The following is a 113,265-nucleotide window of genomic DNA, read 5'->3' on the forward strand; positions in this document are numbered from 1 at the left end:
AGTCCAAACCGCATGACGTCAATCGCCAAAGCCGTCCTCGCACTGGAGCGACAACGCTGAAGAAGCTCACTGAACGGGGGGTGCGCGGCGTGCTGTCGTGGCACAAACGTCGAATACGCCGCCAGGCCAGAGCCGGTGTCGTCGCCGGGCTCTTTCTCGCCCTGACCGTCACCCTGCTGCCCACCGCGGCGGCGGTCGGACCCGGTGATGCCCGGACCGCCGTCGAGCTCGCCGACCTCCAGAAGACGGCCCCCGTCGGCGTCGACGAGGAGGGCAGCGACGCCCTCTCCGAGCTGTCCGGGGAAGCCTCGACCGAGCCGAACGAGCCGTACAGCCCGGCGGCGGTGGCCCAGGTGCCGGCCGCGTCCGGCAGCAAGGCGCTGACCACCCTCACCGCGGGGACGACGACCGAGGTCGCGAAGTCCGCCGACGGCACGATGGCGATCGGCGTCGGCGCGCCGGAGGGCGCGACCGCCGAGCAGGCCCAGTCCCTCGCCGGGAACTGGAGCGTCGCGGCGGCCGCCGAGAACGACGTCCTGGCCGGCGGCGCGCAGGGCTTCATGCTCGCCGTCGACGCGCCCGACACCGCCACCGGCGACGCGGTCGTCTCCATCGACGCCACCAAACTCGCCAAGTCCTACAGCGCCCAGTGGCTCGACCGGCTCTCCTTCACGCTGATGCCGTCCTGCTACGCGAGCACCCCCGAGCTGGAGGAGTGCTCCACCGGCGTCCCCGTGACCACCGAGGTCGAGCGCACCGGCGCCACCGTCGAGGTCACCCCGGGCGCCGGCGACTCCTCGGGCTCGGAGCCCGACCCGGGCGAGGACAGCGCGGGCGACGAGGTCGTCGGCGACACGGACACGACCGTCGAGGTCCCCGAGACCCTGGTCAACATCACTGTCGACACAGCCCAGTTGAACGCCCTGACGGCATCCGGAACGGCCGCCACCACCAGCGCCGCCACGACGACCGGCGAGGTGAACGACGCGGTCTGGCGCACCGGCGACACCGCTGACGCCGTACGCCAGATCGCCGACTCCTCCGGCGGCGGGCTGTTCGTCGGGAGTTCCTACGGCGCGGGCGCGGGCGGTGACTTCTCGGCGAGCCCGATCGTGTCGGCGGGGTCCTGGACGGCCGGCGGTTCCTCCGGCGCGTTCAGCTACTCGTACACGATGGCCGCGCCGCAGATCCCGGCCGGGCCGACGCCGAACGTGACCCTGAGCTACAACTCGCAGTCCTCCGACGGGCGTACGTCGGCGACGAACAACCAGGTCTCCTGGGTCGGCGAGGGCTGGGACTACAACCCGGGCTCGATCACCCGGACGTTCGTGGGCTGTGCGGCCGACACCGCGAACGCCAACAACAAGGACCACTTCACCGGCGACCAGTGCTGGGGCACGGACAACGCGGTGCTGTCCCTCAACGGGACGACGACCGAGCTGGTCCGGGTCGGCGCCACCAAGGAGTGGAAGAGCGCGCGCGGTGACAACACCCGTGTGGAGCTGCTGACTTCGGCCGACTACAAGGCCGTCACCGGTGTCGACGCCTCCGGGAACGGCGACAACGACGGCGAGTTCTGGAAGGTCACCACCAGCGACGGCACCCAGTACTACTTCGGCCTGAACCGGCTGCCCGGCTGGAGCGAGGGCAAGGAGGAGACCAACTCCGTCCTGAGCGTGCCCGTCGCCGGCAACCACGACAGCGACCCCTGCCACGCGGCGAAGTTCGCGGACTCCTTCTGCGACCAGGGCTGGCGCTTCCAGCTCGACTACGTCGTCGACACCAGCGGCAACGCGATGACGCTGTGGTGGAAGAAGGAACGCGGCGCGTACGCGCGGAACATGAAGGAGGCCCGCGCGGTCGGCTACGACCGGGGCGGCTACCTCTCCCGCATCGACTACGGCCAGCGCGCCGGCGCCCTGTACACCGAAGAGCCGCTGGGCCGGATGCGGTTCAACGCGGCCGAGCGCTGCTTCTACGACAGCGCGCTCAAAGTCCCTTGCACGGACGCCAACTTCGACTCCAAGCAGTCCGACCGCACCCGCCCCTGGTTCGACACCCCGGCCGACCTCGCCTGTGTGAGCGGCGGCAAGTGCACGACGTACGCGCCGACTTTCTGGACCCGCAAGCGGCTGGCGTCGGTCGACGCGTGTGCGCAGCGGGAGCAGGGGGTGCGGCTGGTCGAGTACAAGGCGGACGCCGACGGCAACGAGACTGGGGTGCGCAACGCCTGTGGTACGGCGGCCGGTTCGTCGACGGCGCTGTCGAAGGTGGACTCCTGGAGCCTCGCCCAGTCCTTCCCCTGGGACCTGACGGGCGAGTACACGGCGCTGTGGCTGGAGTCGGTCACCCGTACCGGCTTCGCCGTGGACGGCGCGACCGACACCCTGAACCCGGTGTCGTTCGGCCACAACAAGCAGGCGCTGCCCAACCGGGTGAAGGCGGACAGCGCCGACACCGGCGAGGTCTTCGACCGGCTGCGCATCCAGGACGTCGTCTCCGAGTACGGCGGCCGGACCCACGTCGACTACAAGGCGCCCACCGGCAAGTGCCTGCCGGGCTCGGCGCGGCCGACGGCCGACCGGAACGACCAGCTGTGCTACCCGGTGTACTGGCACACCGACGGTGAACTGGCCGACAAGCGGATCTCCTGGTTCCACAAGTACGTCGTCGACAAGATCACCGAGTTCCCCCGGCTCGCGGACGCCAAGGAGACGGTGACGCAGTACGGCTACCTCACCGACGGCAACCCGCTGTGGGCGAAGGGCCAGGCGGAGTTCTCCCGCCCCAAGACCCGTACCTGGGACGACTGGCGGGGCTATCCGACCGTCGTCACCACCACCGGCGCCACCGACGCCGCCTCGGGCAGCGTCGCCGCCAAGTCGGTGACCCGCTACTTCCGGGGCATGTACGACGACGTCCTCGCCGACTCCACCCCGGAGAAGTCGTCCGACGACGTCAAGCGGGCCTCGGTGATGAAGGACATCGAGGGCAAGGCCCTCGCCAACGACCTCAAGGCGTACGCCGGCATGGTCGCGGAGTCCCTGACCTACCCGAGCGGGAGCTCGGACACCGACACCGGCTGGATCTCCCGCACGGTCAACGTCCCCGACCCCCCGGTCCGGCTCGCCACCCGCGCCCGCACCGACGGCCCCGACGTCACCGCCGAACGCGTCACCCTGGGCTCGACGACGACGTACACCAAAGCCTCCGGCAAGGGCGCCGACGGTTCGACGCTGCGCGCGGTCACCACCGAGACCGAGTACGACCCGACGTACGGACTCCCGGTCAAGGTACGGGAGTTCGGCGATGTGGCCGACTCCAAGGACGACTCGTGCACGATGACGTCCTATGTGCACAACACGGACGTCTACCTGATCGGCCTGGTCTCCCAGACCCTGACGACGACCGGCACCACCACCTGCGCGACCGCCCTGTCCAGCGCGACGGCCGACACCCTGGTCACCGGCTCCCGCGTCTACTACGACGACGGCGCCTCCTACACCAGCACCCCCACCAAGGGCCTCGTCACCAAGACCACCGCGCCCACCGGCGCGGGCACCGCCTGGCGGATCACCGCCCCCGAGTCGCAGACCGAGTACGACGGTTACGGCCGGATCGTGAAGGTCACCGACCCGACCGGCGTCTTCAACACCACCGCGTACACCCCGGCGACCGGCCAGGTCTACAAGATCACCACGGTCAGCGGTTCGACCTCGGACACGGCCGGATTCACCGACACCACCGTCCTGGAGCCGGGCCGGGGCACCACCACGACCGCGACGGACGCCAACGGCCGTACCACGTCCTACAGTTACGACCCCCTCGGCCGCGCGGTCGCCGCCTGGGACGCCACCCAGTCCGCGACGGACGACCCGACGACCCGCTACTCCTACCACACCGACCTGAAGAACCCGGTGTCGGTGGTGACGGAGTCCCTTGCGGACAACCCGAGTTCGGCGGCGGGCGACGGCACGTACAAGGCGTCGACCACGATCTACGACGGTCTCGGCCGTGAACGCCAGTCGCAGACACCGGCGGTGGGCGGCGGCCGGCTGGTCACCGACACCCTGCACAACGCCTCGGGCCAGGTCCGCTACACCCGTAACGCGTATTACATGGAGGGCGACCCGGACACCGAACTCGTGGTCCCCGCCTCGGAGTCGGCGATCCCGAACGCGACGTCGTACACCTACGACGGGCTCGGCCGGGTCCTGACGGTGACGCCGGTGCACCACTCCTACCCGCAGACCGGCGCGACGTTCACCAACAACGACAAGGCGGTCGCGACCACCGACCGGCGCACCCGCTACGAGTACGCCCTCGACTACACGGTCGTCCGCCAGCCCGAGGGCACCCCGGGGTCCCGGGTCTGGACGGACGCGCTGGGCCGGACGGTCCGTCAGGACACCTTCAGCGACACCCAGTTGACCGAGACGGGCGCGATCAGCACCCGGTACGCGTACGACCTGCGCGGCGACATGGTGACCAGCACCGACGCCGTCGGCCACACCCGCACCTGGACGTACGACGCCCTGGGCCGCGTCACCGGCACCACCGACCCGGACACGGGCGCGACGAAGACGGCGTACGACGCCTACGGGCGGGTCGAGTCGGCGGTGGACGCGCGCGGGCAGACGGTGTCGTACACCTACGAGCGCCTGAACCGCGTCTCGGAGGTGAAGGTCACTCCCAAGGGGGGATCGGCCTCAACTCTGGTCCAGAAGTATGCATATGACGGTGCGTCAGGCGGCAAGGGGCAGCTGTCCTCGGCGACCCGCTACGACGGCACCGACGCGTACACGACGACGATCGCCGGGTACACGGCCGACTACCAGCCGACCGCGATGACGACGGCCCTGCCGCCGGGCTCCACCCCGGGCCTGACCTCGGACGGCTTCGCCACCCAGTACACCTACACGTACGCCTACAACTCCGACGGCCAGCTGGAGAAGTACACCGCCCCGGCGGCCGGGAGCCTGAGCGCGGAGTCGGTGGTGACCCGCTACAACGAGGCGGGCCTGCCGGTCACGGTCTCCGGCCGCGACTGGTACACCGCCGAGACGTCCTACTCCCCCTACGGCCAGGTCCTGCGCTCGACCACGGGCGAGGCGGGCCACCGGCTGTGGCAGGAGAACACCTTCGACGAGTCGACGGGCGAGCTGACCACGGCCCGCCTGGTCCGGGAGAACTCCGGTGACACGTCGGTGGTCCCCGGCAGCGAGGTCGGCAGGCGGTCGTACGCGTACGACGCCTCCGGCAACGTCCTGTCCGCCGCCGACCGCGCGGGCACGACGACCGAGCGGCAGTGCTTCACGTACGACACCCTCGGCCAGCTGACCCAGGCGTGGACGACCCCGGGCGGCGGCGCCTGCGCGGCCTCCGGCAAGAGCGCGGCGGCCCCGACGTACAGCGACGGCACGGTCAACGTGTCGGCGGAGAACTCCGGTTACTGGCAGGCGTACGAGTACGACGTCCTCGGCAACCGCACGAAGAAGACGGCGTACAGCGCGAGTTTCACCTCCGGCGTGCGCGACACCAAGGGTGACGTCACCACCGAGTACACGTACGGCACTTCGGGGGCCGCCGGTTCGCTGCCGGCCCAGCCGCACACGCTGACGTCGTACGCGGAGAAGTCGACGACGGCGGCGGGCGCGCAGGTCACGTCCCGGTCGACGCAGTCGTACGACGCGGCGGGCGATCTGACCAGCCGGACCACCGCCGACGACACCGCGCAGAGTCTGGCGTGGACGTGGGACGGCAAGGTCGAGTCGGTGACCGGGTTCGGCGCGGACGGGTCGGGGCCGTGGGTCGGCACGGCGGGGCTGTGCATGGACCTCGCCGGCGGCCTCACGACGGCCGGCACCGCGATCCAGATCTTCGTCTGCAACGGCAGCAAGCCGCAGAACTTCCGTATCCAGGCGGCCGACGCGAACGGCGACGGCTCGGTGGAGGACGCGACGCTGGGCCAGCTGGTCGTGGGCGGCCAGTGCGCCCAGCCCTCGGGCACGGCGGCGGGTTCGGCGGTGGTCGTCCAGACATGCGTCTCCGCGACGGCGGCCCAGCGCTGGCAGACCCTGTCCACCGGCCAGCTGAAGCACGTCTCGACGGGCCTGTGCCTGTCGGCGCCGGCCTCGACGAGCGGCACCCGCCTGACCCTGGCGGCCTGCAACTCCACCTTGGCGACCCAGCTGTGGAAGCCGGCGTCCAAGACGGCGTACGTGTACGACGCGATGGGCAACCGGCTCCTTGAGCGCACCAGCGCGGGCGCCGTGCTGCACCTCCCCGACACGAAGCTGTCCCTCACGACCGCCGGCAAGGTCCGCTACGCGGAGCGCACGTACGCCGGCCCGGTGCCGGTGACGCGGTACCACGAGGGCGCGAACAACACCGCCGGGTACGTCGAGCACCAGTACGCCCAGTCGGCCGACCTCAACGGCACCCCGCTCGCCGAGGTCCGCCTCGACGGCGGGATGACGGTCAAGGTCACCAAGAAGGACCCGTGGGGCGAGGACCGCGCGGCGAACCTGCTGCCGCGTTCCCACACCGGGTTCCACACCGGGGACGACGATCCGGGTTCGGGCCTGGTCCATATGGGCGCGCGGGAGTACGACCCCTCGACGGGCCGTTTCCTCTCGGCGGACCCGGTCCTCGACCAGTCGGACCCGCTCCAGGCGAACGGGTACGCGTACGCGAACAACAATCCCGTGACGCACTCGGACCCGTCGGGCCTCACGTCGACGGCGTCGAGCTTCGACGCGTCGATCGCGGCGCTGGACGCGAAGATCGCGTCGTATCAGCGGACGCTGAACCGGTCGATCGGGGATGTGATCCTCAGTGTCGGCTGGTCCGTCTTCAAGGAGTTCGTCGGCTGGAACGACGTCGTCGGCTGCTTCTCGCAAGGTGACCTGTGGGCCTGCGGCAGCCTTCTGATGGACGCCATCCCTTGGACCAGCGTCTTCTCCAAGGGCAAGAAGATGTGGCGGGCCTTCGAGGCGACGCTGGGGGCGGTGAAGGCGTGGCGGGCGGCGAAGCGGGCGGCGGAGATCGGCATCAACGCGGCGAAAGCGGCGAAGGCTGCGCTGATCAAGGCGAAGAAGGCTGCGGAGGCGGCTGCGGCGGAGGCGAAGCGGAAGGCCCGGGAGGCGGCGAAGGCCGCGGCAGAGGCGGCTCGGAAGAAGTCCCATACGGGGTCCAAGGGGGCTCGGGGGAACTCTGTCCAGGTCCAGGCTCGGAAGTCTTCGCAGGCTAAGGGGTCTTCGGGCGGGGGGAAGGCGGAGAGTAAGTCTGGGGGGTCTCGGAGTAAGTCGGGGAGCGACAGCGAGGGGGGTTCGGGCGGCGGCTCGGGTGACTCCGGCGGCGGAGCGAGCTGTCCGATCAACAACAGCTTCACCCCGGGTACCCGTGTCCTGATGGCCGACGGCTCCACGAAGCCGATCGACCAAGTGAAGGCCGGCGACAGGGTCCTGGCGACCGATCCGGAGACCGGGGAGACCCGGGCGGAGACGGTGACTCGGGAGATCAAGGGCAAGGGGATCAAACACCTCGTCACGATCACCATCGACACCGACGGCGCCAAGGGCACCCGGACGGCGAAGGTCACGGCTACGGACGGACATCCGTTCTGGGTACCGGAGTTGGGGCAGTGGATCGACGCGACCGACCTCCGGGCGGGCGAATGGCTGCGGACCGGGTCGGGAACGCTGGTCCAGATCACGGCGGTCCAACGGTGGACGGCACTGGACGCCACCGTCCACAACCTCACCGTCAGCAGGCTGCATACGTACTATGTGCTGGCAGGTAACGCACCAGTTCTGGTCCACAACTGCGGAGAAATCGACTACGGAAGCATCGACGCAGAGGGTCGCCGGTCCGGAATCGTCGCAGAAGTCACCCCGAGCATGCTCGGTACCGGAGGGAAGGCGTCAAGAAGCGTGACTCCCCCTGGCTTCGTGAGCGGGGCCAATGGAGACGCACGTGGACATCTCCTCCCGAAGGCACTGGGCGGTTCCGGAAATACTCCGGAAAACTTCGTCAGAACGACAGCGGCCATCGACAACGGTCCCATGAATGAATTCGAGAAGGAAGTCGCCGACTACGTCTCGAAGGGCAACACCATCATGTATGCGGCGACGCCGCACTATCGCCCTGGCGGCAACGTCCCGTTTGCCGTATCGCTCGAAGCGTTCGATGACACTGGATGGTTCATGAGCAGGACTTTCGTGCAGTGACCCTGTCACCCGATCGGTAAATACCTTGCGGGCGGAGTTCCAAAAAATCCGCCCGCATTCTTTTCAGCCCGCAAGGCAGCCTTCAGCGACGCCATTCGTAAACGCCTGATGCTGTTTTCAGCACTTCACTCGGCCAATCCCGCGCCACCTCTCGGAGGTGTTCGCGCTGCTTCTCGACCCAGCCGGCACCCAGGGCGATCGGGATAGTTGCCGATGCTCCAGATCCGGACGCGTCCTCGATGTGGACCGTCGGGACGGAAGGGTCGGCCTCAGGGAATTCGATCCTAATCACCGGGCCATTTCCTTCGTCCAGCCATTCGGCACTCCCGCCGCCTTCAAGAGCGTCCAGTGCCGAGGACCACTGGTCCAGGTCCGAGAGATAGCAACAGACCCTGAGGCACCCGCTGATGAACCCGCTCTCCAGGATGATCTCTGCGTCGAGCAAGTCATGCAGCGGCAGCACCCCGGGCTCCCGCCGGCCCAGAACACGTACACGGACGCTGTTGTCGCCGTCCGAGAGGTTGATCAAATCCACGGTGCCGTTCCCGTCCATAGTGCTGGAGTGCTACGACCAAGAGGTGGGCTCGGTCGAAGTGATGAAAGCTTGCCAGACCTGTGGAGTGAAGGTCAGGGGTGGTCTGTCCGGGGTTTTGCTGTCTGCCCACCGGGCGTCGGAGGAGTGCTTCGTCGAGGATGAACCAGTGAGCGGGCGGGGGACCTTGGCGCAGCACGTTCTGGTGGCTCAGGCGCTTCGCGATCCAGTTGTCGAACTTCCGTTCCGGCATGCCGGGATTTCCTTCGCGGAACAGCGCCCCCACCCTCAGGCCGCCACCGCCTCCACCACCGACAACACCGTCGACGTAGGCAGCACCCGGTTCAGCCGAAGCCCCGCCCCCTCCAGCACCCCCCCGAAATCCCCCTCCGTCCGCTCCCGCCCCGTGAACGACGCCAGCATCATCAAGTCCAGTGCCTTGGACTGGTGATAGGCGTTCCCCGAAGGGACGACCGCGTCGAAGATCAGGACCCGGCCTCCGGGGCGTAGGGCGCGGCGGCAATGGGTCAGCAGCCTCGTGCAGCTCTCGTCGTCCCAGTCATGCGTGATCCTCTTCATCATCACCACGTCCCCTGACGGGACCGACTCGAAGAAGTCGCCTTCCTCCAGGGCCCAGCGGCCCTCGATCGCCGGTTCCGACCCCAGCTCATGGCCCGCCAGGACGTGCGCGCGGTCGTACAACACCCCCCTCAACTCACCGTTCCTCAAAAGGACTTCCCGCAGCAAGCCTCCGTGGCCGCCACCCACGTCCACCACCGTCCCGTCCGCCGGGAACTCGTACGCCGCCGCGATCAGCGCGTTCTCGGAGTCCGACATCGCCGCCATGCCGTCGTGGAACACCGCCGCCGTACGGGCGTCCTGCGCGAAGTAGTCGAAGAACGGCATGCCGAACATCGCGTCGAAGGAGGGGGTTCCCTTGGTGAGGCAGGTCGTCAGCTCGCCCGCCGGCTGCCACATGCTGCGGTCCGTGATCATCTGTACGGCCGTACGGGCCGAGTACGGGGCGTCGGAGCGCAGGGCCATCCCTGGGGGCGCCAGCGTGAAGCGGCCGTCCGGGGTCTCCTCGACCACTCCCCTCGTCGCCAGCAGCCGCAGCAGGCGGTAGAGGGTGCGCGGGTCGGTGGCGGTCGCCGACGCCAGTTCCTCCGGTGTGCGCGGGCCGTCGGTCATGTGGTCCGCCACGCCTACGTCCGCCGCCGCCTTCAGCGCCGCCGGGTAGAGGAAGCTCAGCGCCTCGTCGATAAGGAAAGCCGCCGAGCCGCGGTACTCCTCGTCCGTCCGGTCCTGTTCCATCGCCCTGCCGCCCTTCCGCACGCCTTCGCCTTCGCCTTCTGTCACTTATAGCGACCAAAGGGGGCAATGCGGCAAGAGGCGGACCGGACAAATGGCGGAAGCCGCTCCCGTACGGCGAAAAGGTGACCCCGCGCGGCGACTTCCCGGAACGGCGGAAGCCGGCCCCGCGCAGCGGCTTCCCGGAACGGCGAAACCCCGCCCCGCACACCGACTTCCGGAAACAGAAGAGGCCGACCCCCTACGAGGCCGGCCCCTCCTTCGACTACCCCGCTCAGTGATTGCGCGGGAACCCGAGGTCCACCCCGGACGGCCCCTCGGACGGGTCCGGCCACCGCGTGGTGATGACCTTGCCGCGCGTGTAGAAGTGGGTGCCGTCGTTGCCGTAGATGTGGTGGTCCCCGAACAGCGAGTCCTTCCAGCCGCCGAACGAGTGGTACCCCACCGGCACCGGGATCGGCACGTTGATGCCGACCATCCCCGCCTCGACCTCCAGCTGGAACCGCCGCGCCGCACCCCCGTCCCGCGTGAAGATCGCCGTGCCGTTGCCGAACGGCGACGCGTTGATCAGCGAGATGCCCTCGTCGTACGTCTCGACGCGCAGCACCAGCAGGACCGGGCCGAAGATCTCGTCCTGGTACGCCTTCGCGGACGTCGGGACCTTGTCGAGGAGGGAGATGCCGATCCAGTGGCCGTTCTCGTAACCCTCGACCGTGAAGCCGGTGCCGTCGAGGACGACCTCCGCGCCCTCGGCCTCGGCGCCGGTCACGTACGACGCGACCTTGTCGCGGTGCGCGGCGGTGATCAGCGGGCCCATCTCGGACGCCGGGTCGTTGCCGGGGCCGATCTTGATCTTCTCGGCGCGCTCGCGGATCTTCTCGACCAGCTCGTCGCCGATCGCGCCGACGGCCACGACCGTCGAGATCGCCATGCAGCGCTCGCCGGCGGAGCCGTACGCCGCCGACACGGCCGCGTCCGCCGCCGCGTCGAGGTCGGCGTCCGGGAGGACCAGCATGTGGTTCTTGGCGCCGCCAAGTGCCTGGACGCGCTTGCCATTTGCCGAGGCGGTGGTGTGGATGTAGCGCGCGATCGGGGTCGAGCCGACGAAGGACACGGCCTTCACGTCGGGGTGCTCGAGGAGGCGGTCGACCGCGACCTTGTCGCCGTGGACGACGTTGAAGACGCCGTCGGGCAGGCCCGCCTCGGCGAGCAGTTCGGCGATCTTCAGCGACGCCGACGGGTCCTTCTCGGACGGCTTCAGGACGAACGTGTTGCCGGTCGCGATGGCGATGGGGAACATCCACATCGGCACCATGGCCGGGAAGTTGAACGGCGTGATGCCGGCGACGACGCCCAGCGGCTGGCGGATCGAGGAGACGTCGACGCGGGTGGCGACCTGCGTGGACAGCTCGCCCTTCAGCTGGACGGTGATGCCGCAGGCGAGTTCGACGATCTCCAGGCCGCGGGCGACCTCGCCGAGCGCGTCGGAGTGGACCTTGCCGTGCTCGGCGGTGATCAGCTCGGCGATCGCGTCGCGGTTGGCGTCGAGCAGGGCGCGGAACTTGAAGAGGATCTCCGTGCGCTTGGCCAGCGAGGACTGGCCCCACGTCACGAAGGCGTCCTTCGCGGCGGCGACCGCGGCGTCGACCTCCTCGACGGTCGCGAACGCGACCTTGGTGGTGACCTCGCCGGTCGCCGGGTCCGTGACCGGACCGAACGTGCCCGACGCGCCTTCGACGGTCTTGCCGCCGATCCAGTGGTTGACGATCTTCGTCATGCCAGGTGCTCCTTCATCGAAATCGGCGGCTTCTAGAGATGGCGGCGGCGGGACGCGGCGTGCCGTTCGTACTGCTCACGGGCCTTGACCGCGGACGCGCGGGTCGCGGTGGCGGCCACGGGGACATCCCACCAGGCCTGGGCCGGGGGCGCGCCCGACACTGTGTCGGCCGTTTCGGTCTCGACGTAGACACAAGTGGGGGTGTCGGCGGCGCGCGCCTCGGTGAGGGCCGCGCGCAGGTCGGCGACGGTCTTCGCGCGCAGGACGCGCATGCCGAGGCTCTCGACGTTCGCCGCGAGGTCGACCGGCAGCGGCGCGCCCGAGAACGTGCCGTCCGCCGCCCGGTAGCGGTACGCCGTCCCGTAGCGCTCGGCGCCGGTCTCCTCCGACAGGCCGCCGATGGACGCGTATCCGTGGTTCTGGATGAGGAGGATCTTGATGGCGATCCCCTCCTGCACGGCCGTGACGATCTCCGTCGGCATCATCAGGTACGTGCCGTCGCCGACCAGCGCCCAGACGTCGCGCTCGGGCGCGGCCATCTTGACGCCGATCGCGGCCGGGATCTCGTACCCCATGCAGGAGTAGCCGTACTCCAGGTGGTAGCCGTCGCGCGACCGGGCCCGCCAGAGTTTGTGCAGGTCACCGGGGAGGGAACCGGCCGCGTTGATCACGATGTCGGACTCGTCGGCCAGCGAGTCGAGGACGCCCAGGACCTGGGTCTGGGTCGGGCGGACGTCCTCCTCCGGGGTCTCGTACGCCGCGTCGACGCGCTGCTCCCAGCGCTCCTTGTCCTGCGTGTACTCCTCGACGTACGGCTCCTCGACCTCGTGGCCGGCGAGGGCTTCCGTCAGCTGGGTCAGGGCGCTGCGGGCGTCCGCGACCAGGGGGAGGCCGGCCAGCTTGTGGCTGTCGTAGCCGGCGATGTTGAGGTTGAGGAACCGGCCGGCCGCGTTGAACAGGGTGTTCGAGGCGGTCGTGAAGTCGGTGTAGCGGGTGCCGACGCCGATGATCAGGTCGGCGGTGCGGGCGAGTTCGTTGGAGGTCGCGGTGCCGGTGTGGCCGACGCCGCCGACGTCCTGCGGGTGGTCGTAGGGCAGGGAGCCCTTGCCCGCCTGGGTCGACGCGACCGGGATGCCCGTCGCGCTCACGAAGGCTTGCAGGGCCTCCTCCGCGCGGCTGTGGTGGACGCCGCCGCCCGCCACGATCAGGGGGCGCCGGGCCGAGCGGATCGCCTCGATCGCCGCCGACAGTTCGACCGGGTCGGCGCCGGGGCGGCGGACGGTCCAGACGCGGTCGGCGAAGAACTCGTCCGGCCAGTCGTACGCCTCCGCCTGCACGTCCTGCGGGAGGGCGAGGGTGACCGCGCCGGTCTCGACCGGGTCCGTGAGGACGCGCATCGCCTGGAGGGCGGCCGGGATCAGGGCCTCGGGGCGCGTCACCCGGTCGAAGTACTTCGACACCGGGCGCAGCGCGTCGTTCACCGACACGTCGCCCGCGTACGGGACTTCGAGCTGCTGGAGCACCGGGTCGGCCACCCGGGTCGCGAAGATATCGCCCGGAAGGAGGAGGACCGGAAGGTGGTTGACGGTCGCCAGGGCCGCGCCCGTGACGAGGTTCGTCGCGCCGGGGCCGATCGACGTCGTCACCGCCTGCGCGGAGAGCCGGTTGGACTGGCGGGCGAAGCCGACGGCCGCGTGGACCATCGACTGCTCGTTGCGGCCCTGGAGGTAGGGCATCCGATCGCCGTACTCCAGCAGCGCCTGGCCGAGGCCCGCCACGTTGCCGTGGCCGAAGATGCCCCAGGTCGCGTCGATCAGCCGGCGGCGCTCGCCGTCGCGTTCGGTGTACTGGGCGGCGAGGAAGCGGACGAGGGCTTGCGCCACGGTCAGCCGGGTCGTCGTCATCGGTAACCCTCCGTGTGGTCCGGGTGGAAGCAGATCCGCCACTCACGCGTGGCACCCGGGCCTGCCATGACGTTCAGGTAGTACATGTCGTGGCCCGGCTGCGCGATCGACGGGCCGTGCCAGCCGTCGGGTACGAGGACGGCGTCACCCGAGCGGACCTCCGCGAGCACCTCCGCGCCGCCCTCGCGGGACGGGGACACGCGCTGGTAGCCGAAGCCGTGCGGCCCGTCGATCTCGAAGTAGTAGATCTCCTCCAGCTCGGATTCCTCGCCGGGCCGGGTCTCGTCGTGCTTGTGCGGCGGGTACGACGACCAGTTGCCGCCGGGGGTGATCACCTCGACGGCGATCAGCTTGGCGCAGTCGAAGGCGTCGGCGGAGGCGAAGTTGCGCACGTGCCGCAACTGCGTGCCGCTGCCGCGCTCTTCGACGGGGACCTCCGGTGCGGGGCCGTAGCGGGCGGGGAGTCGTCGCTCGCACTTCGCTCCTGCCAGGGCGAAGCGGCCTCCCGCACCGGAGGCGATCGATGCCCGGGCGTCTCTGGGAACGTACGCGAAGTCGGTTACGCCCGCGAAAACACTTTCCCTGCCCAGGAGTTGGAACTCTTTTCCTTCTGTTTGCACGGTACAGCCGCCTTCGAGGGGCAGCACGATCCACTCGCTGTCCCCGGCGTCGAAGGTGTGGCCGCCACCGGGCGTCAACTCGACGATCCGCAGGGCGCTGTAGCCCCAGCCGGCGCTCTCCGGGTCGATGTCGAGGGCGTAACCGCCGTGCGCGGCGGCCCCCTTGGGTACGTGGAGATCCTTGGTGCTCATGCGGCCCTCACAGCAGTCCTACGGCGGTGTCGACGGCGGCGGCGACGTCCCCGTCCGCCGGGTAGAGCAGCGAACGGCCGACCACCAGGCCCCGGACGGTGGGGAGTTGGAGGGCGCCGCGCCACTTCTCGTACGCGCCGTCCTGGTCCTCGCCGACCTCGCCGCCCAGCAGGACGGCCGGGAGCGTCGACGTCTCCATGACCTGCGCCATGTCGTCGGGGTTCTCGGTGACCGGGAGTTTCAGCCAGGTGTAGGCCGAAGTGCCGCCCAGGCCCGAGGCGATGGCGATGGAGCGGGTGACGGCCTCGGCGGAGAGGTCGTTCTTCACCTTGCCCTCGGGGGTCCGGCGGCTGATGAACGGCTCGACGAACAACGGGAGTTGACGGGCCGCCATGTCGTCGATGGCGCGGGCCGTGGACTCCAGGGTGGTCAGCGAGCCCGGGTCGTCGTAGTCGATGCGCAGCAGGAGCTTGCCGGCGTCGAAACCCAGGCGCTGGATGTCCTCGGCGCGGTGGCCGGTGAAGCGGTCGTCCAGCTCGAAGGACGCGCCCTGGAGGCCGCCGCGGTTCATCGAGCCCATGACGACCTTGCCGTCGAGGGCGCCGAGCAGGAGGAGGTCGTCGAGGATGTCGGCGGTCGCGAGGACGCCGTCCACGCCGGGGCGGCTGAGCGCCAGGCAGAGGCGTTCGAGCAGGTCGGCGCGGTTGGCCATGGCGAGCTTGGCACCGCCGACGCCGAGGGCGCCGCGCGCGGGGTGGTCGGCCGCGACGATCATCAGCCGGCCGCTGGGCCCGAGCAGCGGGCGGCGCTCGCGGCGGGCGGCGGCTTCGGCGACCGCTTCGGGGCGCTCGGTACGGAGGCGGACGATCTCGGAGACGTCCACGGCTACGGGGGTCATCGGGGGGCTCCGGGGGTCGCGGGCGCGGTTTGAGCTGCGGCGGCGGGCGCGGTTCGCACTGCGGCGGCGGCTTGGGCTGCGGCGGGCGCGGCTTGGGCTGCGGCGGCGGTCGGGTTCCCGGTCGTGCGGGGCGGGCTCGCGGGGCTCATCGGCCGGCTCCGGGGGTCTCGCCCGCGGTCTGCGCCACGGCGCCCGCCGCGCCGGAGATCTCCGCCGTCACCTCGCCCGCCGCCACCGCCGCCTCGATCTCGTCGGTCCTCGGCATGGCGGAGCCGCACTCCAGGCGGGAGGCGACGATCGCGCCGGCCGCGTTGGCGTGCCGCATGACCTTCTCCAGGTCCCAGCCCTCGAGGAGCCCGTGGCACAGCGAGCCGCCGAAGGCGTCGCCGGCGCCGAGGCCGTTGAGGACGGTCACGGGCAGCGGCGGCACCTCGGCCTCGTTGCCGTGCGCGTCGACCGCGAGCACACCCTTGGGGCCCTGCTTGACGACGGCCAGTTCGACGCCCGCGTCGAGCAACGCCCGTGCGGCGGCCCGGGGTTCGCGCACTCCGGTGGCGACCTCGACCTCGTCCAGGTTGCCGACGGCGACCGTGGTGTGCTTCAGCGCCTCGGCGTAGAAGGGGCGGGCCGCCTCGGGGTCGGACCAGAACATGGGGCGCCAGTCCAGGTCGAAGACGGTGTGGCCGGACTTCGCGCGGTGGGCGAGGGCGGCGAGGGTCGCCGTACGGCTGGGCTCCTCGCTCAGGCCCGTGCCGGTGACCCAGAAGATGCGGGCCCGCTGGAGCTCCGCCAGGTCCAGGTCGTCCTCGGTGAGTTCGAGGTCGGGGGCCTTGGGGCGGCGGTAGAAGTAGAGCGGGAAGTCGTCCGGCGGGAAGACCTCGCAGAAGGTGACCGGGGTGTTGAGGCCGGGGGTCGGGCGGACCCAGCGGTCGTCGACGCCGAAGCCCTGGAGCTCCTGGTGGAGGTAGGTGCCGAAGGGGTCGTCGCCGGTGCGGGTGATCACCGCCGTACGGCGGCCGAGGCGCGCCGCGGCGACCGCGACGTTCGTCGCCGAGCCGCCCAGGAACTTCCCGAACGAGGTGACCTGCGGGAGCGGGACGCCCGTCTGGAGCGGATAGAGGTCCACCCCGATCCGTCCCATGGTGATCAGGTCGTACGCCATCGAGTTCCCTTCGTGTCGGCTCGTCTCAGCTCACGTGCTCGCTGGGCGCAAGGTTCTTCGGTGCGGTCGTGCGGTCACCGCGTTTCTAGTCCCGTTCACCGAGCCCTGTCAATACTTTGTCCAGACATTCGGACCAGCCCTTGACACCCCAGCGGTCCCACCCGCACGCTGACGGCCATGACGTCGTTGTCCTCGCCCTCGCCGGCTCTTTCGCGTATCCGCATCGGCTCGGCCCCCGACAGCTGGGGTGTCTGGTTCCCGGACGACCCCGCGCAGGTCCCCTGGCAGCGCTTCCTCGACGAGGTCGCGCAGTCCGGCTACGAGTGGATCGAGCTGGGCCCCTACGGGTACCTCCCGACCGACCCCGAGATCCTGACCCGCGAGATCGCCGAGCGCGGTCTGAAGGTGTCGGCCGGAACGGTCTTCACCGGTCTGCATCACGGCGAGTCCGTGTGGGACAAGACCTGGGCGCACGTGGCCGACAACGCGGTCCTGGCCCAGGCCATGGGCGCCAAGCACCTCGTCGTCATCCCGTCCTTCTGGCGCGACGACAAGACCGGCGAGGTCCTGGAGCCGGACACCCTCACGCCGGAGCAGTGGCGCAATCTCACCTCGCTGACCGAGCGGCTCGGGGAGCGGGTGCGGGACGAGTACGGGCTCCAGATCGTCGTCCACCCGCACGCCGACACCCACATCGACAGCGAGGACAACGTCGCCCGCTTCCTGGACGGCACCGACTCCGGCCTGGTCTCTTTGTGCCTCGACACCGGGCACTACGCGTACTGCGGCGGCGACAGCGTCAAGCTGATCGAGACCTACGGGGAGCGGATCGGGTATCTGCACCTCAAGCAGGTGGACCCGGAGATCCTGGCCGACGTCCGCGCGAAGGGCACGCCGTTCGGGCCCGCCGTCGCTCAGGGTGTCATGTGCGAGCCCCCTAAGGGTGTCCCTGAGCTGGGGCCCGTGCTGGAGGCGGCCGGGAAGCTCGACGTCGATCTCTTCGCGATCGTCGAGCAGGACATGTACCCGTGCCCGCCGGACCAGCCGCTGCCGATCGCCCAGCGGACCCGGGCGTTCCTGCGGTCCTGCGGGGCCTGAGGGGGCGGTACGGCAGCGGAGGGTCCTGGGGGTGTGTCGGCCCCGGGGCCCTTCTTGTTGTGCGCGTTGCTGTGTGCGGCGGGGAGGCGTCGGTGGGGGGTGGGGGCGTCGGCGGGGGGCGTCACCTTCGTCGCCACGCGTCCCTCTGCTTCAGGTCTGTCACAAAAGCCACCTTTGTGTCACATGCGTCACATGTACGCGGCTTTACTGTCACCCCTCGTCAACAAGCACATGCGGAGCGTCACTCTGCGTCGTTCATCGGGCGCAGGGTGGTGATCGCGAGGTGGTCACCGCCGGTGATCCACAGCGTGGCTCCGGGCTCCCCCGGGCGGTCTCCCGGCCGCCGTCCGGGCCGCGCAGGGAGGTGCAGTCATGACCGACCGACAGCTCTGGTCCTACAAGGACATCGCCGCCCATATCCGGGTCCAGCCGGACACGGTCCGCTCCTACCGCAAGCACGGGCTGCTGCCGCCGCCGGACCATGTCGAGGGCGGCAAGCCGTACTGGTACGCCGACACCGTCCGCGCGTGGGTCGCGGCCCGACCGGGGAACCGGAGCCGGCGGGCCGACTGAGGGTCGGTGAGGAGACCGTGCCCCGCAGCTTTCTCGCGGGGCACGCCTTTGTGTGGGGGCCGGTCAACTGGGGTTTCGGCGGCCGGAGTTCGGGTCACCGGAGTTTCGGCCGCCAGGGTTTCGCTCACGCCCAGGGTTCGATCACCGTCACCCCCGCCCCCGGCGCGCTCCCCAGCTCCGGCAGTGCCTTCGGTACGGCGTCCAGCGTGATCGTCGATGTCACCAGGAGGTCGGGGCGCAGGGCGCCCGCGCGGACCGCCTCCAGCATCTCGGGGTAGGTGTGGGCGGCCATGCCGTGGCTGCCGAGGAGCTGGAGTTCCAGGGCGATGACGCGGGCCATGGGGACGGGGGTGGTGCCGTCGCCCGAGGGCAGCAGGCCTACCTGGAGGTGACGCCCTCTGCGGCGCAGGGAGTTGACGGAGGCCGCGCAGGTCACCGGGGAGCCGAGGGCGTCGAGGGAGAGATGGGCCCCGCCGCCGGTCAGCTCACGGACTCGGGCGGCTGTGTCTAGGGGGCTGGGGCTGGACTCGGGGTCGGGGGCGGTGGAGCCAGGGGCGGGAGTGCCGGACCCGGAGTCGGGGGCGGGGGACCCGGAGGCGGGAGCGGGGGCCCCGGAGTCGGAGGCGGGGGACCCGGAGTCGGAGTCGGAGGACCCGGAGTCGGAGGCGCCGGCCGCGTTCACGCACTCGCTCGCGCCGAACCGCCGCGCCAGCTCCAGCGCGCGCGGCGAGACGTCCACGGCGACGACCCTCGCTCCCGAGGCCGCCGCGATCATCACGGCCGACAGGCCGACCCCGCCGCAGCCGTGGACGGCGACCCACTCCCCCGGCGCGGCCCGGCCCTGCTGGACCACCGCGCGGAACGCGGTCGCGAACCGGCAGCCCAGGGAGGCCGCCGTGGCGTACGAGAGGTCGTCGGGGATCGCCACCAGGTTGACGTCGGCGTGGTCCAGGGCGACGTACTGGGCGAAGGAGCCCCAGTGGGTGAAGCCGGGCTGGGTCTGGCGCTCGCACACCTGGTGGTCGCCGGCCGCGCAGGCCGGGCAGCTGCCGCAGCCGGAGACGAAGGGGACGGTGACGCGGTCCCCGGGGCGCCAGTTGGTGACCGCCGCGCCGACCTCCTCGACGACGCCGGCGAGTTCGTGGCCGGGGACGTGCGGGAGGGTGATGTCCGGGTCGTGGCCGATCCAGCCGTGCCAGTCGCTGCGGCACAGGCCGGTCGCCTCGACCCGGACCAGCACGCCGTGGGGGGCCGGGCGCGGGGTGGGCACCTCGCGCACCTCCAGCTGACCGCCGTACTGCTCGAAGAGCACCGCCCGCATCCCGGACCTCCCCTTTAGTTGACCGCTTCGGCTAGCGGTTCGGTGTGCTCGGCCGGCCGGTCACCGCCATGGGCGGCGCCTTCCCCCTCGCTCACTCCGAACCGCTCATGGAACTTACGCAACGGACCCGGCGCCCACCATGTCGCCCTCCCGGTCAGTTTCATGATCGCGGGGACCAGGAGGCTGCGGACGACCATCGCGTCCATGAGGACCGCCAGGGCGAGGCCGAGTCCGAGCATCTTGATGTTGGTGACCCGGGAGGTGCCTATGGCGACCATCACGACCGCGAGGATGACCGCCGCCGCCGTGATGAGCCCGCCCGTGCGCCGCAGGCCGAGGCGGACCGCGCGGTCGTGGTCGCCGCTCTCGTCGTACTCCTCCTTGATGCGGGACAGGAGGAAGACGCCGTAGTCCATGGAGAGGCCGAAGGCGACGCAGAACATCAGGACGGGGAGGGTGGTCTCGATGGAGCCGGTGGCGGTGAAGCCGAGGAGACCGGCGAGGTGGCCGTCCTGGAAGACCCAGACGACCGCGCCGAACATGGCCGTCAGGCTGAGCGCGTTGAGCAGGACCGCCTGGAGGGGGACGAGGACGCTGCCGGTGAGGAGGAAGACCAGGAAGAGCGTGACGACGGCGATGAGGGCGAGCGCCCAGGGCAGCCGGTCGGCGATGGCGTGCTGGGAGTCGACCAGGATCGCCGCCGTGCCGGTCACCTTGGTGTCGAAGGGGGCGTCGGTGGCGCGCAGTTCGCCGACCAGACGCTGGGCCCGCCGGTCGGTGGACTCGCCCTTGGGCTGGACGGTGAAGTACGCCAGGTCGCCCTTGACGAGCGGGCCGTCCACGCGGGCGACCTCGGGGAGGGCGGCGACCTTCTCCTTGTAGGCGGTGTAGTCGGCGGCGCTCGCGCGGCCCTCGGCGAGGATCTCCAGGGAGCCGCCGGGGTTGCCGGGGAAACCGTCCCTGATGTGCTGCTGGACGGTGTGGGACTCGGCGGAGGCGGGCAGCTGGCGGTCGTCGGCGCTGCCGAACCTCACGCCCAGGAACGGGAGTCCGAGCAGGAGGAGGACGGCGGTCGTGCCGACGGCGAAGAAGGGGGCGCGGCGCATGACGAGCGACGCGGCACGGCCCCAGCCGGCGCCGGCTTCAACTCCAGCGGCACCCCGCTTCCTGCGGAACACCTTGCGCAGGTCGAGCGAGTTGACCCGGTCGCCCAGGAGCGTCAGGGCCGCCGGGAGGAGGATCAGCGCGGCGGCTGCGGCGAGGACGACGACGGCGATCCCGGCGTAGGCGAAGGAGCGCAGGAAGTACTGCGGGAAGATCAGCATCGCGGCGAGGGAGACGGCGACGGTCAGCGCGGAGAACAGCACCGTACGGCCCGCCGTGCGCAGCGTCGTGCCGATCGCGGTCGAGCGGTCGGCGCCGGCGGCGAGTTCTTCGCGGAAGCGGCGGACGATGAACAGCGCGTAGTCGATGGCCAGGCCGAGGCCCAGGGCGGTGGTGAGGTTCATCGCGAAGACGGAGACGTCGGTGAACCGGGTGAGGGCGTTGAGGACCGCGTTGGTGCCGAGGATGGCGACGATGCCGACGGCCAGCGGGAGGAGGGCGGCGACCGCGCTGCCGAAGACCATGATCAGCAGGAGCAGGGTGACGGGCAGGGCGATCAGCTCGGCGCGGGTGAGGTCTTCCTGGATGGTGCGCTGCATCTCGTGCTGCACGGCGGTCCGGCCGCCGAGGGTGACCTTCAACGGGCCGTGGGTACCGCGGTAGGCGGGGGCGATGCGGTCGAGGGTCTTGGCGCTCGCCTTCTCGTCGCCGGTGAGGCGGGCGGCGATCAGGGCCTCATGGCCGTCTTGCGCGCGCAGCGTCGGGGACTTGGCCTGCCAGTAGGAGCCGACGCCCGTGACGCCCTGTTCGGCGGCGAGGCGTTCGGTGAGGCGGGCGGCCTCGGCGGCGACCGCCGGGTCGTCGACGGAGGCGCCGCCCGCGTCGACCAGCAGGAGCAGGTTCGGCTGCGAGTCGGGGAAGGCGCGCTCCAGGGCGTCGGTCGCGTAGGTGGACTGCGCGGCCGGGTCCTGCCAGCCGCCGCTGCCGAGGCGGTCGGCGACGCCGCTGCCGGCGAGGACCGCGAGGGCGGTCAGGAGCAGGGCCGCGAGGAGCGTGAGCCTGGGCCGGGCGGTCACGAACCTGGTCCAGCCGCCGGGCGGCGGGCTGTCGGAGCCGGTCATCTACGGGTCCCCCACTTCACCGTGGAAAATTGCGCTGATGGTCATCGCCACGGCGCGCCACGCGCCGTAGACTCGGAAAACGCGAGACCCCGCTCGTGTTTTCCGATCCCAGAATGCGAGCGGCCGCTCGTGTTTGTCAACCGGGTCCGGAAGGCTGTGGATAACTCGTGTCCGAGGAGCAGACGAAAGAGCAGCCGGTCCGCCGCCAGGCGCGCGGCGAGCGGCGGATCGCCCAGTTGCTGGACGCCGCCGCGACCGTCTTCACCGCCAGCGGCTACACCGCCGCGAGCACCAACGCGATCGCCCGCGAGGCCGGCGTCTCCCCCGGCACGCTGTACCAGTTCTTCCCGAACAAGGAGGCCATCGCCATCGAGCTGGGCGAGCGCCTGACCCACCAGATGCGGGAGCTGTACGGCGAGGCGCTCGCGCCGGTCGCCCCGGCGACCCCGGTGGAGGAGGCCGTCGCCACCGCCGTCGACCGGTTCACCGCGTTCAACTGCGCCCACCCGGTCGCCTTCGCCCTGATGCACGGCCCCGACATCCCCGGCCGGGTGGCCGAGAGCCACGACGCGCTGCACGCGAGCCTGCTCACGCGCATCGAGGAGCTGCTGGTGAGCTTCGTGCCGGACGCGCCCCCGGAGCGGATCGCCCGGACCTCCCAGATGTGCCTGGGGATGTACAAGGCCGGCCTGGAGCTGATCCTGCGGCACGAGGGCGCCGAGCGGCAGGCGTACGTCGAGGAGCTGAAGAACGCGCTCGTGGCGTACCTGAGGCCGCTGACCGAGGCGCGCCCCTAACCCGACCGAGGGCCTCGGACTGCGGCACGGCACACACGCCCCTAAAGTGCGACCAAAGCCGTATACCGGCACCGTCCTCCCGGTCGTACGAGGGGCCCTCTTTCGTGACCCACTCCCCGCAGCCCGGCGCGCCCCGGGCCCGCATCCCCGGTCCGCAGCAGCCGCCGTCGAGCTACCCCCGTATCCGCGCGGGCCTGTGGAAGCACTGCCTGGGCGGCGGGCTCGCCCTGTGGGCGCTGACCGCGGCCGTCACCTACGCCACCCGCAACACGACCCTGCTGCCGACGCTGATCCTGCTCGGCAGCTTCCTGGTGCCGGTCACCTTCGTGCTGTGGGCGTACGAGCGGCACGGCCGCGATCTGGGCGTGAGCGCGATCCTGGGGTGCTTCCTGACCGGCGGCACCCTGGGCGTCCTGGGCGCCTCCCTGATGGAGACCTATCTGCTGCACCCCTCCCTGGGGATGTTCGTCGGCGTCGGGCTGATCGAGGAGGCCGCCAAGCTGGCCGCCCTGATGCTGGTGCTGCGCGGCCAGACGCGGCTGCGCGGGATGAGGGCGGGGCTCGTCCTGGGGGCGGCCGTCGGCTTCGGCTTCGCGGCCCTGGAGAGCGCCGGGTACGCCTTCAACGCGGCCGTCTCCACCGAGGGCATCGACCTGCGGGCGCTGCTGGAGACGGAGATCCTGCGCGGCGTCCTCGCCCCCTTCGGGCACGGCCTGTGGACGGCGATCGCGGGCGGCGTCCTGCTGGCGCACCGGCGCCCGGACGGCCGGTTCCGGCTCGGCGCGGCGGTCGTGTGGACGTATCTCGGGGTCTCCCTGCTGCACGCCCTGTGGGACTCCACGCACGGGATCGCGGTCTGGCTGGTGACCCGGCTGACCAGTACGACGTTGGACCGGGCGCTGTTCGAGCTGGGTTATCTCGCGCGGCCGACGGACCAGCAGCAGCACCTGTTCACGCTGTTCTCGGTCGGCGGGATGGTCTGCGTGGCGCTCTTCGGGCTGGTCTGGGTGCGCTCGCTGACCCGGCGGGACCCCTCTTGGAGGAATACCCCCTAGGGGTATACAGTGGGGAAGTGGAGGGCACCGTGGGCCCCGACCGGCCCGCGCCGCCCCGCGCACCGCACCCTTCCCACGAGGAGTAACCCCATGAGCGGCACCCAGGACACCGTCACCACCGTCTACAAGGTGAGCGGCATGAGCTGCGGCCACTGCGAGGGGGCGGTCTCCGGCGAGATCTCCCGGCTCGACGGCGTCAGCTCGGTCAAGGCCGTCGCCTCCAGCGGCGAGGTCACCGTCGTCTCCGCCGCCGCGCTCGACGAGGACGCCGTCCGCGCGGCCGTCGACGAGGCCGGTTTCGAACTGGCCGGCCAGGTCTGAGAGCCGCCGCCCGCCGTGCTTTCCCGTTCCTGGAGTAGGACATGTCCAGCACGCACACTCCGATAGCCCCCGGACTCCCGTCCGAAGTCGATCTGGTGATCGGCGGCATGACCTGTGCCTCCTGCGCCGCCCGGATCGAGAAGAAGCTCAACCGCATGGACGGCGTCACCGCCGCCGTCAACTACGCGACCGAGAAGGCCAAGGTCAGTTACCCCCCAGGGGTGACGGTCGCCGATCTGATCGAGACGGTCGTCAGGACCGGCTACACGGCCGAGGAACCCGCGCCCGAAGCACCCGCGCGCGTGGAGCGAGAAACGGTCGAAAGCGATCCCGAACTGACCGCGCTGCGTCACCGGCTGCTCGTGACGGCCGCCCTGGCGCTGCCGGTGATCCTCCTGTCGATGATCCCGGCGCTCCAGTTCGACAACTGGCAGTGGCTGTCGCTGACGCTGGCCGCGCCCGCCGTCGTCTGGGGCGGCTGGTCCTTCCACAAGGCCGCGTGGACGAACCTGCGGCACGGCGCCTCCACCATGGACACGCTGGTCTCCGTGGGCACGCTCGCCGCGTTCGGCTGGTCCCTGTGGGCGCTGTTCTTCGGGCACGCCGGGATGCCGGGGATGCGGCACGGCTTCGAGTTCACCGTCACCCGCGCGGACGCCTCCTCCTCGCTCTACCTGGAGGTCGCCGCCGGGGTCACCGCGTTCCTGCTCCTCGGGCGCTATCTGGAGGCCCGCGCGAAGCGGCGCTCCGGGGCCGCCCTGAGAGCGCTCATGGAACTCGGCGCCAAGGACGTCGCCGTCCTGCGCGCGGGGCGTGAAGTCCGCGTCCCCGTGGGCGAGTTGCCGGCCGGTGACCTGTTCGTCGTGCGGCCCGGCGAGAAGATCGCCACCGACGGTGTCGTCACCGAGGGCGTCTCGGCCGTCGACGCGTCCATGCTGACCGGCGAGTCGGTGCCGGTGGACGTGGGGCCCGGGGACGGCGTCACCGGGGCGACGGTGAACGCCGGCGGGCGGCTCGTCGTGCGCGCCACGCGCGTGGGCGGTGACACGCAGCTCGCGCGGATGGCGCGGCTCGTGGAGGCGGCGCAGAGCGGGAAGGCGGAGGTCCAGCGGCTGGCGGACCGGGTGTCGGCGGTGTTCGTGCCGGTCGTGCTGGTGATCGCCGCGGCGACCTTCGCCGGGTGGCTCGCGGCCACCGGGGACACCGTCGCCGCGTTCACGGCCGCCGTCGCGGTGCTGATCATCGCCTGCCCGTGCGCGCTGGGGCTCGCCACACCGACGGCCCTGATGGTCGGCACGGGGCGCGGCGCCCAGCTGGGCATCCTGATCAAGGGCCCTGAGGTCCTGGAGTCCACGCGCCGCGTCGACACCGTCGTCCTGGACAAGACCGGCACGGTGACGACCGGGCGGATGACCCTCCAGGACGTGTACGCCGCCGAAGGCACCGACGAGGGGCAGTTGCTGCGGCTCGCGGGGGCGCTGGAGCACGCCTCGGAGCATCCGGTCGCGCGCGCCGTGGCCGCAGGGGCGGCTGAGCGGGCCGGGGGGCTGCCGGAGGTGTCCGGGTTCGAGAACGTGCCCGGCAGGGGCGTACGCGGGCGGGTGGAGGGTTTCTCGGTGGCCGCGGGGCGGCTCTTCGAGGAGCTGCCCGAGGAGCTGGCGCGGGTGCGGGACGGGTTCGAGCGGGCCGGGCGCACCGCTGTCGTCGTCGGCTGGGACGGCGCCGCGCGCGGGGTGCTGGCCGTCGCGGACGCCGTGAAGGACACCAGCGCGCAGGCGGTGCGCGAGCTGCGCGCGCTGGGGCTCACGCCGGTGCTGCTGACCGGCGACAACCGGACCGTCGCCGAGGCGGTCGCGGCGCAGGTCGGCATCGACGAGGTGATCGCCGGGGTGCTGCCCGAGGACAAGGTGGCCGCCGTGCGGCGGTTGCAGGGCGAGGGCCGGGTCGTGGCGATGGTCGGGGACGGCGTCAACGACGCGGCGGCACTCGCGCGGGCCGATCTGGGGCTCGCGATGGGCACGGGCACGGACGCGGCGATCGAGGCGAGCGACCTGACGCTGGTGCGCGGGGATCTGCGTACGGCCGGTGACGCGATCCGGCTGGCGCGGCGGACGCTCGCGACCATCAAGGGGAACCTCGTGTGGGCGTTCGGCTACAACGTGGCCGCGCTGCCGCTGGCCGCCGCCGGGCTGCTCAACCCGATGATCGCGGGGGCGGCGATGGCGTTCTCGTCGGTGTTCGTGGTGACCAACAGCCTCCGGCTGCGTGCGTTCCGTTGATCTCGCACCCGGACCAGGCGTAGGTTACCCACGGTCACGCAAAAGTTGTTCAATTCGAGACGACCGAATATGACAATCCCCCTGGAGTCCGGCCGACGCCTCACATAAGCTCTTCACAAGGCTCGCGCATCTTCCTTACGCTTGGGCCCCGATCGCCGTACCTGGTCACTTGTGTATCTAACGGGACATATACAAGAGACACAGATCACAGTGATGTGAACGTAACCATCGAAGGGGTTCGAAGGTCTAAGTTGACGATGTCAGGAAGCGTCTTGGGGGGCGCCGACTGGCGTCTGGGGATGTCTTGGGGGACTTCTCCAGAGATGCGTTGCCGGGACACGTACAACGGGAAGCTTTGAGCGGCCCTCCCAGCGTGCGCGTCCCGGCAGATCGCAATAACCGCATAACTCGCAGCACATAGCTCGCAGCACAGCGATTCAGGCGCTGTCCTCCGAAACGCCCGGCCGGATCCCGTGGGGGGAATCCGCACCGGGACACGGGAAGGCGCCCTGTTCGTCGGCCCGTGGGGGGACCGGCGTCGGGGCGCCTTCTGCTGCGTTCTGATCCTTTTTGTCGTTTTCGTCGACCTGGTCAACTGTCCGAAACGGCAACCTAAAAGGGGCCGCCCTTACGGGCAGCCCCTGTCAGAGTCGAAACTCAGCGTGCGGAAACCGCTCAGCGCTCCTCGACGGGCACGAAGTCCCGCTCGACGACGCCCGTGTAGATCTGGCGCGGGCGGCCGATGCGCGAACCCGGCTCCTTGATCATCTCGTGCCACTGGGCGATCCAGCCCGGGAGCCGGCCGAGGGCGAACAGGACCGTGAACATCTCGGTCGGGAAGCCCATGGCCCGGTAGATCAGGCCGGTGTAGAAGTCGACGTTCGGGTAGAGGTTGCGCGAGACGAAGTACTCGTCGGAGAGCGCGTGCTCCTCCAGCTTCAGCGCGATGTCCAGCAGCTCGTCGGACTTGCCGAGGGCCGACAGGACGTCGTGCGCGGCGGCCTTGATGATCTTCGCGCGCGGGTCGAAGGACTTGTACACCCGGTGGCCGAAGCCCATCAGGCGGACGCCGTCCTCCTTGTTCTTCACCTTGCGGATGAAGGAGTCGACGTCGCCGCCGTTCGCCTGGATGCCCTCCAGCATCTCCAGCACCGACTGGTTGGCGCCGCCGTGCAGCGGGCCCCACAGGGCGTTGATGCCGGCGGAGATCGAGGCGAACATGTTCGCCTGCGAGGAGCCCACCAGGCGGACCGTGGAGGTCGAGCAGTTCTGCTCGTGGTCCGCGTGCAGGATGAGCAGCTTGTCGAGCGCGGCGACGACGACCGGGTCGAGGTCGTAGTCCTGCGCCGGCACGGAGAACGTCATGCGCAGGAAGTTCTCGACGTAGCCGAGGTCGTTGCGCGGGTAGACGAAGGGGTGGCCGACCGACTTCTTGTACGCGTAGGCCGCGATCGTCGGAAGCTTGGCGAGCAGCCGGATCGTCGAGAGGTTGCGCTGCTTCTCGTCGAACGGGTTGTGGCTGTCCTGGTAGAACGTCGACAGCGCGGAGACGACCGAGGACAGCATGGCCATCGGGTGGGCGTCGCGCGGGAACCCCTTGTAGAAGTTCTTGACGTCCTCGTGCAGCAGGGTGTGCTGCGTGATCTCGCTCTTGAAGGAGGAGAGTTCGTCGACGGTGGGCAGCTCACCGTTGATGAGCAGGTAGGCGACCTCCAGGAAGGTGGAGCGCTCGGCCAGCTGCTCGATCGGGTAGCCGCGGTAGCGGAGGATGCCCGCCTCGCCGTCGAGGTAGGTGATCGCGGATTTATAGGCGGCGGTGTTGCCGTAACCGCTGTCCAGCGTTACGAGACCGGTCTGGGCCCGGAGCTTCCCGATGTCGAAGCCCTTGTCGCCGACGGTGCTGTCGATCACCGGGTAGGTGTACTCGCCGTCGCCGTACCGCAGTACTACAGAGTTGTCGCTCACGTCTTCCCTCACCGACGTTGTGCCTCATCTTCGAGGTTGCCCTGACTGTCTCTACCATCCCCCATTTGGCGCAGGTGCGTGCACTCGGGGTCGACCATTGGGCTTATCGACGGCACTCAGTGCCGCCAACTTGCTCATCCTGCCGCCTTCGTCCCGCTTCCGGTAGTGCTCTGTGACCTTCGTGACTCATTTGATCGATCATTTTTTCTGATGCTTCACGAGGCGGGTACAGGCGCTGTGCGCGCGGGTGTTCGGGCGCGGCGGGAGGCGTCGTCCGCGCGGTGGGCCGCTTCAGCCGCGCGCGAGGCGGAAGGCGAGGGCGGTGCAGCGCCGGCCCCCGGAGACCGTCCGCACCGCCTGTCCTATCGCCTTGCGCGAGCCGACCAGCACGACCAGGCGTTTCGCGCGCGTGACGGCCGTATACAGCAGGTTGCGCTGGAGCATCATCCATGCGCCGGTGGTGACCGGGATCACGACGGCCGGGTATTCGCTGCCCTGGGAGCGGTGGATGGTGACGGCGTAGGCGTGCGCCAGTTCGTCCAGTTCGTCGAAGTCGTAGGGCACCTCCTCGTCCTCGTCCGTCAGCACGGTGAGGGTCTGTTCCACCGGGTCGAGTGAGGTGACGACGCCGACGGTGCCGTTGAAGACGCCGCTCGCGCCCTTGTCGTAGTTGTTGCGGATCTGGGTGACCTTGTCGCCGACGCGGAAGACCCGGCCGCCGAAGCGTTTCTCGGGGGTGTCGGGGCGGCCGGGGGTGACGGCCTGCTGGAGGAGGCCGTTGAGGGCGGCGGCGCCCGCGGGGCCGCGGTGCATGGGGGCGAGGACCTGGATGTCGCGGCGCGGGTCGAGGCCGAACTTCGCGGGGATGCGCCGCGCGGCGACGTCCACGGTGAGCCGGCCCGCCTCCTCCGTGTCGTCCTCGACGAACAGGAAGAAGTCCTTCATGCCGTCGGTCAGCGGATGCTGCCCGGAGTTGATGCGGTGCGCGTTGGTGACCACCCCGGACTGCTGGGCCTGGCGGAACACCCGGGTGAGGCGGACGGCGGGAACCGGGCCGCCGTCGGCCAGGAGGTCGCGCAGGACCTCGCCCGCGCCGACGCTGGGCAGCTGGTCGACGTCGCCGACGAACAGCAGATGCGCGCCCGGGGGGACGGCCTTGACGAGCTTGTTGGCGAGCAGCAGGTCCAGCATGGACGCCTCGTCGACGACGACCAGGTCGGCCTCCAGCGGGCGGTCGCGGTCGTACGCGGCGTCGCCGCCCGGCTTCAGCTCCAGCAGGCGGTGGACCGTGGACGCCTCGGCGCCGGTCAGCTCCGCCAGGCGTTTGGCGGCGCGGCCCGTGGGGGCGGCGAGCAGGACCTTGGCCTTGCGGGCGCGGGCCAGCTCGACGACCGACCGGACGGTGAACGACTTGCCGCAGCCGGGACCGCCGGTGAGGACGGCGACCCGCTGCGTCAGCGCCAGCTTGACGGCGGCCTCCTGCTCGGGCGCCAGCTCCACCCCCGTACGCCCCTTCAGCCACTCCAGGGCGCGCTCCCAGCGGACGTCCTGGAAGACCGGCATGCGGTCCTCCCGCGCGCGCAGGAGGCGCAGCAGCTGGGCGGAGAGGGAGAGTTCGGCGCGGTGGAAGGGGACCAGGTAGACGGCCGTGATCTCCTCGCCGTCGGGCCCGGGGACCTTCTCGCGGACGACGCCGGGCTCCTCGCCGTCCTCCCCGGGCCCGGCGAGTTCGGCCAGGCACTCGATGACCAGGCCGGTGTCGACCTGGAGGAGTTTGACGGCGTCGGCGATGAGGCGTTCCTCGGGGAGGAAGCAGTTGCCCTGGTCCGCCGACTGCGAGAGGGCGTACTGGAGGCCCGCCTTGACGCGCTGGGGGCTGTCGTGCGGGATGCCGACGGACTGGGCGATCTTGTCGGCGGTGAGGAAGCCGATGCCCCAGACGTCGGCGGCGAGGCGGTAGGGCTGCTCCTTGACGACCGCGATGGAGGCGTCGCCGTACTTCTTGTAGATGCGCACGGCGATGGAGGTGGAGACCTCGACGGTCTGGAGGAAGAGCATGACCTCCTTGATCGCCTTCTGCTCCTCCCAGGCCTCGGCGATCTTCTTGGTGCGCTTGGGGCCCAGGCCCGGGACCTCGATGAGCCGCTTGGGCTCCTCCTCGATGATCGTCAGGGTGTCGGCGCCGAAATGCCGCGTGATGCGGTCGGCGAAGACCGGGCCGATGCCTTTGACGAGGCCGGAGCCGAGGTAGCGGCGGATGCCCTGGACGGTGGCGGGCAGGACGGTCGTGTAGTTCTCGACGGTGAACTGCTTGCCGTACTGCGGGTGCGAGCCCCAGCGGCCCTCCATGCGCAGGGACTCGCCGGCCTGGGCGCCGAGCAGGGCGCCGACGACCGTGAGGAGGTCGTTCGCGCCGCGGCCGGTGTCCACGCGCGCGACGGTGTAGCCGTTGTCCTCATTGGCGTACGTGATCCGCTCCAGCACGCCCTCGACCACGGCGAGGCGCCGTTCGCCCGCCGGGCCCGTCTTCTGCTCCGCCGTCTGCTGCTCCGCCGTCTGCTGCGACATGGCACGACGGTACCGGCCGGCACTGACAGCGGGGTACGGAAACCGGCCCGTGAAGCTACCGCCGGGTATCCGGACAAGCGCTCACCATTTCACCGCCGGTCCACAAGCGTGATCGAAGCTTTACACTTCAAGCATCAGGCCGGTCTATTTTTGCGAACTTTTGCATGAGAGGATCAAAGAGCTGATCGCGGAGCACCTGAAATAAGCCTCGCGGTACAGCGAGATCCGGTCCCTGGGATTCCCCCACCCCGACCCGCCCGGAGCCAGCACCATGCCCTCTCCCCCGCCCCGATCCGTGCTGATCGGCTCGTTCGCCGTCGGCACGCTGCTGATCGCCATGGCGCCGCCGGTGTTATCAAGAGGCGTACCACCCCTTCACGCTCCGCATTCGGCACCCAATGCGAGACCGCCCGGACTTCCCCCCGCGCACCCCGCACCGCACTCCGATTCCCGGCCGTGGCCGAGCCCTGGACCGGGCTGATCCGGCTTTCCTGTCAATTCCCCGTGCCGGAATCCGCATTACCGAAGAAAGAAATACGAACCGCCCTATGCCGCCCACTCCGCTGCCGATGAAGCCGCTCCCGCCCGAGGCCCCGGCCACCGCCCCGGCGGCCCGCCGCGACCCCTGGGAGACCTCGCCCGCCGAGCGGCCCCGCTGGAGACGCGCCGTGCTCGCGGCCCGCGTCCCGTTCGCCGTGTACGCGTTCTCGCTGGTGCTGCACCTCGCGCTGCTGGCCGCGCTGAACCCGGCGGACGGCCCCGGTCTGCACGAGCGGCTGACGGCATGGGACGGGGAGTGGTTCCTGGACATAGCGCGCAACGGCTACCCCCAGGACTACGCGATCACCCAGGACGGCCTCCAGGGCGGCACCCTGGCCTTCTTCCCGGCCTACCCGCTGCTGATCCGCGCGGTGCACGCGGTGACCAGTCTCGGCTACGCCACGGCCGGCATCGTCGCCGCCCATCTCGCCCTGCTGGCCGCGCTGATCTGCCTGCACCGGCTGCTGCTGCGGCTGTACGACCGGCGCACCGCGCACATCGCCGTGTTCCTGGTCGCCTGCGCCCAGCCGATGGCCCTGGTCTTCCTGATGACCTACAGCGAGTCCCTGTTCCTCGCGCTGGCCGCCGGGACGCTGCTCGCGATCCACCGCAAGGCCTGGCTGACGGCCGGCTTCCTGGTGCTGTGCGCCGGGCTCACCCGGTCCGTCGCCGTCGCGCTGATCGCGGCCCTGGGGGTCGCCGTCGCGCTGCACCTGCGCAAGGAGCGGCGCGTGGAGTGGCGTCCCCTGGTCGCCATGGTGGTGTCCTACCTCGGGGTGCCCGGGTACGTCCTGTGGGTGGCCGCGCGCACCGGGAAGCTGGACGCCTGGTTCGAGATACAGCAGGCCGGCTGGGGGACCCGCTGGGACAACGGCGGCGCCTTCTTCGACTTCCTGAAGTACGCGTTCGTCCGCGCGGACGGCTGGGTCGCCGTCAGCACCGCCCTGCTGCTGATCACCCTGGTGCTCGCCACGGCCGCCGCCTGGCGCGAGCGGACCTGGCTGCCGCTGGCGGTCTACGGCACGGTCGTCCTGGTCATGACGCTGGGGCAGAGCAACTACTACCACTCCAAGCTGCGGCTGCTGATACCCGCGCTGATCTTCGTCATACCGGCGGCCCGCGCGCTCGCGCGCGTACGGACGTCCACCGCGATCGTCACCCTGGCCGTCGCCGCCCTCTTCGGGTCCTGGTACGGGGCGTACATGCTGGACGTGTGGCGGTACGCCATATAGCGAGCCCCCCTCCCCATAGAGACCCCCTTCCAGACGCCGCTCATCTGAGCGGCGTTTATCACGATCGGGTTTCAGCCACTGGCGGAACTCTTGCTCAACCCCCATGTAATCGATTCCAATCGACCGCACACGTCGATGTAATCGATTCCACGAGGAGGTGGAGCCGGCGATGGCGAGTATCAAGGACGTCGCTGCCGAGGCGGGAGTGTCTGTCGCCACGGTCTCGCGTGTCCTGAACGAGCACCCCTCGGTGAGCGAAGAGGCACGCGCGCGGGTGCTGGCCGCCGTCGAGGCGCTGGGCTACCGGCCCAACGCCGTCGCCCGGTCGCTGCGCACCGACCAGACGCACACCCTGGGCCTGGTCATCAGCGATGTGCTGAACCCGTACTTCACCGAACTGGCCCGCTCCGTCGAGGAGGAGGCCCGCGCGCTCGGGTACAGCGTGATCATCGGGAACGCCGACGAGCGGCCCGACCTCCAGGACCACCACGTCCGCACGCTGCTGGACCGGCGGATCGACGGGCTGCTGGTCTCCCCCACCGACGGCGGGTCCCCGCTGATGCTGGACGCCGTGCGGGCCGGGACGCCGATGGTCTTCGTCGACCGGTGGATCCCGGGCGTGGACGTGCCCGTGGTCCGCGCGGACGGCCGGGCGGCCGTACGGGACCTCGTGGCACATCTGCACCGGCTCGGGCACCGGCGGCTCGCGATCATCGCGGGTCCGGCGGCCACCACGACCGGCCAGGAACGCGTCGAGGCGTTCCGTGAGGCCCTCCAGGAGGTCGGTCTGGACCTTCCCGAGGAGTACATCGGGCAGGGCGACTTCCAGGCCGCCAGCGGGCGGCGGGTGACCGAGGGGTTCCTCGATCTCGCCGAGCCGCCGCAGGTCGTGTTCGCCGCCGACAACCTGATGGCCCTGGGCGCCCTGGACGCCGTACGCGCGCGCGGGCTGCGGGTGCCGGACGACATCGCGCTGGCGGCGTTCGACGACATCCCCTGGTTCGTGCACACGGACCCGCCCGTCACCGCGGTCGCCCAGCCCACGGGCGAGCTGGGGCGGGCCGCCGTGCGCGCGCTCGTGGACCGCATCGAGGGGCGTGCGCCGCGGTCGGTGACGCTCCCCGCCCGTCTCGTCGTTCGCCGCTCCTGCGGCGAGCCCCCCGCAACGAACAGGAGCCAGCCGTGAGCGACCCGGACGAGTTGCTGCGCATCGAAGGGCTGCGGAAGACCTTCCCCGGGGTGGTCGCGCTGGACCGCGTCGACTTCGACCTGCGCCGGGGCGAGGTGCACGTCCTGCTGGGCGAGAACGGCGCCGGAAAGAGCACGCTGATCAAGATGCTCTCCGGCGCCTACACCCCCGACGAGGGCCGCATCCTGGCCGGCGGCGAAGAAGTGCGCATCCATGGCGCACAGGACTCCGAGCGGCTGGGGATCGCCACGATCTACCAGGAGTTCAACCTGGTGCCCGACCTGACGGTCGCCGAGAACATCTTCCTGGGCCGTCAGCCGCGCCGCTACGGGATGATCGACCGGGGGACCATGGAGGCGGAGGCCGCCGTCCTCCTGGAGCGCGTCGGCGTGAACGTGTCGCCCCGCACGCGGGTGCGTGAACTGGGCATCGCGCGGCTCCAGATGGTCGAGATCGCCAAGGCGCTGAGCCTGAACGCGCGCGTGCTCATCATGGACGAGCCGACGGCCGTGCTGACCTCCGAGGAGGTCGAGAAGCTGTTCGTCATCGTGCGCAAGCTGCGCGAGGACGGCGTGGGGATCGTCTTCATCACGCACCACCTGGAGGAGATCGCCGCCCTGGGCGACCGTGTGACGGTCATCCGGGACGGCAAGTCCGTCGGCCAGGTGCCCGCCTCCACCCCGGAGGACGAACTCGTCCGCCTCATGGTGGGCCGCTCCATCGAGCAGCAGTACCCGCGCGCGCGGGACACCGACAAGGGCGCCGCCCTGCTGTCGGTCGAAGGGCTCACCCGGGACGGCGTCTTCCACGACGTCAGCTTCGAGGTGCGCGCCGGTGAGGTCGTCGGCATCGCCGGCCTGGTCGGCGCGGGCCGCACCGAGGTCGTACGGGCCGTCTTCGGGGCCGATCCGTACGACCGGGGGGCCGTGAAGGTCTCCGGGGCCGTGGTGCGCCGGCATGACGTGGGCGCGGCCATGGCGGCCGGGATCGGGCTGGTGCCGGAGGACCGCAAGGGGCAGGGGCTCGTCCTCGACCAGTCGGTCGAGGAGAACCTGGGCCTGGTCACCCTCAGGGCGGCCACCAAGGGCGGTGTCGTCGACCTCAAGGGGCAGCGTGAGGCCGCCGCGCGGATCGCCGGGCAGCTGGGCGTGCGGATGGCCGGGCTCGGCCAGCAGGTGCGCACGCTGTCCGGCGGCAACCAGCAGAAGGTCGTCATCGGCAAGTGGCTGCTCGCCGACACCAAGGTGCTGATCCTCGACGAGCCCACGCGCGGGATCGACGTCGGCGCCAAGGTCGAGATCTACCAGCTGATCAACGAACTGACGGCCGCCGGGGCCGCCGTACTGATGATCTCCAGCGATCTGCCCGAGGTGCTCGGCATGAGCGACCGGGTGCTGGTGATGGCCCAGGGCCGGATCGCGGGCGAGCTGTCCGCCGAAGCGGCCACGCAGGACGCGGTGATGTCCCTCGCCGTGAGTACTCCCACTACCGAACTGGAGGCCCCCCGTGGCCGCTGACACGCTCAAGGGCGGCACGGGCGCCGGTGGCGCCGCGGCGGTGCGCCGTCTGCTGCTCGACAACGGCGCGCTGACCGCGCTGATCGTCCTCGTCATCGCCATGTCGGCGCTGTCGGGCGACTTCCTGACGACCGACAACCTGCTGAACGTCGGCGTCCAGGCGGCCGTGACGGCCATCCTGGCGTTCGGCGTGACCTTCGTGATCGTCTCCGCCGGCATCGACCTCTCGGTCGGCTCGGTGGCCGCGCTGTCGGCGACCGTGCTGGCCTGGAGCGCGACCTCGCACGGCGTACCGGTGTTCCTCGCGGTGCTGCTGGCCCTGGCGACCGGCATCGCCGCCGGTCTGATCAACGGGTTCCTCATCTCGTACGGCAAGCTGCCGCCGTTCATCGCGACGCTCGCCATGCTGTCGGTGGCCCGCGGTCTGGCACTGGTGATCTCCGGCGGTTCGCCGATCGCCTTCCCGGACTCGGTCTCACATCTGGGCGACACACTCGGGGGCTGGCTGCCGGTGCCGGTGCTGGTCATGGTCGTCATGGGGCTGATCGCGGCGTTCGTGCTGGCGCGGACCTACATCGGGCGTTCCATGTACGCGATCGGCGGCAACGAGGAGGCCGCGCGGCTGTCCGGGCTGCGGGTGCCGAAGCAGAAGCTCGCGATCTACGCGCTGTCCGGTGTCTTCGCGGCCGTCGCGGGCGTCGTGCTCGCCTCCCGGCTGTCGTCCGCGCAGCCGCAGGCCGCCGACGGGTACGAGCTGGACGCGATCGCGGCCGTCGTCATCGGCGGCGCCTCCCTCGCGGGCGGCACCGGCAAGGCGTCGGGGACGCTGATCGGCGCGCTGATCCTCGCGGTGCTGCGCAACGGGCTCAACCTGCTGAACGTGTCCGCGTTCTGGCAGCAGGTCGTCATCGGTGTCGTCATCGCGCTGGCGGTGCTGCTGGACACGGTCCGGCGCAAGGCCGGGGCGGCGCCCACGGCGGTGGGGACCGGCGGTCGCGGCAGGCAGGCCGCCACGTACGGGCTCGCGGCCGTGGTGACGGTGGCGATCGTGGGGGCGACGTCGTTCCTGCACGACGGCGGGTCCGCGACGGACAGGCCGAAGGTCGGGCTCTCGCTCTCCACGCTCAACAACCCGTTCTTCGTGCAGATCCGCGCCGGCGCGCAGGCCGAGGCGAAGAAGCTCGGCGTCGACCTGACCGTCACCGACGCCCAGAACGACGCCTCGCAGCAGGCCAACCAGCTTCAGAACTTCACCAGTTCGAGCCTCAAGGCGATCATCGTCAACCCGGTGGACTCCGACGCGGCGAGCAACTCCGTGAAGGCCGCGGACAAGGCGAAGATCCCCGTCATCGCCGTCGACCGGGGCGTCAACAAGGCGGACGTCGACGCGCTCGTCGCCTCCGACAACGTCGCCGGCGGCGAGCAGGCCGCCAAGACGCTCGCCGAGAAGCTGGGCGGCACCGGGAAGATCGTCATCCTCCAGGGGCAGGCCGGTACGTCCGCCGCGCGCGAGCGGGCCGAGGGCTTCGCCAAGGGGCTGAAGGCGTACCCCGGCATCCAGGTCCTCGCCCAGCAGCCGGCCGACTTCGACCGCACCAAGGGCCTCGACGTCATGTCGAACCTCCTCCAGGCGCACCCCGACGTCCAGGGCGTCATCGCCGCCAACGACGAGATGGCGCTCGGCGCGGCGAAGGCGCTCGGCGCGAAGGCCGGCAAGTCGGTCCAGGTCGTCGGCTTCGACGGAACTCCCGACGGGCTCAAGGCCGTTGAGAACGGGACCCTGTACGCGTCGGTGGCCCAGCAGCCCTCGCAGCTCGGGCGGATCGCCGTCGACAACGCGCTGCGGGCGCTCCAGGGCAAGAAGGTCGAGGAGACCGTCAAGGTGCCGGTGAAGGTGGTCACCAAGGAGAACGTGGCCGGGTTCAGCGGCTGAGGTGAGCGGGCGGCCGGGGTGCTTCACAAGTACCCCGGCCGCATCGGTAGTTCGGCCCGGGGCCGTCCAAGTGGCCCGTCCTGATTGGGGAGTTACATGTACGACTACGACCTGCTGGTCGTCGGGTCGGCCAACGCCGATCTCGTGATCGGCGTCGAGCGCAGGCCCGGCGCCGGGGAGACCGTGCTCGGCTCAGACCTCGCCGTCCACCCGGGCGGCAAGGGCGCCAACCAGGCTGTCGCGGCGGCCAAGTTGGGCGCCCGTACGGCCCTGCTGGCGCGGGTCGGCGACGACGCCAACGGGCGGCTGCTGCTTCAGTCCCAGCGGGCGGCCGGGGTCGACACGGTGGGCGTGCTGGTGGGCGGGGCGCCGACCGGCGTCGCGCTGATCACCGTCGATCCGTCGGGCGACAACAGCATCGTCGTCTCCCCCGGCGCCAACGGCCGCCTCACCCCGGCGGACGTCCGCGCGGCGGGTTCCCTCCTCCACGCCTCGCGGGTGGTCTCGGCGCAGCTGGAGATCCCGATGGAGACGGTCGAGGAGGTCGTGCGGCAGCTGCCGGAGGGGACGCGGTTCGTGCTCAACCCCTCGCCGCCGCAAGGGCTTTCGGCGGAGGTGCTGCGCGCCTGTGATCCGCTGATCGTGAATGAGCACGAGGCCCGGGTGATTCTCGGGGGCGGGGCGCTCGGGGGCGATCCTGCCGAGTGGGTGCGGGAGTTGCTGGCGAGCGGGCCCAAGTCGGTTGTGGTGACGATGGGTTCGGAGGGGGCGTTGGTCGCCACTCGGGCTCCGGACGGGGCCGGGGGTGCCGATGACGTCGTCCGGGTGCCGTCCGTGAAGGTCGACGCCGTCGACACGACCGGGGCCGGGGACTCCTTCACGGCCGCGCTGGCCTGGAAGTTGGGGGCGGGGGCCACTCTGGCCGAGGCAGCCGTGTACGCGGCCCGGGTCGGGGCGGTCGCCGTGACCCGGCGGGGGGCGCAGGAGTCGTTCCCGACCGCTGAAGAGGTCGACGCCCTGGAGACGTTCCCTACGGCCACGGAGGTCGGGTCCCTGTGAAGAAGTCCGGAATCCTCAACCGCCATCTCGCCGGTGCCGTCGCCGAGTTGGGGCACGGGGACGGGGTGCTGATCTGTGACGCCGGGATGCCGATACCGGACGGGCCGCGCGTCGTCGACCTCGCGTTCCGGGCGGGGACGCCGTCGTTCGCTGAGGTGCTCGCGGGGCTGCTGGAGGAGCTGGTGATCGAGGGGGCGACGGCCGCGCAGGAGGTGCGGGCGGCGAACCCCGAGGCGACGGCGCTGCTCGACTCGGCTTTCCCCGGGCTGGAGTTGGTCTCCCACGAGCGGCTGAAGGAGCTGTCGGCGGGGGCGCGGCTGGTGGTGCGGACGGGGGAGGCGCGGCCTTACGCGAACGTGCTGCTGCGGTGCGGGGTGTTCTTCTAACGGGCGCTCGCGGAACCGGCGTTCGCACGGGCGGCGCTGAACCGGCGTTCGCGCGGGCGGCGCTGAACCGGCGTTCGCGCGGGCGGCGCTGAACCGGCGTTCGCACGGGCGGCGCTGAACCGGCGCCACCGGCACCGGCGTTCGAGCGGGCGCCCCCGCAACTGACGTACCCCTGGCGAAACTTCGAGGGGCCCGGTCCGTCGACTGGGCCCCTCGGTCTTCCCCCCTGCGTGCCGGAACCCCCTTGCGATCCCCCCAGATCCCCCTCCGGGGCCCGGCGACATGTATGACCGGCGGCCCCCCGTAAGGGTTGTACGGGATTCCAAGATTTTTTTCAGGTGGCGCGGGGCCGGTCCTGGCCCGGCGTGCAGGACAATCGACGGAGCTTGCCCCACCCCGGATCGGACGGGGTGGGGCAAGCGGTCTCACGGGGTGATCAGGCGACGCGGACCAGGACCTCGGCGGAGACGGTGCTGCCGTCGACGACCCGCAGGACCTGGGCGCCCTTCTTCGTGAACTTGTCGGTGACCTTGTAGGCGCTCTTCACGACCGGGGCGGCGTTAGGGAGGGTCAGCCACTTGTTGCCGGTCTTGACCTGGAGGGTGACCTTGGAGCCCTCCTTGAGGCCGGCGGTCTTGCCGGTGAAGGTGACGACGTCGCCGAGCTTGATGTCCGTCTTGCTGGCCTTGATGGTGATGGTCGCCTTGGGGGCGGGGACCGGGTTCGGGGCGGCGGACGCGGCGGCGGCGCCGGTCACGACGAGGGCGGCGGACAGCGCGGAAACGGCGGCGATACGCGTGTTCACAGTTATCTCCTGGTTTTCCATAGGGTTTATCGGCCGCAATTTGCAACGCCTTCGCATTGGATCGCGGCGCGCTGATCCTACAGACACGACCAGGTCGGTCACGGTTCCCGAGTTCTTGAAAAAGTGCAGATCAACAGCCCAGTCACAGTTAATTCGGCGCAACCGGACCGCTGATCTGCAATTCTTGGCGAGAGCTGTGTGAATAAGGCTTCACAAAGAGCCGACCGGCTATGGGATCAGCCCGCGTGCTCCACGAACCGCGCCGCCGTCTCCGCGAGCACCTCGCGGCCGTCGCGCGCCCACAGCCCGTCGTTGAACAGCTCGACCTCGATCGGCCCGGCGTACCCGGCCGCCTCGACGTACCCCTTCCACTCCCGCATGTCGATCGCGCCGTCCCCGATCTGCCCGCGCCCGTTGAGGACGCCTTCGGGCAACGGGGTGGTCCAGTCGGCGATTTGGAAGGTGTGGATACGGTTCCCGGCGCCCGCGCGGGCGATCTGCGCGGGCGCGTCGTCGTCCCACCAGATGTGGTACGTGTCGACCGTCACGCCGACCTGGTGCGCCGGGAAGCGCTCGGCGATGTCGAGGGCCTGGGCGAGGGTCGAGACGACACAGCGGTCGGCCGCGTACATCGGGTGCAGCGGCTCGATCGCGAGGCGTACGCCGTGCTGTTCGGCGTACGGGCCCAGTTCGGCGAGGGCGTCCGCGATGCGTTCGCGGGCGCCGTGCAGGTCCTTGGAGCCGGCCGGGAGGCCGCCGGAGACGAGGACGAGGGTGTCGGTGCCGAGGGCCGCCGCCTCCTCGATGGCGCGGCGGTTGTCGGCGAGGGCGGCCTGGCGCTCGGCCGGGTCGATCGCGGTGAAGAAGCCGCCCCGGCACAGCGTCGTGACCGCGAGGCCCGCCTCGCCGAGGAGTTTGGCGGTGGCCTCGAGTCCGTACGTCTGGACGGGCTCGCGCCATAGGCCGACTTTGGTGACGCCCAACTCGCCGCAGGCGGCGGCGAGTTCCGGGATCGACAGCTGCTTCACCGTCATCTGGTTGATGCTGAAGCGGCTCAGGGAGTCGGTCACTGATTCACCCCGTAGACAGAGAGCAGGTTCTTCATCCGCTCCTGCGCCAGCTTCGGGTCGGGGAACAGGCCCAGTCCGTCGGCGAGTTCGTAGGCGCGGGCGAGGTGCGGGAGGGAGCGGGCCGACTGGAGGCCGCCGACCATCGTGAAGTGGGACTGGTGGCCGGCGAGCCAGGCGAGGAAGACGACTCCCGTCTTGTAGAAGCGCGTCGGCGTCTGGAAGAGGTGGCGGGACAACTCCACCGTGGGGTCGAGGAGTTCACGGAAGCCCGCCGTGTTCCCGGTGTCCAGGACGCGCACCGCCTCGGCGGCCAGCGGGCCCAGCGGGTCGAAGATGCCCAGCAGGGCGTGGCTGAAGCCCTTCTCGTCGCCCGCGATCAGCTCGGGGTAGTTGAAGTCGTCGCCGGTGTAGCAGCGCACGCCCTGCGGGAGCCTGCGGCGCAGGTCGACCTCGCGCTGGGCGTCGAGCAGGGAGACCTTGATGCCGTCGACCTTGTCGGGGTGGGCGGCGATCACTTCGAGGAAGGTGTCGGTGGCCGCGTCCAGGTCGGACGAGCCCCAGTAGCCTTCCAGCGCCGGGTCGAACATCGGGCCCAGCCAGTGCAGCACGACCGGCTCGGCGGCCTGGCGCAGGAGGTGGCCGTACACCTCCAGGTAGTCCTCGGGGCCCGAGGCCGCCGCCGCGAGGGCGCGGGAGGCCATGAGGATGGCCTGGGCGCCGGACTCCTCGACGAGGGCCAGCTGCTCCTCGTAGGCCGCGCGGATCGCCGCGAGGGACCCGTCGGCCGCAGTGAGCTGGTCGGTGCCGACGCCGCACGCGATCCGGCCGCCAACTGCCTTTGCCTCGGCGGCACTTCGGCGGATCAGTTCCGCCGCGCCCGCCCAGTCCAGGCCCATGCCGCGCTGGGCGGTGTCCATCGCCTCGGCGACACCCAGGCCGTGCGCCCAGAGGTGGCGGCGGAAGGCGAGGGTGGCGTCCCAGTCGACGGCGGCCGGGGAGTCGGGCGAGACGTCGGCGAAGGGGTCGGCGACGACGTGGGCCGCCGAGAAGACCGTACGCGAGGTGAGCGGTACGCCCGGGGAGACGGCGAGGGGTTCGGTGCGCGGGTCGTAGGCGCGCAAACCGCCGTCCGCCGTGGGGAGTTGGATGGTCACAGGGAGATCTCCGGGACGTCGAGGCGGCGGCCCTCGGTGGAGGACTTCAGGCCCAGTTCGGCGAGTTGGACGCCTCGGGCGCCGGCGAGGAGGTCCCAGTGGTAGGGGGCGTCGGCGTAGACGTGCCTGAGGAACAGCTCCCACTGCGCCTTGAAGCCGTTGTCGAACTCCCCGTTGTCCGGGACCTCCTGCCACTGGTCGCGGAAGACCTCGGTGGCCGGGATGTCCGGGTTCCACACCGGCTTCGGGGTCGAACTGCGGTGCTGGGCACGGCAGTTGCGCAGGCCCGCGACGGCCGAGCCCTCGGTGCCGTCGACCTGGAACTCGACGAGCTCGTCGCGGTTGACGCGCACCGCCCAGGAGGAGTTGATCTGCGCGACCGCGCCGCCGTCCAGCTCGAAGACGCCGTACGCGGCGTCGTCGGCGGTCGCGGTGTAGGGCTTGCCCTGCTCGTCCCAGCGCTGCGGGATGTGGGTGGTGGCGAGCGCCTGGACGGACTTGACGCGGCCGAACAGCTCGTGCAGGACGTACTCCCAGTGCGGGAACATGTCGACGACGATGCCGCCGCCGTCCTCCGCGCGGTAGTTCCACGACGGGCGCTGGGCGTCCTGCCAGTCGCCCTCGAAGACCCAGTAGCCGAACTCGCCCCGGACGGACAGGATGCGGCCGAAGAAGCCGCCGTCGATGAGGCGCTTCAGCTTGAGCAGGCCCGGCAGGAAGATCTTGTCCTGGACGACGCCGTGCTTGATGCCCTTGGCCTCGGCGAGCCGGGCCAGTTCCAGGGCGCCGTCGAGGCCGGTCGCGGTCGGCTTCTCGGTGTAGATGTGCTTGCCTGCGGCGATCGCCTTCGTGATCGCCTCCTCGCGGGCGGAGGTGACCTGGGCGTCGAAGTAGATGTCGACGCTCGGGTCGGCCAGGACGGCGTCCACGTCGGTGGAAACGCTTTCCAGGCCGTGCCGCTCCGCCATCGCGCGCAGCACGTGCTCGCGGCGGCCGACCAGGATCGGCTCGGGCCACAGCACGGTGCCGTCGCCGAGGTCGAGGCCGCCCTGTTCGCGGATGGCCAGGATGGAGCGGACGAGGTGCTGGCGGTAGCCCATCCGTCCGGTGACGCCGTTCATGGCGATCCGCACCGTCTTGCGTGTCACGTCGGTCCCTTCGCAGAAGTCGTACGCGGTGAGTGTGCGCCGCACGTACGCCTCTCCCTGATCAGCGTCACAGCAAGCGCTTTCTATACAGAGGCAAGCTAGCCTCTGACCAGTGGTCCGGACAAGACCGTGTCCGGTTCGAGATGCCGGTGTCGTTCGAGCGGGCGAACGCGGCGGTGCTTCGGCCGTAGGGTCTCTCCGGTACGACGATGTACGACGAGACCTGCACGACCGGAGGACGACGAGATGACGGTGACCCTGGCGGACGTGGCGGCCCGCGCTCAGGTCTCCCCCGCGACGGTGTCGCGCGTGCTGAACGGGAACTATCCCGTGGCGGCCTCGACCCGGGAGCGGGTGCTGCGTGCCGTCGACGAGCTGGACTACGTCCTGAACGGTCCCGCGAGCGCGCTCGCCGCCGCGACCTCCGATCTCGTCGGCATCCTCGTCAACGACATCGCCGACCCCTTCTTCGGGATCATGGCCGGCGCGATCCAGTCCGAGATCGGCGGTTCCGCCGGGCGGGCGGGCGGGGAGCGGCTGGCGGTGGTCTGCAACACCGGGGGCGATCCGGAGCGCGAGCTGACCTATCTCACGCTGCTCCAGCGGCAGCGGGCGGCGGCCGTCGTCCTCACCGGCGGGGCGATGGAGAACGAGCCGCACGCGCTCGCCGTCGCGGCGAAGCTGCGCAGGCTGAGCGAGGCGGGGACGCGGCTGGTGCTGTGCGGCCGGCCGCCGGCCCCCGACACCGGGGCGATCGCGCTGACTTTCGACAACCGGGGCGGGGGGCGTGAACTGACCGAGCACCTCATCGGGCTCGGGCACCGGCGGCTCGGTTACATCGCGGGGCCGGAGGAGCGTACGACGACCCGGCACCGGCTCGAAGGGCATCGCGCGGCGCTGGCTGCTGCGGGGATCGAGGAGTTGCCGGGGTGGACCGTGCATGGTCCCTACGACCGCCGGGCCGGGTACGAGGCCACGCTCGAACTCCTGCGGCGGGACGGGCAGTTGACGGCCGTCGTCGCCGCCAACGACTCCGTCGCGCTCGGGGCGTGCGCGGCGCTGCGGGATTCGGGGCTGCGGATTCCGGAGGATGTCTCCGTCGCCGGGTTCGACGATCTGCCGTTCAGCATCGATGCGGTGCCTTCGCTGACGACGGTGCGGTTGCCGTTGGCGGAGGCGGGGGCTCGGGCGGGGCGGATCGCGATGGGGCGGGAGGAGGCGCCGCATGGGGGGATCGCTGTGATCCGGGGGGAGTTGATGGTGCGGGGGTCTTCTGGGGTGCCGCGCGCTGCCGCTGGGTGAGCGGGGGTGTGGGGGAGTTGGGGGCCGCTTGAAGCGGGGGGAGCTTCGGGGGTGTTGGGGGCGGCTTGCAGTGAGGGGGTTTCGGGAGCGTCGGGTGAGCATGTGCGCCCCTGCGGGGCGGGGGGAGGCCGGGGGTGGGGCTGTTGGGTGCCGGGTGCGGTCGGGCCCGCCGTGCGGTGCCGAGTATTTGCGGACCTGCGGGGGAGGCCGTGAGTGGGGCTGCTCGGTGCCGGGTGCGGCCTGCTCGTTGTGGGGCTTCGGGGCCGTCTCCTGTGCTCGCTGCGCTTCTCCAACTCTCCGGCCCGTCTTAGGTGTTGTCGGTCCGGTGGCTCCGGGTCCCCTCCCCCGGCCCCCAACTCCCCTACCTCGCCGACAGCTTCGCCTCGCCGTCCAGGCACCAGTCCAGGACCGACGGCCACTCCCCGTAGCCCTCGTCCAGGCTCAAGTGGCCCGCGCCCGGGAGGACTTCGGCCAGGACTCCCAAGGGGTCGCCGAAAGCTTGTTGGGCGCCCTCGGGGCAGTACGGGTCCGTGTCGCCCGCCACCAGGCGGATCGGGGCGGGCAGGGCCAGGCCGTCCAGGTGGGGCGGGGTGAACTCCGCCACCTCCGGGTGCGCGGCCAGGACCGACGCGGAGGGCGGGGCCACCAGCAGGACCCGTTCGACGCCGTCCAGGCCGGGCAGCCCCCGCGCCACCGCGTGCAGCCACAGCACGGCCGCCAGGCTGTGCGCGACGACCACCCGGCCGCCCCTGCCCAGCAGATGCCCCGCCAACTCGTCCAGCCACACGTCCAGTTCGGGTTCGTCCGGGTCGGGCAGCTGCGGATAGGCGACCTCATGGCCCAGCCCGGTCAGCCGGTCAGCCAGCCAGTGCTGCCAGTGGCCCTCGGGGCGGTGGTTCTGCCAGCCGTGCAGGATCAGGAAGGACGCGGTAGGGGTCATGGCCCGATCATTCCTCACCGCCCGGCGATCGGTCTCGGGACCGGGTTGTTCGGGTGTGGTCGGAGTAGGGGCGCAAAATGCTCGGGCGGGGTACCGGGAACGTTCGGGCGGGGTGCGGGAAACGCCGCCCCTCCCCATCGAGCGGGGTGCCAGAAACGCCGCCCCTCCCGAGCGGGCGGGGCTCTGAAAACGCCGTCCCTCCCGCTCGGGCAGGGCCCGAAAACTCCGTCCCTCAGCCCCCGATCTCCTCCCGCAGCCTCCCGAACACCTCATGGAACTCCGGGAACGTCTTGCGTACGCACCCCGGGTCGTCGAAGGAGATGCCCGGTGTGCGCAGGGACGTCACCGCGAAGGACATGACGATGCGGTGGTCGCCGTACGTCTTGATCTCGGCGGGGGCCGGTGTGCCCGGGGCGATCTCGATCCAGTCGGGGCCCGTCGTCACGGCCACGCCCAGGCGCCGCAGGTTCTCCGCGCACGCGTCCAGGCGGTCGCACTCCTTGACCCGCGTGTTGGCGACGTCCTCGATACGGACCGGGCCGTCGGCGAAGGGGGCGAGCGCGGCGAGGGTGGGCATCGTGTCGGAGATGTCCCGCATGTTGACGGTGACGCCGCGCAGGGTGCCGGTGCCTCGGACCGTCGTGCGGTCCACGGCGACGTCGACGTCCGCGCCCATCTCGCGCAGCACCTCCACGAACCCCAAGTCGCCCTGGAGCGCGCCCTTCCCGAGGCCCGGGACGGTGATCTCGGTACCGGTCAGCGCCGCCGCCGCGAAGAAGTAGCTCGCGGTGGAGGCGTCCGGTTCGATGGGGTAGGTGGCGGCACGGTAGCCGCCGGGCGGGACGACGTAGACGGTCTCACCGGGCCGGACTTCGCCGCCGGGGCCGACCGCACCTCCAGAACCAACCGCGCTTCCGGAACCGGCCGCTCCGGAACCAACCGCACCTCCAAGGCCAGCCGCTCCGGAACCGGCCGCACCTCCAGCACCAGCCGCTCCCGAGCCGGCTCCGCCGCCGGCGCCGGCCCCTCCTGATCCGGCCCCTCCTGATCCGGCGCCCCCGGAATCGCCCTCCACCTTCTCCACCCCCACCCCGAACGCCCGCATCATCGCGATCGTGATCTCGACGTACGGCACCGACACCAGATCCGTGACCCTGATCCGCAGCCCCTTGCGGGTCAGCGGGCCGAGGAGGAGCAGGGCCGTCAGGTACTGGGAGGACTGGCCGGCGTCCAGAGTCACCTCGCCGCCCTCCACCCCGGCCGCGTGCACGGTCAGCGGGTGGTGGCCCTCCTCCGCCCCGTGCCGCAGGTCGACGCCGAGGTCGCGCAGGGCCTGCGTGAGCGGGAGGAGCGGGCGGCGGCGCATCTGCGGGGACGCGTCGAAGCGGTACGTGCCGTGGCCCGCCGCCGCGAGGGTCGGCAGGAAGCGGGCGGTCGTCGCGCCGTCCCGGCAGTAGACGTCGGCCTCCGGGACCGCGGGACCCTGCGGGCGCCCGTCCACCTGCCAGCTGTCCGGCGTCCGCCCGACCCGGTACCCGAGGGCGGCCAGCCCCTCGGCGAACCCCTCCGTGTCGTCGGAGCGCAGCGGGCGGACCAGCGTCGTGACGCCGTCCGCAGCCGCCGCCAGGAAGAGGGCGCGCGCGGTGAGGGACTTGGACCCGGGGATGTCGACACGAGGCATGCCCGCCATGATCTCCCGGAGGAGGGGGCGGACGCGAGGGCGTCCAGGGGGTGGAACGGTGGGTTCCAGGTGAACGGCGGCGGACGGCTACGCGTACGAGGGTCCCGGCCGGGGTTTGTACGAGGGTCCCGGCCCGGACGTGTACGAGCGTCCCGGCCGGGATGTGTACGAGCGTCCCGGCCCGGACGTGTACGACCACTCCGGCGCCCACCGCACCGGACACCTACACCGCCCCGCCCACCCGCTCCCTCCGCTCAACCGCCCCCGCCCCCGCCCCCGCCCCCGCCCGAACAGCCCCCCTCTTCCCCGCCCCCAGCGAAGTCAGCGCCACCCCACCCACCAGCAACGCCCCCGCGCACCACCGCAGTCCGCTGATCCCCTCCCCCAGGAACACCGCCGCCGACGACATCCCGAACACCGGGACCAGGAGCGAGAACGGTGCGACCGTGGACGCCGGATGGCGGCGCAGCAGCCACCCCCACGCGCCGAAGCCGAAGACGGTCGCGCCCCAGGCCACGAACAGCACCGCCCCGACCCCCGCCCAGTCCAGTGACCGCAACGCCTCGATGTCCCGCCCCGCCCCTTCCGTCAGCAGCGAGAGCCCGAGCAGCGGCAGGACCGGGACCGTGCTGACCCAGACCATGAAGTTCAGGGCGTCGGGGGGCGCGGCCTTGCGGGTGAGGACGTTGGAGACGCCCCAGCAGGCGGCAGCGGCGATCACGAGGGCGAACGCGCCGAGCGGTCCTGAGGTGCCCTCGTCGACGGCGGCCACGCCGATGCCGGCGAGGGCGATGCCCATGCCCAACACCTTTGGCCAGGTGGGGCGTTCGCCCAGGACCGCGAAGGCGATGAGCGCGGTGAACACGGCCTGGATCTGGAGCACGAGCGAGGACAGCCCGGCGGGCATCCCGGCGGCCATCCCGACGAACACGAGCCCGAACTTGGCGACGCCCAGGGAGAGTCCGACGCCGAGGAGCCACTTCCAGGCGACCGTGGGCCGGCCCACGAAGAACACGGCGGGCAGCGCGGCCACCAGGAACCGCAGCGCGGAGAAGAGCAGCGGCGGGAAGTGGCCGAGGCCGATCTCGATGACCGTGAAGTTGACGCCCCACACGGCGGTGACGAGGACGGCGAGGAGGAGGTGAGCTGGTCGCATGCGTCGAGGATCACCTGGACCGAACGTGCAGTACCAGCGATGATTGCTGCACGGAAGGATGAAGCAACGCTAACCGATCAAGCCGAGACCGACAGTTCAGGGAGCCGTCCGCCCATGCTCGACCTCCAGCGCCTGCGCGCCCTGCACGCGGTCTCCGTCCACGGCACGGTCGGCGCCGCCGCTGCCGCCCTCGGTTACACCTCCTCCGCCGTCTCCCAGCAGATCGCCAAGCTGGAGCGGGAGACGCGGACCGTTCTCCTCGAACGCGAGGGCAGAGGTGTCCGGTTGACCGACGAGGCCCGGCAACTCGCCGTCACCGCACAGCAGTTGATGGCGATCGTCGAGCGGGCCGAGACCGATCTGGAGGAGCGCAGGGGGCTGCCCGCCGGGCGGCTGACCATCGCCGCGTTCCCCTCCGCCGCGCGCGGTCTGATGCCGGCGGTCCTCGCCGACCTGGCCCGCCGCCACCCCGCCCTCGACACCCGGCTCACCGAGGTCGACCCGCACCTCTCGGTGGACCTGGTGGCGAAGGGCGCCGTCGATCTGGTGATCGCCCATGACTGGGACATCGCCCCGCTGCCCGCCCCGGCCGGTGTCGAACAGGCGTATTTCGGCGACGACTTGTGCGACTTCCTGGTCCCCGAGGACCACCCCTTCGCCGGGCGCGCTTCGGTCCGGCACGAGGAGCTGGGCGGCGAGCGGTGGATCTGCCAGCCGCCGGGCCGGGTCTGCCACGAGTGGCTGCTGCGGACCCTGCGGACGGCGGGACATGAGCCGGAGGTGGTCCATCAGGCCGACGAGAACCCGACGTTGGTGGCCCTCGTCGCGGCGGGACTCGGGGTCGCGCTGATCCCCCGCCTCGGGCGCGGCCCGCTCCCGCCGGGCGTCGTCGAGGTCGCCCTGGAACCGGTCCCGGTCCGCCACCTCTACGCCCTCTGGCGCAAGGGCGCGGCCCGCCGCCCGGCGATCGCGGAGACGGTCCGCACGGTCAGGGACCACTGGCCGAGGGTGAGCGCACGGCCGCCGGCGTAGCGACTGTCCGGCGACCCTGGCGATTGCCCGGCGGCTACCCCGGAGCGGTCTGACCGCCAACTTGCCTCGCCCATAAGGGATTTACCCGGACCCGGCGGCTGCCCGGCCGGGCTCGGCGGCTGCCCGGCCGGGCCGGCCCGGAGCAGCCCTGGCCGCCGACTCGCCCTCCCTGTACGGGACTTCCTCCCCGCCTCCCCCGATCTGCCCGTGCCGGGAACCCGCTCGCCCCCGCCCGCGTCCAACCCCCGGCACTGCCGGAGAGCCTCCTCGGTGCGGTGCCGGTCTCGCTCTTGCCGCGAGCGTCGGCCCAACCCTCTCCGCCGCACCCCGGCCGGCAGCATGACCGTCATCGGCGCGCACCCCTCCAAAGCGCCGGTGACGGCCTCCAAGCCGCCCAAGCACCCCAAGCCGCCGAGCATCCCAAGTCGCCGAGTCTCCCAACGCCGACCCTTCAAGTCCCCGGCGTCACACCCCCGTTGCCCCCCATGAACACTCCATGTCAGCCCCGTTGCCCCCACCCCCCAACCCCCTCCCCCACCGTAAAGTGGCCCGATGCGTGCGGGGATCGGGCTCAGGGACGTGGCCGAGCGGGCCGGGGTGTCGATGCGGACCGTGTCCAACGTCGTGCGCGGCACCGGCCGTTTCTCCGAGGCGACCCGGGAGCGGGTGCTGAGGGCCGTCGAGGAGCTGGGGTACCGCCCGAACACGGCCGCGCGCGGGCTGCGTACGGGCCGCAGCGGGGTGCTGCTGCTCGCCGTGCCCGACCTGTCGATGCCGTACTTCGCCGAACTGGCCGGACATGTCCTGCGCCAAGCCGCCGACCACGGCTGCACGTTGCTCGTCGAGGCCACCGGCGGCGCCCCGCACGCCGAACTCGAACTCGCCCTCGGCCGCACCGACCCCTTGGTCGACGGAGTCATCCTCAGCCCGCTCGCCCTGGACGAGAAAGCGGCCTCGACCGCCCCTCCCAGCACCCCACTTGTGCTGCTCGGCGAACGCCTCCACGACCTCCCCCACCCGCACGTCACCATCGACAACACCGGCGCCGCCCGCGAGGCGACCGCCCACCTCATCGCCCGGGGCCGGCGCCGGATCGGCGTGATCGGCCGCCAGACGGTCCCGCACGCCGGCACCTCCGACACCCGCCTCGTCGGCCACCGCCAGGCACTTGAGGCCGCGGGGCTCGGCTACGACGAACAACTCGCCCCGCCCGTAAGGTCGTACGACCGCACCGCCGGAGCCGAGGCCATGCGCGCGCTGCTCGCGTTGGCCCAACCCCCGGACGCCGTCTGCTGTTTCGCCGACACCATGGCCGAGGGCGCCCTGTACGCGGCGCGGGAGCGGGGGCTGCGGGTGCCCGGCGACCTCGCGGTGACGGGGTTCGACGATATCGAGACCGCCCGGTATGTCTCCCCTCCGCTCACCACCGTCGCCCCGGACAAGTCCGAGCTGGCGCGGCTCGCGGTGACGGCCCTGCTGCGCCGGATCGAGGGCGGCGGCGACCAGCGGTCACCGCTCGTCGCCGGGCACCAGTTGGTCGTCCGCGAGAGTGCCTGAGAACACCAACTGGCCCTCGCCAGGCGCACGGTGAGCGATGCCCCCTGGTGTCACGCCCCGGCGCTGGGCTACGTTCCGGCGGACATTCCTCACACCCGCCGCACAGGCGGGGCATGGAAAGGAAGGGTGCACGCGCATGCGCAAGGCGCTCAGATGGCTGCTCACGCTCATCGTGCTCATAGGCACACTGGGCACGGCCACCACGACGGCCACCGCCGCCGAGGCCGACATCAAGGACCGGCTGCTGGCGATCCCGGGCATGAGCCTGGTGCAGGAGAAGCCGTACCCCGGCTACCGGTTCTTCGTGCTGGAGTACACGCAGCCCATCGACCACCGGCACCCGGGGGCCGGCACGTTCCAGCAGCGGATCACCGTGCTGCACAAGGACGTCAGCCGCCCGACCGTCTTCTACACCGGCGGCTACGGCGTCTCCACCAACCCCGGCCGCCGCGAGCCCACGCAGATCGTCGACGGCAACCAAGTCTCCATGGAGTACCGCTACTTCGCCCCGTCGCGCCCCCAAGAGCCCGCCGACTGGACCAAGTTGACGATCTGGCAGGCGGCGAGCGACCAACACCGCGTCTTCCAGGCCCTGAAGCCGGTCTACACGAAGAACTGGCTTGCCACCGGCGGCTCCAAGGGCGGCATGACGGCGACCTACTACGAGCGCTTCTACCCGCGTGACATGAACGGCGTCGTCGCCTACGTCGCCCCCAACGACGTGGTGAACGACGAGGATTCGGCGTACGACCGCTTCTTCGCGACCGTCGGCACCAAGGAGTGCCGCGACCGCCTGAACGCCGTGCAGCGCGAGGCGCTGGTGCGCCGGGCGCCGCTGGAGGAGCGGTACGCGAAGTACGCGGCGGAGAACGAGTACACGTTCACCACGATCGGCACCCTCGACAAGGCGTACGAGGCCGTCGTCCTCGACTACGTGTGGGGCTTCTGGCAGTACGCGAACCTCTCGGACTGCGAGTCGATCCCGGCCGACGCCCGCAGCGCCACCGACGAGGACATCTGGAACTCGGTCGACGCGATCTCCGGGTTCTCCGCCCCCGCCGACCAGAGCCTCGCCGCGTACGTCCCGTACTACTACCAGGCGGCCACCCAACTCGGCGCGCCCACCATCAAGTTCCCGCACATCGAGAAGAAGTACATCCGCTACGGCTACCAGCCGCCGTCGAACTACGTCCCGAAGAACATCCCGATCCCGCGCTTCCAGACCTACGCGATGGCCGACATCGACCACTGGATCCGCCACCACGCGCGCCGCACGCTCTACGTGTACGGGCAGAACGACCCGTGGGGCTCGGAGCGGTTCCGCGTCGACAAGGGCGCGAAGGACTCGTACGTGTTCACCGCGCCCGGCATGAACCACGGCGCGAACGTCGCCGGGCTCGCCGCCGGCCAGAAGGACTTCGCCACCGCCCGCGTGCTGGACTGGGCGGGCCTGTCCGACGCCGCCGTCACGGCCGCGAAGCCGCTCGCGCGCTACGACGCGAAGCTGGACGTCCACGACCTGGAGCGGGAGCCGGCGCTGCGCCCCTGAGCTGCTCTCCCGTCACTCTCCGACGGCCGGCCGGCCCACATTCCGGTCGGCCGTCGTGCCTTTCACCGGCGATGTGTATAGTCCCGGCCCATGGAATCCACCGGTGTCGAGCTTGTGAAGCGCGCCCACGTCGACCTGCTCCGGGTCGCCACCGCGCTGTGTAGCTGACCCCTGCTCGCGCCCTCCGCGTGACTCCGCGCGCCTGATTCCGGCGCCCTCTTCACGAATTCCCCCGATCCCGCCGTTTTCCGTGCCTTTCCGTACGGCTCGGCGGCGCCCCGCCTTTGGCGTGATTCAACGTTGCATCCACGCCGGAATCGCATATTGCCTGCGTATCCCCGCTCCATAGGCCGTTGGAGACCTCATGACCGTGCGCCTGCACTGGTTCCTGCCCACCACCGGTGACGACCGTGACGTCGTCGGTGTCACCGCCCGCGACTCGCTCCAGTCCCGTTCCACCGCGCGCCCGCCGACCCTGGACTACCTCGCCCAGGTCGCGCGCGCCGCCGAGTCGGCCGGTTTCGAGGCGGTGCTGACCCCGACGGGCAGCGACTGCGAGGACTCCTGGCTGACCACGGCCGCCCTCCTCCCGCAGACCAGCCGGCTGAAGTTCCTGGTCGCGTTCCGCCCCGGCGTGATCGCCCCGCCGCTGGCCGCGCAGATGACGGCGACCTACCAACGCCTCTCGGGCGGACGCCTGTTGCTGAACGTCGTCACCGGCTCCGACGCCGACGAACAGCGCGCCTACGGCGACTTCCTCTCCCACACCGAGCGCTACACCCGCACGGCGGAGTTCCTGGAGCTGCTGCGGACGGCGTGGACGGGCGAGCCGTACGACTACGAGGGCGCCCACTACCGGGTCGCGGGCGGACGGCTGCGCAAGCCGCCGGTCCCCCAGCCCCCGGTGTTCTTCGGGGGTTCGTCCGCCGCCGCTCTGCCTGTCGCCGCCAAGTACGCCGACACGTACCTCACGTGGGGTGAGCCGCCCGCCGCCGTGGCCCAGAAGATAGGCCGGGTACGGGAGTTGGCCGCCGCCGAGGGGCGGGAGCTGTCGTACGGGATCCGGCTGCACGTCATCAGCCGGGACACCGCCGCCGAGGCGTGGGCGGAGGCCGACCGCATCCTGGACAGCCTCGACCCGGCCGCGATCGCGGCGGCGCACGAGCGGTTCCGGAACTCGGAGTCGGCCGGGCAGCGGGCGATGGCCGCGCTCAGCGGCGGGCGCACCGACCGGCTTGAGATCCACCCCAACCTGTGGGCCGGGTTCGGGCTCGTGCGGCCCGGCGCCGGTACCGCCCTGGTCGGCAGCCATAGCCAAGTCGCCGAGCGGATCGAGGAGTTCGCCGCGCTCGGCATCGAGCACTTCATCCTCTCGGGCCAGCCGCACCTGGAGGAGGCGATCCGGTTCGGGGAGTGCGTACGGCCGCTGCTCGCCTCGCAACTCGCCGCCGTCTGACACCAGTTCACCAGAAAGAGACCTCACGCCATGTCCCGTGCGCTCGACAGACGATCCGCCCTCCGCCTCTTCGCCGCCTCCGGCCTCGGTCTGGGCCTGGCCGCCTGCGCCGGTCCCGGCGGCAGCGGCGGCGCCTCCTCCGGGGGCAGCAACTCCCCTTCCGCGCTCGCCACTTCGGGCGCCGTCAAGGGCACCGTGTCCTTCGCCCACTGGCGGGCCGAGGACAAGGCGGTCATCGCGCGGTTGGTGAAGGCGTTCACGGCGAAGCATCCGGACGCGGGCGTCGAGCAGGACATCTCACCCTCCGCCGACTACCAGTCGACGGCCCTGCGCCGCATCCAGGGCTCGAAGACCGGTGACCTGTTCACGGCGTTCCGGGGCGCGCAGTTCCAGCAGATCGTGAAGGCCGGCGTGTACGCGCCGCTGACCGGGACGGACGTGGTCGGCAAGTACCAGGCGAACCTGATCGCGCCGGGCGCGCTGAGCGGCCAACAGTACGGTCTGCCCTACCAGTTGGTGTTCAACATGCCGCTCGCCAACGCGGACGCCCTCGACAAGGCGGGGCACACCAGCGCGCCGAAGGACTGGAACGGCTTCCTCCAGCTGCTCGACGACCTCAAGTCCAAGGGCTACACGCCGCTCGCGTGGCCGGGCGGCGACACCGCGAACGCGGGGCAGCTGCTCAACACGATGGTCATGAACAACGCGCCCAGCGACGACATGTTCACGAAGGTCGAGTCGGGCGCGTACAAGGTGACCGACGACTGGTTCCTCAAGACCCTTGAGCAGTACGCCCAGTTGGCGCCCTACTTCCAGGCCCGCGCGACCGGCTCGACCACCGACGCGGTCGTCCAGCTCTTCGCCGAGGGCAAGGCCGGGCTGCTGGCGACGGGTTCCTTCCAGATGGCCGGGGTGCGGGCGCTGGGCGCGAAGTTCCCCTTCGACCTGGTCGCGCCGATCACTACCGACGCCGGGAAGGCGAAGTACGAGGGCGTCTTCAACACGACGTTCATCCTGGGCGTGAACAGCGCGTCCAAGGTGCAGCCCGCGGCGTACGCGTTCCTGGAGTTCCTCAGCGACCCGGTGAACGCGGCCACGTACGCCAACGGGACCGGGCAGCATGTGACCGTCTCCGGGGTCGAGTACACCAACACCGACCTGAAGGCCGTCGCGCCCTGGCTGACGCGCAAGACGCTGCTGGCGCCGCGCTTTCAGTTCCTGGACCTGGACATCCGGTCGGCCGTCGAGAACGCGGCCGTGGCCGTCGTCGGGGGGAAGAAGCCGGCGCAGGCGGCCGAGGAGGCCCAGCGTGTCATCGACCAGAAGCGCGCGTAGCCGCCGCCGTACGGCGCGGGCGCTGTGGCTGTTCCCGGTGCCCGCGCTGGGGCTGTACCTGTTCTTCTTCGCGTACCCGACCGTGCAGGCGGTGCAGTACGCGCTGACGGACTGGGACGGCTACAGCGCGGCGTACAAGAACGTCGGTCTGAAGAACTTCACTCAACTGACCACTTCTGACGACGTGTTCAGGAACGCGGCCGAGAACAACCTGAAGCTGATGGTCGTGGTGGTGCTCGCGCAGACCGCGCTGGCGCTGCTGCTCGCGCTGTATCTGGTGCGCACGACCCGGATGTCGACGTTCCTGCGGGCGCTGTTCTTCCTGCCGACGGTCCTGTCGTCGGTGTCGGTCGCGTTCGTGTGGCGGTTCGTGTACGACCCCGACGGCGGGCTGCTCAACTCGGGCCTGCGGACTGTGGGGTTGGGCGGCTTGCAGTCGGTGTACCTGGGGAACCCGGACACGGCCGTGTTCTGGCTGGCGCTGACGCAGGTGTGGTTCCACGCGGGCCAGATGATGGTCGTGTTCGTCGCCGGACTCCAGGCGATCCCACGGGAGTTGTACGAGGCGGCGGAGCTGGACGGGGCCGGGCGGTGGGCGCGGTTCCGGTACGTGACGTGGCCGCTGGTGGCGCCGGCGACCGGCATCGTCGTCGCGTACACAACGGTCCAGTCTTTCAAGGCATTTGACCTGGTCCTCGGGCTCGGCGGGAATCCGCCGGGTCCTGCGCTCGATCTGCTCTCGACGCGGGTCTACACGACCTTCTCCAACAACCAGTTCGGCTACGCGGCGGCGCAGTCGCTGCTGTTCATGGCGCTCATCGCGCTGCTGACGTGGGTGCAGCGGCGGGCGATCAGGAGGGCGACCCGATGACCAGGACCCTGCGACCGGTCGTACTGACGCTGGGCGTGCTGACGGTCGTGCTGCCGCTGCTGGTGGTCGTGTTCGGCACCTTCAAGACCCTTCCCCAGCTGTTCGGTTCACCGCTGGCGCCGCCGTCGTCGCCGACGCTCGACAACTACCGGCGGGCCGTGGACGAGGGCGGGCTGGGCTCGGCGTTCGTCAACAGCGCGCTCGTCACGGCGGGCGCGGTGACCCTCACGCTCGTCGTGGCGGCCCTGGCGGCGTTCTTCTGCGCCCGCGTGCCGGGCCGCGCGGGCTGGATCGTCTACGGCGTCCTCGTGGCCGGTCTCGCGGTGCCCGCGCAGGCGGCGATCGTCCCGCAGTACGTCCTGTTCGACCGGCTCGGCCTCACCGACAGCCTCCTCGGGCTGGTCCTGGTCGACACGACGATGACGCTGCCGACGGCCGTGTTCATCCTCGGCGGGTTCCTGCGGACGATCCCCGAGGAGCTGTACGAGGCGGCCGAGCTGGACGGCGCCGGGCCGCTGCGGGCGTTCCGCTCGATCGCGCTGCCGCTGACCCGGCCCGCGCTCGCGACGACGGCGATCTTCCTGTTCGTCATGGACTGGAACGACCTGCTCTACCCGCTGCTGTTCATCCGCTCCCACGAGCACCGCACGCTGCCGCTGGCGCTGCTGGACTTCCAGGGCGAGTTCCTGACCCAGTACCCCTTGCTGTTCGCGGGGGTCGTGATCGCGTCGGTGCCGGTGGTCGTCGTCTACGTGCTGCTGCAACGGCACTTCGTGTCGGGGCTGACGGCGGGGGCGGTGCGGGGGTGAGGGGCCGGGTTCATATGCGGTACGCCCCCGTACGCGGCACCCCGTGCACGCGCGCGTGGGGCGTCAGGGCGATCAGGCCCGTGCCGCGCACCCGCGTCATCGGGCCCAGCGTGTAGGGGCTGACGCTCAGTTCGGCGGCCAGTTCGGGGGCGAGGTGGCCCGCGCGGTCGGTCCAGTCGGCGTCGTCGGCCAGGAGCGCGCGGTGCGCCTCCTCGGCGGGCAGGGGCTCGCCCAGGGTGTAGACGTCGTCGTCGGCCGCCCAGGACGCCGCGAACCGCCGTACGGGCCTGCCCTCCTCGGCGATCAGCCAGCCGGAGCCGTCGCCCTGTTCGCCGAAGTAGTAGGCGTGGGCGCGGCCGTAGTGGGCGCTCAGTTCGGTGACCAGCTCCAGGACGTCGGCGGCGCGGCCGGGGTCGACGGGGTTGCACCAGGGGCCCAGGACGAGGGTCCAGCCGTCGAGCTGCGGGGTGACGTGGACGCGGCCGTACTCGGTGACGTCATGGCTGTCGTGCGCCCCGACGCTGCGGGCCAGCGCGAAGGTCGCCGGACGGGCGCCCCACAGGCCGAGGCGTTTGACGACGCCCTCCTGGTCGTCGCCGGGGACGGCGATCCAGGAGGTGAAGCAGACGTCCAGGGGCTGCGGCCGGTCCGCGCGGAGCTTGACGCGGACCAGGCGCTGTACGGCGGCCCGGTCGCGCGGGGAGAGGGCCTCCTCTCCGCCGACGCCGGCCAGCGCGGACAGCGCCCGCGCGCGCAGCCGCCCGGGGCCGTGTGCGCGCACCGCGCGGAGGGGTTCCAGGGCTTCGGGGCCGATCAGGGTGAGGACGCACTGCGCGCGCTCGGCGACCTCGGGGACGGGGTCGCCCAGGAGAGGGATCAGGGCGGCGACGACGGACGGGACGTCCAGGGCGGGGGCCGGGCGGCGGCCGTAGGCGAGCGAGCAGACGGTCTGCAAGCCCTGGGCCGCTGCGGAGCGGACCTGCGCGTGCGGGTGCGCGAGGGCCTCCATGTACCGCCCGACCGTGCCCAGCGCGGTGAACACGCGGCGGGCGCGGCCCCTGCGCTCCTCGTCGGGCGCGGTGATCAGGGCGGCCAGGACGTCGTCGTAGGCGGGGGCGCCGATCCGCTTGGTCAGGACGAACTCGATCTCCCAGGGCTTGACCGAGGAGGCGGGGTCCCACAGTTCGCGCAGGAGGGGGCGGACGGCCGCGCGTCCCATGGCGGCGAGTTCGTCGCGCGCGCTCGCCCGGCGCTCCAGGTGGGCGAGCTGCCTGATGACGTCCATACGCTGTTCCCCGTTCCCCCGGCGTTCGGTGCGTTTCCATGGTCGCAAACGTGTCTGAGAACGCGACAGGCTCCTTGAACAAGGTGTTTGCAATAACCAGTTGAGGTCTGCTCGTTTATTTCGCATGCTGGGGCACATGTCCATGATTCCTCCCGATCCCTTCACCCCTCCCGACCCCGACGAGGCCCGCGCGCGGCGTGCGCCCGCTGCGCTTTTCCGCATATCCGAGCGGTACGCCGCGAGCGAAGCGCGGCGCGCCCGGCAGACGAACCCGATGGTGCTCGCGCCGCACGAGGCGGTGCGGCTGGTGGCGTTCCTGCTCAGCGGGGCGGCGCTGCTCGCGGAGGACGAGCCGGAGCTGGACCTGTCCGACGTCACGGCCGCCCTCACCCTCGTCCCGCTGATGCGTGCCGAGACGGACGAGCTGGAGGCGGGGCTGCTGGAGATGGCGCGCGGGCGCGGGATGACGTGGCAGGAGATCGCGTTCGGGCTGGGGCTGGGGACACCGCAGGCGGCCCGGCAGCGGTACGAGCGGCTGGCCGGCCGGCGGGACGAGGGGGCGGCGCTGTAGGGGGCGGCGCCTGCGATCGGCCGTCTAGCGTGCCGTCAGCACAGGATCCAGCCCGAGCTGACCGACCCCGTCCCGGCGGTCCCCCGTACCCACACGCACCGCCGTCCCGCGTGGACCGTCACCGCCGGGGAGGTCCTGGGGTGCAGCCGGGTGCGGCGGACGGGGAGGTTGCCGCGCGCCTGCACGCTGACCGACAGCAGCTGCCGTCCGCCGGGCCGCTTGGCGTGGGTGACCGCGCAGACGTATCCGCCGGGCCGCTTGTAGATCAGGACCGAGCCGGTGGCGAAGGTGAGCGTGCGTACCTTGCGCCCGACGCAGACGGCTCCCTGCTCCCCCTGCGCCGCCCCGGCCACCCCGGGCGCCGCCACCGCGAACAGCCCGGCCGTCATCACCACGGCCGCCGCCCGCGCCAGCCGGCGCCGCGTTCCCCGCCCATCCATGACCCCACCCGTAGCTGTCGCCCGCCCCCGTACTGATGTACGGACGCAGGACGTATGTCGGACGGTTGCACGACCGTCACGGGGACGGGTGGCGCGGGGCGGGATCAGGCCGCACCGCGTTCCCGCGGGAAACGGCGGCAGGAGCCCGGACCGGGCCGCCTCAGACGCCGCCGGCCCCGCCCGCTCAGCCCCGCCCGCTCACCCCTCCACCCCCACCGCCTCCCCCACGAACGCCCGCCACAGCCGCGCGTACCGCCCCTCCAGCGCCAGCAGTTCCTCGTGCGTCCCGTCCTCCGCGACGCGTCCGTCGGACATGACGACCACCCGGTCCGCGCGGGCGGCGGTGGTCAGCCGGTGGGCGACGACCAGGGTCGTGCGGCGGCCCGACAGGCGTTCCGTCGCCTGGTTGACCTGTGCCTCCGTCGCCAGGTCCAGCGCCGCCGTCGCCTCGTCCAGCAGCAGGACGTCCGGGTCGACCAGTTCCGCGCGCGCCAGCGCTATCAGCTGCCGTTGCCCGGCGGACAGGTTGCGGCCCCGCTCGGCGACCTCGTGCAGATACCCGCTCTCCAGCTTCGCGATCATCTCGTGCGCCCCCACGGCCCGCGCCGCCGCCTCGACCTGGGCGTCGCTCGCGGCGGGGCGGCCGTAGGCGATGGCGTCGCGGATCGTGCCCTGGAAGAGGTACGCCTCCTGCGGGACCACGCCCAGGCGGTGGCGGTAGGACGTCAGGTCGAGGCTGCGCAGGTCGGTGCCGTCGGCCAGCACCCGCCCGGACGTGGGGTCGTAGAAGCGGGCCACCAGCTTCACCAGGGTCGACTTGCCCGCGCCGGTCTCGCCGACGAACGCGACGGTCTGGCCCGCCGGGATGGTCAACGAGACGCCGGTCAGGGCCTCTTCGTCGTCGGTGTAGGCGAAGTGGACGTCGTCGAAGGCGACTTCGCCGCGCAGCGAGAGCACTTCCAGGGGTTCGTCGGCGGACTTGGTGGACGTCGGTTCGCGCAGCAACTCCTGTATGCGGCCCAGCGACACGCTCGCCTGCTGGTAGCCGTCGAAGACCTGGGAGAGCTGCTGCACAGGGGCGAAGAACAGGTCGATGTAGAGGAGGTAGGCGACCAGCGCGCCCGTGGTGAGCGTCGCGTCCTGCACCCGCCCGGCGCCCGCGACCAGGACGGCGGCTGCGGCCACCGTCGACAGGAGCTGGACGAACGGGAAGTACACGGAGATCAGCCACTGCCCGCGCACCCGCGCGTCCCGGTAGGACCGACTGCCTTGCGCGAAGCGGGACTTGCCGTCGCTCTCGCGCCGGAACGCCTGCACGATCCGCAGCCCGGCGACGGCCTCCTGGAGGTCGGCGTTGACACCGGAGATCCGCTCACGGGCGAGCTCGTACGCCTTCACGCTGGCCCGGCGGAAGAAGTACGTGCCGACGACCAGCGGCGGCAGGGTCAGGAAGACCACCAGGGCCAGCTGGACGTCGATGACGACGAGGGCGGCCATGATGCCGAAGAAGGTGACGACGGAGACGAACGCGGTGACGAGCCCGGTCTGGAGGAACGTCGACAGCGCGTCGACGTCCGTCGTCATCCGGGTCATGATCCGGCCGGTCAGCTCCCGTTCGTAGTAGTCGAGTCCGAGCCGCTGGAGCTGGGCGAAGATCTTCAGGCGGAGCGAGTAGAGGACGCGTTCGCCGGTGCGGCCCGTCATGCGGGTCTCGCCGATCTGCGCGGCCCACTGGATGAGGACGGTGACCAGCGCGAGCAGCGAGGCGGCCCAGACCGCGCCGAGGGCGGCCTCGGTGACGCCGGAGTCGATGCCGTGCCGGATCAGCACGGGCAGCAGCAGGCTCATGCCGGCGTCGGTGGCGACGAGCGCGAGGCTGATCAGCAGCGGGGTACGGAACCCGCGCAGCAGCCGGCGCAGGCCGTAGGAGTCCTCGGGGGTGACCGCGCGTGCCTCGTCTATCCCCGGGGTGTCGGCCGCCGGGGGCAACGCCTCGACCTGGGCGAGGAGTTCGGGGGTCGCCGGGGTGCCGGAGAGGGCGGTGTCCCTGGGTATTCGCTCACCGGCCCACAGCCGGGGCGTGATCCCGCGCTCGGCGTCGAACTCGGCGTCCAGCTCGTCCCGTACGGTCGTGTCCTCGGCCTCCTCCGGTACCCGGCCCGCGAGTTGATGTCCGGAGCTGACCGCGCCGAGTCCGTCCGGGTCGGTCAACAGGCGCCGGTACAGAGGCGATCGGCGTTCCAGCTCCTCGTGGGTGCCGACGTCGGCGAGGCGGCCGGCGTCCAGGACGGCGATGCGGTCGGCGAGGTTGAGGGTGGAGCGGCGGTGGGCGATGAGGAGGGTGGTGCGGTCCCGCATGACGTGCGCGAGCGCCTCGTGGATCTCGTGCTCGACGCGGGCGTCGACGGCCGAGGTGGCGTCGTCGAGGACGAGGAGGCGGGGGTCGGTGAGGATGGCGCGGGCGAGGGCGACGCGCTGGCGCTGGCCGCCGGAGAGGGTGAGGCCGTGCTCGCCGACCTTCGTGCCGTAGCCGTGCGGCAGCTCGGCGATGAAACGGTCCGCCTGGGCGGCGCGGGCGGCGCTCTCGATCTCGGCGTCGGTGGCGCCGGGGCGGCCGTAGGCGATGTTCTCGCGGACGGTCGCGGAGAACAGGAACGAGTCCTCGGGGACCAGGCCGATCGCGGCGCGCAGGGAGTCGTGGGTCAGCTCGCGGACGTCGTGGCCGCCGACCAGGACGGCGCCGTGGGTGACGTCGTAGAAGCGCGGCAGGAGCAGGGAGAGCGTCGACTTGCCAGAACCCGAGGCGCCGACGACGGCCAGGGTCTCGCCGGGGCGGATCTCGAAGCTGAGGCCGTTCAGGACGGGGGTGTCGCCGTAGCCGAAGGACACGTCGTCGAACTCGACGGTCGCCGGGGCGTCGGCGGGCAGTTCCTTGGTGCCCTCGCGCAGCGTCGGTTCGGTGTCGATGAGTTCGAGGACGCGTTCGGTGCCGGCGCGGGCCTGCTGGCCGACGGTGAGGACCAGCGCGAGCATCTTCACCGGGCCCACGAGCTGGGCGAGGTAGGTGGAGAAGGCGACGAACGTGCCGAGCGTGATGTGCCCGCGCACCGCGAGCCAGCCGCCGAGCGCGAGCATCGCGACCTGCCCGAGCGCGGGGACGGCCTGGAGGGCGGGCGTGTACCTGGAGTTGAGCCGTATCGTCCGCAGCCGCCCGGCGAACAGCCGCCGCCCGACCTCGCGCAGTTTCCCGGTCTCCTGCTCCTCCTGCCCGAACCCCTTGACGACGCGGACGCCGCTGACGGCCCCGTCGACGACCCCGGCGACGGCGGCGGCCTGGGCCTGCGCGTACCAGGTCGCGGGGTGCAGCCGGGTCCTGCTGCGCCCGGCGATCCAGATCAGGGCGGGTCCGACGGCGAGCGCGACCAGGGTCAGCGGGATCGACAGCCACGCCATGACCACCAGCGACACCACGAACAGGGCGGCGTTGCCGATCGTCATCGGCAGCATGAACAGCAGGCTCTGGATCAGCTGGAGGTCGCTGGTGGCGCGGCCGACGACCTGCCCGGTCGACAGCTCGTCCTGGCGGCGGCCGTCGAGCCGGGTGATCGTGGCGTACATCTCGGTGCGCAGGTCGTGCTGCACGTCGAGGGCGAGCCGGCCGCCGTAGTAGCGGCGGACGTAGGTGAGCGCGTACACGACGACGGCGGCGCCGATCAGCGCTCCCGCCCAGGGGGCCATGGAACGCGTGCGGTCGCCGACGACGTCGTCGATGATGACCTTCGTGATCAGCGGCATCAGCGCTGTCACGGCCATGCCCAGGAGCGACGAGACGAGGGCCAGGACCACGTCCTTCGGATACCGCCAGGCGTATCCCGCCAGCCGTTTCGCCCACCCCGGTTGCGCTGTCACGCGGTGTCCTCCTTCAGACCTGAGCTGCCGGAAGGGGTCAACGCGGACAGAACCGGATTTCATCCCTCCGCAACAATCCCGGCGACGGCCTGCTCCTCCTCCGGCTCCTTGGCGGTCCGCCCGGACAGGCAGACGAGCCCGCAGCCGGCGGCGACGACGGCGGCGACGTACCAGTTCAGACCGGGTACGCCGAGCGACTGGGACAGGTCGAACAGGACGCCCGCGAGGAGCGAGCCGGCCATGTTCCCGGCGCTGCGGAAGAAGTGCATGGCGCCCATCGCCTTCGCCAGCCGCTCCTCGGGGACCTTGCGCGCGACCCACATGTCGAAGGACGGCACGAAGAGGATGTCGCCGAGGACGACGACGAGGCAGCCCGCGAACACCCAGCCCGCGCCGCGCCCGGCGCCGAACGCGAGGAACGCCAGCGTCATGCCGGCCAGCCCGATCGCCATGACCGTGCCGGGCTCCAGCCGCTTGATGAGCGCCTTGAACAGGGGGTACTGGAGCACCAGCACCACCAGGCCGGTGACCCAGAACGGGGAGGAGGGCGCCCAGCCGGGGACGTACTTCTCCATGTGCAGCGGGATGCCGACGATGAAGCCGATCGACAGGAACCAGAACACGGCCGAGAGCAGGAAGTAGCGGGTCGCGCCGCCCACCTCGATGCCCTTGAAGACGGCGGTGCTGAACAGCGGGGGCTTCGTCCCGTCGGCGGCGGGGGCGGAGGTCGCCGCGAACCCGTCGCGCGGGATGAACGCCGACGACGCCAGGCAGAAGCCGATGAAGATCGCGAAGACGACCGAGAAGAGGGTGCGCAGGTTCAGGCCGACGAAGAGGCCGCCGATCAGCGCGCCGCCGAGCAGGCCGACCTGCGCGGCCATCTGGAACGTGGAGAACGCCTTGGGCCGCTCGTCGTCCGGGTAGGACACGAGGATGTTCTTCAGGCCGGGGAAGGCGGTGCCCGAGCCGAAGCCGATGAACAGGGCGAGGGCGCTGTAGGCCGCGACGCCGCCGACGAAGCCCATCGCGCCGAGCGCGGTCGCCTCCAGCGCCGTACCGGCGAAGACGGCGCCCCGGATGCCGACGCGGGCCGCGAACCCCTCGTAGAAGAAGGTCGCGGCGAGCCGGCCCACGTACGTCATGCACATCACGACGCCGGCCCAGAACCCGCTGTCGGTGCCGCCGAGGGAGGCGACGAAGACGGGGAACCAGATGTAGTTGCCGATGTGGGCGAGGAAGATGCCGGCGTTGACGCCGACGAGCGCCCGCCTGCGTTCGGGGGTCACAGGGATGCCTTTCTGCGGAGTGCGGCGATCGCCCCGGCCACGGCCGGGCGGTCGACGGGGACGCCGTGCACGGCCGTGCGCAGCGGGAGCGCGGTCAGGGGCGCTCCGGGGTCGATGAGGTTGTAGGTGGCGGGCGCGCCGGGGCTGAGCGGGTGCGCGCCGGAGGGGGCGCCGCTCAGCTCGTCGAAGTAGCGCCGGCCGCCGACGGTGGCCTGGCGGCGCAGCGGCTCGTCCAGCGAGGCGTCAAAGCCGCGCAGCAGGCCCAGCTCGCCGAGCAGCGAATAGCCGTGGTAGGCGCCGGTGTTGCCGGAGTCGGTGCCGACGAGCAGGCTGCCGTCGGCGAGCGCGGCGAGCGCGTTGCGCCGCATGTCGCCGAGGGCGGCGGTACGGGTCTCCTGGACGCCGAACTTGACGCCGTAGGGCTGCTCGATGCCGCGTACGAGGTCCAGGTTGGCGGTGTCCTGGGTCTCGGCGAAGCCCTCGCGGGAGTACTCCGCGAGGAACTCGTCGCCGGTCATGACCATCGGGCGCAGTCCCGCGAGGGTCGAGATGAAGCGGGCGCCCTCGAACTCCTTCCAGTCGGCGGCGTCCAGGGTGCGGTCGCGGACGGTGTGGGCGAAGAGGCGGAAGCCGCACTCGTAGGCCCAGCGGGTCTCCTGGAGGGTGTTGCAGTCGATGACGGCGGTGACGCCGCGCTCGGCGGCCAGGCGGGCGGTGAAGCTGAGGACCTCCCGGGAGATCCGGGAGAACTTCACGGGGCTGCCTGGCTGTTCGGTGCCGTCGGTGAACATCACCTTCAGGAACGTGCCGCCGCGTGCCGCGTTGGCGGCCAGCGCGTGGTCGAGGTCGGCCTCGACGGACAGCATGTGCACGGGCGCCGGGAACTCGACGCCGTGCCCGGTGCGCCCGGCGGTGTCGGTCGTCGCGGTGACGGCGTACCCGCAGTGGACGAGTTCGGGGTAGGGCCAGGGCGAGGCGGTGGCGCCCTCGGCCCAGGCGTCGGCGACCAGGGGGAAGCCGAACATGTCCACGACGTGCGTGACCCCGTGGTAGAGGTACTGCAACGCCACGATCTCCGGGGCGTCGGCGGTGTCGTCCCAGTTGGCGGGCAGCGCGACGTGCGCGTGGGTCTCGGTGTAGCCGGGCCACAGCTCGTGCTCGCCGCCCGCGCGCGGGCCCGCCTCGCAAAAGGCGGTGAAGACGCCGTCCTCGGCGGTGACGTCGTAGACGCTCCCGGGGTCGAGGGCGGGGACGGCGACTCCTCGTACGGTGGCCTCGCTCACCGCGCGACCTCCACCTTGAGGCGCAGGCCGATGCGGTCCAGGCCGTCCTCGCAGCGCTTGTTGACCTCGTCGCGGCCGTCGCCGGTGAAGATGACGTGGCCGATCCAGTCGAAGTTGCTGCGCGAGAGGCGGGTGACGGCGACGCCGGGCTTCTTGTAGGCGAGGGCGCTGTGGAAGCCGGGCAGCTCGGCGAGCCCGGCGAAGCCGATCTCCTCGACCGTGCCGGCGACCGGCGAGCCGAACCAGTGCCCGCCCGCGGTGACCTCACCGGGGAACGCCAGCTCGGGCCGCTCGCCGAGGGCCAGCCGGATGACCTCCAGATAGGCGTCGACGCCGGAGCTGAGCTGCATCAGGCTGGGGACGATCCCGCCGACGAGCCGCCCGTTGACCTCGCACAGCACCGGCCCGTCGGGGCCCAGCAGGAACTCGGTGTGGATGAACCCGAAGTCGATGCCCAGCTCTTCGAGGACACGGGACGTCATCGCGAACAGCTCGTCCTGGAGCGGGTGCCCGGAGAAGTAGGTGGCGCCCATCTCGATGAAGTACGGGAAGCCGCTCAGCGGGCGGTCGGTGAGCCCGAGGTTGACGATCTCGCCGGCGCCGAGGACGCAGGACTCGACGGAGATCAGCTCGCCGGTGACGAACTCCTCGATCAGCACGTCCGGGACGCGTACGACGCCGCGCCCGTAGTCGGTGACGGCCGCCAGCTCCGTGAGGTACGCGGCCAGGTCGTCCTCGTCCTTGAGGTGCAGGACGTGCAGGCTCGCGGTGCCGTCGGAGGGCTTCACGACGCAGGGGAAGCCGATCGCGCGGACGGCGGCCTCGATCGCGGCCGGGTCGTCGGTGTCGGCGACGTGCGCGAACCGGGGCTGGCGGATACCGGCCTTGCCGTCCAGGGTGAGCCGGGTGCGGTGCTTGTGCCGGGCGTTGCGGGCGCCCTCGACGCTCATCCCGGGCAGCCCGAGCGCTTCGGCGACGGCGGCCGTGTGCACGGTGTGGTACTCGCTGTACGTCGTCACGCCGTGCACCGGGTTCGCGGCGTGCAGCTCGCGGGCGAGGGCGATCAACTCCTCGACGACGAAGGCGCGTTCACTCTTGACGACGGTGCAGCGCGGGTGCGCGTACGCGGCCTCGGTGAGCGGGGACGCCGCGAGGTAGAAGTCGGGGTCGGCGGAGATCAGGGTGACGTCGTGGCCCAGTTCCAGGGCGTTGGCGATACCGGCGACACCGTTGGGGTTGCATTCGATCATCAGGACGTGCATGACAGGCTCCTCGGCTGGGTGGGGGTGGACTGCGGCGCGGCGTTCTCCAACGCCTTGAGGACGGCGGGGAGTTCGAGGCCGAGCCCGGCCATGACCTCCGCGTGGTCGCCGCCGTACGACGGCCAGCTGCGGTCGGCGGCGACCGAGACGACCTCGCGGCGGGGCAGCAGGAGGGCCAGCGCCTCGGCCGTGCCGCCTTGCGTGCGGTGTTCCTCGACGACGACGAACGTGCGGTGCCGGCGCGCGAGTCGGGGCGCCGCCTCGGCCAGGTGCTCGTGGTCGGCGTACACCAGGTGGGCGTGGGCGGTGCCAGGACGCTGGGCGCGGGCCTCGGTGGCGAGGCGGGTGCCCTCCTCGCCGACCGAGACCAGGCAGACGTCGCCGTCCGCCGACTCCCAGTTGACGAGCGGGAGTTGGTCCGCGCCGGGGAGGGAGGCGTAGCGGGCGTTGCGGCCGGTGCGGATGTAGTGCGGGCGCCCGGAGCGGACCGCCTCGCGGATCACCGCGCGCATCTCCGCCTCGCCGTGCGGCGCGGCGATGACCACGCCGGGTACGGCCCGCAGGACCGCCAGGTCCTCCAGGCAGTGGTGGGTGGTGCCGAACCAGGCGCCGGAGACTCCGGCGTAGGGGGCGACGACCGTGACGCCGGCGCCCAGGTAGCCCAGGGTCAGCTTCAGGCTCTCCGCCGCGCGCAGGGCGGCGAAGGGGGCGAAGGTGCTGACGAACGGCTTGTACCCGCCGGCCGCGAGCCCCGCCGCCATGTCGACCATCGCGCCCTCGGCGATCCCGAGGTTGAAGAAGCGGTCCGGATGGGCGAGTTGGAAGGGGTGGCCTTTGCCGCCGAGGTCGGCTTCGAGGCAGACGATCGCGCTGTCATCGGCGGCGAGGAGCGCGAGTTCGTCGCGGTAGGCGTCGCGGCCGGAGAGGGGCTGAGGAGGCGGGGCGGCTTCCTGGCCGGTGCCCTGTGGGGCCTGTGCGGTGGTCATCGTATGACTCGCTTCCACTTGGCCGCCCGTGCCGCGTCGATCGTCACGTAGTGGGAGGCCGCCTTGCCCTCGACGGCCGGAACTCCCTTGCCCTTGACGGTCGTCGCCAGGACCGCCAGCGGGCGGCCGGTGGCGGGGCGGCCGGCGGTGAACAGGGCGGTGAGGGCGGCCAGGTCGTGGCCGTCGGTCTCGGCGGCCTCGAAGCCGAACGCCCGGAAGCGGTCGGCGAGCCCCGGCAGCGGGGAGATGTCGGCGACCATCCCGTCGTTCTGCCCGCCGTTGACGTCGACGACCAGCACGAACCGGCCCAGCTGCTGCGCGGCGGCGACCTGGCAGGTCTCCCAGACCAGGCCCTCCTGGAGCTCGCCGTCCCCGGCGACCGCGATCCCGAGGCCGGACTCGCCGCGCAGCCGCCGGGCCAGCGCCCAGCCGGCCGCGTAGGGGACGCCGTGCCCGAGGCTGCCGGTGGGGAAGCGGACGCCGGGAACCTTCGGCCCGGGGTGTCCGGTGAACGGTTCGCCGGCGAGGCCGTAGCGGGGCGCCGGGTTCTCCGGCAGGACCCCGCTGACGTGCAGCGCGGCGTACAGTCCGGCCGCCGCGTGGCCTTTGCTGAGCACCACTTCGGTGCCGTCCCCGGCCGCCGCCCGGTGCAGGGCGGCGATCAGGATGTCCAGCACGGAGAGGCTGCCGCCGAGATGGCAGCCGCGCGGACTGGCCGCCATGTCGACGACGAGCCGGCGGGCCTCGACGGCACGCAGGGCCAGCATGTCCGCGACCTCTGCGATCTCAACCTCACGTACGTCGGTGACGCTCACGTCCGGCTCCCTTCCGGCAGCGCCAGCCACCGGTTCACGGCGTCCGCGAGCAGCGAGCGCGCGGTGCGGTACTCCATCGCCCCGATGCGCTCCTCGTCGGTGTGGTCGAGGGCGGAGTCACCGGGTCCGTAGGCGACCATCGGCACCCCGCGCCAGCTCGTGGCCAGCGTGTTCATGTCGGAGGTGCCTTTCTTCACGACGAACCGGGGCCGCACCCCGACGTCCGCGAAGGCCCGTGTGAAGGACTTCACGAGCGGTCCGGTCCGGCCGCCCGCGTACCCGGGGGTGGCGCGCAGCACGTCGATCGAGACGTCGTCGGACACATGGGCGAGGGCGGCGGCGCGCAGGGCGTCGAGGTCGGCGCCCGGCGGCACCCGGAAGTTGAGGATGCCGGTGGCCAGGCCCTGTTCGCGGCCGGTCGCGCAGGAGACGTCGATGACGGCGCTGAGCGCGTCCGGCGCCTGGGCGAGGACGTCCGCGCGGATCCCGGCGAGCGCCTCGATGAGCCGGTCGGGCGCGGAGACGGCGGCCATGCCCGCCGAGTGCCCGGCCGGCACGGACGCGGTGACCCTCAGCTTGAACAGCCCGAAGTACCCGAGCGTGAGGGTCTGCGCGCCGCTGGGCTCGCCGATGACGACGGCGTCGGCCGGGTAGTGGTCGCGGGCGTAGAAGGCGCCCTTGGAGGAGGAGATCTCCTCCTCGACCGCGCCGACGACCATGACCTGCCCGTCCTCGGGGATGTCGGCGTGCGCCAGCACCTCGAGGAACGCGGCGAGGCAGCCCTTGGCGTCGACGCTGCCGCGCCCCCACAGCTCGCCGTCGCGCCACTCGGTGGGCCACACGTGCGGGACGGTGTCGAGGTGCCCCATGAGCAGCAGCCGGCGCGGGCCCCGGCCCCGGCTCGCGACGAGGTTGCCGGCCGGGTCGACGTGCGCGTCCATGCCGCGCTCGCGGCACCACTCGGCGAGGAACGCGGCGAGTTCGGCCTCGTCCCCGGAGACCGAGGGCACGCCGACCACGCGGGTCAGCAGGGTGAGGTCGGCGGCGGGCTCGCGGGTGCGCCAGAAGCGGGTCCAGCCGGTCGGCTCGTCCATGGTGTGCGGGCCGGTGATCGCGACGTCCGCGCTGCCCTCCAGGGCGAGTTCGGCGGCGCGGACCTTCTGCCGCATCCGCCCGCCGGCGTAGCGCGCCGCGTCGCCCAGGCAGGCGTCGGTGAGCGTCGAGCCCGGGTCGTCGGGGTCGGTGAGCAGGCCCCGGGTGCCGGTGACGAGGCGGACGTGGTCGGCGTGCAGGGCGTTGGCGAGGGCCGCCGCGAGGACGTCGGCGTCGACGTTCAGCGGCGCCCCGCCGGCCGCGTCGGCGACCGGCGGCGCGAGGCAGACGACGTCGTAGGCGTCCAGCAGCGCGGCCAGCCGGACGGTGTCCACGTCGGCGGGGACCCCCGCGCGGTGGTCGCGCACGACGAGGGCGCGGCCGGCCGGGGACACCGCCTTCAGCGGCCGGTTGGCGCGCCCGGTGACGAGCGAACCCCGGGCGGCGACGGCGGTGAAGACGCTCAACTCGTGGAGTTTCAGGCCCTCTTCGACGGCCGGCAGGGTGACCTGCTGGTAGGCGTCGACGAGGTGGGCCATCTCCTGCGGCGGGCAGTAGCGCACCGAGTCCCCGTTGGCCAGGCGCAGTTGGGGCATCGGGCGGCCGATCGCCTGGTAGTGGCGCTCGATCCCGGTGGCTCCCCCGGCGACCAGCAGGACGCGGGCGCCGCGTCCGGCGAGGTCGGCGATCTCCTTGAACACGGTCTCCCGGTCGAGGGTCGCGCTGCCCGCCTTGATCACGTACAGCGGCCGGGCGCTCATGGCGACACCGCCGTGCTCGGCAGCCCGGCCGACTCGTCGAACCCGCAGATCAGGTTCATCGCCTGGACGGCCTGCCCGGCGGCGCCCTTGACGAGGTTGTCGAGGGCGGCGACGGTGACGCACTGCCCGTCGCGGACGGCGACGGCGACCTCGGCGACGTTGGAGCCGACGACGGCCTTCAGCATCGGGAAGTCCTGCGGCGCCTTCGGCGCGGGCCGCACCCGCACGAACGGCTTGCCGACGTAACTCTTGGCGTAGGCCCGCTTGACGTCCAACGCCGTGACACCGTCGCGGAGTTCGGAGTACGCGGTGACGAGGATGCCGCGCGGGACGTCCAGGCTGTGGGTGGAGAAGCGCAGGTTCACCGCCGCGCCGGTGAGGTCGGCGAGGGCCTGGCGGATCTCCGGGGCGTGCCGGTGGCCGTAGAGCTTGTGCACCCGGAAGTTGCCGGAGCGCTCGGCCGGGGGCTCGCCGCTGTCCCGGCCGCCGCCGGTGGAGCCGGTCTTGGCGTCGACGACGATCCCGTCGGTCACCAACTGCCCCTGCGCGAACAGCGGGTGGAGGGCGTAGATGGTGGTGACGGCCATGCAGCCGGGCAGGCTGACGAACCGGCCCGACGGCACTTCCGCGCTCAACTCGGGGATGTAGTAGGTGAATTCGTCCGGCGGCGGGTGTTCGGCGGTCTTCGGGTAGTGGCTGCGGACCTCGGCCGCGTCGCGCAGCCGGTAGTCGCCGCCCAGGTTGAGGACCCGCTTGGCGTGCGCGGCGATCAGTTCGAGCCGCTCGGGCAGCGCGCCGGTCGGCAGACAGGTGAACGCCACGTCCACCGGCTCCAGTTGGCCCAGTTCGGCGAGGGGCCGCAGCTTCAGCGCCGCCGCCCGGGGGTGGTTGCGCAGCCAGGGGTGGACGGCGCCGACGGACTGCCCGGCGGCGCGCTCGGCGGAGAGGAACGCCAGCTCCACGCAGGGGTGTTCGAGCAGGAGGCGGATCACCTCACCGCCGGTGTACCCGCTCGCGCCGATCACGGCGACCCGGATGCGGTACGGCTCAGCCAAGGCGGGCCGCCTTCTCGTACGGCCGCCGGTAGTCGCGCTCCTGGACCAGTTTGCGGATCGCGTCGGGGCGGCGGGCGACCTTGCGGAACGCGTCGGCGTACCTGATGATCCGCTCGTACTCGACGGGCGAGCGCAGTTCGCGGCAGAGGACCAGCGTGGAGTCGAGCATGCCGAGCGTGACGGGGAAGTCCTGCGGGGCGTGGTCGCGCACGGCGCCGGGGTTGAGACTGAACGGGTAGCCGCCCCCGAACCCGTCGCGGCGGCGGAACGGCAGGTGGCAGGGGATCGGCGTGTTCTGCCACTCGCGGGCCGGTACGCCCTCGGCGACGAGGAGTTCGTGCACGGCCTCCTTGACGGCGAACACCGGCAGGTCGTCGAGTCCGACGGCCTGCGGGTGGAGGGTCGTGCGGTACATGTTGTACGCGTGGACGTGGCCCTCGGGGACCTGCGGCGGGGTGAACAGGCCGGTGCCGTCGAGGACTTCGCCGAGCAGCGCGGCGTTGCGGGCGCGGATCTCGTCGTAGTACGGCAGCCGCTTGAGCTGGCTCGCGCCGAACGCGGCGGCGATCCAGGACATGCCGTAGTCGATGCCGTGCTCGGCGAGGTAGGCGACGGCGCGGTCGTAGGACTCCTGCCGGGCGAAGAAGGCGATGCCGCCCTCGCCGCCGAGCGGGAAGTTCTTGTCGGCCATCAGGCTCTGCCCGGCCGCGTCGCCGAAGGACCCGGCGACCTGGCCGCCGATCTTCGCGGAGTGCGCGTGCGAGGCGTCCTCGACGAGGGCGATCCCCCGCGCGTCGGCCAGCGCCCGCAACTGCGGTACGTCGGCGGGCAGTCCGTGGACGTGGACCGGCATGAGCGCACGGGTGCGGCCGGTGATCGCGGCTGCCGCGGCGGCCGGGTCCATGCAGTACGTCACCGGGTCGATGTCGACGAACACGGGGATCGCGTGCGCGGCGACGACGGCCTGGGCGGTGGCGATGAACGTGAAGGCAGGGACGATGACTTCGTCGCCCGGTCGCACCCCCGCGCCGACCAGAGCCAGGTGGAGACTGGACGTGCCGCTCGCGGTGGGCAGCGCGAACTCGGCGCCCACATACGCCCGGTAGGCCTCCGCGAAGTCCGCGACGACCTTCTGCGGCGCCTGGCGCGCGGCCAGCATCAGGTTGAAGACGTCTTCCTTCGTGATGACCGGGAAGAGCGTGCGGCGCAGCGCCTTGGGGATGATCTCGGCGCCGCCGAGCGCGGCGAGTTCGGCGTCCACGTCGGCCGGGTCGGGCAGCGGCAGCGGGGCCGCGGGGAAGTCGGTGATCACTGGTGCGCTCCCGAGGTGGCGGCCGGCCGGGCCGCCTGGGTCAGGGCCATCCGCACACAGGCGGCGACCAGCGGGCTGAGCCGGTAGTTGAACTGCACGCCGGGCACGAGCTGTTCGTCGGCCTCTTCCTGCGTCCACATGGTCCGCAGGTCGTAGGCGCCGAAGATCTTCAGCCGCTCGGCGCGCGCCCACAGCCGCTCGTCGTCGGTGAGGACGGCGGCGGCCGGACCGAAGCCGAGCCCGGTGAGGTCGACGACGAGCGCGGGGGCGGTGGAGGTGAACTCGCCCAGCGTGTACGCGTTCTCGGCGTCGAGGGCGAGGAAGTCGTACGGCTTCGGGGCGCCCGCGTCGGTGACGGTGACGCCGAGCCAGCCGAGGAAGGCGGCGGTCTCGGGCGTGACGTCGGGCAGGCTGACGGCGCTGCCGTGGCCGATGCCCTGGCCGGCGAGGGCGGCGTGCAGGGCGCCGGTGCGGCTGTTGAGGAGGACGGCCTTGGCGCGGCCGGTCTTCTTGGTCAGCAGGCGTTCCAGACCGGGCAGTTCCCGGTCGCTCTTCTCGATGCTCATGACCACGCCCGAGGTGAGGACGCGGGTGAGCACCGTCGCGGTGTCGAACAGTTCCATGACGGTGGGTGGTCTCCGGTTCAGGCGGCTACGGGTGTCGTCGTGAGCTGCTCGGCGACGTGGTCGGCGAGCAGCCCGGCCACGTCCACGCCGTGCTGCGCGGAGGACTTGGCGAACTCCGGGTTGGCGTTGGTCTCCAGGACGAGCAGCTGCCCCGCGGCCCGGTCCTCGACCAGGTCGACGCCGTAGAAGCCGGGCCCGAGGAGGTCGGTGACCTGGGCGCACAACTTCTCGATCTCCGCGGTCAGTTCGACCCTGCGGACGGTGGCCCCGAGGTGCGTGTTGGTGCGGAAGTCGTCGGAGGCGCGCTCGATGGCGACGACCGGGGTGCGGCCGACGACGACCACGCGCAGGTCGTGGCCGGGCTTGTCGACGTATTCCTGGACGACGACGGGGAACAGCTTCCCGCCCGCGTCGGCGGACTCCCGGCCGCCGGCCCAGGCCTCGACGCACTCGGCGTTGGCCATCTTGGTGACCCCGCGCCCCCAGGAGCCGCTGACCGGCTTCACGACGGCCGGCAGCCCGAGCGCGAACACGCTCTCGCGGACCTGGTCGTAGCTGTAGGCGTGCCGGGTCACCGGGTGCGGGATGCCGTGCCGGGCGTAGAGCAGGGCCTGAAGGCCCTTGTCGTTGCAGGTCTCGATGACGGACGCGCGGTTGAGGGTGGTGACCCCGGCGTGTTCGAGGCGCCGGGCGACGCCGATCGCGTCGCGGTGGGAGAGGTTGCGGATCAGGGCGAGGGCGGGCGGGGCGCTGTCGCCCGCGACCACCCCGGCCAGGTCCTCCGTCAGCAGCGGGCTGGCGTCCAGGCCCCGGTCACGCAGCGCCCCGAGGAGGAGTTTCTCCTCGGGGCGGAGCATGGTGACCGAGAGCAGGACCCGGTCGGCGGAAGTCACTCGCCCCAGTCCTCCTCGACCTCGGGAGCGAGGTCAAGACGCGTTTCGGCGTCGGTCTTCACCACGACCTCGTGCTCCTGCCCGCAGGCGCCGCACTCGGTGATCTCGCCCTTTTCCCAGTCGGCCTGCACCTCGAATTCGGTGTCACAGACGAGGCACTTGGGAGCCGCTACGGCAAGGGTCATCGAAAAGCACTCCTTAAATTCACGTAAAGATTCTTGACGAGCCGACAGAAATACCCGGGGTAACGGGGATTTCAGCCCCAGCGGTCGTCGTCCGGGACGGACGCGGTGGCCGCGCCGGTCGGCGCGGGGTGGGCGACGGCCGTGGCGGCGCCGGAGTAGGCGACGGAGGCCACGGCGAGAGCGGCGAACACTCTGGCGACCCGGCGGATCAATACGACGCGCTTCATTTTTTCCCCCTGTTTGTTCCGGGCAGTTTTCGAGGTCCTGCCCGCACGACCAAAGACTGCCCGTACAGGGATGCTTGCCGAAAGACACGACGGGGTTCATGATCGTGCGTTGCAGAAGTCAGAAGGGGGATGACGATATGTGTGGCAAAACAGACATAAGCAGAGTCGAGCTACCCGCCGAACTCTGCTCCGCCGGAATCGCGTTCTACCAGAACGCCGTCCGGCACGGCCGCGCCCTGCGGGACGGGGCCCCGGACTGTCTGGCGTCGCTCGGGCTGCTCACGCCGGCCGTGGACGACCCGCACGCGCTGGTGCCGGTGCCGCCCGAGACCGCGCTGGTGACCCTGACCAGGCCGCTGGAGGAGCGCATCCTGGACCAGCAGCGCGCCATGGCCGCCGCCCGCGCCACGATGGCCCAGGTGGAGAGCGTCTACCGGGACCTGCGGGAGCGCGACGGCGGCTCGGTGCAGCGGCTGACCGGGGAGGCCGTCATCACCGCCGCGATCGACGACGCCGTGCGCGGCGCGCGGACCGAGGCGCTCTCCGCGCACCCGGGCGGCGGCCGGCCCCAGTACCTGCTCGCCCAGGCCCTCCCGCTGGCCCTGGAGGCCCGTGAGCGCGGGGTGCGCCAGCGCCGGCTCTACCAGCACACCGTGCGCACCCACGGGCCGACCCTGGAGTACATCAAGGCGGTCACGGAGGTCGGCGTCGGCGTCCGCACCGTCGACGAGGTCTTCGACCGGCTGCTCATCTACGACCGGTCGGTCGCGTTCATCCCCGACGTGGAGAAGGAGCACCGCGATCACGCGCTGCGGGTGACCGACCCCGGTGTCGTCCACTTCCTCGTGTCGGTCTTCGAGCACACCTGGGAGCGGGCGCAGCCGGTCGTCTACGCCGAGGACCACCACCGCCCGCAGCTGCTCACCGATGAGACACGTCTACGCGTGTTGCGCCTGATGGTCGACGGCTACACCGACGCGGCCATCGCCGGCCGGCTCGGCATGAGCACCCGCAGCGTCGCCAGCCACCTGAAGAAGGTCTCGGACCTCCTGGGCAGCAACAGCAGGGCCCAGCTGGCGTATCTGACGGCGCAGAGCGGGCTGCTGGACGGGGCGCAGGAGGGGACGGCGGGGTGAGCGGGGGGGCGGCGGCGGGGAGGTGAGCGGGGGCGGCTGACCCTTTGCGGATCAGCCGCCCCCTCAGGTCAACCGACCCGCACCCGCAGGAAGGAGAACCGCGTCGTCTGTACAGGGTTCTCGTTGTCGTCGCTGACCAGCGTCACCCGCAGCCGGTCCCCGGCCCGCCCCTCGACCGCCATCCCCTCGATGTTGTCGAGCAGCGGATTGGGCTGGGGCTGCTTGGCGGTGGCGCCCAGCGAGGGGCAGGCGGCGAGGTCGGCGAGGAGCGTCTTGGTGACCGTCCGCACCCCCGCCTGGCCGGTCAGGTACTCCACCCCGCCGGTGTCGCTCGCGCGGCGCGGGTCGGCGAGGTAGAGGCGGACGGTGTTGCCGACGTTCGCGGTGTACCCGCGTTCCAGGACGAGCAGCCGCCCGTCGGGCAGGGCCTGCACCTCGGGGACGCCGAGTCCGGTGTCCGCGCGGTAGGCGTACTGCGCGGCGAGGGCGTACGTCCCGCCGCTCTGCCGCTTCCAGGTCTGGAAACGGACCGCGTTGTCACCGGCCAGCGGGTACTCCATCGCCGCGAGCAGCCGGCGGCCCCCGTCGAAGAGGGTCAGCCCCTCGAACGTGCCGTTGGAGACGGCCCGCCCGGCGGGGGCGACGCGCAGGTAGTCAGGGACGGGGAGGCGGCCCAGGAGCCGGCCGTCGGGGCTGTAACGCCGTACCGAGGGCTCGATCTCGGAGGTGATCAGGCGGGTGCCGTCGCGTTCGATGGCGAGGCCCTCGGAGTCGAGGGCGGCGCCGGACTCGTCGGCGAGCGGAACTACCTTGCGGGGCTGGAGAGTTCGCCGGTCGAGGGAGAAGAGCGCGGAGCGGTCGGACAGGGCGGCGAGGGTGCCGTCCCTGTCCGCCGCCAGCGCCGAGAAGTTCCCGACGGGCGTCGCGTCGTACGTCGTCTTGTCCAGCGAGTCGGTGAAGCCGTCGAGGGACACGGCCGGTGAACAGGCGTGGTCCGTGGGCGGGTTGGCGGTGGCCGGGGACGCGGCGGTCAGGGAGGCCGCGGCCACCGCGGTGGCGAGGGCGATTCTCAGGCGCATACGCGCCACGGTAGAGCCGCCAGGTGTCCCCCGGCCCAACTCCTTCAGGACGCTTCGGGATCAGGGCACTTGGACCTCAAGGCCCTTGGGATCAGGACGCCTTGAGATCGGCGTGGACGACCTTGGCGATGGCCTGGATCGTCGCGATGCCGTAGTTCATGGTGGCGTTGCCGTGCGTGAGGACCGTCATCGTGTAGTCGTGGCCGCCGCCGGTGAACGTGCCGACGCTGTGCACGCGCCAGCCGTTGGTCGCCCGCTGGAGCCAACCGTTCTTGACGCGGACGGCGACACCGCTCGGGACGCCGTACGGAGTGCCCCAGCGCTGGCCCGAAATGACCTTGCTCATCAGGTCGTTGACGTAGGCGCGGGAGGCGTCGGTGAGGACGGTGTTCTTCGCGGCGAGGAGCTTCAGCAGCTTCTGCTCGTCGGTGACGGTGATCTGGGTGAGGCCCCAGTAGCCGTTCGCGCCGGGCTTGGTCTGCGTCATCGCGGCGGCCTTGAGGAAGGCGTTCACCTTGGCCGTGCCGAGCTGCTTCCACAGGGTGGTGGTGGAGGCGTTGTCCGACTTGGTGATCATCGCGGTGGCGAGGGACTTCTCGCGGGCGGTGAGGGCCCGGCTCGTCTTCTGCGCGTCCCACAGGAGGGTGGACAGGACGGTCACCTTCACGACGCTCGCCGAGTCGTAGGCGGATCCGGCGCGCAGGGTGCAGGTGGTGCTGGTGGTGCGGTCGTAGACACCGACGGCGACCGTGCCCTTGCGGGTGCCTATCGCGGTGGTGATGTCCTTCTTCAGCTTCGTCGCGAGGGCCGCCTTGGCCGAGGTGCAGGTGACGGCGGGGGCGGCGGCGGAGGCCGGGGCCGCGGCGACCCCGGTGATGAGGAAGCCGGTGCCGAGGGCGGTGGCCACGAGGGCCCGGCGTCTCGAACGGGTGAATGTCATACCGGAGATGACTCATCAGTTCGAGGGAATGGTTGTGCGTTCGACCGGCAACGGTTGGGCAACGGTTGGACGGCGCGTTACCCCGCCCTTTGCGTTTTCACAGCGGACGGCCAGCTTCGGCACAGCGGTCGCCAACCCCGGCCGACCAGCATGCTGGGGTGACTTCTGCCACCGATCCCCACCCCCACACGACCGTGTCCGCCGATCCCCCGCCGCCGGGCGACCCCGCGGCGCCGCCGGACAAGGCGCCGCGCTGGTCCCTGCCCGCGCTGCTCGCGATCCTGGTCCTGGCGGCGGTCCTGTACTCCTGGAACCTCTCCGGGTCCGGCCTGAACAGCTTCTACAGCGCGGCGGTGCTCAGCGGCACCGAGAGCTGGAAGGCCTGGTTCTTCGGCTCGCTGGACGCCGGCAACTTCATGACCGTCGACAAGCCGCCGTTCGCGCTGATGGTCATGGGCCTGTCCTGCCGGATCCTCGGCTTCGGCACCTGGCAGATGATGCTGCCGATGATCGCGGTCGCGCTCGGCACGATCTGGCTCGTCCACTCGACGGTGAAGAAGGCCTGGGGCCACGGCGCGGCGACCGTCGCGGCGCTGGTGCTCGCGCTCACCCCGATCACCGTCGCCATCAACCGCGACAACAACCCCGACACGCTCCTGGTGTTCCTGATGGCGGCCGGTGCGGCCCTCGCGCTGCGCGCCGTCGACAACGGCAAGGTGCTGCCGCTGCTCGGCTCGGCGGCCTGCTTCGGCTTCGCCTTCAACACCAAGATGCTCCAGGGCTACATCGCCCTCCCGGCCGTCTTCGCGGTCTACCTGTACGCCGCGAAGCCCAAGTTGGTGAAGCGGATCGTCAACCTGGCCCTCGCGGGCGTCGTGCTGGCGATCTCGTCCTTCTGGTGGGCCGCCGCGGTCTCCCTGGTGCCCGCCTCCGAGCGCCCCTACATCGGCGGCTCGACGGACGGCACGGCCTGGGACCTGATCATGGGCTACAACGGCCTGGGCCGCGTCTTCGGCGGCGACGGCAACATGGGCGGCGGAGGCGGCGGGGGCGGTGGCGGCGGCGGCTTCTCCGGCACCGCGGGCATCGGCCGTATGTTCAACGACATCCTCGGCGGCCAGATCTCCTGGCTGCTGCCGTTCGCCGCGATCGCGTTCGTCGGCGCGCTCGTCCTGTGCGGACGCGCCCCGCGCACCGACCTCACCCGCGCCACCCTGCTGGTCTGGGGCGGCTGGCTGGGCCTGCACTTCCTGACCTTCAGCATGGCCGAGGGCACCATGCACCCGTACTACACGACCGCCATGGCCCCCGGTATCGCGGCCCTGTGCGGCGGCGGTGGCGCGATGCTCCTGCGCGCCCTGCGCACCGACAAGCGCTGGGTGTGGGTGCTCCCGCTGGCCCTCGGTACGACGGCGGTCTGGGCGATCGTCCTGCTGCGCCGCGCCTCCGGCTGGAACACCTGGCTGTGGCCGGCGATCGGCGTCGTCATGGCGCTCGCCGTCGTCGGGCTGATCCTCTTCCGCTCCGGCACGAAGACCCGCCTGCTCGCGGCGTCTATCGCGGCGGCGGTCGCGGCCTCGGTCGCGGGCCCGGCGGCGTACGCCTGGTCGGTCCCGTCCGGCACGGGCGGCGGCATGGGCGGCACCAACCCGACGGCCGGGCCCAGCACGGGCAGCGGCGGCTTCGGCGGGGGTCCCGGCGGGGGCGGCCAGCGCGGCGGCATGGGCGGCGGGTTCCCTGGCGGGCAGGAGGGCCAGGAGGGCGGCATGGGCGGGTTCCCGGGCGGCGGGCAGGGTCAGGCCGACGGCCAGGGCGGTCAGGGCGACGGTCAGCAGGGCGGCGGGAGCGGGGAACTGCCCGGCGGGCAGGCACCCGGCGGCACCGGCTCCGAGGCGGGTTCGGGCTCCGGCTCCGAAGCGCGCTCCGCGCCCGGCAACTCCGAGGCCGGCGAGGCCGGTTCGGGCGCCGGCGGCATGACCGGCGGCGGCCCCGGCGGGGGCGGCATGGGCGGCGGCATGGGCATGGGCGGCGCGAACAGCGAGCTGATCACCTACCTGAAGAAGCACCAGGACGGCGCCAAGTGGCTGCTGGCGGTGTCGAGTTCGCAGAGCGCGGCGCAGCTCATCCTCTCCAGCAAGGAGCCGGTGATCTCCATGTGGGGCTGGTCCGGCAGCGACAAGGCGATGACCCTCGCCAAGCTGAAGGAACTGGTCAAGAAGGGCGAGCTGCACTACATCCAGCTCGGCGGCGGCATGGGCGGCGGCGGGATGGGCGGCGGCTCGAACGTCACCTCCGAGGTCACCGCGTGGGTGCAGGCGCACGCGACGGCGGTGAAGGAGAGCGAGTACAGCAAGAGCGCGTCTTCCACGGCGAGTTCGGGTACGACCGAGTCCGGCACCGAGTCCTCGTCCACGTCGAACACCTCGACGATCTACCGCCTGGACCCGTCGGACCTGAACTGACCCCAAGGTCCCACCACTCCACGGAAGCGGCCTCCCCACCTCGGCGTGGGGAGGCCGCTTTACCGTTTTGCCGTTACCGGAACCGCGGTTTGTGCTTCGCGGGCGGTCAACTCGCGTAGATCGCCACCGATTTGCCGTTTCTTGACACTGGATGGACACGTCGCATTCATTTACATGACTGCATGTCCATGCCACTCTCCCATCTGGCGCCGCTCCTCAACCCGCGTAGATGGGACACTCGTTATGCTGGCGACACGCATCCGCCGCCGCTGGAAGTCAGTGGCTCTGACGACCGCGACGGTCCTGGTGGGCCTCACCGCCCCCGTCGTGACCGCGACCCCGGCCGCCGCGACGACCACGGCGTACGACGCGACGTACTACAAGAACGCGGTCGGCAAGACCGGTACGAGCCTGAAGTCCTCGCTGCACACGATCATCAGCAGCCAGACGAAGATCTCGTACTCGGCCGTCTGGGACGCGCTGAAGGCGACCGACCAGGACCCGAACAACAGCAGCAACGTGCTGCTGCTGTACAGCGGCGTCTCCCGCAGCAAGTCGCTCAACGGCGGTGCCGTCGGCGACTGGAACCGGGAGCACGTGTGGGCCAAGTCGCACGGGGACTTCGGCGAGGTGACCGGTCCCGGCACCGACCTGCACCACCTGCGTCCGGCGGACGTCCAGGTCAACAGCACGCGCGGGAACCTGGACTTCGACAACGGCGGCAGCGCCGTCACCAACGGCGGCGGCAGCAAGTCCGACTCGGACTCCTTCGAGCCGCGCGACGCGGACAAGGGTGATGTCGCCCGCATGATCCTCTACATGGCCGTGCGCTACGAGGGCGACGACGGCTTCGCCGACCTGGAGCCGAACGAGAAGGTCGGCAACGGCAGCAACCCGTTCATGGGCAAGCTGTCCGTCCTGAAGGCGTGGAACGAGCAGGACCCGCCGAGCGCCTTCGAGGAGCGCCGCAACCAGGTCATCTACGACACCTACCAGCACAACCGCAACCCGTTCATCGACCACCCGGAGTGGGTCGAGGCGATCTGGTAGAAACCGCGCGGGCCCTCCCCGGTCAGGGGGAGGGCCCGTCTCAGTCCGCGCGCGCCCGGACGGCGGAGACCAGCGCGCCGACCGCGGCCGAGGCGGCGATCACCCCCGCCGCCAGCAGCCCGTAGTAGACCCCGCCGGGCAGGAACCCGCCGGCGAGCAGCAGCGCGAGCACCGACCCCGCCGCCGCGAGCGCGAGCAACGCCAGTGCCGGCGCCGGAACTTGCCTCCCCTGCCCGTCCAACATCCCCTCCGTACAGCTCGCCCACAGCTTCCGCCCACCCTACCCGGCCCCCTCGGAAACCCCGATTCCCTTTTCCACAACGGGAGTTGGCCTTCCCCCGGGGTACAGCGGATCATGTGCTGTCCACGGACCGCGAGGGGAAGGACGACGGTGGGTTACGCCCTGGAGATGAGCGCGGGGGACATGCGCGAGGTCGTGCGGCTGCTGACGGCGGTGGAGCGGACGGCGGAGCAGGAACGCCGGCTGGACGCCGTGCGCGAGCGCTGCCGGGCCGCCGACACGCGGCTCAAGGGACGCGGGGTCGTCTACGACGTCTCCGTCACCCGCGCGCTGGACGAACTCGCCGAAGGGGCGCCGAGCACCTCGATGTGCCCGTCCTACACGCACGCCTTCCGCGAGGTCGTCGCCGTCTGCTTCGCCGGCCCCACCGACTTCGGCAGCTGGCGCCGGATGTCGTGGTTCCAGACCGTCTCCAACGAGCTGACCCGGTGCGGCGTACCCGTCGAACTCCTCCCGGACACCTTCCTGTTCACCGGACCGCCGCTGCGGCTGCCGCACCCCGGCGACATCCGTCCGCAGATCGGCACGCTGTCCGTGGAGCGGGCCCGCGCCGCCGGGGAGGCGTACACGGCAGCCCTCGACCGGGTCCGTCCCGACGTCCAGGACACGGTCGGCCGGTTCGCGGAGGTGTTCCGGGCGGAGGGGATGCGGCGGGCGGGGGACACGCTGTTCTTCTGGTTCGACTGAGGCTTGCCGCCCGCTGATTGAGGCCCGCCACCCGCCAGCTGGAGCCAGCCGCCCGCCGATTGAGCCTCGCCGCCCACTAACTAGGGCTCGCCACCTCCCAGTTGCGGCCCCCAAAGACCTCACCCCACATGCGTGGCCCCGAACATCCGCAGCACCGCCGGCAGCACCACCACCGAAGGCCCCGGCTCCGCAAGCGACTTGGCGAGGTCCGCCGCCAAAGACTCCGGTGTCGTCCGCACCCCCGGCACCCCGAACGACTCCGCCAGCGCGACGAAGTCCGGCCGCGCCAGCTCCGTCCCCGTGGCCTCCCCGAACTCCCCGGTCATGTACTCCCGCAGAATCCCGTACCCCCCGTCGTCGACGATCAGCCACGTCACGTCCAGCCCGTACTGCCTGGCCGTCGCCAGCTCGGCGATCGAGTACAGCGCGCCCCCGTCCCCCGACACCGCCAGCACCGGCCGCGTCGGATCGGCGGCGGCCGCACCGAGCGCGCCCGGGAACGCGTACCCGAGCCCCCCCGAACCCTGCGCGGAATGCATCAAGTTGGGCCCGCCGGCGTCGAACCCGGCCCACGCCCAGTACCCCAGGATCGTCATGTCCCAGAAGGACGCGGCCCCGCGCGGCAGGGCTCGCCGTATGGACTCCAACACCCCCTGCTCCAGATCGAGTCGCTGCGAGGCCAGCCGCGCCTCCACCCGTTCGAGCAGCCCCCGCACCCGCGCGGGCGCGCCCTCGTCCACCCGCTCCGGAACCGTCTCCAGCAACGCCTGCAAGGCGAGCCGCGCGTCCGCGTGGATGCCCAGCGCCGGATGGTTCGACTCCAGCTTCCCGAGGTCCGCCTCGATCTGCACGACCCGCCCGCGCGGCGCGAACGTGTGGTAGTTCGAGGAGAGTTCACCGAGCCCGGACCCGACGACCAGCAGCACGTCGGCGTCCTCGAGGAACTCGGTGGTGTACCGGTCCTCCACCCACGACTGCAACGACAGCGGATGCCGCCAGGGGAACGCCCCTTTGCCGCCGTACGTCGTCACGACCGGCGCGGACAGCCGCTCGGCCAGCTGACGCAGCTTCCCCGAGGCGTCGGAGCGGACCACCCCGCCGCCCGCGATGATCACGGGCCGCTCCGCGCGGGCGAGCAAGTCGGCGGCGACGGCGGTGAGTTCGGGGCGCGGCGCCAGCTCCTCGGGGGTCGCGTCGCCGCCGGTCACCACGGGGATGGAGGTCGGCGCGGACAGCACGTCCTGCGGGATCTCCACCCACACCGGGCCGTGCGGAGCGGTCAGCGCGGAGCGCCAGGCGCCGGCGATCGCGGAGGGGATCTGGGAGGCGGTGCGCGCGGTGTGCACGGACTTCACCACGCCCCTGAACGAGGCGGCCTGGTCGGGGAGTTCGTGGAGATAGCCGTGCCGCCCGCCGCCGAGCCCGGCGCGCGGCACCTGGCTGCTGATCGCGAGCACGGGCGCCGACGCGGCGGCGGCCTCCTGGAGCGCGGCGAGCGAGGTCAGCGCGCCGGGCCCGGTGGACAGCAGCAGCGGCGCGGCCTCGCCGGTGACCCGGCCGTACGCGTCGGCCGCGAACCCGGCGTTGTTCTCCACCCGCAGGCCGACGTACCGCAGGTCCGAGCGGCGCAGCGCGTCGAACATGCCGAGGGCGTGCTGTCCGGGCAGGCCGAAGACGGTCGTCGCGCCGAGCCCGGACAGGGTCTCCATGACGAGGTCGCCGCCGATGCGCCCGGCGGGCGGGTTCAGCGCGGCCTCGGTCTGGGCGGGCGTCGGGCGGAGCACCAGGTCATGGTCGTGAGTCACTGCGTACGGGCCTCGGCAATCTGGCGGGACATGAGGGTGACCAGTTCGTAGGCCGTGTGGGAGGCGGCCACGGACGTGATCTCGGCGTGGTCGTACGCCGGTGCAACCTCTACCACATCGGCCGAAACGAGGTTGCACCCGGACAGGCCGCGCAGGATCTCCAGGAGTTCGCGGGAGGTCATGCCGCCGGCCTCGGGGGTGCCGGTGCCGGGCGCGTGCGCGGGGTCGAGGCAGTCGATGTCGATCGACACGTACAGCGGCCGGTCCCCGACCCGCTGGCGCAGCTGGTCGGCGATCTCGTCGACGCCGCGCCGCATGACGTCGGCGGAGGTGACGATCCCGAAGCCCATCTTCTCGTCGTCGGTGAGGTCCCGCTTGCCGTACAGCGGGCCGCGCGTGCCGACGTGCGACAGCGCCGAGGTGTCCAGGATGCCTTCCTCGACGGCCCGGCGGAACGGGGTGCCGTGGGTGTACTCGGCGCCGAAGTAGGTGTCCCAGGTGTCGAGATGGGCGTCGAAGTGCAGCAGCGCGACCGGCCCGTGCTTCTTGGCGACCGACCGCAGCAGCGGCAGCGCGATGGTGTGGTCCCCGCCCAGCGTCATCAACCGGGCCCCACTGTCCAGGAGTTGGTCAGCTGCTGCCTCGATCGTCTCGACCGCCTCATGGATGTCGAACGGGTTGACGGCGATGTCCCCGCCGTCGGCGACCTGCGCCAGCGCGAACGGCGAGGCGTCCTGCGCGGGGTTGTACGGCCGCAGCAGCCGCGACGCCTCCCGGATCGCGTTCCCCCCGAACCGCGCCCCCGGCCGGTAGGACACCCCGGAGTCGAACGGCACGCCCACGACGGCGACTTCGGCCCGCCCGCCGACCTCGTCCAGCCTGGGCAGCCGCGCGAAGGTCGCGGGCCCGGCGTACCGGGGGATGCGCGAGGAGTCGACGGGCCCGCGCGGCGTCTGGTTGTCAGCCATGGTCAAGTGCCTTTCCTGTACAGCCTGTTGAGCTATTCCCCGAACGCTCGCTACGACGAGGTCGCCGCCGCGGAGAGCTGATGATCCGTCACTTCCGGTCCCCGCCCGGCCAGTCGCTCACGCCAGCTGGCCAGCACGGCCGCGTCGGTCGGCGGCGTCAGCAGCGACACGGCGGCATAGGCGGCGAGGGACGCCAGCAGCCCGTAATACACCGGCTCGTTGGCGAGCACCCCGTACCCCGCCATCAGCCCGACGACCGCGCCGCCGCCCACCAGCACCGAGGCCAGCGCGCCCTGCACGGTCCCCCGCTTCCACAGCAGCCCGCCGAGGATGGGCACCAACAGGCCGCCGACGAGGAGGTTGTAGGCGACGGTGAGCGCCTCGACGACGTCGTTCAGCGCGACCGCCGTACCGATCACGGCGACGCCCATGACGAGGATGAACGCCCGGTTCCCGGCGATCTCGTCGTCCCCCTCCGACGAAGCCCGCCCCTTGAGCCGCGCCCAGATGTCGTTGTTGGCGACCGTCGCACAGGCGATCAGCGCCCCCGAGGACGTCGACATCACCGCGGCCAGCGCCGCCGCCAGCACCAACCCCCGTACGCCGACCGGCAGTTCGTCCTTCACGATGGTCGCGAACGCGTCGTCCGCCGAAGCCAGGTCCGGATACAGCACCTTGGCCGCCGTACCGATGACGGCCCCCGCGAGCGCGTACGCCAGGCAGTACGTCCCGGCGACCGTCCCGCCCCACTTGGCCGTCCGGTCGTCGCGCGCGGTGAACACGCGCTGCCAGATGTCCTGCCCGATCAGCATCCCGAACGTATAGATGAGGACGTACGTGAAGATGGTCTCGCCGCCGATGCCCAGCGGGTCGAAGTACGACGTCGGCAACTGGTCCCGCATCGCGCCGAAGCCGCCCGCCTTGACGACGGCGATCGGCAGCAGGAGCAGCAGCACGCCGATCGTCTTGACGACGAACTGGACCATGTCGGTGAGGGTGATCGACCACATGCCGCCGAGCGTGGAGTAGGCGACGACGACCGAGCCGCCGAGGACGATCGCGAGGGTGCGGTCCATGTCGAAGAGGACGTCGAAGATCGTGGCGTAGGCGATGGTCGAGGTGACCGCGAGCATCAGCGTGTACGCCCACATCACCACCCCGGAGACCACCCCCGCGCGTCCGCCGCCGTAGCGCAGGTCGAGCATCTCCGAGACCGTGTACACCTTCAGCCGGGCGATGCGGGCGGAGAAGAAGACGGACAGGGCGAGCAGGCCGAGGCCGATGGTGAGGACCATCCAGGCGCCCGACAGGCCGTACTTGTAGCCGAGGCCGACGCCGCCGATGGTGGAGGCGCCGCCGAGGACGAGCGCGGCCATCGTGCCGGAGTACAGCGCGGGCCCGAGCCGCCGCCCGGCGACCAGGAACTCGCTCTTGGAGCGGGCGCGGCGCATGCCCCACCAGCCCATGGCCAGCATCCCGGCCAGATAGAGGGCGATCACGGTGTAGTCGACGGCCATGGAGAGCCTTTCGCGCTGATGCCGTGCCGCTGTGGGCACTCGGTGTCGCCTGCGGGTGACGTTCCGACCTTAGGTGGCCGGAAAGCGACTGCGAAGTGTACGTTTCCTCCACCACGGCGCTCCCGGGAGGAGGAAACGCACACCATGCCGACGGAAAACGCCGTCCCGCCCACTCCCCCGGTCCCCCTGGCCGCCCTCCTGGCCCAGGAGACCCTGGCCCTGCGGCAGATCGCGGGCCCGGTGGACCCGGCGACGGTCCTGCACGGCGCGCACGTCTCCGAGATGGCCGACCCCTACCCGTACCTCCTGGGCGGCGAGCTGCTGCTGACGGCCGGCGTCCACATCCCGGACGCGGCGGGCTCGGGCACGTACTTCGACGACTACGTCTCCCGGATCGTCGCCGCCGGCGGCGCGGCCCTGGGCTTCGGTGTCGCCCCGGTGCACGACACGGTCCCGCGCGCCCTGGTCGCCGCCTGCGAGGCGTACGGGCTGCCGCTGATCGAGGTCCCCGAGCGCACGACGTTCGCCGAAGTGGCGCGCGCGGTCTGGCAGTTGATGGAGCGGGCCCGTACCTCGGAGCTGCGCCGGGTGACCGAGGCGCAGCGGGGTCTGACGGCCGCCGCCTCCCGCCCCGACCCGGCCCCCTCGGTCCTGCGCCAGCTCGCGCGGCGCCTCGGCGGCGGCGCGGCGCTGTACGGACCGGAGGGCACGGAGGTGCTGGCCGCGGGCCGCGAACCGGCGCCCGGGATCCGTGCGGCGCTGGCCCGGCTGGCAACGGTCGTCCGCCCGGACGGCAGCGCCTCCACGGCCACCGACACCCTCTCCGGCACCCACCTCACGGCCTACGCGCTGGGCCCGTCCCGCGGTTTCGTCCTCACCACCGCCGCCCCCGGCCGCACCCCGGGCGACCACACGATCACCTCGGTGGCGGCGGTCCTGCTGACCCTCCTGACCGCCGAACAGCGCGGCGGCACGAGCGCGGGGCGTACGTCGGCGCTGGTCAGGCTGCTGCTGGGGGCGGCCCCCGAGGAGGTGGCCCCGCTGCTGGGCGCCGCCCGCTGGAGCGTCGCGCACGCCCGCAGAAACGGCCCGCCCCCGGACCAGCTGGCCGCGTCGGCGCTCGGCACGGCGCTGGGGACGGCCCTGGTGGACGTCGCCGACGGCGTCGTACGGCTGCTGCTGCCCGGTGGGGAGGCGGCGGCGCCCGAGGGGTGGACGCTCGGGGTGAGCGCGCCGGCCGGGGCCGGGGAGCTGGGCGTGGCCGACGGGCAGGCCGCGCGGGCGCTCGCGCGGGCCGTGGCGACGCGGACGGCGGTGGTGCGCCACTCCGCGCGCGAGGGGCTGGCGGGGCTGGTCGCGGCGGACGATCTGCGGGCGTACGCGCGGGAGTTGCTCGCGCCGCTCGCACAACTCCCCGTGCTGGCCGAGACGTTGCGCACCTGGCTCTCCCTGCACGGGAGTTGGGACCGTACGGCGGTGGCGCTCGGGGTGCACCGCAACACCGTGCGGCAACGGATCGCGCGGTGCGGGGTGTTGCTGGGGACGGACCTGGACGATCCGGACGTACGGATGGAGTTGTGGTTCGCGCTCAGGGAACGCGCCGGCGCCGGGGCATGATCGCCGGAGTGACCCGCGTCCCAGCGGGGTGAAGGGCGCTGACGCGCACAGGCCGCTGGCCCAGAATGGGGGTATGCCGATACCCCGGATTCCGACCCGCAGCGAGCTCGTCGAACACCTGGTCAAGACCCGCGTCGCGGGACAGGTCGCCACGCCGCGCGAGAACAACCTCTCCCACTACCGCCAGCTCGCCAACGGGGTACGGGGGTACTGGCTCGGTCTGGAGCTCGGGGACCGGTGGGCCGACGAGCAGGACGTGCTGGCGGTGATGGCGGAGCGGGTCGGCGTGAACGACGACCCCGAGTACCGCTACGGGCAGGACACCATCGACCCGGAGCTGACCGTCGACGCCCTGGACCGGATGGCGGCCCGGCTGCGCAAGGCGGCCGACGGCAAGCAGCGGGTGCTGTTCGCGACCGGGCACCCCGGGGGCCTGCTGGACGTGCACCGCGCGGTCGCCGCCGCCCTGAAAGCGGCCGGCTGCGACATCGTCGTCATCCCCGACGGCCTCCAGACCGAGGAGGGGTACGTCATGCAGTTCGCCGACGTCGCCGTCCTCGAACACGGGGCGACCCTCTGGCACACCCACTCCGGCGAGCCGATGCGGCAGATCCTGACGGCCCTGGAGCGCACCGCCCGCCCGCTGCCCGACCTGGTCGTCGCCGACCACGGCTGGGCGGGGTACGCCGGCCAGCACGGCATCGACTCCCTGGGCTACGCCGACTGCAACGACCCCGCGCTGTTCCTCGCGGAGTCGGAGGGGACCGTGCAGGTGGCGGTGCCGCTGGACGACCATGTGCCGAGCCCGCGGTATTACGACCCGATGGTCGCGTATCTGTTGGCGGAGGCGGGGTTGTAGGAGGCCGGCTGTAAGGGGCGCCCTCCATGGCGAGGGACCCTTACAGGTCAGCGGGGGACCCTGACGACGCCCTCCTGGATCACCGAAACCGCCAGCTCCCCCGCGCGCGTATAGATGCGCGCCTGCCCAAGTCCCCGTCCGCCGTGCGCCGACGGGGACTCCTGGTCGTACAGCAGCCACTCGTCGGCCCGGAACGGCCGGTGGAACCACATGGCGTGGTCGAGGGAGGCGCCGACGACGTCCCCGACGGCCCAGCCCCCGCGCCCGTGCGCGAGCAGGATCGAGTCCAGGAGGGTCATGTCGGAGACGTAGGTCGCGAGGACGACGTGCAGGAGGGGGTCGTCGGCGAGTTTGCCGTCGGTGCGGAACCAGACCTGGGTGCGGGGTTCGCGCGGGGTGCCGTACTCGCCGTAGGGGGGCGCCTCGACGTGCCGGAGGTCGATCGCCTCGCGGGCCTCCAGGAGCCTGTCCACGACGTCCTGGGGGAGGTGTCCGTAGTCGCGCAGCCGTTCCGGGCCCGTGGGGAGGGTCTCCGGGTCGGGGGCGGGCGGCATGGGCGCCTGGTGGTCGAGGCCGTCCTCGTGGACCTGGAAGGACGCCGACAGGGCGAAGATCGGCCGCCCGTGCTGGACGGCGACCGCGCGGCGGGTGGTGAAGGAGCGGCCGTCGCGCAGGCGTTCCACCGTGTAGACGATGGGGGCGCCGGGGTCGCCGGGGCGCAGGAAGTAGGCGTGCAGGGAGTGCGGGAGGCGCTCGGGCGGGACGGTGCGGCCGGCGGCGACGAGGGCCTGGGCGGCGACCTGGCCGCCGAAGACGCGGGGGACGACGGCGGAGCGGGACTGGCCGCGGAAGATGTCCTCCTCGATCTGTTCGAGGTCGAGCAGATCGAGGAGGTCCTGGAGGGCGGGGGCCTGGTTCATGGCAGCGTGTTTCTAGTAGCGAGAACTGTGCGGAGAACTTTCAGGAACCCTGCCTGTTGATGCGTCTCGCGGGTGAAAGCCGGCCCGCTCAGAGCCCCATGTTCTTGGCGATGATCGACTTCATGATCTCGCTGGTGCCGCCGTAGATGCGGTTGACGCGGTTGTCGGCGTACAGGCGGGCGATGGGGTACTCGTTCATGAAGCCGTAGCCGCCGTGCAGCTGGAGGCAGCGGTCGATGACGCGGTGGGCGACCTCGGTGCAGAACAGCTTGGCGGAGGCGGCCTCGGCGGGGGACAGCTCGCCCTCGTCCAGGGCCTCCAGCGCGCGGTCGGCGACGGCCTGGGCGGCGTCGACCTCGGCCTGGCAGGCGGCCAGCTCGAACTTGGTGTTCTGGAAGGCGGCGACGGGCTGGCCGAAGACGACGCGCTGCTGGACGTAGTCCTTGGCGAACCGGACGGCGGCGGCGGCCTGCGCGTAGGCGCCGTAGGCGATGCCCCAGCGCTCGGAGGCGAGATTGTGGCCGAGGTAGGAGAAGCCCTTGTTCTCCTCGCCCAGGAGGTCCTCGACGGGCACCTTGACGTCGACGAAGGCCAGCTCGGCGGTGTCGGAGGTCTTCAGGCCGAGCTTGTCGAGCTTGCGGCCGACGGAGTAGCCCTCGGCCTTGGTGTCGACGACGAAGAGGGAGATGCCGTAGCGGCGGTCCTCGGCGGTCGGGGCGGCGGTGCGGGCGCAGACGATCATGCGGTCGGCGTGGACGCCGCCGGTGATGAAGGTCTTGGCGCCGTTGAGGACGTAGTGCGTGCCGTCCTCGCTGAGCTTGGCGGAGGTCTTCATGCCCGCGAGGTCGGAGCCGGTGCCCGGCTCGGTCATCGCGATGGCCCACATCTCCTCGCCGGAGACGAACTTGGGCAGGTAGCGCTTCTTCTGCTCGTCGTCGGCGAGCAGCTTGACGTAGGGCAGCCCGAGCAGCGTGTGCACCCCGGAGCCGCCGAACGAGACACCCGCGCGGGCGGTCTCCTCGTAGATGACGGCCTCGAACTTGTACGAGTCGATGCCGGCGCCGCCGTACTCCTCGGCGACCTGGATCCCGAAGACGCCCAGCTCGGCGAGCTTGTAGTAGAACTCGCGCGGCGCCTGCCCCGCGGCGAACCACTCGTCGTAGACGGGCACGACCTCGGCCTCGATGAAGTCCCGGAGGGTCTCCCGGAACGCCTCGTGATCCTCGTTGAACACCGTACGGCGCACGCCGCCACCTCCAGCTACCCGTCTAAGCGCTTGCTCAGAGTCGAGCGTACCGGCGAGTAGGCAGGAGCGCCAGAGATGCAAGTCACTCTGGGGCCACGTGCCCGCGTGGCGTCAGTTCCCGGCTTTGCCGTAACGACGGAACTGGTCCGTCTCGACGGTCCAGGGACCGAAGGGGACGGAGTCGCCGAAGATGTAGGACTCCTTGCGGGTGTAGCGGCCCTTGCAGGGGTCGGAGTGGACCTCGATGGTCCCTACGCGCGGGTCGACGATCAGGTAGTGGGCGATCTCCATGGCCGGGTAGTCGGCGAGCTTCTGGATGTAGTCGTTGTCGGGATTGGACGGCGAGACGATCTCGACGACGGCCAGCACCTGAGTGGCATCGACGGCGATGCCTTCTTCATCGAGAACGCCCTCGGGGATGACGATCGCGTCGGGGAGGCGCATACGACCGATCGCCGGGTGCTCGATCTCGGGACCGCTCTCGCAGATATAGCCAGGGTGTGTGTCGAGAAGCTGCTCGTCCAACTGCTTACGGATACGTCGGATCGTGCCCTCGTGCCGCTTCGACGGGCACATCATGGCCAGTATCGGGCCCGATGCGCCGATCTCGACACTCCAGGTCCCTTCGAGCTGTTCGGCAAAGGCCCCGAGCTCTTCGGCGATCGCGCGCATCTTCGCGTAGTCCATACCGCCCAGAGTAGTGAGAACTACTCCCCCGCCGCCGCCTCGAACGCCCCCCGCGCCATCCGGTGCAGCAGCCCCGCCGTCGCCCCCCGCCCGGGGAGGGTCCCCGCCCGCCCCAGGTGCGGGGTGGAGTTCAGGAGGCCGAAGACCGAGTGGACGGCTGAGCGGGCTGTGGGTTCGGGGAGGTGGGGGTAGCGTGCGCGGACCGATTCGACCCACAACTCGACGTACTGGCGCTGGAGTTGGCGGACGAGTTTGCGGTCGCTGTCGCGGAGGCGGTCGAGTTCGCGGTCGTGGAGGGTGATCAGGGGGCGGTCGTCGAGGGCGAAGTCGATGTGGCCCTCGATCAGGGAGTCCAGGGCGGCCTCCGGGGAGGCCTCCGTGAGGCGGTGCCGCGCGCCGGTCAGGAGGCGCCCGCTGATGCCGACCAGGAGTTCCGCGAGCATCGCGTCCTTGCCGGGGAAGTGGCGGTAGAGACCGGGGCCGCTGATGCCGACGGCGGCGCCTATCTCGTCGACGCCGACGCCGTGGAACCCGCGCTCGGCGAAGAGGCGGGCGGCCTCCTTGAGGATCTGCTCGCGCCGCGTGGGGATGTCGGTTCTGCTGGCCATGCGAATGATTCTAGACAGGCCTGTTAGCGGTCGTTAACATGAGAGCCATGGGTTAACGCTCATTAACACGAGGAGGGGACTGCGCGATGGAGCAGGCACCGGTGCTGGCCGGCGCGGCGGACCCCGCGTCGGAGGCCTGGCGGGCCAACGAGGCGGCGCACCGCGAGCTGGTCGCCGAACTGCACGCCAAGCTGGCCGCGGCCCGCCTGGGCGGCGGCGAGAAGGCCCGCGCCCGGCACACGGCCCGCGGCAAACTCCTCCCGCGCGACCGCGTGGACACCCTCCTGGACCCCGGCTCCCCCTTCCTGGAGCTGGCCCCGCTCGCCGCCGAGGGGATGTACGACGGCCAGGCCCCGGCCGCCGGGGTCATCGCCGGCGTCGGCCGCGTGAGCGGGCGCGAGTGTGTGATCGTCGCCAACGACGCGACCGTCAAGGGCGGCACGTATTACCCGATGACCGTGAAGAAGCACCTGCGCGCGCAGGAGGTCGCCCTCGACAACCGCCTGCCGTGCATCTACCTGGTCGACTCGGGCGGCGCCTTCCTCCCCATGCAGGACGAGGTCTTCCCCGACCGGGACCACTTCGGCCGCATCTTCTACAACCAGGCGCGCATGTCCGGCGCCGGAATCCCGCAGATCGCCGCCGTCCTGGGTTCGTGCACGGCCGGCGGGGCGTACGTCCCGGCGATGAGCGACGAGGCGGTGATCGTCCGAGGTCAGGGCACGATCTTCCTGGGCGGCCCCCCGCTGGTGAAGGCGGCCACCGGAGAGGTCGTCACGGCGGAGGAGCTGGGCGGCGGCGAGGTCCACGCGCGGGTGTCGGGCGTCACGGACCACCTCGCGGAGGACGACGCGCACGCCCTGAGGATCGTCCGCACCATCGCCGCGACCCTCCCCGCGCGCGGGGCCCTCCCCTGGGAGGTGAAGCAGTCCGTGGAGCCGAAAGCAGACCCGCAGGGTCTCTACGGCGCCGTCCCCGTCGACCCCCGTACCCCTTACGACGTACGGGAGATCATCGCGCGCATCACCGACGGCTCGCGGTTCGCGGAGTTCAAGGCGGAGTTCGGGCAGACCCTGGTGACCGGCTTCGCCCGCATCCATGGCCATCCGGTCGGCATCGTCGCCAACAACGGCATCCTGTTCTCCGAGTCGGCCCAGAAGGGCGCCCACTTCATCGAGCTGTGCGACCAGCGCGGCATCCCCCTGGTGTTCCTCCAGAACATCTCGGGCTTCATGGTCGGCAAGGCGTACGAGGCGGGCGGCATCGCCAAGCACGGCGCGAAGATGGTGACGGCCGTGGCGTGCACGCGGGTGCCGAAGCTGACGGTCGTGGTCGGCGGCTCCTACGGCGCGGGCAACTACTCGATGTGCGGCCGGGCCTACTCCCCCCGCTTCCTGTGGATGTGGCCCGGCGCGAAGATCTCCGTCATGGGCGGCGAACAGGCCGCCTCGGTCCTCGCGACCGTCAAGCGCGACCAGCTGGAGGCGCGCGGCGAGCAGTGGCCGGCCGCCGAGGAGGACGCCTTCAAGGCCCCGGTCCGCGCCCAGTACGACCGCCAGGGCAGCGCCTACTACGCGACGGCCCGCCTCTGGGACGACGGTGTGATCGACCCCCTGGAGACCCGCCAAGTGCTGGGCCTCGCCCTGACCGCCTGCGCCAACGCGCCGCTGGGAGATCCCCAGTTCGGCGTCTTCAGGATGTGAGGACCATGTTCGACACCGCACTGGTCGCCAACCGGGGCGAGATCGCCGTCCGCGTGATCCGCACCCTGCGCGCGCTGGGCGTGCGTTCGGTGGCGGTGTACTCGGACGCCGACGCCGACGCCCGCCATGTCCGCGAGGCCGACACCGCCGTACGCATCGGCCCCCCGGCCGCGGCGGAGAGCTATCTCCAGGTCGAGCGGATTCTGGAGGCCGCCGCGCGGACGGGGGCGCAGGCCGTTCACCCGGGGTACGGGTTCCTCGCGGAGAACGCGGGGTTCGCGCGGGCCTGCGCGGACGCCGGGCTGGTGTTCATCGGGCCGCCGGCCGAGGCCATCGCGCTGATGGGCGACAAGATCCGCGCGAAGGAGACCGTCGAGGCGGCCGGGGTGCCCGTCGTCCCCGGCGGCCGTGACCCCGAACTCGCCGAGGCCGCCCGCGCGTTGGGCGCCCCGGTGCTGCTGAAGCCCAGCGCGGGCGGCGGCGGCAAGGGCATGCGCCTGGTGCGCGACCTGACCCTCCTGGACGACGAGATCGCCGCCGCCCGCCGCGAGGCCCGCGCCTCCTTCGGCGACGACACGCTCCTGGTCGAACGCTGGGTCGACGGCCCCCGCCACATCGAGATCCAGGTCCTGGCCGACGCGCACGGCAACGTCGTCCACCTCGGCGAGCGCGAGTGCTCCCTCCAGCGGCGGCACCAGAAGGTGATCGAGGAGGCCCCCAGCGTCCTCCTGGACGACGGGACACGGGCCGCGATGGGCGAGGCGGCCGTCCAGGCGGCGCGCTCCTGCGGGTACCGGGGCGCGGGGACGGTCGAGTTCATCGTCCCGGGCGAAGACCCCTCCCAGTACTGCTTCATGGAGATGAACACCCGCCTCCAGGTGGAACACCCGGTCACCGAACTCGTCACCGGCATCGACCTGGTCGAGTGGCAGCTGAGGGTCGCGGCCGGCGAGCGACTGCCCTTCGGGCAGCAGGACATCACCCTCACCGGCCACGCCGTGGAGGCCCGCGTCTGCGCAGAGACCGTCTCGGTCAAGGAGGGCGCCCGGGGCTTCCTCCCCTCCGGCGGCAGCGTCCTGAAGCTCGCCGAACCCCAGGGCGACGGCGTCCGCACCGACTCGGGCCTCAGCGAGGGCACCGAGGTGAGCAGCCTGTACGACCCGATGCTCGCCAAGGTCATCGCCTACGGCCCCGACCGCGCGACCGCCCTGCGCAAGCTCCGCGCGGCCCTCGCCGCCACGGTCACCCTGGGCGTCCCCACCAACGCCGGCTTCCTGCGCCGCCTGCTGGCCCACCCGGCGGTCGTGGCGGGCGAGCTGGACACAGGCCTGGTCGAGCGCGTGATGGACGACCTGGTGCCGGCGGAGGTCCCGGAGGAGGTGTACGAGGCCGCGGCCGCCGTACGCATGGAGGCGCTGCGGCCCGCCAAGGAGGGGTGGGTGGACCCGTTCTCGGTGCCCAGCGGCTGGCGGCTGGGCGGGGCGGCGAAGCCGGTCTCATTCCAGCTGAGGGTGCACGAGCCCCGGGAGTACGTCCCGCGCGGCGCCCATACGGTCACCGCCGGCGAGGTCTCCGTCACCCTGGACGGCGTCCGCCACACCTTCCACCGCGCGGCGGACTGGCTGGGCCGCGACGGCGACGCCTGGCAGGTGCGCGACCACGATCCGGTGACCGCCTCCCTCACGGCCACCGACCGCGCGGGCGCGGACGCGCTGACCGCGCCGATGCCGGGGACGGTGACGGTCGTCAAGGTGGCCGTCGGCGACGAAGTCACCGCCGGGCAGAGCCTGTTGGTGGTGGAGGCGATGAAGATGGAGCACGTCATCGCGGCCCCGCACGCGGGGACGGTCACCGAGCTGGACGTGACCCCGGGGACGGCCGTGACGATGGACCAGGTCCTGGCCGTCGTGACCCCCAAGGAAGACGCCCCGCGCGAAGACACCCCCCATGAAGACGCCCCACGCGAGAACGCCCCGCGCGAGACGGCCACCCCCCGCGAGGAGGCCCCGAATGCCTGACCCCGCGCTCCCCATGACCGTCGCCGTCCAAGACCTCCCCGCCCGCGTCCGCATCCACGAAGTGGGCGCCCGGGACGGCCTCCAGAACGAGAAGACGGCCGTCCCGACCGCCGTGAAGGCGGAGTTCATCCACCGCCTGGCCGCCGCGGGCCTGACGACGATCGAGGCGACGAGCTTCGTCCGCCCCGACCGGGTCCCCCAACTCGCCGACGCGGAAGCCCTGTTCCCCCAGCTCGCCGACCTGAAGGCCACACACCTCCCGGTCCTCGTCCCCAACTCCCGTGGCCTGGACCGCGCCTTGGCCCTCGGCGCGACCAGGATCGCCGTCTTCGCGTCCGCCACCGAGTCCTTCGCGAAGGCCAACCTCAACCGCACGGTGGACGAGGCGCTGGCCATGTTCGAACCGGTCGTCGCGACGGCGAAGGAACACAAGGCCCATGTCCGCGGCTACCTCTCGATGTGCTTCGGCGACCCCTGGGAGGGCCCGGTCCCGGTCCACCAGGTCGTCCGCGTCAGCAAGGCCCTGTACGACATGGGGTGCGACGAGCTGAGCCTCGGGGACACGATCGGCACCGGCACCCCAGGGCACGTCTCGGCCCTCCTGAACAACCTCAACGAAGCCGGTGTCCCCACCTCCGCGCTGGGCGTCCACTTCCACGACACCTACGGCCAGGCCCTCGCGAACACCCTGGCCGCGCTCCAGCACGGCGTCACCACGGTCGACGCCTCCGCCGGCGGCCTCGGCGGCTGCCCGTTCGCGAAGTCCGCCACCGGGAATCTCGCCACCGAAGACCTCGTGTGGATGCTCACCGGCCTCGGCATCGAGACCGGCGTCGACCTGGGCCGTCTCGTCGCCACGAGCGCGTGGATGGCCGGTCACCTGGGCCGGCCGAGTCCGTCCCGCACCGTCCGAGCCCTCTCTCACAAAGACGAGGACTCCAAGGACCACCCGGACCGGAAGGACCTGTGATGGACCACCGCCTCTCCCCCGAACTCGACGAACTGCGGCGCACGGTCGAGCAGTTCGCGCACGACGTGGTCGCCCCGAAGATCGGCGACTTCTACGAGCACCACGAGTTCCCCTACGAGATCGTCCGCGAGATGGCCCGCATGGGCCTGTTCGGCCTGCCGTTCCCGGAGGAGTACGGCGGCATGGGCGGCGACTACTTCGCCCTGGGCGTCGCCCTGGAGGAGCTGGCCCGCGTGGACTCGTCGGTGGCGATCACCCTGGAGGCGGGCGTCTCCCTGGGCGCGATGCCGATCCACCTCTTCGGCACCGCCGCGCAGAAGCAGGAGTGGCTGCCCCGCCTGTGCGCGGGCGAGATCCTGGGCGCGTTCGGCCTGACCGAGCCGGGCGGCGGCAGCGACGCGGGCGCGACGCGCACGACGGCCCGCCTCGACCCGGAGACGGACGAGTGGGTGATCAACGGCACGAAGTGCTTCATCACCAACTCCGGTACGGACATCACGGCGTTGGTGACGGTCACGGCGGTCACCGGCCGCAAGCCCGACGGCAAGCCGCTGATCTCCTCGATCATCGTCCCGTCCGGCACCCCGGGCTTCACGGTCGGCGCCCCTTACTCGAAGGTCGGCTGGAACGCCTCGGACACCCGCGAGCTGTCGTTCCAGGACGTGCGGGTGCCGGCGGCGAACCTGCTGGGCGAACTGGGCCGGGGCTACGCGCAGTTCCTGCGCATCCTGGACGAGGGCCGGATCGCGATCGCCGCGCTGGCGACGGGGCTCGCGCAGGGCTGTGTGGACGAGTCGGTCAAGTACGCCAAGGAGCGCGAGGCGTTCGGGCGGCCGATCGCGGCGAACCAGGCGATCCAGTTCAAGATCGCGGACATGGAGATGCGGGCCCACACCGCGCGGCTGTCCTGGCGGGACGCGGCGGCCCGGCTGGTGGCCGGTGAGCCGTTCAAGAAGGAGGCGGCGCTGGCGAAGCTGTACTCGTCGACGGTCGCGGTGGACAACGCGCGGGACGCGACGCAGATCCACGGCGGCTACGGCTTCATGAACGAGTATCCGGTGGCCCGGATGTGGCGGGACTCGAAGATCCTGGAGATCGGCGAGGGCACCAGCGAGGTCCAGCGGATGCTGATCGCAAGGGAGTTGGGGATCGCGGGCTGACATTCCAAGCCCCACAGGGCCTTCACGGCTTTCGTTCCAAGGAACCTGCCCCCTGGACATCTACTGAGGTTAGGCTAACCTACCTTTCGTTCCGTCCGGCGGAGTTCCGCACGTCCGAAAGCAGCCCTTACCTGATGCCCAACGCCAGAGCCACCCACCTCACCCGCCGGGGCGTCCTCGCCGCCGGCGGCGCCCTCGGCCTCGGTGCCGTCCTCGCGGCCTGCGGGGACGGCGACGCGAAAAGCAGTGGCCCGGACGCCTCGGCGAGCGCGTCGGCCGCCAAGTCGGGCCCCTGGACGTTCAAGGACGACCGCGGCACGACCGTGCGGCTCGACAAGATCCCCGCGACCATCGTCGCCTTCACGGGCGCCGGCGCCGCGCTGTACGACTACGGCATCGAGGTGAAGGGCGTCTTCGGCCCGACCAAGAAGAGCGACGGCACCGCCGACGTCCAGGCCGGCGACATGGACGTCTCGAAGCTGACCGTCCTTGGCAACGTCTGGGACGAGTTCAACGTCGAGAAGTACGCGGCCCTCGCCCCGGACGTCCTCATCACGACCATGTTCGACAGCGCCGGCACCCTCTGGTACGTCCCCCAGGCGTCCAAGGACAAGATCGCCAAGCTGGCGCCCAGCGTGGGCATCTCCGTCTACGACCGCCAGCTGACCGCGCCGCTCCAGCGGATGTGGGAGCTGGCCGAGTCGCTGGGCGCGGACATGACCGCGACGAAGGTGACCGAGGCGAAGCGGCGCTTCGAGACCGCCGCGACCCGGCTGCGCGCCGCCGCCAAGGCCAAGCCCGAGATCAAGGTCCTCGCCGGTTCGGCGAGCGAGCAGCTGTTCTACGTCTCCGGCTCCGACCTCTCCGTCGACCTGGAGTACTTCAAGGCGCTCGGCGTGAACTTCGTCGAGCCCCCGGCCGCGGTCCTGAAGGCGAGCGGCGGCTGGTTCGAGCCGCTCAGCTGGGAGAACGTCGACAAGTACCCGGCGGACGTCATCATCATGGACGACCGCACCTCGGCCATCCAGCCCGCCGCGATCACCGAGGCCACCTGGAAGAAGCTCCCCGCGGTCAAGGCCGGCCAGGTCATCTCCCGCTCCCCCGAGCCGATCCTGTCGTACGCCAAGTGCGCGCCGCTGCTGGAGTCGCTCGCCGAGGCCATCGAGAAGGCCAAGAAGGTCACCTGACCGATCCGTTGAATCCGCAGGAGGAGTCAATTCCCTTATGCCGACCGCCGTCGAGTCCCCGTTTCGTTTCTTCTCCCTTCACGTCACGCGGACTCGGCGGATTTCTCCGTCGCTGGTCCGTGTCACTTTCGGCGGAGAAGAACTTCAGCATTTCCTTTCTCTCGGCCACGACCAGTCCCTCTCGCTCTTCGTCCCGCATCCCGGACAGAGCGCGCCCCAAGTCCCCGTCGAATTGGGCGACGGCTGGTGGCAGGGCTGGCGTGAACTCCCCGATGACGCACGGGCCGTGATGCGCTCGTACACCCTGCGCGCGCTGCGCCGGGACCCCGATGAGATCGACATCGACTTCGTGCTGCACCGGCCGGCCGGGCCCGCGTCCGGGTGGGCCGAGCGGGCGGCGGCCGGGGACCGGGTGGTGCTGCTCGGTCCCGCCGTCGCCGACAACCGGGCGATCCGGTTCCGGCGGCCCGACGACGCCGACCTCGTCGTCCTGTGGGGTGACGCGACCGCGCTGCCGGCCATCGCGGCCGTGCTCGAAGCCCTTCCGCCGCGGCAGACCACGCGGGTCTGGATCGAGATCGGCGCCGCCTCGGACGTCGTGGACCTCGCCGCGCCGGCCGGTACCGAGATCAACTGGATCGTCGGCGAAAGCTCTCTCGAAACGCTCCGCGCGGCCCAGCTCCCGCCCGCGGAGCTTCCTTATGTCTGGATCGCCGGGGAATCCGGATCGGTGAAGGCGCTGCGGCGGCATTTCGTCCAGGAGCGCGGGTTCGACCGGCGACGCATCACTTTTGTCGGTTATTGGCGGCAGGGAATGTCGGAGGAAGAGCTGCGCGCCTCAGGCGAATGACAGCCCGTTCATAAACTCCGGGAAAAACGTGATCACGCTCACGGCAGGCCCAGAATTTCGGACGGTGAAGTTAGGTTAGGCTTACCTAAGTTCGATCATCTTCCCCCCGGAGGACCCCACCATGCGCTCGCATCTGCTCAACGACACGACCGCGGAGCAGTACCGCCGCTCCGTGACCGCCGGAGTAGCGCGGGTGGCCGCCCGGCTCGCCACCACCGACCGGCCGTTCACCGGCGTCACGGTCGACGCCCTCGCCCCCCTGATCGACGGCATCGACCTCGACAAGCCCCTGCACGACACCACCGCGGTGCTCGACGAACTGGAGGACGTCTACCTCCGGGACGCCGTCTACTTCCACCACCCGCGCTACCTCGCCCACCTCAACTGCCCCGTCGTCATACCGGCGGTGCTCGGCGAGGCGGTCCTCACGGCCGTCAACTCCTCGCTGGACACCTGGGACCAGTCGGCCGGCGGCACGCTCATCGAGCGGAAACTGATCGACTGGACGACCGACCGCATCGGCCTCGGCCCGCGCGCCGACGGGGTGTTCACCTCCGGCGGCACCCAGTCCAACCTCCAGGCGCTGCTGCTGGCCCGCGAGGAGGCCAAGAGCGAGAACCTGAGCACCCTGCGCGTGTTCGCCTCCGAGGCCAGCCACTTCAGCGTGAAGAAGTCCGCGAAACTGCTCGGTCTCGGCCCCGAAGCGGTCGTCTCCCTCCCCGTCGACCACGACAAGCGGATGCAGACGGTCGCCCTCGCCCGCGAGCTGGAGCGCTGCCGGGCGGCCGGGCTGACCCCGATGGCGGTCGTCGCCACCGCCGGCACCACCGACTTCGGCTCCATCGACCCGCTCCCGGAGATCGCCGGACTCTGCGCGCAGTACGGGAGTTGGCTGCACGTGGACGCCGCGTACGGCTGCGGGCTGCTCGCCAGCGTCAAGTACCGCGACCGGATCGCCGGCATCGAGCGCGCCGACTCCGTCACCGTCGACTACCACAAGTCCTTCTTCCAGCCGGTGAGTTCGTCCGCCGTGCTGGTCCGCGACGCGGCCACGCTGCGGCACGCGACCTACCACGCCGAGTACCTGAACCCGCGCCGCATGGTGCAGGAGCGCATCCCCAACCAGGTCGACAAGTCCCTCCAGACCACCCGCCGCTTCGACGCGCTCAAGCTGTGGATGACGCTGCGCACGATGGGCGCCGGCGGCATCGGCCAACTCTTCGACGAGGTATGCGACTTGGCCGTGCAGGGCTGGCAACTCCTGGCCGCCGACCCGAGGTTCGACGTCGTCGTCGAACCGTCGCTGTCCACGCTGGTGTTCCGCTACATCCCCGCCCGCGTCACCGACCCGGCGGAGACCGACCGCGCCAACCTGTACGCCCGCAAGGCCCTGTTCGCCTCCGGCGCCGCCGTCGTCGCGGGCACCAAGGTCGGCGCCCGGCACTACCTGAAGTTCACCCTGCTCAACCCCGAGACCACGGCCGGCGACATCACGGCCGTCCTCGACCTGATCGCCGGCCACGCCGAGCAGTACCTGGGAGAGTCCCTTGACCGCGCGTCCTGACCGCACAGAGACCTACGACTTCGTCGGGATCGGCCTCGGCCCCTTCAACCTCGGCCTCGCCTGCCTGACCGAGCCGATCGCCGAACTGCGCGGCGTCTTCCTGGAGTCGAAGCCCGACTTCAGCTGGCACCCGGGCATGTTCCTCGACGGCGCCCACCTCCAGACCCCGTTCCTGTCCGACCTGGTCACCCTCGCCGACCCCACCTCGCCCTACTCCTTCCTCAACTACCTGAAGGAGAAAGGCCGTCTGTACCCGTTCTACATCCGCGAGAACTTCTACCCGCTGCGGGTCGAGTACGACGACTACTGCCGCTGGGCCGCCCACCGGCTGAGCAGCGTCCGCTTCTCGACGACCGTCCGACAGGTCACCCACGACGGCGAGTTCTACGACGTCCGCACCACCGCCGGCGACGTCTACCGCACCCGCAGACTCGTCCTCGGCACCGGCACCCAGCCCCACCACCCGCCGGCCGTCCAGGGACTCGGCGGCGACTTCATCCACAACTCCCGCTATATGAGCCGCCGTTCGGAGCTGGTGAAGAAGGAGTCGATCACGCTGATCGGCTCGGGCCAGTCGGCGGCGGAGATCTACCACGACCTCCTCGGCGAGATCGACGTACACGGCTACCGCCTCAACTGGGTCACGCGCTCCCCCCGGTTCTTCCCGCTGGAGTACACCAAGCTGACGCTGGAGATGACGTCCCCGGAGTACATCGACTACTTCCGCGCCCTCCCCGAGTCCACCCGCTACCGCCTCGCCGGCGGACAGAAGGGCCTGTTCAAGGGCATCGACGGCGCCCTCGTCGACGACATCTTCGACCTGCTCTACCGGAAGAACCTCACCGGCCCGGTCCCCACCCGCCTCCTCACCAACTCCGCGCTCACCAAAGCGAGTTACGACAGCGGCGGCTACACCCTCACCTTCCGCCAGGAGGAGCAGGAGAAGGACTTCGAGCTGACCTCGGAGGGCCTCGTCCTCGCCACCGGATACGCCTACACCGAGCCGGAGTTCCTCGCCCCCGTCCGCGACCGCCTCGTCTACGACACGCACGGCAACTTCGACATCGCCCGCAACTACGCGATCGACACCACCGGCCGGGGCGTCTTCCTCCAGAACGCGGGCGTCCACACGCACAGCGTCACCTCCCCCGACCTCGGGATGGGCGCCTACCGCAACAGCAGCATCATCGCGGAGCTGCTGGGCCGGGAGCACTACCCGGTGGAGAAGAGCATCGCGTTCCAGGAGTTCGCGGTATGAACCTCTCTTTCCGGCCCCTGGACCCCTTGAAAGACTCGGAGTTGGTCCATTCCTGGGTCACTCACCCCAAAGCGGCGTTCTGGCTGATGCGGGACGCCCGGCTGGAGGACGTCGAACGCGCCTACATGGAGATCGCGGCCGACGACCACTGGCACGCGCTCCTCGGACTGCGCGACGGCGAACCGGCGTTCCTCATGGAGCACTACGACCCCGCGCACCGCGAACTCGTGGGCCTCTACGAGCCGTTGCCCGGCGACGTCGGCATGCACTTCCTCACCCCGGCGACGGACCACCCGGTGCACGGCTTCACCCGAGCCGTCATCACCGCCGTCATGGCCCGCCTCTTCGCCGACCCCGCCGTCCAACGGGTCGTCGTGGAACCCGACATCAGCAACAAAGCAGTCCACGCCCTGAACGAAGCCGTCGGTTTCGTCCCCGCCCGCGAGATCCAGAAGCCGGAGAAGAGAGCATTGCTGAGTTTCTGCACCCGGGAGCAGTTCACCCGGAAGCACGGCATGGCGGTGACCGCATGACCCCCGCCGACTCCGTCGCCCACCTCTCCCCCGAGCGCTGGGCCACGGCCAACCGCCAGCTGATCCGCAAGGCGCTCGCCGAGTTCTCCCACGAGCTGATCCTCAACCCCGAGGAGGACAACGGGAGTTATGTCGTCCACAGCGACGACGGCCGGACCACGTACCGCTTCACCGCCATCCGCCGCGCCCTCGACCACTGGCAGGTCGCCGCCGGCTCGATCACCCGCCACCGCGAAGGCGCCGAACTCCCCCTGGCCGCCCTGGACTTCTTCATCGAGTTCAAGGACACCCTCGGCCTCAGCGACAAGATCCTCCCGGTCTACCTGGAGGAGATCTCCTCCACCCTCTCCGGCACCTGCTACAAGCTCACCAAACCGCAGCTCCCGGTGGCCGAGCTGATCGACAGCGGCTTCCAGGCGATCGAGACCGGCATGACCGAGGGCCACCCCTGCTTCGTCGCCAACAACGGCCGCCTCGGCTTCGGCGTCCACGAATACCTCGCCTACGCCCCGGAGACGGCCGCCCCGGTCCGGCTGATCTGGCTCGCCGCCCACCGCTCCCGCGCCGCCTTCACGGCCGGCGCCGGCATCGAGTACGAGGGCTTCCTGCGCGAGGAGTTGGGCGCGGAGACGGTCAGCCGCTTCAACAGCACGCTCCACCAACTCGGCCAGGACCCCGCCGAGTTCCTGTTCATCCCCGTCCACCCCTGGCAGTGGTGGAACAAACTGACGGTGACGTTCGCGGCGGAGGTCGCGCGCGGCACGCTGATCTGCCTGGGCGAGGGCGACGACGAGTACCTGGCCCAGCAGTCCATCCGCACCTTCTTCAACAGCTCCAACCCTGAGAAGCACTACGTCAAAACGGCCCTCTCGGTCATCAACATGGGCTTTATGCGCGGCCTTTCGGCGGCGTACATGGAGGCGACCCCGGCCATCAACGACTGGCTCGCCCAACTGATCAAGAACGACCCGGTGTTGAAGGACGCGGGCCTGTCGATCATCCGCGAGCGCGCCGCCGTCGGCTACCGCCACCTGGAGTACGAGGCCGCCACCGACCGCTACTCCCCGTACCGCAAAATGCTCGCCGCCCTCTGGCGCGAGAGCCCGGTGAGCGCCCTCCAGGAGGGCGAGCAACTGGCGACGATGGCCTCGCTGATCCACACCGACCACGAGGGAAACTCTTTCGCGGCGGCGCTGATCGAGCGCTCGGGCCTGGCACCCGTCGAGTGGCTGAAGCAATACCTCGCCGCCTACTACACGCCGCTCCTGCACTCCTTCTACGCCTACGACCTCGTCTTCATGCCGCACGGCGAGAACACGATCCTCGTCCTCAAGGACGGCGCCGTGCAGCGGGCGATCTACAAGGACATCGCCGAGGAGATCGCCGTCATGGACCCGGACGCGGTGCTGCCGCCCGAGGTCCGCCGGATCGCCGTCGACGTCCCCGAGGACAAGAAACTCCTGTCCCTCTTCACCGACGTCTACGACTGCTTCTTCCGCTTCCTCGCCGCCGACCTGGCCGCCGCCGGAGTCCTCACGGAGGACGACTTCTGGCGCACGGTGGCCGGGACGACCCGCGCCTACCAGGAGGCGCACCCCGAACTCGCCGACAAATTCCGGCAGTACGACCTGTTCGCCCCCGAGTTCGCCCGCTCCTGCCTGAACCGCCTCCAGCTGCGCGACAACGAGCAGATGGTCGACCTGTCCGACCCGGCGGGGGCCCTCCAGCTGATCGGTACCCTGGAAAATCCCGTCACGGGGTACTGATCGGAGAAAGACAGGCGCCCCCGAGTACGGTCCTCGGGGGCGCCTGTCGCCATCTGGTGGACAATCATGCCATGGCGGAAATCCTCCAGAAGGACGGCAGTTGGATCTTCGACGGCGACCGGCTGCGGCTGACGCCGGGACGGGACAAGAACGTCGGGCTGCTCCGCAGGGAGCTGGGCGAGCTCGTCGTGCCCCTGGAAGCGCTCGCGGGCGTCTCCTTCGAGCAGGGGAAGAAGACCGGGCGGCTGAAGCTACGGCTGCGGGACGGGGCCGATCCCCTGCTCCAGGCGACCGGCGGCCGGCTGGCCGAGCCGCACGACCCGTACCAGCTGACCGTCGAGTCCGACCGGTACGGCGTCGCCGAGTACTTCGTGGACGAGGTCCGCAACGCCCTGCTCCTGGACCAGATCTCCGCCGCCCCCGTGGACGCGTTCCTGCTGCCGGGGCCCGCCGTGCCGCTGTCGGTGTCGGCCGGTGACGGCAGCGTCGCGTTCGACGGGGAGACGGTACGGCTGGAGTGGAACTGGAAGACCGAGGAGGCCAAGTCCGCTGCCGGGACCCGGCACTTGGCGGTCGCCGACATCCTCGCCGTGGAGTGGCAGCCCAGCGTCGGCCTGGAGAACGGGCACTTGAGGTTCACCGTGCGGGGCGCGGCGACCAAGGCGCCGCCCAAGTACGACCCCAACGCGGTGGAGCTGTGGGGGTTCAAGAAAGACCCGCTGATGGCGTTGGTGGCGGCGGCCGTCCAGGCCCGGCTGCCGCATCCGTCGACCGCGCCCGCCTTGGAGACAGCGGCTGCTCAGGATGTAACTCCCGCCCGGATCACGGGAGATGACCATGACGCGCTGCTGCGGCGGCTGCGGGAGCTGGGCGAGCTGCACCGGGACGGGGTGCTGACGGACGAGGAGTTCGCGCTGGCCAAGCAGGCTGTCCTCCGACGGCTCTGAAAACCCCGAAAGGCTCTCAAAGCCAACCAGCCCCGAGGACAGCCCACTTGAAGTAATACGCCCTGCCTTCTGGGCGTACCCACACCTACTTCGCGCGCCGCGCCACCGTGAAGTGGTCCACCTGCTCACCGGTCTCCGCGATCCCCCGCACGGTCAGCGTCGCCGTCCGCCCCTTGGCCGCCGGAGCGACGTCGACCCGCAGGAACGAGTAGTCGAGGTAGCGCACCCGCGACCAGGCGACGGTCTCATTGACCTTGCCGTCCTTGGTGTTGATGAAGGAGGCCACCGACTCGACCTCGTTCTCGTGCCCCTCGTAGGACAGCGGCGCGGTGAACGCGTACAGGCTGCGGCCGGCCGCGCCCGCGGTGACGTACACGACGCCCTCGGTCTCCGGGTACGCGGTCCCGCCGATCGGGAGCTTCTTGGTGACCGCGCCGTTCTTCAGGACGTCCGTGCGCTCGTACTGGTGGTTGTGGCCGTTGATGACCAGGTCGACCGTGTACTTCTCGAACAGCGGCACCCACTCCTGCCGGACCCCGCCCTCGGAGGCGTGCGCGGTGGAGGTGCAGTAGGCACAGTGGTGGAAGAAGACGACGACGAAGTCGATGTCGTGGGCGGCGCGGTACTTCTTGAGCTGCGCCTCCAGCCACTTGGTCTGGGTGCCGCCGGAGATGCCGAGGTTGGCCGGGATCTCGAAGGAGATGTCGTTGGCGTCGAGGGAGATGACGGCGGTGTTGCCGTAGGTGAAGGTGTAGACGCCCGGGAGGTTCTTCTTGTCGGGCCCGTTGTCGGGGAGGTTCCAGCGGGCCTCCTCGCCGCCGTAGCCGTTGGGCGAGTACCAGGCCTCCATGTCGTGGTTGCCGTAAGCCGGCATCCAGGGCACGGACTTGGCGACCGACTCGGTCTGGGCGAGGAACTGGTCCCAGACACGGGAGTCGAACCCGGTGTCGGCCGTCTTGCCCTGCCCGGCCGGGTCGGCGTAGGCGATGTCGCCGGCGTGCAGGTGGAAGGCCGGGTTCTGGCCGAGCAGGAGGCTGTTGTTGGCGAGGCCGTGGTAGCTGACGCCCTCGTCGCCGAACGCGGTGAAGGTGAACGGCTCCTTGTGGGCGGGCGCGGTGGTGAACGTGCCCAGGGTGCCCAGGAGATGGGGCTCGGCCGGGTCGAAGCCGGCGTGGCCGACGCCGTAGTAGTAGGTGCGGCCGGGCTTGAGGTGGGTCAGCTCGGCGTGCAGGTAGTACTGCGTGTGGTTGCCGCTGGCGCCGACGCCGGCCGGGGTGAAGAGGGTGCGGACCTCGGCGTCGATCTTGCGGGAGAGGTCGCAGGGGTGGGCGCCGATGCGGATGAACGGCTTCTTGACGGCGACGGGGACCTGCCAGGAGACGCTGATCTCCGTGCGGGGGTCGTTGCCGTAGGCGAGGTGGCGGCCGAAGGGGGCGACGAGGGAGCCGTCGACAGTCTCGGCAGCGGGCTTCGAAACAGGCGTCGCGGCCTGCGCGACGGCGCCCGGCACGAAGGCGCCGCCGGTGACGGCGCCGAGGGTGACCGCGCCGCCTCTGATCATCGACCGGCGGGAGAACTTGGCGCGCAGGTACTCGTGCTGCTCGGCCATCGTCATGCGGGCGGCGAGCCGCTCGGGTACGCCCATGCGAGGAGTGTCCATGACGTCTGAAATTCGTCGCTTCGGACGACGTGGCGCAAGACGCCGGATGGACGAATCGCGAACGGGGGCTCATGAGCGGTTCAAGACTTCTTCACAGGCCGCTGCCCGATAGCGGGCAGATTTCTTGCGAAAGCGGTCCCGGTACCTCAGCATCTACCGAGTGCACGACGAACTCGTTGATCACCTGACCCGCTCCACGCCCTTGAACAGGGGCGAGGCGCTGCGGGTGATCCAGGACGTGCTCGCCTACTTCGACGAGACGACGGAAGGGTACGTCCGTCGCCGCCACCGCGAGCTCCAGGCGCAGGGTCTGGTGAACGCGGAGATCTTCGAGCGGATCGCGGCGGATCTGAAGTACAGGGCGGTCGCCCCGCCGGAGCTGTCGCTCCGGCAGCTGCGCCGCATGGTCTACGGCTGAGGAACAACTTTCATATGTGCGGAATCGTCGGATACATCGGCAAGCGGGACGTCGCCCCCCTCCTCCTGGAGGGTTTGCAGCGGCTGGAGTACCGGGGCTACGACTCGGCCGGCATCGTCGTCTCCTCGCCGAAGTCGGCGGGCCTGAAGACGGTCAAGGCCAAGGGCCGCGTCCGTGACCTGGAGGCGAAGGTCCCGGCCCGGTTCAAGGGCACGACCGGTATCGCCCACACCCGCTGGGCCACGCACGGCGCCCCCTCCGACGTGAACGCGCACCCGCACCTGGACGGCACGGGCAAGGTCGCCGTCGTCCACAACGGCATCATCGACAACGCCACCGACCTGCGCCGCAAGCTGGAGGCGGACGGGGTGGAGTTCCTCTCCGAGACCGACACCGAGGTCCTGACCCACCTGATCGGCCGCTCGCAGGCCGAGAAGCTGGAGGACAAGGTCCGCGACGCGCTGCGGGTGGTCGAGGGCACGTACGGCATCGCCGTCATGCACGCCGACTTCCCCGACCGGATCGTCGTCGCCCGCAACGGCTCCCCGGTCGTCCTCGGCATCGGCGAGAAGGAGATGTTCGTCGCCTCGGACATCGCCGCGCTGGTCGCGCACACCCGCCAGGTCGTCACGCTGGACGACGGCGAGATGGCGACGCTGAAGGCGGACGACTTCCGCACGTACACGACCGAGGGCACGCGGACGACGTCGGAGCCGACCACCGTCGAGTGGGAGGCCGCCTCCTACGACATGGGCGGCCACGACACGTACATGCACAAGGAGATCCACGAGCAGGCGGAGGCCGTGGACCGGGTGCTGCGCGGCCGGATCGACGACCGGTTCTCCACCGTCCACCTCGGCGGGCTGAACCTGGACGCGCGCGAGGCCCGGCAGATCCGCCGGGTGAAGATCCTCGGCTGCGGCACCTCCTACCACGCGGGCATGATCGGCGCCCAGATGATCGAGGAGCTGGCCCGCATCCCCGCCGACGCCGAGCCGGCCTCGGAGTTCCGCTACCGCAACCCGGTGGTCGACCCCGACACCCTGTACATCGCGGTCTCCCAGTCGGGCGAGACGTACGACGTGCTGGCCGCCGTCCAGGAGCTGAAGCGCAAGGGCGCGCGGGTCCTCGGTGTCGTCAACGTGGTGGGTTCGGCGATCGCCCGTGAGGCGGACGGCGGGATCTACGTCCACGCCGGTCCCGAGGTCTGTGTCGTCTCCACGAAGTGCTTCACGAACACGACGGTCGCGTTCGCGCTGCTCGCGCTGCACCTGGGCCGCACCCGTGACCTGTCGGTGCGCGACGGCAAGCGGATCATCGAGGGCCTGCGCAAGCTGCCCGGCCAGATCGCGGAGATCATGGCGAACGAGGCGGAGTACGAGAAGCTGGCCGCCGAACTCGCCGAGGCCCGCTCGATGCTGTTCATCGGCCGGGTCCGGGGCTACCCGGTGGCCCGCGAGGCCTCGCTGAAGCTGAAGGAGGTCTCCTACATCCACGCGGAGGCCTACCCCGCCTCGGAGTTGAAGCACGGGCCGCTGGCGCTCATCGAGCCGGCGCTGCCGACGGTCGCGATCGTCCCCAATGACGATCTGCTGGAGAAGAACCGCGCGGCCCTGGAGGAGATCAAGGCCCGCAGCGGCCGGATCGTCGCCGTCGCGCACCAGGAGCAGGAGAAGGCCGACCGCACGATCGTCGTCCCGAAGAACGAGGACGAGCTGGACCCGATCCTCATGGGCATCCCGCTCCAGCTGCTGGCGTACTACACGGCGAAGGCGCTGGGCCGGGACATCGACAAGCCGCGCAACTTGGCGAAGTCGGTGACGGTGGAGTAGGACGGCCGAAAACAATCGTGAACGAACCCCGGTGACGCCACCTTTCACCGGGGCCCGTCCCTTTTCGGCTGCCGGGGATGCCCAACTCTCCGGCCGGCAGCGCGCAGTTGAGGGAGTGTCGGCACAACTGCGCCTGAGGTGCCGGGAGTTCACCCGGAGGGGCTAGGGGATGACGACGACGGGCCGCTGGGCCCGCTTGGCGAGCCGCCCCGCGACGGACCCGAAGATCCGCCCGACGACCCCGTGGGTGGAGCCGACGACGATGGCGTCCGCCTCGTACTCCCGCCCGACCTCCTCCAGTTCGTGACAGATGTCCCCGCCGCGCTCGACGAGGATCCAGGGAACCTCGGACAGGTACTCCGCACAGGCCAGTTCGAGTCCGAGCACCTCGGTGCGGTGGTCGGGGACATCGACGAAGACCGGTGGTTCACAGCCGGCCCACACCGTGGTGGGCAGCCGGTTGGCGACGTGGACGATGATCAGACCCGCGCGGGAGCGGTGGGCCATGCCGATGGCGTACGCGAGCGCGCGCTCGCTCGACGTGGAGCCGTCGAAGCCGACGACGACGCCGTGCTTGAACGCGGGATCGCAGGTGGGGCGTAGCTCTTGCGCCGCCTGGGGCTCGTCCGACGCGGGATCGGCGACGGGCCGCTTGCGGCTTTCGGGTTCGAAGAATTCGTGACCGGCCATGGCTGTCTCGGCGTATCGATCCTTGTCATGGGAGGGACGACATAGGGCAGCGGAACGTGTCCTGGAATCAGTCCGGGAATCATCTTCCCAACCCCATACCCCCAAGGGTACGGCGGCACGCCTCCTCAGCCCATATACCGCACCACTTCCGTGGGGGTTCCAGGGAGCATGCACGAGGGAGCGCGCATTACGCAATGGTTGCTGACCCGTACAGGCGGTTTGCACAGCATTAACTGACGCGCCCCCTACCGACCGAGTGACCGACCGGTCGAACAGGCGTTGAACCCGGTGACCGAGCCGCCAGGGAGACGCCATGCCGCACACCCGCCCCACTCCAGAGCCGGACGCCCGCACGAGCGAGGTGATCCGCTGGGCGGCGTTCTCCTGTCTCCTGGTACCGGTGGTGCTCCTCTGGTACGGCACCTCGCTGGCCGGCACGGCGGGCACGGCGCTGGGGCTCGCGGCGGTGACGGCGGTCTGCCGGGTACTGCTGCGCCAGTCGGAGCGCGCCGGTGAGCACACGCCGCACACGCCCCATCGCGGGCGCCCCCCGCGCACGGCGGCGGGCGTGCATCGAGGCGGACGTCACAGTGGGGGAAACACACCGGTCGGCTGACCGGTTTTCACGCACGGGCACATCGCTTTTCAGCCAACTTCCGCCACCTGTGCATCCGCGCCGGAACTCACCCCCCTCACCCCACCTGACCTGCACGAAAGGGCCTTCCGGAACCCCCCGGACCCTATGCAGATTAGCCACTAATCAAAGGCGCACTTCCCTGTAGGACTCACTAGTGCAACGCTTCGTGATCGAATGCTTCACGCCAAGTTGCCATGTCGACAATGTGCCGGGTGGAGAACTGGCCACCGGGGCACGGCGCGACGCAGTAGATTTCGATCTTGACTGTCTACGGCGGGGGACTCGTGCAGGACCAAGGGGAAACGTGCAGGAGCGACACAACCGAGGAGCCGCGACCACCGAGGGGGGCTTAGCAGGATGAGCCACGACTCCACCGCCGCACCGGAAGCAGCGGCCCGGAAGCTGACCGGGCGCCGCCGCAAGGAGATCGTCGCGGTGCTGCTGTTCAGCGGCGGCCCCATCTTCGAGAGTTCCATCCCGCTGTCGGTGTTCGGCATCGACCGCCAGGACGCCGGCGTGCCGCGCTACCGCCTGCTGGTGTGCGGCGGCGAAGACGGCCCGCTGCGGACCACAGGGGGCCTGGAACTCACCGCACCGCATGGGCTGGAGGCGATATCCCGCGCCGGGACGGTCGTCGTGCCGGCCTGGCGGTCGATCACCTCACCACCACCGGAAGAAGCGCTCGACGCACTGCGCCGCGCGCATGAGGAAGGCGCGAGGATCGTCGGTCTGTGCACCGGCGCCTTCGTCCTCGCCGCCGCCGGACTGCTGGACGGCCGGCCGGCGACGACCCACTGGATGTACGCGCCGACGCTGGCCAAGCGCTATCCGTCGGTGCACGTCGATCCGCGGGAGCTGTTCGTCGACGACGGCGACGTACTGACGTCGGCGGGCACGGCGGCCGGGATCGATCTGTGCCTGCACATCGTGCGCACGGACCACGGGAACGAGGCGGCCGGCGCGCTGGCCCGCAGGCTCGTGGTCCCGCCGCGCCGCTCGGGCGGTCAGGAGCGCTACCTCGACAGGTCTTTACCCGAGGAGATCGGGGCCGACCCGCTGGCCGAGGTCGTCTCCTGGGCGCTGGAACACCTCCACGAGCAGTTCGACGTGGAGACGCTGGCGGCACGGGCGTACATGTCGCGGCGGACCTTCGACCGCCGCTTCCGCTCGCTCACCGGCAGCGCGCCGCTGCAGTGGCTGATCACCCAACGGGTGCTCCAGGCACAGCGGTTGCTGGAGACGTCGGACTACTCGGTGGACGAGGTCGCGGGCCGCTGCGGCTTCCGCTCACCGGTGGCGCTGCGCGGGCACTTCCGCCGCCAGCTCGGCTCGTCCCCCGCGGCGTACCGCGCCGCGTACCGGGCCCGCCGTCCGCAGGGCGAACGCCCGATCGACAGCGAGCCGCCGGCCCCCATGGGCCTGCCGCCGGGCCTCCATCCGGAGTCCCCGGTTCCGCTCCAGGCGAGGCGCACGGCGACGGTGCACCAGGCGTCGGCGCTGGAACACGCGGGCCGCGATCCGTACGCGTCCGCGCGGGCGGCGCTGCCGGGGCAGCGGAGCGGGGCGTAAGGGGCGTTCTCGCGGCGCGGGGGGGGGGGGGGGGGGGGGGGGGGGGGGGGGTGCAGCCACACCCCCCACCTCGGCGTCAGGAG

The 113,265-nt window shown here is 71.2% G+C and carries 89 protein-coding genes and 2 pseudogenes; 44 read left to right on the plus strand and 47 right to left on the minus strand.

All coding sequences use genetic code 11. From position 1 onward, the window contains the following. Window positions 1–89 precede the first annotated feature (89 nt). On the plus strand, window positions 90–8,231 hold the full coding sequence (locus tag ACYUD3_RS32630) for a polymorphic toxin-type HINT domain-containing protein (protein WP_470977997.1): 8,142 nt from the start codon (window positions 90–92) through the stop codon (window positions 8,229–8,231). Between the two features lie 82 nt (window positions 8,232–8,313). Here the strand turns inward: ACYUD3_RS32630 and ACYUD3_RS32635 are convergent, their stop codons facing one another. The 9 genes and pseudogenes from ACYUD3_RS32635 to iolC all read right to left on the minus strand — a co-directional run bounded on the left by ACYUD3_RS32635 (window position 8,314) and on the right by iolC (window position 16,627). After that, a complete protein-coding gene (locus tag ACYUD3_RS32635; protein WP_470978001.1) occupies window positions 8,314–8,784 on the minus strand; it encodes a DUF5959 family protein in 471 nt (156 codons plus the stop codon). A 12-nt stretch (window positions 8,785–8,796) separates the two neighbouring features. Next, window positions 8,797–8,883: pseudogene (locus ACYUD3_RS32640) on the minus strand (DUF397 domain-containing protein); the annotation flags it as partial. 13 nt (window positions 8,884–8,896) lie between these two features. Continuing rightward, a pseudogene (locus ACYUD3_RS32645) lies at window positions 8,897–9,049 on the minus strand (Scr1 family TA system antitoxin-like transcriptional regulator); the annotation flags it as partial. A 2-nt stretch (window positions 9,050–9,051) separates the two neighbouring features. After that, entirely contained in the window at window positions 9,052–10,077 is a 1,026-nt protein-coding gene (locus tag ACYUD3_RS32650; protein WP_470978004.1) for a methyltransferase, read from the minus strand. 271 nt (window positions 10,078–10,348) lie between these two features. Then, complete coding sequence (gene mmsA / locus ACYUD3_RS32655) at window positions 10,349–11,851, minus strand: CoA-acylating methylmalonate-semialdehyde dehydrogenase (protein WP_470978006.1); 1,503 nt, start codon at window positions 11,849–11,851, stop codon at window positions 10,349–10,351. 32 nt (window positions 11,852–11,883) lie between these two features. Then, the gene (gene iolD, locus ACYUD3_RS32660; protein ID WP_470978009.1) at window positions 11,884–13,755 is read right to left on the minus strand and encodes a 3D-(3,5/4)-trihydroxycyclohexane-1,2-dione acylhydrolase (decyclizing); all 1,872 of its coding nucleotides are present in this window, start codon (window positions 13,753–13,755) and stop codon (window positions 11,884–11,886) included. After that, window positions 13,752–14,567 carry a 5-deoxy-glucuronate isomerase gene (gene iolB, locus ACYUD3_RS32665; RefSeq protein ID WP_470978014.1) on the minus strand — a complete coding sequence of 272 codons (816 nt, stop codon included), beginning with the start codon at window positions 14,565–14,567 and terminating at the stop codon, window positions 13,752–13,754. Before iolB ends, iolD begins: the two co-directional genes overlap by 4 nt. A gap of 7 nt (window positions 14,568–14,574) precedes the next feature. After that, window positions 14,575–15,465 (minus strand): Cgl0159 family (beta/alpha)8-fold protein, encoded by an 891-nt coding sequence (locus ACYUD3_RS32670; protein ID WP_470978020.1) that lies wholly within the window; start codon window positions 15,463–15,465, stop codon window positions 14,575–14,577. A gap of 145 nt (window positions 15,466–15,610) precedes the next feature. Then, on the minus strand, window positions 15,611–16,627 hold the full coding sequence (gene iolC, locus ACYUD3_RS32675) for a 5-dehydro-2-deoxygluconokinase (RefSeq protein WP_470978024.1): 1,017 nt from the start codon (window positions 16,625–16,627) through the stop codon (window positions 15,611–15,613). A gap of 177 nt (window positions 16,628–16,804) precedes the next feature. Here iolC and ACYUD3_RS32680 point away from each other — a divergent pair, with 177 nt between their 5' ends. Continuing rightward, entirely contained in the window at window positions 16,805–17,725 is a 921-nt protein-coding gene (locus ACYUD3_RS32680) for a sugar phosphate isomerase/epimerase family protein (protein ID WP_470978027.1), read from the plus strand. A gap of 372 nt (window positions 17,726–18,097) precedes the next feature. Further along, window positions 18,098–18,298 (plus strand): helix-turn-helix transcriptional regulator, encoded by a 201-nt coding sequence (locus tag ACYUD3_RS32685; RefSeq protein WP_470978030.1) that lies wholly within the window; start codon window positions 18,098–18,100, stop codon window positions 18,296–18,298. A gap of 124 nt (window positions 18,299–18,422) precedes the next feature. On the opposite strand, the gene ACYUD3_RS32690 is transcribed toward ACYUD3_RS32685, so the two are convergent. Next, a complete protein-coding gene (locus ACYUD3_RS32690) occupies window positions 18,423–19,619 on the minus strand; it encodes a zinc-dependent alcohol dehydrogenase family protein (RefSeq protein WP_470978033.1) in 1,197 nt (398 codons plus the stop codon). 14 nt (window positions 19,620–19,633) lie between these two features. Beyond that, a complete protein-coding gene (locus ACYUD3_RS32695) occupies window positions 19,634–21,844 on the minus strand; it encodes an MMPL family transporter (protein ID WP_470978035.1) in 2,211 nt (736 codons plus the stop codon). A 167-nt stretch (window positions 21,845–22,011) separates the two neighbouring features. Here ACYUD3_RS32695 and ACYUD3_RS32700 point away from each other — a divergent pair, with 167 nt between their 5' ends. The 4 genes from ACYUD3_RS32700 (at window position 22,012) to ACYUD3_RS32715 (ending at window position 26,296) form a co-directional block, all read left to right on the plus strand. After that, complete coding sequence (locus ACYUD3_RS32700; RefSeq protein ID WP_470978038.1) at window positions 22,012–22,641, plus strand: TetR/AcrR family transcriptional regulator; 630 nt, start codon at window positions 22,012–22,014, stop codon at window positions 22,639–22,641. Between the two features lie 104 nt (window positions 22,642–22,745). Beyond that, a complete protein-coding gene (locus tag ACYUD3_RS32705) occupies window positions 22,746–23,696 on the plus strand; it encodes a PrsW family intramembrane metalloprotease (RefSeq protein WP_470978042.1) in 951 nt (316 codons plus the stop codon). Between the two features lie 90 nt (window positions 23,697–23,786). Next, window positions 23,787–24,017: a heavy-metal-associated domain-containing protein gene (locus ACYUD3_RS32710; protein ID WP_470978047.1), complete on the plus strand. Its 231-nt coding sequence runs from the start codon at window positions 23,787–23,789 to the stop codon at window positions 24,015–24,017. Between the two features lie 41 nt (window positions 24,018–24,058). After that, the gene (locus ACYUD3_RS32715; protein WP_470978050.1) at window positions 24,059–26,296 is read left to right on the plus strand and encodes a heavy metal translocating P-type ATPase; all 2,238 of its coding nucleotides are present in this window, start codon (window positions 24,059–24,061) and stop codon (window positions 26,294–26,296) included. 675 nt (window positions 26,297–26,971) lie between these two features. Here the strand turns inward: ACYUD3_RS32715 and ACYUD3_RS32720 are convergent. Together ACYUD3_RS32720 and recD2 are read right to left on the minus strand one after the other, a co-directional pair. Further along, on the minus strand, window positions 26,972–28,261 hold the full coding sequence (locus ACYUD3_RS32720; protein ID WP_470978053.1) for a citrate synthase: 1,290 nt from the start codon (window positions 28,259–28,261) through the stop codon (window positions 26,972–26,974). 291 nt (window positions 28,262–28,552) lie between these two features. After that, window positions 28,553–30,829 (minus strand): SF1B family DNA helicase RecD2, encoded by a 2,277-nt coding sequence (gene recD2 / locus ACYUD3_RS32725; protein WP_470978055.1) that lies wholly within the window; start codon window positions 30,827–30,829, stop codon window positions 28,553–28,555. Between the two features lie 548 nt (window positions 30,830–31,377). On the opposite strand from recD2, the gene ACYUD3_RS32730 reads away from it, so the two are divergent. From ACYUD3_RS32730 to rbsD, 6 genes are all read left to right on the plus strand, one after another. Then, the gene (locus ACYUD3_RS32730) at window positions 31,378–32,601 is read left to right on the plus strand and encodes a mannosyltransferase family protein (RefSeq protein WP_470978057.1); all 1,224 of its coding nucleotides are present in this window, start codon (window positions 31,378–31,380) and stop codon (window positions 32,599–32,601) included. Between the two features lie 169 nt (window positions 32,602–32,770). Next, window positions 32,771–33,787: a LacI family DNA-binding transcriptional regulator gene (locus tag ACYUD3_RS32735; RefSeq protein ID WP_470978060.1), complete on the plus strand. Its 1,017-nt coding sequence runs from the start codon at window positions 32,771–32,773 to the stop codon at window positions 33,785–33,787. Continuing rightward, entirely contained in the window at window positions 33,784–35,307 is a 1,524-nt protein-coding gene (locus tag ACYUD3_RS32740) for a sugar ABC transporter ATP-binding protein (RefSeq protein ID WP_470978062.1), read from the plus strand. The genes ACYUD3_RS32735 and ACYUD3_RS32740 overlap by 4 nt, the downstream gene beginning before the upstream one ends. Continuing rightward, window positions 35,297–37,240, plus strand: a complete 1,944-nt coding sequence (locus ACYUD3_RS32745) for an ABC transporter permease/substrate-binding protein (protein ID WP_470978064.1) — start codon at window positions 35,297–35,299, stop codon at window positions 37,238–37,240. Before ACYUD3_RS32740 ends, ACYUD3_RS32745 begins: the two co-directional genes overlap by 11 nt. Window positions 37,241–37,336: 96 nt before the next feature. After that, window positions 37,337–38,299 carry a ribokinase gene (locus ACYUD3_RS32750; protein WP_470978067.1) on the plus strand — a complete coding sequence of 321 codons (963 nt, stop codon included), beginning with the start codon at window positions 37,337–37,339 and terminating at the stop codon, window positions 38,297–38,299. Continuing rightward, the gene (gene rbsD, locus ACYUD3_RS32755) at window positions 38,296–38,685 is read left to right on the plus strand and encodes a D-ribose pyranase (protein ID WP_470978070.1); all 390 of its coding nucleotides are present in this window, start codon (window positions 38,296–38,298) and stop codon (window positions 38,683–38,685) included. The genes ACYUD3_RS32750 and rbsD overlap by 4 nt, the downstream gene beginning before the upstream one ends. A 436-nt stretch (window positions 38,686–39,121) precedes the next feature. Here rbsD and ACYUD3_RS32760 read toward each other — a convergent pair whose 3' ends face one another. The 4 genes from ACYUD3_RS32760 to ACYUD3_RS32775 form a co-directional block, all read right to left on the minus strand. Next, the gene (locus ACYUD3_RS32760) at window positions 39,122–39,490 is read right to left on the minus strand and encodes a hypothetical protein (protein WP_470978073.1); all 369 of its coding nucleotides are present in this window, start codon (window positions 39,488–39,490) and stop codon (window positions 39,122–39,124) included. 236 nt (window positions 39,491–39,726) lie between these two features. After that, window positions 39,727–40,524 (minus strand): sugar phosphate isomerase/epimerase family protein, encoded by a 798-nt coding sequence (locus ACYUD3_RS32765; RefSeq protein ID WP_470978383.1) that lies wholly within the window; start codon window positions 40,522–40,524, stop codon window positions 39,727–39,729. Between the two features lie 32 nt (window positions 40,525–40,556). Next, the gene (locus ACYUD3_RS32770) at window positions 40,557–41,714 is read right to left on the minus strand and encodes a dihydrodipicolinate synthase family protein (RefSeq protein ID WP_470978075.1); all 1,158 of its coding nucleotides are present in this window, start codon (window positions 41,712–41,714) and stop codon (window positions 40,557–40,559) included. Next, window positions 41,711–42,862, minus strand: coding sequence for a Gfo/Idh/MocA family protein (locus ACYUD3_RS32775; protein ID WP_470978386.1), 1,152 nt, complete (start codon window positions 42,860–42,862; stop codon window positions 41,711–41,713). The genes ACYUD3_RS32770 and ACYUD3_RS32775 overlap by 4 nt, the downstream gene beginning before the upstream one ends. Before the next feature lie 246 nt (window positions 42,863–43,108). Between ACYUD3_RS32775 and ACYUD3_RS32780 the strand changes: the two genes are divergently transcribed. Next, complete coding sequence (locus tag ACYUD3_RS32780; RefSeq protein ID WP_470978078.1) at window positions 43,109–44,164, plus strand: LacI family DNA-binding transcriptional regulator; 1,056 nt, start codon at window positions 43,109–43,111, stop codon at window positions 44,162–44,164. 361 nt (window positions 44,165–44,525) lie between these two features. Here ACYUD3_RS32780 and ACYUD3_RS32785 read toward each other — a convergent pair whose 3' ends face one another. From ACYUD3_RS32785 to ACYUD3_RS32795, 3 genes are all read right to left on the minus strand, one after another. After that, a complete protein-coding gene (locus tag ACYUD3_RS32785) occupies window positions 44,526–45,104 on the minus strand; it encodes an RBBP9/YdeN family alpha/beta hydrolase (RefSeq protein ID WP_470978081.1) in 579 nt (192 codons plus the stop codon). 232 nt (window positions 45,105–45,336) lie between these two features. After that, window positions 45,337–46,785, minus strand: coding sequence for a 3-phosphoshikimate 1-carboxyvinyltransferase (locus ACYUD3_RS32790; protein ID WP_470978083.1), 1,449 nt, complete (start codon window positions 46,783–46,785; stop codon window positions 45,337–45,339). Window positions 46,786–47,008: 223 nt separating this feature from the next. Further along, the gene (locus ACYUD3_RS32795; RefSeq protein WP_470978086.1) at window positions 47,009–47,941 is read right to left on the minus strand and encodes an EamA family transporter; all 933 of its coding nucleotides are present in this window, start codon (window positions 47,939–47,941) and stop codon (window positions 47,009–47,011) included. A 114-nt stretch (window positions 47,942–48,055) separates the two neighbouring features. Here ACYUD3_RS32795 and ACYUD3_RS32800 point away from each other — a divergent pair, with 114 nt between their 5' ends. The 8 genes from ACYUD3_RS32800 to ACYUD3_RS32835 all read left to right on the plus strand — a co-directional run bounded on the left by ACYUD3_RS32800 (window position 48,056) and on the right by ACYUD3_RS32835 (window position 56,550). Beyond that, window positions 48,056–48,973, plus strand: coding sequence for a LysR family transcriptional regulator (locus tag ACYUD3_RS32800; RefSeq protein WP_470978090.1), 918 nt, complete (start codon window positions 48,056–48,058; stop codon window positions 48,971–48,973). A 552-nt stretch (window positions 48,974–49,525) separates the two neighbouring features. Further along, window positions 49,526–50,530, plus strand: coding sequence for a LacI family DNA-binding transcriptional regulator (locus tag ACYUD3_RS32805; RefSeq protein ID WP_470978093.1), 1,005 nt, complete (start codon window positions 49,526–49,528; stop codon window positions 50,528–50,530). 136 nt (window positions 50,531–50,666) lie between these two features. After that, complete coding sequence (locus tag ACYUD3_RS32810) at window positions 50,667–52,079, plus strand: S28 family serine protease (RefSeq protein ID WP_470978096.1); 1,413 nt, start codon at window positions 50,667–50,669, stop codon at window positions 52,077–52,079. A gap of 90 nt (window positions 52,080–52,169) precedes the next feature. Continuing rightward, window positions 52,170–52,247: a putative leader peptide gene (locus ACYUD3_RS32815; protein WP_368451344.1), complete on the plus strand. Its 78-nt coding sequence runs from the start codon at window positions 52,170–52,172 to the stop codon at window positions 52,245–52,247. A gap of 196 nt (window positions 52,248–52,443) precedes the next feature. Further along, complete coding sequence (locus tag ACYUD3_RS32820) at window positions 52,444–53,535, plus strand: LLM class flavin-dependent oxidoreductase (RefSeq protein WP_470978099.1); 1,092 nt, start codon at window positions 52,444–52,446, stop codon at window positions 53,533–53,535. A gap of 30 nt (window positions 53,536–53,565) precedes the next feature. Further along, a complete protein-coding gene (locus tag ACYUD3_RS32825; protein ID WP_470978103.1) occupies window positions 53,566–54,870 on the plus strand; it encodes an ABC transporter substrate-binding protein in 1,305 nt (434 codons plus the stop codon). Continuing rightward, entirely contained in the window at window positions 54,845–55,741 is an 897-nt protein-coding gene (locus ACYUD3_RS32830; protein ID WP_470978108.1) for a carbohydrate ABC transporter permease, read from the plus strand. Before ACYUD3_RS32825 ends, ACYUD3_RS32830 begins: the two co-directional genes overlap by 26 nt. Beyond that, on the plus strand, window positions 55,738–56,550 hold the full coding sequence (locus ACYUD3_RS32835) for a carbohydrate ABC transporter permease (RefSeq protein WP_470978111.1): 813 nt from the start codon (window positions 55,738–55,740) through the stop codon (window positions 56,548–56,550). Before ACYUD3_RS32830 ends, ACYUD3_RS32835 begins: the two co-directional genes overlap by 4 nt. Before the next feature lie 10 nt (window positions 56,551–56,560). On the opposite strand, the gene ACYUD3_RS32840 is transcribed toward ACYUD3_RS32835, so the two are convergent. Beyond that, window positions 56,561–57,835, minus strand: coding sequence for a HEAT repeat domain-containing protein (locus ACYUD3_RS32840; protein ID WP_470978114.1), 1,275 nt, complete (start codon window positions 57,833–57,835; stop codon window positions 56,561–56,563). A gap of 136 nt (window positions 57,836–57,971) precedes the next feature. Here ACYUD3_RS32840 and ACYUD3_RS32845 point away from each other — a divergent pair, with 136 nt between their 5' ends. Continuing rightward, entirely contained in the window at window positions 57,972–58,406 is a 435-nt protein-coding gene (locus ACYUD3_RS32845) for a DNA-binding protein (protein WP_470978118.1), read from the plus strand. A 35-nt stretch (window positions 58,407–58,441) separates the two neighbouring features. On the opposite strand, the gene ACYUD3_RS32850 is transcribed toward ACYUD3_RS32845, so the two are convergent. The 14 genes from ACYUD3_RS32850 to ACYUD3_RS32915 all read right to left on the minus strand — a co-directional run bounded on the left by ACYUD3_RS32850 (window position 58,442) and on the right by ACYUD3_RS32915 (window position 74,538). Further along, entirely contained in the window at window positions 58,442–58,846 is a 405-nt protein-coding gene (locus ACYUD3_RS32850; RefSeq protein ID WP_470978120.1) for a hypothetical protein, read from the minus strand. Window positions 58,847–59,044: 198 nt separating this feature from the next. After that, a complete protein-coding gene (locus tag ACYUD3_RS32855; RefSeq protein WP_470978124.1) occupies window positions 59,045–62,755 on the minus strand; it encodes an ABC transporter ATP-binding protein in 3,711 nt (1,236 codons plus the stop codon). Between the two features lie 59 nt (window positions 62,756–62,814). Then, window positions 62,815–64,041: an MFS transporter gene (locus ACYUD3_RS32860; RefSeq protein ID WP_470978126.1), complete on the minus strand. Its 1,227-nt coding sequence runs from the start codon at window positions 64,039–64,041 to the stop codon at window positions 62,815–62,817. Next, window positions 64,038–65,324: an amidohydrolase family protein gene (locus ACYUD3_RS32865; RefSeq protein ID WP_470978130.1), complete on the minus strand. Its 1,287-nt coding sequence runs from the start codon at window positions 65,322–65,324 to the stop codon at window positions 64,038–64,040. Before ACYUD3_RS32865 ends, ACYUD3_RS32860 begins: the two co-directional genes overlap by 4 nt. Further along, on the minus strand, window positions 65,321–66,586 hold the full coding sequence (locus tag ACYUD3_RS32870) for an ATP-grasp domain-containing protein (protein ID WP_470978133.1): 1,266 nt from the start codon (window positions 66,584–66,586) through the stop codon (window positions 65,321–65,323). Before ACYUD3_RS32870 ends, ACYUD3_RS32865 begins: the two co-directional genes overlap by 4 nt. After that, window positions 66,574–67,572, minus strand: a complete 999-nt coding sequence (locus ACYUD3_RS32875) for a transketolase family protein (protein WP_470978136.1) — start codon at window positions 67,570–67,572, stop codon at window positions 66,574–66,576. Before ACYUD3_RS32875 ends, ACYUD3_RS32870 begins: the two co-directional genes overlap by 13 nt. Then, complete coding sequence (locus ACYUD3_RS32880) at window positions 67,569–68,387, minus strand: 1-deoxy-D-xylulose-5-phosphate synthase N-terminal domain-containing protein (protein WP_470978139.1); 819 nt, start codon at window positions 68,385–68,387, stop codon at window positions 67,569–67,571. The genes ACYUD3_RS32875 and ACYUD3_RS32880 overlap by 4 nt, the downstream gene beginning before the upstream one ends. Beyond that, window positions 68,384–70,240, minus strand: coding sequence for a M20/M25/M40 family metallo-hydrolase (locus tag ACYUD3_RS32885; protein ID WP_470978141.1), 1,857 nt, complete (start codon window positions 70,238–70,240; stop codon window positions 68,384–68,386). The genes ACYUD3_RS32880 and ACYUD3_RS32885 overlap by 4 nt, the downstream gene beginning before the upstream one ends. Beyond that, a complete protein-coding gene (gene argC / locus ACYUD3_RS32890) occupies window positions 70,237–71,295 on the minus strand; it encodes an N-acetyl-gamma-glutamyl-phosphate reductase (RefSeq protein ID WP_470978144.1) in 1,059 nt (352 codons plus the stop codon). The genes ACYUD3_RS32885 and argC overlap by 4 nt, the downstream gene beginning before the upstream one ends. After that, window positions 71,288–72,607 (minus strand): DegT/DnrJ/EryC1/StrS family aminotransferase, encoded by a 1,320-nt coding sequence (locus ACYUD3_RS32895; RefSeq protein WP_470978146.1) that lies wholly within the window; start codon window positions 72,605–72,607, stop codon window positions 71,288–71,290. The genes argC and ACYUD3_RS32895 overlap by 8 nt, the downstream gene beginning before the upstream one ends. Beyond that, window positions 72,604–73,230 carry a PLP-dependent aminotransferase family protein gene (locus ACYUD3_RS32900; protein ID WP_470978148.1) on the minus strand — a complete coding sequence of 209 codons (627 nt, stop codon included), beginning with the start codon at window positions 73,228–73,230 and terminating at the stop codon, window positions 72,604–72,606. The genes ACYUD3_RS32895 and ACYUD3_RS32900 overlap by 4 nt, the downstream gene beginning before the upstream one ends. A 20-nt stretch (window positions 73,231–73,250) precedes the next feature. Beyond that, entirely contained in the window at window positions 73,251–74,126 is an 876-nt protein-coding gene (locus tag ACYUD3_RS32905) for an ATP-grasp domain-containing protein (RefSeq protein ID WP_470978151.1), read from the minus strand. Next, on the minus strand, window positions 74,123–74,311 hold the full coding sequence (locus tag ACYUD3_RS32910) for a lysine biosynthesis protein LysW (protein ID WP_470978155.1): 189 nt from the start codon (window positions 74,309–74,311) through the stop codon (window positions 74,123–74,125). The genes ACYUD3_RS32905 and ACYUD3_RS32910 overlap by 4 nt, the downstream gene beginning before the upstream one ends. Window positions 74,312–74,382: 71 nt before the next feature. Further along, complete coding sequence (locus ACYUD3_RS32915; protein ID WP_470978157.1) at window positions 74,383–74,538, minus strand: hypothetical protein; 156 nt, start codon at window positions 74,536–74,538, stop codon at window positions 74,383–74,385. 137 nt (window positions 74,539–74,675) lie between these two features. Between ACYUD3_RS32915 and ACYUD3_RS32920 the strand changes: the two genes are divergently transcribed. After that, window positions 74,676–75,674, plus strand: coding sequence for a helix-turn-helix transcriptional regulator (locus ACYUD3_RS32920; RefSeq protein ID WP_470978161.1), 999 nt, complete (start codon window positions 74,676–74,678; stop codon window positions 75,672–75,674). A 68-nt stretch (window positions 75,675–75,742) separates the two neighbouring features. On the opposite strand, the gene ACYUD3_RS32925 is transcribed toward ACYUD3_RS32920, so the two are convergent. After that, window positions 75,743–76,753, minus strand: a complete 1,011-nt coding sequence (locus tag ACYUD3_RS32925) for an esterase-like activity of phytase family protein (RefSeq protein WP_470978164.1) — start codon at window positions 76,751–76,753, stop codon at window positions 75,743–75,745. Between the two features lie 91 nt (window positions 76,754–76,844). Beyond that, the gene (locus tag ACYUD3_RS32930; protein WP_470978166.1) at window positions 76,845–77,693 is read right to left on the minus strand and encodes a serine hydrolase; all 849 of its coding nucleotides are present in this window, start codon (window positions 77,691–77,693) and stop codon (window positions 76,845–76,847) included. 158 nt (window positions 77,694–77,851) lie between these two features. Between ACYUD3_RS32930 and ACYUD3_RS32935 the strand changes: the two genes are divergently transcribed. Both ACYUD3_RS32935 and ACYUD3_RS32940 read left to right on the plus strand, forming a co-directional pair. Next, entirely contained in the window at window positions 77,852–80,155 is a 2,304-nt protein-coding gene (locus ACYUD3_RS32935; RefSeq protein ID WP_470978169.1) for a mannosyltransferase YkcB-related protein, read from the plus strand. Between the two features lie 243 nt (window positions 80,156–80,398). Continuing rightward, window positions 80,399–81,205, plus strand: coding sequence for an endonuclease I family protein (locus ACYUD3_RS32940; protein WP_470978172.1), 807 nt, complete (start codon window positions 80,399–80,401; stop codon window positions 81,203–81,205). A 40-nt stretch (window positions 81,206–81,245) separates the two neighbouring features. Here ACYUD3_RS32940 and ACYUD3_RS32945 read toward each other — a convergent pair whose 3' ends face one another. Next, window positions 81,246–81,449, minus strand: a complete 204-nt coding sequence (locus ACYUD3_RS32945; RefSeq protein WP_470978176.1) for a hypothetical protein — start codon at window positions 81,447–81,449, stop codon at window positions 81,246–81,248. A 147-nt stretch (window positions 81,450–81,596) separates the two neighbouring features. Here ACYUD3_RS32945 and ACYUD3_RS32950 point away from each other — a divergent pair, with 147 nt between their 5' ends. Next, complete coding sequence (locus ACYUD3_RS32950) at window positions 81,597–82,193, plus strand: DUF7691 family protein (protein ID WP_470978178.1); 597 nt, start codon at window positions 81,597–81,599, stop codon at window positions 82,191–82,193. Window positions 82,194–82,312: 119 nt separating this feature from the next. Here the strand turns inward: ACYUD3_RS32950 and ACYUD3_RS32955 are convergent, their stop codons facing one another. The 3 genes from ACYUD3_RS32955 to ACYUD3_RS32965 are packed head-to-tail and all read right to left on the minus strand — an operon-like array spanning window position 82,313 to window position 86,483. Beyond that, complete coding sequence (locus ACYUD3_RS32955; protein WP_470978181.1) at window positions 82,313–83,998, minus strand: thiamine pyrophosphate-binding protein; 1,686 nt, start codon at window positions 83,996–83,998, stop codon at window positions 82,313–82,315. After that, window positions 83,995–84,966 carry an agmatinase gene (gene speB / locus ACYUD3_RS32960; protein WP_470978184.1) on the minus strand — a complete coding sequence of 324 codons (972 nt, stop codon included), beginning with the start codon at window positions 84,964–84,966 and terminating at the stop codon, window positions 83,995–83,997. Before speB ends, ACYUD3_RS32955 begins: the two co-directional genes overlap by 4 nt. A gap of 50 nt (window positions 84,967–85,016) precedes the next feature. Beyond that, window positions 85,017–86,483 carry a sodium:solute symporter family protein gene (locus tag ACYUD3_RS32965; RefSeq protein WP_470978189.1) on the minus strand — a complete coding sequence of 489 codons (1,467 nt, stop codon included), beginning with the start codon at window positions 86,481–86,483 and terminating at the stop codon, window positions 85,017–85,019. Between the two features lie 144 nt (window positions 86,484–86,627). Between ACYUD3_RS32965 and ACYUD3_RS32970 the strand changes: the two genes are divergently transcribed. Both ACYUD3_RS32970 and ACYUD3_RS32975 read left to right on the plus strand, forming a co-directional pair. After that, window positions 86,628–88,100, plus strand: a complete 1,473-nt coding sequence (locus ACYUD3_RS32970; RefSeq protein WP_470978192.1) for a PucR family transcriptional regulator ligand-binding domain-containing protein — start codon at window positions 86,628–86,630, stop codon at window positions 88,098–88,100. A 73-nt stretch (window positions 88,101–88,173) separates the two neighbouring features. Then, complete coding sequence (locus tag ACYUD3_RS32975) at window positions 88,174–88,959, plus strand: phosphatase (RefSeq protein WP_470978195.1); 786 nt, start codon at window positions 88,174–88,176, stop codon at window positions 88,957–88,959. Between the two features lie 47 nt (window positions 88,960–89,006). Here the strand turns inward: ACYUD3_RS32975 and ACYUD3_RS32980 are convergent, their stop codons facing one another. The 4 genes from ACYUD3_RS32980 to ACYUD3_RS32995 form a co-directional block, all read right to left on the minus strand. Further along, a complete protein-coding gene (locus ACYUD3_RS32980; protein ID WP_470978198.1) occupies window positions 89,007–89,879 on the minus strand; it encodes an acyl-CoA thioesterase in 873 nt (290 codons plus the stop codon). An 88-nt stretch (window positions 89,880–89,967) separates the two neighbouring features. After that, entirely contained in the window at window positions 89,968–91,125 is a 1,158-nt protein-coding gene (locus tag ACYUD3_RS32985; RefSeq protein ID WP_470978201.1) for an acyl-CoA dehydrogenase family protein, read from the minus strand. Window positions 91,126–91,236: 111 nt separating this feature from the next. Then, window positions 91,237–91,812 (minus strand): Uma2 family endonuclease, encoded by a 576-nt coding sequence (locus ACYUD3_RS32990; protein WP_470978204.1) that lies wholly within the window; start codon window positions 91,810–91,812, stop codon window positions 91,237–91,239. Between the two features lie 20 nt (window positions 91,813–91,832). Beyond that, complete coding sequence (locus ACYUD3_RS32995) at window positions 91,833–92,420, minus strand: SACE_7040 family transcriptional regulator (RefSeq protein WP_470978207.1); 588 nt, start codon at window positions 92,418–92,420, stop codon at window positions 91,833–91,835. An 86-nt stretch (window positions 92,421–92,506) separates the two neighbouring features. Here ACYUD3_RS32995 and ACYUD3_RS33000 point away from each other — a divergent pair, with 86 nt between their 5' ends. The 11 genes from ACYUD3_RS33000 (at window position 92,507) to ACYUD3_RS33050 (ending at window position 106,376) form a co-directional block, all read left to right on the plus strand. After that, window positions 92,507–94,123: a carboxyl transferase domain-containing protein gene (locus tag ACYUD3_RS33000; RefSeq protein ID WP_470978210.1), complete on the plus strand. Its 1,617-nt coding sequence runs from the start codon at window positions 92,507–92,509 to the stop codon at window positions 94,121–94,123. Between the two features lie 5 nt (window positions 94,124–94,128). After that, window positions 94,129–96,141, plus strand: coding sequence for an acetyl/propionyl/methylcrotonyl-CoA carboxylase subunit alpha (locus ACYUD3_RS33005; protein WP_470978213.1), 2,013 nt, complete (start codon window positions 94,129–94,131; stop codon window positions 96,139–96,141). Continuing rightward, the gene (locus ACYUD3_RS33010; protein WP_470978216.1) at window positions 96,134–97,111 is read left to right on the plus strand and encodes a hydroxymethylglutaryl-CoA lyase; all 978 of its coding nucleotides are present in this window, start codon (window positions 96,134–96,136) and stop codon (window positions 97,109–97,111) included. Before ACYUD3_RS33005 ends, ACYUD3_RS33010 begins: the two co-directional genes overlap by 8 nt. Continuing rightward, window positions 97,111–98,271, plus strand: a complete 1,161-nt coding sequence (locus ACYUD3_RS33015) for an acyl-CoA dehydrogenase family protein (protein ID WP_470978219.1) — start codon at window positions 97,111–97,113, stop codon at window positions 98,269–98,271. Before ACYUD3_RS33010 ends, ACYUD3_RS33015 begins: the two co-directional genes overlap by 1 nt. Before the next feature lie 134 nt (window positions 98,272–98,405). Then, window positions 98,406–99,458 carry an ABC transporter substrate-binding protein gene (locus ACYUD3_RS33020; RefSeq protein WP_470978222.1) on the plus strand — a complete coding sequence of 351 codons (1,053 nt, stop codon included), beginning with the start codon at window positions 98,406–98,408 and terminating at the stop codon, window positions 99,456–99,458. 37 nt (window positions 99,459–99,495) lie between these two features. Beyond that, window positions 99,496–100,308, plus strand: coding sequence for a siderophore-interacting protein (locus ACYUD3_RS33025; protein ID WP_470978224.1), 813 nt, complete (start codon window positions 99,496–99,498; stop codon window positions 100,306–100,308). 121 nt (window positions 100,309–100,429) lie between these two features. Further along, on the plus strand, window positions 100,430–101,872 hold the full coding sequence (gene desA / locus ACYUD3_RS33030) for a lysine decarboxylase DesA (protein ID WP_470978227.1): 1,443 nt from the start codon (window positions 100,430–100,432) through the stop codon (window positions 101,870–101,872). Then, complete coding sequence (locus tag ACYUD3_RS33035; RefSeq protein ID WP_470978230.1) at window positions 101,856–103,130, plus strand: lysine N(6)-hydroxylase/L-ornithine N(5)-oxygenase family protein; 1,275 nt, start codon at window positions 101,856–101,858, stop codon at window positions 103,128–103,130. The genes desA and ACYUD3_RS33035 overlap by 17 nt, the downstream gene beginning before the upstream one ends. Beyond that, window positions 103,127–103,663, plus strand: coding sequence for a GNAT family N-acetyltransferase (locus ACYUD3_RS33040; RefSeq protein WP_470978233.1), 537 nt, complete (start codon window positions 103,127–103,129; stop codon window positions 103,661–103,663). Before ACYUD3_RS33035 ends, ACYUD3_RS33040 begins: the two co-directional genes overlap by 4 nt. After that, window positions 103,660–105,429, plus strand: a complete 1,770-nt coding sequence (locus ACYUD3_RS33045; protein WP_470978236.1) for an IucA/IucC family protein — start codon at window positions 103,660–103,662, stop codon at window positions 105,427–105,429. The genes ACYUD3_RS33040 and ACYUD3_RS33045 overlap by 4 nt, the downstream gene beginning before the upstream one ends. 71 nt (window positions 105,430–105,500) lie before the next feature. Next, entirely contained in the window at window positions 105,501–106,376 is an 876-nt protein-coding gene (locus tag ACYUD3_RS33050; protein WP_470978239.1) for a DUF4429 domain-containing protein, read from the plus strand. Between the two features lie 85 nt (window positions 106,377–106,461). Here the strand turns inward: ACYUD3_RS33050 and ACYUD3_RS33055 are convergent, their stop codons facing one another. Further along, window positions 106,462–108,021 carry a purple acid phosphatase family protein gene (locus ACYUD3_RS33055; RefSeq protein WP_470978242.1) on the minus strand — a complete coding sequence of 520 codons (1,560 nt, stop codon included), beginning with the start codon at window positions 108,019–108,021 and terminating at the stop codon, window positions 106,462–106,464. Between the two features lie 175 nt (window positions 108,022–108,196). On the opposite strand from ACYUD3_RS33055, the gene ACYUD3_RS33060 reads away from it, so the two are divergent. Both ACYUD3_RS33060 and glmS read left to right on the plus strand, forming a co-directional pair. Next, entirely contained in the window at window positions 108,197–108,454 is a 258-nt protein-coding gene (locus tag ACYUD3_RS33060; RefSeq protein WP_470978245.1) for a hypothetical protein, read from the plus strand. A gap of 14 nt (window positions 108,455–108,468) precedes the next feature. Beyond that, a complete protein-coding gene (glmS, locus tag ACYUD3_RS33065; protein ID WP_470978248.1) occupies window positions 108,469–110,286 on the plus strand; it encodes a glutamine--fructose-6-phosphate transaminase (isomerizing) in 1,818 nt (605 codons plus the stop codon). 162 nt (window positions 110,287–110,448) lie between these two features. On the opposite strand, the gene ACYUD3_RS33070 is transcribed toward glmS, so the two are convergent. Continuing rightward, the gene (locus ACYUD3_RS33070; protein ID WP_470978251.1) at window positions 110,449–110,976 is read right to left on the minus strand and encodes a universal stress protein; all 528 of its coding nucleotides are present in this window, start codon (window positions 110,974–110,976) and stop codon (window positions 110,449–110,451) included. 313 nt (window positions 110,977–111,289) lie between these two features. Between ACYUD3_RS33070 and ACYUD3_RS33075 the strand changes: the two genes are divergently transcribed. Together ACYUD3_RS33075 and ACYUD3_RS33080 are read left to right on the plus strand one after the other, a co-directional pair. Then, window positions 111,290–111,592 (plus strand): hypothetical protein, encoded by a 303-nt coding sequence (locus ACYUD3_RS33075; protein WP_470978254.1) that lies wholly within the window; start codon window positions 111,290–111,292, stop codon window positions 111,590–111,592. Window positions 111,593–111,970: 378 nt separating this feature from the next. Further along, a complete protein-coding gene (locus ACYUD3_RS33080; protein WP_470978257.1) occupies window positions 111,971–113,182 on the plus strand; it encodes a helix-turn-helix domain-containing protein in 1,212 nt (403 codons plus the stop codon). Window positions 113,183–113,265: the final 83 nt, after the last annotated feature.

The sequence above is a fragment of the Streptomyces sp. AMJ-169 genome (genome assembly GCF_055597585.1).

Excerpts from the sequence above, each read along its gene's own strand:
- ACYUD3_RS32635 (WP_470978001.1), bottom strand. The coding sequence starts at position 8,784 with ATGGACGGGAACGGCACCGTGGATTTGATCAACCTCTCGGACGGCGAC.
- ACYUD3_RS32650 (WP_470978004.1), bottom strand. The coding sequence starts at position 10,077 with ATGGAACAGGACCGGACGGACGAGGAGTACCGCGGCTCGGCGGCTTTC.
- mmsA (WP_470978006.1), bottom strand. The coding sequence starts at position 11,851 with ATGACGAAGATCGTCAACCACTGGATCGGCGGCAAGACCGTCGAAGGC.
- iolD (WP_470978009.1), bottom strand. The coding sequence starts at position 13,755 with ATGACGACGACCCGGCTGACCGTGGCGCAAGCCCTCGTCCGCTTCCTC.
- iolB (WP_470978014.1), bottom strand. The coding sequence starts at position 14,567 with ATGAGCACCAAGGATCTCCACGTACCCAAGGGGGCCGCCGCGCACGGC.
- ACYUD3_RS32670 (WP_470978020.1), bottom strand. The coding sequence starts at position 15,465 with ATGACCCCCGTAGCCGTGGACGTCTCCGAGATCGTCCGCCTCCGTACC.
- iolC (WP_470978024.1), bottom strand. The coding sequence starts at position 16,627 with ATGGCGTACGACCTGATCACCATGGGACGGATCGGGGTGGACCTCTAT.
- ACYUD3_RS32680 (WP_470978027.1), top strand. The coding sequence starts at position 16,805 with ATGACGTCGTTGTCCTCGCCCTCGCCGGCTCTTTCGCGTATCCGCATC.
- ACYUD3_RS32685 (WP_470978030.1), top strand. The coding sequence starts at position 18,098 with ATGACCGACCGACAGCTCTGGTCCTACAAGGACATCGCCGCCCATATC.
- ACYUD3_RS32690 (WP_470978033.1), bottom strand. The coding sequence starts at position 19,619 with ATGCGGGCGGTGCTCTTCGAGCAGTACGGCGGTCAGCTGGAGGTGCGC.
- ACYUD3_RS32695 (WP_470978035.1), bottom strand. The coding sequence starts at position 21,844 with ATGACCGGCTCCGACAGCCCGCCGCCCGGCGGCTGGACCAGGTTCGTG.
- ACYUD3_RS32710 (WP_470978047.1), top strand. The coding sequence starts at position 23,787 with ATGAGCGGCACCCAGGACACCGTCACCACCGTCTACAAGGTGAGCGGC.
- ACYUD3_RS32715 (WP_470978050.1), top strand. The coding sequence starts at position 24,059 with ATGTCCAGCACGCACACTCCGATAGCCCCCGGACTCCCGTCCGAAGTC.
- recD2 (WP_470978055.1), bottom strand. The coding sequence starts at position 30,829 with ATGTCGCAGCAGACGGCGGAGCAGCAGACGGCGGAGCAGAAGACGGGC.
- ACYUD3_RS32730 (WP_470978057.1), top strand. The coding sequence starts at position 31,378 with ATGCCGCCCACTCCGCTGCCGATGAAGCCGCTCCCGCCCGAGGCCCCG.
- ACYUD3_RS32735 (WP_470978060.1), top strand. The coding sequence starts at position 32,771 with ATGGCGAGTATCAAGGACGTCGCTGCCGAGGCGGGAGTGTCTGTCGCC.
- ACYUD3_RS32750 (WP_470978067.1), top strand. The coding sequence starts at position 37,337 with ATGTACGACTACGACCTGCTGGTCGTCGGGTCGGCCAACGCCGATCTC.
- ACYUD3_RS32765 (WP_470978383.1), bottom strand. The coding sequence starts at position 40,524 with ATGACGGTGAAGCAGCTGTCGATCCCGGAACTCGCCGCCGCCTGCGGC.
- ACYUD3_RS32780 (WP_470978078.1), top strand. The coding sequence starts at position 43,109 with ATGACGGTGACCCTGGCGGACGTGGCGGCCCGCGCTCAGGTCTCCCCC.
- ACYUD3_RS32785 (WP_470978081.1), bottom strand. The coding sequence starts at position 45,104 with ATGACCCCTACCGCGTCCTTCCTGATCCTGCACGGCTGGCAGAACCAC.
- ACYUD3_RS32790 (WP_470978083.1), bottom strand. The coding sequence starts at position 46,785 with ATGCCTCGTGTCGACATCCCCGGGTCCAAGTCCCTCACCGCGCGCGCC.
- ACYUD3_RS32795 (WP_470978086.1), bottom strand. The coding sequence starts at position 47,941 with ATGCGACCAGCTCACCTCCTCCTCGCCGTCCTCGTCACCGCCGTGTGG.
- ACYUD3_RS32800 (WP_470978090.1), top strand. The coding sequence starts at position 48,056 with ATGCTCGACCTCCAGCGCCTGCGCGCCCTGCACGCGGTCTCCGTCCAC.
- ACYUD3_RS32805 (WP_470978093.1), top strand. The coding sequence starts at position 49,526 with ATGCGTGCGGGGATCGGGCTCAGGGACGTGGCCGAGCGGGCCGGGGTG.
- ACYUD3_RS32810 (WP_470978096.1), top strand. The coding sequence starts at position 50,667 with ATGCGCAAGGCGCTCAGATGGCTGCTCACGCTCATCGTGCTCATAGGC.
- ACYUD3_RS32815 (WP_368451344.1), top strand. The coding sequence starts at position 52,170 with ATGGAATCCACCGGTGTCGAGCTTGTGAAGCGCGCCCACGTCGACCTG.
- ACYUD3_RS32820 (WP_470978099.1), top strand. The coding sequence starts at position 52,444 with ATGACCGTGCGCCTGCACTGGTTCCTGCCCACCACCGGTGACGACCGT.
- ACYUD3_RS32825 (WP_470978103.1), top strand. The coding sequence starts at position 53,566 with ATGTCCCGTGCGCTCGACAGACGATCCGCCCTCCGCCTCTTCGCCGCC.
- ACYUD3_RS32835 (WP_470978111.1), top strand. The coding sequence starts at position 55,738 with ATGACCAGGACCCTGCGACCGGTCGTACTGACGCTGGGCGTGCTGACG.
- ACYUD3_RS32840 (WP_470978114.1), bottom strand. The coding sequence starts at position 57,835 with ATGGACGTCATCAGGCAGCTCGCCCACCTGGAGCGCCGGGCGAGCGCG.
- ACYUD3_RS32845 (WP_470978118.1), top strand. The coding sequence starts at position 57,972 with ATGTCCATGATTCCTCCCGATCCCTTCACCCCTCCCGACCCCGACGAG.
- ACYUD3_RS32850 (WP_470978120.1), bottom strand. The coding sequence starts at position 58,846 with ATGGATGGGCGGGGAACGCGGCGCCGGCTGGCGCGGGCGGCGGCCGTG.
- ACYUD3_RS32870 (WP_470978133.1), bottom strand. The coding sequence starts at position 66,586 with ATGCACGTCCTGATGATCGAATGCAACCCCAACGGTGTCGCCGGTATC.
- ACYUD3_RS32875 (WP_470978136.1), bottom strand. The coding sequence starts at position 67,572 with ATGACCACCGCACAGGCCCCACAGGGCACCGGCCAGGAAGCCGCCCCG.
- ACYUD3_RS32885 (WP_470978141.1), bottom strand. The coding sequence starts at position 70,240 with ATGAGCGCCCGGCCGCTGTACGTGATCAAGGCGGGCAGCGCGACCCTC.
- ACYUD3_RS32900 (WP_470978148.1), bottom strand. The coding sequence starts at position 73,230 with ATGGAACTGTTCGACACCGCGACGGTGCTCACCCGCGTCCTCACCTCG.
- ACYUD3_RS32910 (WP_470978155.1), bottom strand. The coding sequence starts at position 74,311 with ATGACCCTTGCCGTAGCGGCTCCCAAGTGCCTCGTCTGTGACACCGAA.
- ACYUD3_RS32915 (WP_470978157.1), bottom strand. The coding sequence starts at position 74,538 with ATGAAGCGCGTCGTATTGATCCGCCGGGTCGCCAGAGTGTTCGCCGCT.
- ACYUD3_RS32920 (WP_470978161.1), top strand. The coding sequence starts at position 74,676 with ATGTGTGGCAAAACAGACATAAGCAGAGTCGAGCTACCCGCCGAACTC.
- ACYUD3_RS32925 (WP_470978164.1), bottom strand. The coding sequence starts at position 76,753 with ATGCGCCTGAGAATCGCCCTCGCCACCGCGGTGGCCGCGGCCTCCCTG.
- ACYUD3_RS32930 (WP_470978166.1), bottom strand. The coding sequence starts at position 77,693 with ATGACATTCACCCGTTCGAGACGCCGGGCCCTCGTGGCCACCGCCCTC.
- ACYUD3_RS32940 (WP_470978172.1), top strand. The coding sequence starts at position 80,399 with ATGCTGGCGACACGCATCCGCCGCCGCTGGAAGTCAGTGGCTCTGACG.
- ACYUD3_RS32945 (WP_470978176.1), bottom strand. The coding sequence starts at position 81,449 with ATGTTGGACGGGCAGGGGAGGCAAGTTCCGGCGCCGGCACTGGCGTTG.
- speB (WP_470978184.1), bottom strand. The coding sequence starts at position 84,966 with ATGGCTGACAACCAGACGCCGCGCGGGCCCGTCGACTCCTCGCGCATC.
- ACYUD3_RS32965 (WP_470978189.1), bottom strand. The coding sequence starts at position 86,483 with ATGGCCGTCGACTACACCGTGATCGCCCTCTATCTGGCCGGGATGCTG.
- ACYUD3_RS32970 (WP_470978192.1), top strand. The coding sequence starts at position 86,628 with ATGCCGACGGAAAACGCCGTCCCGCCCACTCCCCCGGTCCCCCTGGCC.
- ACYUD3_RS32975 (WP_470978195.1), top strand. The coding sequence starts at position 88,174 with ATGCCGATACCCCGGATTCCGACCCGCAGCGAGCTCGTCGAACACCTG.
- ACYUD3_RS32980 (WP_470978198.1), bottom strand. The coding sequence starts at position 89,879 with ATGAACCAGGCCCCCGCCCTCCAGGACCTCCTCGATCTGCTCGACCTC.
- ACYUD3_RS32990 (WP_470978204.1), bottom strand. The coding sequence starts at position 91,812 with ATGGACTACGCGAAGATGCGCGCGATCGCCGAAGAGCTCGGGGCCTTT.
- ACYUD3_RS32995 (WP_470978207.1), bottom strand. The coding sequence starts at position 92,420 with ATGGCCAGCAGAACCGACATCCCCACGCGGCGCGAGCAGATCCTCAAG.
- ACYUD3_RS33000 (WP_470978210.1), top strand. The coding sequence starts at position 92,507 with ATGGAGCAGGCACCGGTGCTGGCCGGCGCGGCGGACCCCGCGTCGGAG.
- ACYUD3_RS33005 (WP_470978213.1), top strand. The coding sequence starts at position 94,129 with ATGTTCGACACCGCACTGGTCGCCAACCGGGGCGAGATCGCCGTCCGC.
- ACYUD3_RS33010 (WP_470978216.1), top strand. The coding sequence starts at position 96,134 with ATGCCTGACCCCGCGCTCCCCATGACCGTCGCCGTCCAAGACCTCCCC.
- ACYUD3_RS33015 (WP_470978219.1), top strand. The coding sequence starts at position 97,111 with ATGGACCACCGCCTCTCCCCCGAACTCGACGAACTGCGGCGCACGGTC.
- ACYUD3_RS33020 (WP_470978222.1), top strand. The coding sequence starts at position 98,406 with ATGCCCAACGCCAGAGCCACCCACCTCACCCGCCGGGGCGTCCTCGCC.
- ACYUD3_RS33025 (WP_470978224.1), top strand. The coding sequence starts at position 99,496 with ATGCCGACCGCCGTCGAGTCCCCGTTTCGTTTCTTCTCCCTTCACGTC.
- desA (WP_470978227.1), top strand. The coding sequence starts at position 100,430 with ATGCGCTCGCATCTGCTCAACGACACGACCGCGGAGCAGTACCGCCGC.
- ACYUD3_RS33040 (WP_470978233.1), top strand. The coding sequence starts at position 103,127 with ATGAACCTCTCTTTCCGGCCCCTGGACCCCTTGAAAGACTCGGAGTTG.
- ACYUD3_RS33045 (WP_470978236.1), top strand. The coding sequence starts at position 103,660 with ATGACCCCCGCCGACTCCGTCGCCCACCTCTCCCCCGAGCGCTGGGCC.
- ACYUD3_RS33050 (WP_470978239.1), top strand. The coding sequence starts at position 105,501 with ATGGCGGAAATCCTCCAGAAGGACGGCAGTTGGATCTTCGACGGCGAC.
- ACYUD3_RS33055 (WP_470978242.1), bottom strand. The coding sequence starts at position 108,021 with ATGGGCGTACCCGAGCGGCTCGCCGCCCGCATGACGATGGCCGAGCAG.
- glmS (WP_470978248.1), top strand. The coding sequence starts at position 108,469 with ATGTGCGGAATCGTCGGATACATCGGCAAGCGGGACGTCGCCCCCCTC.
- ACYUD3_RS33070 (WP_470978251.1), bottom strand. The coding sequence starts at position 110,976 with ATGGCCGGTCACGAATTCTTCGAACCCGAAAGCCGCAAGCGGCCCGTC.
- ACYUD3_RS33075 (WP_470978254.1), top strand. The coding sequence starts at position 111,290 with ATGCCGCACACCCGCCCCACTCCAGAGCCGGACGCCCGCACGAGCGAG.
- ACYUD3_RS33080 (WP_470978257.1), top strand. The coding sequence starts at position 111,971 with ATGAGCCACGACTCCACCGCCGCACCGGAAGCAGCGGCCCGGAAGCTG.